The sequence below is a fragment of the Vibrio sp. UCD-FRSSP16_30 genome (genome assembly GCF_001676025.1).
Taxonomy (GTDB): domain Bacteria; phylum Pseudomonadota; class Gammaproteobacteria; order Enterobacterales; family Vibrionaceae; genus Vibrio.
The window spans coordinates 1-115,343 of the sequence record NZ_LZFW01000004.1; the positions used below are offsets into that span (position 1 = coordinate 1).

At 42.6% G+C, this 115,343-nt stretch carries 109 protein-coding genes, 1 other RNA gene and 2 pseudogenes (1 of these 112 running past the window's edge); 74 read left to right on the forward strand and 38 right to left on the reverse strand.

The window, feature by feature from the left end; all coding sequences use genetic code 11:
* From A9260_RS03560 to smpB, 4 genes are all read right to left on the reverse strand, one after another.
* Positions 1-222 (reverse strand): transposase (locus tag A9260_RS03560; protein WP_068696277.1); only part of this gene is annotated, 222 nt, incomplete at its 3' end.
* 59 nt (positions 223-281) lie between these two features.
* Positions 282-1,082 (reverse strand): tyrosine-type recombinase/integrase, encoded by an 801-nt coding sequence (locus A9260_RS03565; protein ID WP_068696278.1) that lies wholly within the window; start codon positions 1,080-1,082, stop codon positions 282-284.
* 223 nt (positions 1,083-1,305) lie between these two features.
* Positions 1,306-1,672: a transfer-messenger RNA gene (gene ssrA, locus A9260_RS03570) on the reverse strand.
* A gap of 67 nt (positions 1,673-1,739) precedes the next feature.
* Complete coding sequence (smpB, locus tag A9260_RS03575) at positions 1,740-2,225, reverse strand: SsrA-binding protein SmpB (RefSeq protein WP_068696279.1); 486 nt, start codon at positions 2,223-2,225, stop codon at positions 1,740-1,742.
* A gap of 102 nt (positions 2,226-2,327) precedes the next feature.
* Between smpB and A9260_RS03580 the strand changes: the two genes are divergently transcribed.
* The gene (locus A9260_RS03580) at positions 2,328-2,771 is read left to right on the forward strand and encodes an SRPBCC family protein (protein ID WP_068696281.1); all 444 of its coding nucleotides are present in this window, start codon (positions 2,328-2,330) and stop codon (positions 2,769-2,771) included.
* Between the two features lie 6 nt (positions 2,772-2,777).
* A complete protein-coding gene (locus A9260_RS03585) occupies positions 2,778-3,068 on the forward strand; it encodes an RnfH family protein (RefSeq protein ID WP_068696282.1) in 291 nt (96 codons plus the stop codon).
* Positions 3,069-3,121: 53 nt separating this feature from the next.
* Here A9260_RS03585 and A9260_RS03590 read toward each other — a convergent pair whose 3' ends face one another.
* The 3 genes from A9260_RS03590 to nadK all read right to left on the reverse strand — a co-directional run bounded on the left by A9260_RS03590 (position 3,122) and on the right by nadK (position 6,324).
* Entirely contained in the window at positions 3,122-3,502 is a 381-nt protein-coding gene (locus tag A9260_RS03590; RefSeq protein WP_068696283.1) for an outer membrane protein assembly factor BamE, read from the reverse strand.
* A 171-nt stretch (positions 3,503-3,673) separates the two neighbouring features.
* On the reverse strand, positions 3,674-5,335 hold the full coding sequence (gene recN / locus A9260_RS03595; RefSeq protein WP_068696284.1) for a DNA repair protein RecN: 1,662 nt from the start codon (positions 5,333-5,335) through the stop codon (positions 3,674-3,676).
* Between the two features lie 104 nt (positions 5,336-5,439).
* Complete coding sequence (nadK, locus tag A9260_RS03600; protein WP_068696286.1) at positions 5,440-6,324, reverse strand: NAD(+) kinase; 885 nt, start codon at positions 6,322-6,324, stop codon at positions 5,440-5,442.
* A 149-nt stretch (positions 6,325-6,473) separates the two neighbouring features.
* Here nadK and grpE point away from each other — a divergent pair, with 149 nt between their 5' ends.
* From grpE to A9260_RS03640, 8 genes are all read left to right on the forward strand, one after another.
* Positions 6,474-7,085, forward strand: a complete 612-nt coding sequence (gene grpE / locus A9260_RS03605) for a nucleotide exchange factor GrpE (RefSeq protein ID WP_068696288.1) — start codon at positions 6,474-6,476, stop codon at positions 7,083-7,085.
* A 228-nt stretch (positions 7,086-7,313) separates the two neighbouring features.
* Positions 7,314-9,230, forward strand: a complete 1,917-nt coding sequence (gene dnaK, locus A9260_RS03610; protein ID WP_068696290.1) for a molecular chaperone DnaK — start codon at positions 7,314-7,316, stop codon at positions 9,228-9,230.
* 269 nt (positions 9,231-9,499) lie between these two features.
* Entirely contained in the window at positions 9,500-10,645 is a 1,146-nt protein-coding gene (gene dnaJ / locus A9260_RS03615) for a molecular chaperone DnaJ (protein WP_068696292.1), read from the forward strand.
* A 146-nt stretch (positions 10,646-10,791) separates the two neighbouring features.
* Positions 10,792-11,283 (forward strand): pilus assembly FimT family protein, encoded by a 492-nt coding sequence (locus A9260_RS03620; RefSeq protein ID WP_231892562.1) that lies wholly within the window; start codon positions 10,792-10,794, stop codon positions 11,281-11,283.
* Positions 11,277-11,912, forward strand: a complete 636-nt coding sequence (locus tag A9260_RS03625; protein ID WP_068696296.1) for a hypothetical protein — start codon at positions 11,277-11,279, stop codon at positions 11,910-11,912. The genes A9260_RS03620 and A9260_RS03625 overlap by 7 nt, the downstream gene beginning before the upstream one ends.
* The gene (locus tag A9260_RS03630) at positions 11,899-12,816 is read left to right on the forward strand and encodes a hypothetical protein (RefSeq protein WP_082957041.1); all 918 of its coding nucleotides are present in this window, start codon (positions 11,899-11,901) and stop codon (positions 12,814-12,816) included. The genes A9260_RS03625 and A9260_RS03630 overlap by 14 nt, the downstream gene beginning before the upstream one ends.
* Entirely contained in the window at positions 12,806-13,219 is a 414-nt protein-coding gene (locus tag A9260_RS03635) for a prepilin-type N-terminal cleavage/methylation domain-containing protein (RefSeq protein ID WP_231892563.1), read from the forward strand. Before A9260_RS03630 ends, A9260_RS03635 begins: the two co-directional genes overlap by 11 nt.
* Before the next feature lie 293 nt (positions 13,220-13,512).
* Entirely contained in the window at positions 13,513-15,072 is a 1,560-nt protein-coding gene (locus A9260_RS03640; RefSeq protein WP_068696297.1) for an AbgT family transporter, read from the forward strand.
* Between the two features lie 257 nt (positions 15,073-15,329).
* Here the strand turns inward: A9260_RS03640 and fghA are convergent, their stop codons facing one another.
* The gene (gene fghA, locus A9260_RS03645) at positions 15,330-16,169 is read right to left on the reverse strand and encodes an S-formylglutathione hydrolase (RefSeq protein WP_068696299.1); all 840 of its coding nucleotides are present in this window, start codon (positions 16,167-16,169) and stop codon (positions 15,330-15,332) included.
* Between the two features lie 55 nt (positions 16,170-16,224).
* The gene (locus A9260_RS03650; RefSeq protein WP_068696303.1) at positions 16,225-17,355 is read right to left on the reverse strand and encodes an S-(hydroxymethyl)glutathione dehydrogenase/class III alcohol dehydrogenase; all 1,131 of its coding nucleotides are present in this window, start codon (positions 17,353-17,355) and stop codon (positions 16,225-16,227) included.
* Between the two features lie 118 nt (positions 17,356-17,473).
* Between A9260_RS03650 and A9260_RS03655 the strand changes: the two genes are divergently transcribed.
* Together A9260_RS03655 and tadA are read left to right on the forward strand one after the other, a co-directional pair.
* Positions 17,474-18,388 (forward strand): LysR substrate-binding domain-containing protein, encoded by a 915-nt coding sequence (locus A9260_RS03655; protein WP_068696308.1) that lies wholly within the window; start codon positions 17,474-17,476, stop codon positions 18,386-18,388.
* Positions 18,381-18,956: a tRNA adenosine(34) deaminase TadA gene (tadA, locus tag A9260_RS03660; protein WP_082957042.1), complete on the forward strand. Its 576-nt coding sequence runs from the start codon at positions 18,381-18,383 to the stop codon at positions 18,954-18,956. Before A9260_RS03655 ends, tadA begins: the two co-directional genes overlap by 8 nt.
* Before the next feature lie 378 nt (positions 18,957-19,334).
* Here tadA and mltF read toward each other — a convergent pair whose 3' ends face one another.
* On the reverse strand, positions 19,335-20,804 hold the full coding sequence (mltF, locus tag A9260_RS03665; RefSeq protein WP_068696310.1) for a membrane-bound lytic murein transglycosylase MltF: 1,470 nt from the start codon (positions 20,802-20,804) through the stop codon (positions 19,335-19,337).
* A gap of 338 nt (positions 20,805-21,142) precedes the next feature.
* Between mltF and purL the strand changes: the two genes are divergently transcribed.
* Together purL and A9260_RS03675 are read left to right on the forward strand one after the other, a co-directional pair.
* Positions 21,143-25,036 (forward strand): phosphoribosylformylglycinamidine synthase, encoded by a 3,894-nt coding sequence (gene purL / locus A9260_RS03670; RefSeq protein WP_068696312.1) that lies wholly within the window; start codon positions 21,143-21,145, stop codon positions 25,034-25,036.
* A 240-nt stretch (positions 25,037-25,276) separates the two neighbouring features.
* Positions 25,277-25,813 (forward strand): DUF3332 family protein, encoded by a 537-nt coding sequence (locus A9260_RS03675; protein ID WP_068696313.1) that lies wholly within the window; start codon positions 25,277-25,279, stop codon positions 25,811-25,813.
* 97 nt (positions 25,814-25,910) lie between these two features.
* Here the strand turns inward: A9260_RS03675 and A9260_RS03680 are convergent, their stop codons facing one another.
* On the reverse strand, positions 25,911-27,383 hold the full coding sequence (locus A9260_RS03680) for an aminoacyl-histidine dipeptidase (protein ID WP_068696314.1): 1,473 nt from the start codon (positions 27,381-27,383) through the stop codon (positions 25,911-25,913).
* Between the two features lie 944 nt (positions 27,384-28,327).
* On the opposite strand from A9260_RS03680, the gene A9260_RS03685 reads away from it, so the two are divergent.
* From A9260_RS03685 to pgpA, 14 genes are all read left to right on the forward strand, one after another.
* Positions 28,328-29,620: an NCS2 family permease gene (locus tag A9260_RS03685; RefSeq protein WP_068696319.1), complete on the forward strand. Its 1,293-nt coding sequence runs from the start codon at positions 28,328-28,330 to the stop codon at positions 29,618-29,620.
* Between the two features lie 26 nt (positions 29,621-29,646).
* Positions 29,647-30,111, forward strand: a complete 465-nt coding sequence (gene gpt / locus A9260_RS03690) for a xanthine phosphoribosyltransferase (protein ID WP_068696320.1) — start codon at positions 29,647-29,649, stop codon at positions 30,109-30,111.
* A gap of 117 nt (positions 30,112-30,228) precedes the next feature.
* Positions 30,229-31,467, forward strand: coding sequence for an esterase FrsA (gene frsA, locus A9260_RS03695; RefSeq protein ID WP_068696326.1), 1,239 nt, complete (start codon positions 30,229-30,231; stop codon positions 31,465-31,467).
* 104 nt (positions 31,468-31,571) lie between these two features.
* Positions 31,572-31,961, forward strand: coding sequence for a sigma factor-binding protein Crl (gene crl, locus A9260_RS03700; RefSeq protein ID WP_068696328.1), 390 nt, complete (start codon positions 31,572-31,574; stop codon positions 31,959-31,961).
* Positions 31,962-32,075: 114 nt separating this feature from the next.
* Positions 32,076-33,185 (forward strand): glutamate 5-kinase, encoded by a 1,110-nt coding sequence (gene proB, locus A9260_RS03705; RefSeq protein ID WP_068696330.1) that lies wholly within the window; start codon positions 32,076-32,078, stop codon positions 33,183-33,185.
* A gap of 40 nt (positions 33,186-33,225) precedes the next feature.
* Entirely contained in the window at positions 33,226-34,476 is a 1,251-nt protein-coding gene (locus A9260_RS03710) for a glutamate-5-semialdehyde dehydrogenase (protein WP_068696332.1), read from the forward strand.
* A 258-nt stretch (positions 34,477-34,734) separates the two neighbouring features.
* Positions 34,735-35,184 (forward strand): transcriptional regulator NrdR, encoded by a 450-nt coding sequence (gene nrdR, locus A9260_RS03715; RefSeq protein ID WP_068696334.1) that lies wholly within the window; start codon positions 34,735-34,737, stop codon positions 35,182-35,184.
* Between the two features lie 51 nt (positions 35,185-35,235).
* Positions 35,236-36,333 carry a bifunctional diaminohydroxyphosphoribosylaminopyrimidine deaminase/5-amino-6-(5-phosphoribosylamino)uracil reductase RibD gene (ribD, locus tag A9260_RS03720; RefSeq protein WP_068696336.1) on the forward strand — a complete coding sequence of 366 codons (1,098 nt, stop codon included), beginning with the start codon at positions 35,236-35,238 and terminating at the stop codon, positions 36,331-36,333.
* 13 nt (positions 36,334-36,346) lie between these two features.
* Complete coding sequence (locus A9260_RS03725) at positions 36,347-37,003, forward strand: riboflavin synthase (protein ID WP_068696338.1); 657 nt, start codon at positions 36,347-36,349, stop codon at positions 37,001-37,003.
* A gap of 59 nt (positions 37,004-37,062) precedes the next feature.
* Positions 37,063-38,172 (forward strand): bifunctional 3,4-dihydroxy-2-butanone-4-phosphate synthase/GTP cyclohydrolase II, encoded by a 1,110-nt coding sequence (gene ribBA / locus A9260_RS03730; protein WP_068696339.1) that lies wholly within the window; start codon positions 37,063-37,065, stop codon positions 38,170-38,172.
* 139 nt (positions 38,173-38,311) lie between these two features.
* The gene (gene ribH / locus A9260_RS03735; RefSeq protein WP_068696340.1) at positions 38,312-38,782 is read left to right on the forward strand and encodes a 6,7-dimethyl-8-ribityllumazine synthase; all 471 of its coding nucleotides are present in this window, start codon (positions 38,312-38,314) and stop codon (positions 38,780-38,782) included.
* The gene (gene nusB, locus A9260_RS03740) at positions 38,782-39,255 is read left to right on the forward strand and encodes a transcription antitermination factor NusB (protein ID WP_068696341.1); all 474 of its coding nucleotides are present in this window, start codon (positions 38,782-38,784) and stop codon (positions 39,253-39,255) included. Before ribH ends, nusB begins: the two co-directional genes overlap by 1 nt.
* A gap of 87 nt (positions 39,256-39,342) precedes the next feature.
* Complete coding sequence (gene thiL / locus A9260_RS03745) at positions 39,343-40,311, forward strand: thiamine-phosphate kinase (protein ID WP_068696343.1); 969 nt, start codon at positions 39,343-39,345, stop codon at positions 40,309-40,311.
* A gap of 23 nt (positions 40,312-40,334) precedes the next feature.
* Positions 40,335-40,838, forward strand: a complete 504-nt coding sequence (gene pgpA, locus A9260_RS03750) for a phosphatidylglycerophosphatase A (protein WP_068696345.1) — start codon at positions 40,335-40,337, stop codon at positions 40,836-40,838.
* Between the two features lie 100 nt (positions 40,839-40,938).
* Here pgpA and dxs read toward each other — a convergent pair whose 3' ends face one another.
* The 3 genes from dxs to xseB are packed head-to-tail and all read right to left on the reverse strand — an operon-like array spanning position 40,939 to position 43,969.
* Positions 40,939-42,807, reverse strand: a complete 1,869-nt coding sequence (dxs, locus tag A9260_RS03755; RefSeq protein WP_068696346.1) for a 1-deoxy-D-xylulose-5-phosphate synthase — start codon at positions 42,805-42,807, stop codon at positions 40,939-40,941.
* 27 nt (positions 42,808-42,834) lie between these two features.
* Entirely contained in the window at positions 42,835-43,728 is an 894-nt protein-coding gene (gene ispA, locus A9260_RS03760; RefSeq protein WP_068696348.1) for a (2E,6E)-farnesyl diphosphate synthase, read from the reverse strand.
* Entirely contained in the window at positions 43,715-43,969 is a 255-nt protein-coding gene (gene xseB / locus A9260_RS03765; RefSeq protein WP_068696357.1) for an exodeoxyribonuclease VII small subunit, read from the reverse strand. The genes ispA and xseB overlap by 14 nt, the downstream gene beginning before the upstream one ends.
* A 260-nt stretch (positions 43,970-44,229) precedes the next feature.
* On the opposite strand from xseB, the gene thiI reads away from it, so the two are divergent.
* The 4 genes from thiI to rlmM all read left to right on the forward strand — a co-directional run bounded on the left by thiI (position 44,230) and on the right by rlmM (position 48,075).
* The gene (gene thiI, locus A9260_RS03770) at positions 44,230-45,678 is read left to right on the forward strand and encodes a tRNA uracil 4-sulfurtransferase ThiI (protein WP_068696360.1); all 1,449 of its coding nucleotides are present in this window, start codon (positions 44,230-44,232) and stop codon (positions 45,676-45,678) included.
* Positions 45,679-45,778: 100 nt separating this feature from the next.
* On the forward strand, positions 45,779-45,997 hold the full coding sequence (locus A9260_RS03775) for a hypothetical protein (protein ID WP_068696362.1): 219 nt from the start codon (positions 45,779-45,781) through the stop codon (positions 45,995-45,997).
* Between the two features lie 16 nt (positions 45,998-46,013).
* Positions 46,014-46,925 (forward strand): transcriptional regulator GcvA, encoded by a 912-nt coding sequence (locus tag A9260_RS03780; RefSeq protein WP_068696363.1) that lies wholly within the window; start codon positions 46,014-46,016, stop codon positions 46,923-46,925.
* Between the two features lie 61 nt (positions 46,926-46,986).
* Positions 46,987-48,075, forward strand: a complete 1,089-nt coding sequence (gene rlmM, locus A9260_RS03785; RefSeq protein ID WP_068696366.1) for a 23S rRNA (cytidine(2498)-2'-O)-methyltransferase RlmM — start codon at positions 46,987-46,989, stop codon at positions 48,073-48,075.
* Between the two features lie 33 nt (positions 48,076-48,108).
* Here the strand turns inward: rlmM and xni are convergent, their stop codons facing one another.
* The 4 genes from xni to queF all read right to left on the reverse strand — a co-directional run bounded on the left by xni (position 48,109) and on the right by queF (position 53,704).
* Positions 48,109-48,885, reverse strand: coding sequence for a flap endonuclease Xni (gene xni, locus A9260_RS03790; RefSeq protein ID WP_068696367.1), 777 nt, complete (start codon positions 48,883-48,885; stop codon positions 48,109-48,111).
* Between the two features lie 73 nt (positions 48,886-48,958).
* A complete protein-coding gene (gene ppnN / locus A9260_RS03795) occupies positions 48,959-50,320 on the reverse strand; it encodes a nucleotide 5'-monophosphate nucleosidase PpnN (protein ID WP_068696368.1) in 1,362 nt (453 codons plus the stop codon).
* A gap of 229 nt (positions 50,321-50,549) precedes the next feature.
* Positions 50,550-52,613 (reverse strand): tetratricopeptide repeat protein, encoded by a 2,064-nt coding sequence (locus A9260_RS03800; RefSeq protein WP_231892564.1) that lies wholly within the window; start codon positions 52,611-52,613, stop codon positions 50,550-50,552.
* Positions 52,614-52,840: 227 nt separating this feature from the next.
* Positions 52,841-53,704: an NADPH-dependent 7-cyano-7-deazaguanine reductase QueF gene (gene queF / locus A9260_RS03805; protein ID WP_068696370.1), complete on the reverse strand. Its 864-nt coding sequence runs from the start codon at positions 53,702-53,704 to the stop codon at positions 52,841-52,843.
* 86 nt (positions 53,705-53,790) lie between these two features.
* Between queF and syd the strand changes: the two genes are divergently transcribed.
* Genes syd through A9260_RS03820 form a run of 3 tightly spaced genes read left to right on the forward strand, consistent with a single transcriptional unit; the run spans position 53,791 to position 55,907 of the window.
* Positions 53,791-54,336 (forward strand): SecY-interacting protein, encoded by a 546-nt coding sequence (syd, locus tag A9260_RS03810; RefSeq protein ID WP_068696503.1) that lies wholly within the window; start codon positions 53,791-53,793, stop codon positions 54,334-54,336.
* A 1-nt stretch (position 54,337) separates the two neighbouring features.
* Positions 54,338-55,114, forward strand: a complete 777-nt coding sequence (locus A9260_RS03815) for a Zn-ribbon-containing protein (protein WP_068696371.1) — start codon at positions 54,338-54,340, stop codon at positions 55,112-55,114.
* A 58-nt stretch (positions 55,115-55,172) separates the two neighbouring features.
* Positions 55,173-55,907, forward strand: a complete 735-nt coding sequence (locus A9260_RS03820) for an RNA methyltransferase (protein WP_068696373.1) — start codon at positions 55,173-55,175, stop codon at positions 55,905-55,907.
* Positions 55,908-55,990: 83 nt separating this feature from the next.
* On the opposite strand, the gene fdxA is transcribed toward A9260_RS03820, so the two are convergent.
* Positions 55,991-56,314, reverse strand: coding sequence for a ferredoxin FdxA (gene fdxA, locus A9260_RS03825; protein ID WP_068696375.1), 324 nt, complete (start codon positions 56,312-56,314; stop codon positions 55,991-55,993).
* A gap of 304 nt (positions 56,315-56,618) precedes the next feature.
* On the opposite strand from fdxA, the gene A9260_RS03830 reads away from it, so the two are divergent.
* The 3 genes from A9260_RS03830 (at position 56,619) to A9260_RS03840 (ending at position 59,131) form a co-directional block, all read left to right on the forward strand.
* Positions 56,619-58,235 (forward strand): NAD(P)/FAD-dependent oxidoreductase, encoded by a 1,617-nt coding sequence (locus A9260_RS03830; protein WP_068696376.1) that lies wholly within the window; start codon positions 56,619-56,621, stop codon positions 58,233-58,235.
* Positions 58,236-58,371: 136 nt separating this feature from the next.
* Positions 58,372-58,728, forward strand: coding sequence for a DUF6516 family protein (locus tag A9260_RS03835; RefSeq protein WP_068696379.1), 357 nt, complete (start codon positions 58,372-58,374; stop codon positions 58,726-58,728).
* A 1-nt stretch (position 58,729) separates the two neighbouring features.
* Positions 58,730-59,131 (forward strand): HVO_A0114 family putative DNA-binding protein, encoded by a 402-nt coding sequence (locus A9260_RS03840; protein ID WP_068696384.1) that lies wholly within the window; start codon positions 58,730-58,732, stop codon positions 59,129-59,131.
* 107 nt (positions 59,132-59,238) lie between these two features.
* Here the strand turns inward: A9260_RS03840 and A9260_RS03845 are convergent, their stop codons facing one another.
* The 4 genes from A9260_RS03845 to A9260_RS03860 form a co-directional block, all read right to left on the reverse strand.
* Positions 59,239-59,688, reverse strand: a complete 450-nt coding sequence (locus A9260_RS03845; protein ID WP_068696386.1) for a YaiI/YqxD family protein — start codon at positions 59,686-59,688, stop codon at positions 59,239-59,241.
* The gene (locus tag A9260_RS03850; RefSeq protein WP_068696505.1) at positions 59,685-59,966 is read right to left on the reverse strand and encodes a hypothetical protein; all 282 of its coding nucleotides are present in this window, start codon (positions 59,964-59,966) and stop codon (positions 59,685-59,687) included. The genes A9260_RS03845 and A9260_RS03850 overlap by 4 nt, the downstream gene beginning before the upstream one ends.
* A 129-nt stretch (positions 59,967-60,095) precedes the next feature.
* The gene (locus tag A9260_RS03855; protein WP_068696387.1) at positions 60,096-60,392 is read right to left on the reverse strand and encodes a DUF3301 domain-containing protein; all 297 of its coding nucleotides are present in this window, start codon (positions 60,390-60,392) and stop codon (positions 60,096-60,098) included.
* Positions 60,393-61,436, reverse strand: coding sequence for a DUF3549 family protein (locus A9260_RS03860; protein ID WP_068696388.1), 1,044 nt, complete (start codon positions 61,434-61,436; stop codon positions 60,393-60,395).
* 80 nt (positions 61,437-61,516) lie between these two features.
* On the opposite strand from A9260_RS03860, the gene A9260_RS03865 reads away from it, so the two are divergent.
* Both A9260_RS03865 and truC read left to right on the forward strand, forming a co-directional pair.
* Positions 61,517-61,834 carry a YqcC family protein gene (locus A9260_RS03865; RefSeq protein ID WP_082957052.1) on the forward strand — a complete coding sequence of 106 codons (318 nt, stop codon included), beginning with the start codon at positions 61,517-61,519 and terminating at the stop codon, positions 61,832-61,834.
* Positions 61,835-62,566 (forward strand): tRNA pseudouridine(65) synthase TruC, encoded by a 732-nt coding sequence (gene truC, locus A9260_RS03870; RefSeq protein WP_068696391.1) that lies wholly within the window; start codon positions 61,835-61,837, stop codon positions 62,564-62,566.
* Between the two features lie 107 nt (positions 62,567-62,673).
* Here the strand turns inward: truC and A9260_RS03875 are convergent, their stop codons facing one another.
* Both A9260_RS03875 and glnD read right to left on the reverse strand, forming a co-directional pair.
* Positions 62,674-63,057: a DUF3461 family protein gene (locus tag A9260_RS03875; RefSeq protein ID WP_068696398.1), complete on the reverse strand. Its 384-nt coding sequence runs from the start codon at positions 63,055-63,057 to the stop codon at positions 62,674-62,676.
* 137 nt (positions 63,058-63,194) lie between these two features.
* Positions 63,195-65,828 carry a bifunctional uridylyltransferase/uridylyl-removing protein GlnD gene (gene glnD, locus A9260_RS03880; RefSeq protein WP_068696401.1) on the reverse strand — a complete coding sequence of 878 codons (2,634 nt, stop codon included), beginning with the start codon at positions 65,826-65,828 and terminating at the stop codon, positions 63,195-63,197.
* A 184-nt stretch (positions 65,829-66,012) separates the two neighbouring features.
* On the opposite strand from glnD, the gene A9260_RS03885 reads away from it, so the two are divergent.
* The gene (locus A9260_RS03885; RefSeq protein ID WP_068696403.1) at positions 66,013-69,150 is read left to right on the forward strand and encodes an HD domain-containing phosphohydrolase; all 3,138 of its coding nucleotides are present in this window, start codon (positions 66,013-66,015) and stop codon (positions 69,148-69,150) included.
* A gap of 41 nt (positions 69,151-69,191) precedes the next feature.
* Here the strand turns inward: A9260_RS03885 and map are convergent, their stop codons facing one another.
* Positions 69,192-70,070 (reverse strand): type I methionyl aminopeptidase, encoded by an 879-nt coding sequence (map, locus tag A9260_RS03890; RefSeq protein WP_068696405.1) that lies wholly within the window; start codon positions 70,068-70,070, stop codon positions 69,192-69,194.
* Positions 70,071-70,418: 348 nt separating this feature from the next.
* Between map and rpsB the strand changes: the two genes are divergently transcribed.
* From rpsB to A9260_RS03995, 21 genes are all read left to right on the forward strand, one after another.
* Positions 70,419-71,150 carry a 30S ribosomal protein S2 gene (gene rpsB, locus A9260_RS03895; RefSeq protein ID WP_068696407.1) on the forward strand — a complete coding sequence of 244 codons (732 nt, stop codon included), beginning with the start codon at positions 70,419-70,421 and terminating at the stop codon, positions 71,148-71,150.
* Positions 71,151-71,281: 131 nt separating this feature from the next.
* On the forward strand, positions 71,282-72,124 hold the full coding sequence (gene tsf / locus A9260_RS03900) for a translation elongation factor Ts (protein WP_068696409.1): 843 nt from the start codon (positions 71,282-71,284) through the stop codon (positions 72,122-72,124).
* 165 nt (positions 72,125-72,289) lie between these two features.
* Entirely contained in the window at positions 72,290-73,021 is a 732-nt protein-coding gene (pyrH, locus tag A9260_RS03905) for a UMP kinase (protein WP_068696411.1), read from the forward strand.
* Positions 73,022-73,078: 57 nt separating this feature from the next.
* Complete coding sequence (gene frr / locus A9260_RS03910; protein WP_068696413.1) at positions 73,079-73,636, forward strand: ribosome recycling factor; 558 nt, start codon at positions 73,079-73,081, stop codon at positions 73,634-73,636.
* A gap of 98 nt (positions 73,637-73,734) precedes the next feature.
* Positions 73,735-74,490, forward strand: coding sequence for an isoprenyl transferase (locus tag A9260_RS03915; RefSeq protein WP_068696418.1), 756 nt, complete (start codon positions 73,735-73,737; stop codon positions 74,488-74,490).
* Positions 74,491-74,500: 10 nt separating this feature from the next.
* Positions 74,501-75,346, forward strand: coding sequence for a phosphatidate cytidylyltransferase (locus tag A9260_RS03920; RefSeq protein WP_068696420.1), 846 nt, complete (start codon positions 74,501-74,503; stop codon positions 75,344-75,346).
* Between the two features lie 24 nt (positions 75,347-75,370).
* Entirely contained in the window at positions 75,371-76,567 is a 1,197-nt protein-coding gene (ispC, locus tag A9260_RS03925) for a 1-deoxy-D-xylulose-5-phosphate reductoisomerase (RefSeq protein WP_068696422.1), read from the forward strand.
* Positions 76,568-76,578: 11 nt separating this feature from the next.
* A complete protein-coding gene (rseP, locus tag A9260_RS03930; protein WP_068696424.1) occupies positions 76,579-77,934 on the forward strand; it encodes a sigma E protease regulator RseP in 1,356 nt (451 codons plus the stop codon).
* Positions 77,935-77,980: 46 nt separating this feature from the next.
* Positions 77,981-80,419 (forward strand): outer membrane protein assembly factor BamA, encoded by a 2,439-nt coding sequence (bamA, locus tag A9260_RS03935; protein WP_068696426.1) that lies wholly within the window; start codon positions 77,981-77,983, stop codon positions 80,417-80,419.
* A 17-nt stretch (positions 80,420-80,436) separates the two neighbouring features.
* Positions 80,437-80,949, forward strand: coding sequence for an OmpH family outer membrane protein (locus tag A9260_RS03940; RefSeq protein WP_068696428.1), 513 nt, complete (start codon positions 80,437-80,439; stop codon positions 80,947-80,949).
* A gap of 6 nt (positions 80,950-80,955) precedes the next feature.
* On the forward strand, positions 80,956-81,975 hold the full coding sequence (gene lpxD / locus A9260_RS03945; protein ID WP_068696430.1) for a UDP-3-O-(3-hydroxymyristoyl)glucosamine N-acyltransferase: 1,020 nt from the start codon (positions 80,956-80,958) through the stop codon (positions 81,973-81,975).
* A 108-nt stretch (positions 81,976-82,083) separates the two neighbouring features.
* Positions 82,084-82,515, forward strand: a complete 432-nt coding sequence (gene fabZ, locus A9260_RS03950) for a 3-hydroxyacyl-ACP dehydratase FabZ (RefSeq protein ID WP_068696507.1) — start codon at positions 82,084-82,086, stop codon at positions 82,513-82,515.
* A 1-nt stretch (position 82,516) separates the two neighbouring features.
* The gene (gene lpxA / locus A9260_RS03955) at positions 82,517-83,308 is read left to right on the forward strand and encodes an acyl-ACP--UDP-N-acetylglucosamine O-acyltransferase (RefSeq protein ID WP_068696432.1); all 792 of its coding nucleotides are present in this window, start codon (positions 82,517-82,519) and stop codon (positions 83,306-83,308) included.
* 73 nt (positions 83,309-83,381) lie between these two features.
* Complete coding sequence (lpxB, locus tag A9260_RS03960; RefSeq protein ID WP_068696434.1) at positions 83,382-84,524, forward strand: lipid-A-disaccharide synthase; 1,143 nt, start codon at positions 83,382-83,384, stop codon at positions 84,522-84,524.
* Between the two features lies 1 nt (position 84,525).
* Positions 84,526-85,146 carry a ribonuclease HII gene (gene rnhB, locus A9260_RS03965; RefSeq protein ID WP_068696436.1) on the forward strand — a complete coding sequence of 207 codons (621 nt, stop codon included), beginning with the start codon at positions 84,526-84,528 and terminating at the stop codon, positions 85,144-85,146.
* An 18-nt stretch (positions 85,147-85,164) separates the two neighbouring features.
* The gene (gene dnaE, locus A9260_RS03970; RefSeq protein WP_068696438.1) at positions 85,165-88,644 is read left to right on the forward strand and encodes a DNA polymerase III subunit alpha; all 3,480 of its coding nucleotides are present in this window, start codon (positions 85,165-85,167) and stop codon (positions 88,642-88,644) included.
* Between the two features lie 46 nt (positions 88,645-88,690).
* On the forward strand, positions 88,691-89,650 hold the full coding sequence (accA, locus tag A9260_RS03975; protein WP_068696440.1) for an acetyl-CoA carboxylase carboxyl transferase subunit alpha: 960 nt from the start codon (positions 88,691-88,693) through the stop codon (positions 89,648-89,650).
* 83 nt (positions 89,651-89,733) lie between these two features.
* Positions 89,734-91,053, forward strand: coding sequence for a tRNA lysidine(34) synthetase TilS (gene tilS / locus A9260_RS03980; RefSeq protein ID WP_231892565.1), 1,320 nt, complete (start codon positions 89,734-89,736; stop codon positions 91,051-91,053).
* Between the two features lie 16 nt (positions 91,054-91,069).
* Positions 91,070-91,381, forward strand: coding sequence for a c-type cytochrome (locus tag A9260_RS03985; protein WP_068696443.1), 312 nt, complete (start codon positions 91,070-91,072; stop codon positions 91,379-91,381).
* Between the two features lie 114 nt (positions 91,382-91,495).
* Complete coding sequence (gene glnB, locus A9260_RS03990; protein WP_068696444.1) at positions 91,496-91,834, forward strand: nitrogen regulatory protein P-II; 339 nt, start codon at positions 91,496-91,498, stop codon at positions 91,832-91,834.
* Positions 91,835-92,017: 183 nt separating this feature from the next.
* Positions 92,018-92,905, forward strand: a complete 888-nt coding sequence (locus tag A9260_RS03995) for an endonuclease/exonuclease/phosphatase family protein (protein ID WP_068696446.1) — start codon at positions 92,018-92,020, stop codon at positions 92,903-92,905.
* On the opposite strand, the gene A9260_RS04000 is transcribed toward A9260_RS03995, so the two are convergent.
* Together A9260_RS04000 and gloB are read right to left on the reverse strand one after the other, a co-directional pair.
* Positions 92,889-94,478, reverse strand: coding sequence for a LysM peptidoglycan-binding domain-containing protein (locus tag A9260_RS04000; protein WP_068696448.1), 1,590 nt, complete (start codon positions 94,476-94,478; stop codon positions 92,889-92,891). The two genes, A9260_RS03995 and A9260_RS04000, sit on opposite strands and share 17 nt — an antisense overlap.
* A gap of 121 nt (positions 94,479-94,599) precedes the next feature.
* Complete coding sequence (gene gloB / locus A9260_RS04005) at positions 94,600-95,358, reverse strand: hydroxyacylglutathione hydrolase (protein WP_068696450.1); 759 nt, start codon at positions 95,356-95,358, stop codon at positions 94,600-94,602.
* Positions 95,359-95,396: 38 nt separating this feature from the next.
* Between gloB and A9260_RS04010 the strand changes: the two genes are divergently transcribed.
* Positions 95,397-96,122: a class I SAM-dependent methyltransferase gene (locus A9260_RS04010; RefSeq protein ID WP_068696452.1), complete on the forward strand. Its 726-nt coding sequence runs from the start codon at positions 95,397-95,399 to the stop codon at positions 96,120-96,122.
* A gap of 8 nt (positions 96,123-96,130) precedes the next feature.
* On the opposite strand, the gene rnhA is transcribed toward A9260_RS04010, so the two are convergent.
* Positions 96,131-96,595: a ribonuclease HI gene (gene rnhA / locus A9260_RS04015; protein WP_068696454.1), complete on the reverse strand. Its 465-nt coding sequence runs from the start codon at positions 96,593-96,595 to the stop codon at positions 96,131-96,133.
* Between the two features lie 56 nt (positions 96,596-96,651).
* Between rnhA and dnaQ the strand changes: the two genes are divergently transcribed.
* Complete coding sequence (gene dnaQ, locus A9260_RS04020) at positions 96,652-97,374, forward strand: DNA polymerase III subunit epsilon (protein WP_068696455.1); 723 nt, start codon at positions 96,652-96,654, stop codon at positions 97,372-97,374.
* Between the two features lie 184 nt (positions 97,375-97,558).
* Here dnaQ and fadE read toward each other — a convergent pair whose 3' ends face one another.
* Positions 97,559-100,009, reverse strand: coding sequence for an acyl-CoA dehydrogenase FadE (fadE, locus tag A9260_RS04025; RefSeq protein WP_068696457.1), 2,451 nt, complete (start codon positions 100,007-100,009; stop codon positions 97,559-97,561).
* Positions 100,010-100,286: 277 nt separating this feature from the next.
* Here fadE and lpcA point away from each other — a divergent pair, with 277 nt between their 5' ends.
* Together lpcA and A9260_RS04035 are read left to right on the forward strand one after the other, a co-directional pair.
* Positions 100,287-100,865: a D-sedoheptulose 7-phosphate isomerase gene (gene lpcA / locus A9260_RS04030; RefSeq protein WP_068696459.1), complete on the forward strand. Its 579-nt coding sequence runs from the start codon at positions 100,287-100,289 to the stop codon at positions 100,863-100,865.
* Between the two features lie 35 nt (positions 100,866-100,900).
* On the forward strand, positions 100,901-101,746 hold the full coding sequence (locus A9260_RS04035; RefSeq protein WP_068696461.1) for a class II glutamine amidotransferase: 846 nt from the start codon (positions 100,901-100,903) through the stop codon (positions 101,744-101,746).
* A 59-nt stretch (positions 101,747-101,805) separates the two neighbouring features.
* Here the strand turns inward: A9260_RS04035 and purN are convergent, their stop codons facing one another.
* Both purN and purM read right to left on the reverse strand, forming a co-directional pair.
* On the reverse strand, positions 101,806-102,393 hold the full coding sequence (gene purN, locus A9260_RS04040; protein WP_082957043.1) for a phosphoribosylglycinamide formyltransferase: 588 nt from the start codon (positions 102,391-102,393) through the stop codon (positions 101,806-101,808).
* Positions 102,394-102,395: 2 nt separating this feature from the next.
* Positions 102,396-103,436 carry a phosphoribosylformylglycinamidine cyclo-ligase gene (purM, locus tag A9260_RS04045; protein WP_068696465.1) on the reverse strand — a complete coding sequence of 347 codons (1,041 nt, stop codon included), beginning with the start codon at positions 103,434-103,436 and terminating at the stop codon, positions 102,396-102,398.
* A gap of 304 nt (positions 103,437-103,740) precedes the next feature.
* Here purM and upp point away from each other — a divergent pair, with 304 nt between their 5' ends.
* Positions 103,741-104,367 carry a uracil phosphoribosyltransferase gene (gene upp / locus A9260_RS04050; RefSeq protein ID WP_068696467.1) on the forward strand — a complete coding sequence of 209 codons (627 nt, stop codon included), beginning with the start codon at positions 103,741-103,743 and terminating at the stop codon, positions 104,365-104,367.
* Between the two features lie 107 nt (positions 104,368-104,474).
* Positions 104,475-105,698 carry a DUF2066 domain-containing protein gene (locus tag A9260_RS04055; RefSeq protein WP_082957044.1) on the forward strand — a complete coding sequence of 408 codons (1,224 nt, stop codon included), beginning with the start codon at positions 104,475-104,477 and terminating at the stop codon, positions 105,696-105,698.
* Positions 105,699-105,804: 106 nt separating this feature from the next.
* Here A9260_RS04055 and A9260_RS04060 read toward each other — a convergent pair whose 3' ends face one another.
* Genes A9260_RS04060 through A9260_RS04070 form a run of 3 tightly spaced genes read right to left on the reverse strand, consistent with a single transcriptional unit; the run spans position 105,805 to position 108,085 of the window.
* Positions 105,805-106,239: a DUF2069 domain-containing protein gene (locus tag A9260_RS04060; protein WP_068696469.1), complete on the reverse strand. Its 435-nt coding sequence runs from the start codon at positions 106,237-106,239 to the stop codon at positions 105,805-105,807.
* On the reverse strand, positions 106,239-106,589 hold the full coding sequence (gene arsC / locus A9260_RS04065; protein ID WP_068696471.1) for an arsenate reductase (glutaredoxin): 351 nt from the start codon (positions 106,587-106,589) through the stop codon (positions 106,239-106,241). Before arsC ends, A9260_RS04060 begins: the two co-directional genes overlap by 1 nt.
* A gap of 11 nt (positions 106,590-106,600) precedes the next feature.
* The gene (locus tag A9260_RS04070; protein ID WP_082957046.1) at positions 106,601-108,085 is read right to left on the reverse strand and encodes a beta-barrel assembly-enhancing protease; all 1,485 of its coding nucleotides are present in this window, start codon (positions 108,083-108,085) and stop codon (positions 106,601-106,603) included.
* 221 nt (positions 108,086-108,306) lie between these two features.
* Between A9260_RS04070 and A9260_RS04075 the strand changes: the two genes are divergently transcribed.
* A complete protein-coding gene (locus tag A9260_RS04075; protein WP_231892566.1) occupies positions 108,307-108,546 on the forward strand; it encodes a sulfurtransferase TusA family protein in 240 nt (79 codons plus the stop codon).
* Between the two features lie 4 nt (positions 108,547-108,550).
* The gene (locus tag A9260_RS04080; protein WP_068696475.1) at positions 108,551-109,615 is read left to right on the forward strand and encodes an AI-2E family transporter; all 1,065 of its coding nucleotides are present in this window, start codon (positions 108,551-108,553) and stop codon (positions 109,613-109,615) included.
* Positions 109,616-109,762: 147 nt separating this feature from the next.
* Here the strand turns inward: A9260_RS04080 and A9260_RS16565 are convergent.
* Positions 109,763-109,900: pseudogene (locus A9260_RS16565) on the reverse strand (thioredoxin-dependent thiol peroxidase); the annotation flags it as partial.
* Positions 109,901-110,305: 405 nt separating this feature from the next.
* Entirely contained in the window at positions 110,306-111,658 is a 1,353-nt protein-coding gene (locus tag A9260_RS04085; protein WP_068696513.1) for an aminotransferase-like domain-containing protein, read from the reverse strand.
* 124 nt (positions 111,659-111,782) lie between these two features.
* Here A9260_RS04085 and A9260_RS04090 point away from each other — a divergent pair, with 124 nt between their 5' ends.
* From A9260_RS04090 to A9260_RS04100, 3 genes are read left to right on the forward strand one after another with little or no spacing between them, the layout of a single operon-like run.
* Complete coding sequence (locus tag A9260_RS04090) at positions 111,783-112,277, forward strand: cysteine dioxygenase (RefSeq protein ID WP_068696477.1); 495 nt, start codon at positions 111,783-111,785, stop codon at positions 112,275-112,277.
* A complete protein-coding gene (locus tag A9260_RS04095) occupies positions 112,274-113,464 on the forward strand; it encodes a hypothetical protein (protein ID WP_068696479.1) in 1,191 nt (396 codons plus the stop codon). Before A9260_RS04090 ends, A9260_RS04095 begins: the two co-directional genes overlap by 4 nt.
* A 4-nt stretch (positions 113,465-113,468) precedes the next feature.
* Complete coding sequence (locus A9260_RS04100; RefSeq protein WP_068696481.1) at positions 113,469-114,221, forward strand: TSUP family transporter; 753 nt, start codon at positions 113,469-113,471, stop codon at positions 114,219-114,221.
* A 311-nt stretch (positions 114,222-114,532) separates the two neighbouring features.
* Here the strand turns inward: A9260_RS04100 and A9260_RS16570 are convergent.
* Positions 114,533-114,700 (reverse strand): annotated as a pseudogene (locus tag A9260_RS16570) (group II intron reverse transcriptase/maturase); the annotation flags it as partial.
* A 64-nt stretch (positions 114,701-114,764) separates the two neighbouring features.
* Between A9260_RS16570 and A9260_RS04105 the strand changes: the two are divergent.
* Positions 114,765-115,343: the 5' portion of an IS6 family transposase gene (locus A9260_RS04105; protein WP_082957049.1), read on the forward strand. The gene runs 111 nt beyond the window's last position; 579 of the gene's 690 nt are visible here — the first part of the coding sequence; it begins with the start codon at positions 114,765-114,767; its stop codon lies beyond the right edge, outside the window.

A 115,343-nucleotide genomic window follows, 5' to 3' on the forward strand; every position in this document is an offset into this window, starting at 1 on the left:
GCTTAAATCAGCGTACATTTGTTTTAATCGTCGGTTTTCTTCTTCAAGCTCTTTCAGTCGTTTGATGTCCGAACTATCCATACCTCCATATTTGGCTCGCCAGTTATAGTACGTTGCATCTGATATGCCATATTCACGACAGGCATCAGAGACCTTTCGGCCTGCTTCAACTTCCTTCAAGATTTTAACAATCTGTGATTCTGTATAGCGTGATTTTTTCATGATCATTCTCCGTTTTATCTAGTTTAAACGGAAGAACTCTAAATCGGAATACACCTATTTTAGGGGATGGTTACAAGCTGGTCTGGTGTTATCGTTTTTTGTGCGGTAGGGCGAGGCTTGACGAAGGCTTTGGTTAAATTGGAAAAGCGGTTAAATTCGATATATCCTCGATTTTCTGCAAATTCACCAATTTGATTAACTAGTGTGCAGCAACGTTTTATTGTTTCTTGTATCCCTTGCGCTTCTAGAGGCTCTAGTGCCTTAACCACAACTGGTTTGCTCAATTTCTGAATTGATAGTTTTCCTAGTTGTGGAAGGAGGTACTTATCAAGCCTTAGTCGAGCATCCTTCGAAGCTCTGCGTTTAGTTTTTATGTCATCAACTTCTAGGGCTGAAAGTTGATGGTTTTCGTGCTTAGCTCGTATCTCAGCTTGTTCGAGTTCATGAGCTATCGCCAGTTGTTCGCGATGAAGCATTTGCTTAAAGAAGAGCTCAGCGACTTCTCCAAAAGTAAGGCTTTGAATAGTTTGGTCGAGGTCAAAGTGATCACTGTTGTTGCCTGTCATGATCTTGGCTATAGTTCTTTTTTCTCTTGGGTCTTTACCCTCTGATACGTTTTGGCGAAGGTCGATGGCTTGCTTCCGAGCTTCAGCTAAGGTGAGGGTAGGGTATTTACCTAACGAAAGTCTCACCTGTTTATTGGTGCCTTTGCTCTTATAAATAAACATCCAGGACTTGGATATGCCCTTCTTGCCTTTTCTGAGTCGAAAATACAGATTATCGCCATCGCATATGACTAGCTCTGACTGTTCATTAGTTAGGGAGAGGTTTCTGTAGTATGTGTCTTTTCTCATCGCCATTCGGCCGCACCTTCTATTTATGGGGAGGTAACAGCACAAAGGGTTACCCAAACTTTAAAATCAGTATAGATTTAATTTTTGGGTAATAAAATGGGTAATCCTTTAGGTGTTATGGGGAGGTACTCTGTGAGACTCTATGAGAAAAGAAAACTGTGAAGCTGCTTGTTTTACAAGGGTTTAGATAAGAAAAAGGGACGTCCTGAGACGTCCCTTTACTTTGATTTGGTGGAGCTGGCGGGAGTTGAACCCGCGTCCGAAAATCATTCATCATTGGTACTACATGCTTAGTCGATCTTTAAATTCACCAAGTACCTGCGAACCGACACGCTAGTAAATGACTATCCTGAATTATATTTCGAACTTCATCTCTCAGGCGGGAGAATCCGATCTAGCTAGTTTGGGTTTGACTCTTTGTTATTCCCCGTCTTACAAGCGGAAGCTAGGGCAAAGAGGCTCTCAGCAGGTTATTAAGCTGCTAGTGCGTAGTTTTCGTCGTTTGCGACTATTTTTTTGCGGCTTTTTACGTGGCCAACCGCCCCACGGCATGCACCTCAGACTTCAGAATTCTCGTCGAATCCTAGATCAGCCCCAAGTGTTATTTGCATAGTACCAGAAAAGACTTGCCTGTCTAGCACCATACTGACTGTATGCTCAATATTAGCGCAGTTTACTCTTCATAACTCGTGCTTTATCTCGCGCCCAGTCTTTATCTTTAAGATCGGTACGTTTATCGTGCAGTTTTTTACCCTTAGAGACACCTACTTTAATTTTAACCCATGAGCGTGACCAGTACAGAGATAATGCTGTTAGGGTCATGCCATCGCGGTTAATGCTACCAAATAGGTTATCCAACTCTTTACGCGAAAGCAGAAGCTTACGCACACGAGTAGGGTTAGCTACGATATGTGTAGATGCTTGGTTTAGCGGTATAATGCTCATACCACTAATAAAGGCTTCGCCATCTCTTATATAGACGTAGCTTTCAGCGATATTTGCTTTACCCTGACGTAGAGATTTTACCTCCCAACCTTGGAGCTCTAAGCCAGCTTCAAGCTCGTCTTCGATAAAGTACTCGTGACGGGCTTTTTTATTTAGCGCAATAGTATTACTAGTCGCTTTGGTTTTTGATTTTTTCTTTGCCATAATAGCCTCATTATACGTATTGCCTTATTATAGGGAAATTCTTTTTGCTCGGTTTTGAGTAAAGGGCTGTAAAATTAGCGATTTAGTTGTTGAGGAGTAGTTATGCCGCAGGTGACCCGTTCCGCATTGGTCTCTTTTAGTGCTGAACAGATGTTTAATTTGGTCAATGATGTTGCTCGCTATCCTGAATTTTTGCCTGGATGCTCAGGATCTAAAGTGCATGAAGCTGATGAGAGTAAAATGATTGCATCGGTTGACGTATCTAAAGCTGGTATTAGTAAAACGTTCACCACTCATAATGTATTGCATAGTGGGCGTGTTATAGAAATGAATTTAGTTGATGGCCCTTTTAAGCAGCTTAAAGGCGGGTGGTTTTTTACGCCTTTAGATGAGAGTGCCTGCAAAATTGAGCTAAAACTTGAGTTTGAGTTTACCAGTCGAATGGTTGAGTTGGCCTTTGGTAAAGTATTTAATGAATTAACCTCTAATATGGTTAATGCCTTTACCCAAAGAGCGAAACAAGTGTATCCGTGTTATGAGTATTGATTTGATATGATTCATGTAGAAGTAGTTTACGCATTGCCTTTTGAACAACGTGTCGTTGCATTGGTAGTGAATAAAGAAATGACCGTTGAGCAAATTATTGAGCGGTCTGGAATATTAAAGCTATTTCCTGAAATAGACTTAGCAGTAAATAAGGTTGGAGTGTTTAGCCGCAACGTCAAGCTTGATGCGCTAGTGCGAGATAATGATCGTATTGAAATTTATCGCCCTTTGCTTGCTGATCCTAAAGAGATTAGGCGTAAACGTGCAGAGCAAGCCGCTAAGAAAGCCGCGAAATAGCGATACGGTTAAATAGAATCAAATAAGAAGGGGGAGCATATGATGCTCCCCCTTTAGTATTTTGTGTTTATCGATTTCTGAATTGCTTGGTTGAAGCCAGGGCCAGCACTGAAATCACCGTCGATACGCTCTAAGCGATCATTACCACCAAAGAAGACAAACAAGTTCTTTTGGATCGGATCATCATGTCCTTTAGTGAAATGATAGATGTAGTACCATTTATTTGGTTTACCGTTTTCTATCAACATTGGAGAACCAAGAACATAACGAACTTGCTCTTTAGACATACCTATACGGAGTTGATCGACTGCAGATTGCTCGACAAAGTTGCCTTGGCTAATATCTATGCGATATACCAACTTTTCTAAAAGAGAACAGCCGGTGAGCATTGATAGTGCTAATGGGATTGCTATTAACCACTTTTTAAACTGCATATAATCAGATCTTTAACTTCTAAATAAAACTCGGCAAATAATAAACAAGCTAGAGCAGCTTGTATAGAGAAACCACCATGAGAGTGAAGATTGCCTATTATTGACCTCGCAAAATATGACATTCACCCACTTTTCATAATTAAAGACAGCAAATATAGCGGTGAGTTCCTCTTATGCTGCCATTAATTCTTTAGCATTAGCCAGAGTTGATGAGGTGATTTCGCTGCCACCCAATAAACGGGCTAGCTCTTCTATTCGCTGTTTCTCGTTTAAAGTAAACATCTGAGTTTCGGTTGTACCTGATTTTGTTTTCTTTGCCACAAACATTTGTTGATGACCATTACCTGCAACTTGAGGAAGGTGAGTAACACATAATATTTGCGTACTTTCTCCAAGCTTTCTTAGCATTTTGCCTACAACAGCGGCTGTCGGGCCACTGATCCCCACATCCACTTCATCGAAGATTAAACTTGGGGTTTCAACTTTTTGCGCTGTGATAACTTGAATAGCTAATGAAATACGAGAAAGCTCACCACCTGATGCTACTTTACCTAAAGGTTGCAGTGGTTGCCCTGGGTTTGCCGAAACTAAGTATTCGACATCATCAATACCAAGCGGGGAGGTGTATTTAATATCACTGTTAATGCTGATATCAAATTGAGCTTTTTCCATACTTAACTGATGCATACTGGCCGAAATCAGTTTGTTGAGTTCTTTAGCATAGCGTTTTCTCGATTTACTGAGTTTCTCCGAGCTCTTCACGTATTGGCTTAGTGCTTTATCTACTGCCGATTGCAATTGTTCAATGCGCTCATCAGAGCAATCTAATAGTTCGATTTGTTTAGCTAGGTCTTGATGGTGCTGATAAAGATCTTCGGGCAATACTAAGTGCTTTTTAGACAGTGACATCACTTTAGAGTAACGCTCTTCGACTGCTTGCATGCGCATTGGATCCATGTCGATAGAGTCTAGGTAATGTCTTAATTCGCTATTTGCTTCTTCTAAATGAATCACTGCTTCATTGAGCATTTGATTGATGCTACCTAAGTTGCTATCGAGTTCACTTAACTGCTGAGTTTGATGAATAGCGCACTGCAATAAATCAATGGCATTAACGTCATCATTGTCATTGATTATGTCGAGGCTTTGCTGGGTAAGGGAAAGAAGCTCACCACTATTAGACAGTCTTTTATGTTCTTGCTCTAATTGAACGAATTCATTTTCTAATAGTGCCAGTTCATCTAACTCTTTTATTTGGTATTCGAGCAATTGTTTTTGAGCGAGATTTTGTTGACCATTTTGGATGGTCTGTTTAAGTAGGTTATCGGCCTGACGCCATGTTTGGTAATGTTTTTGCACATGGTTGATTAGGTTTTGATGACCGGCATATTGATCAAGCAAAGAGAGTTGATACTCTTTTTTCAATAATTGATGGTGGGCATGTTGTCCGTGAATGCTGACTAAGGTTTGCCCAAGGCTTTTGAGCTGAGAAACAGGAACAGGGTTACCGTTAATAAAAGCGCGAGAGCGTCCATCTTTACCGATAATTCTACGTAAAATGCACTCATCACCATCGAACAGTTCATTATCTTCTAACCAGCGTTGGGCGCTGATGTTTTTTTCGATAATAAAGCTGGCACAAAGGTCGACTTTGTCTTCCCCCTGACGAACCATACTAGAGTCAGAGCGACTGCCTAAGCATAAGCCTAGAGCATCAATCGCTATCGACTTACCCGCACCAGTTTCACCGGTGATGGTTGTCATGCCAGAGCAGAGTTCGATTTGTAGTGATTTTACAATAGCAAAATTATTAACACTTAGATGAACGAGCATACGGAAATCCACGCAATAAAATACTGTATATGGAAACAGTATATACTGGTTTTACATACAGTAAAGTTGCAAGTGTTATTTTTTTATTATTTTTTTGATATCGTTTAAAAAAGCTTACTCGACCAGCCTAGTTTTTCACGCAAAACATGATAGTAGCTGTAGTCTTTAGGGTGAATTAGCTGCAATACGTTTTTACTACGATAGATATGAATTTCATCTCCAGGTTCGACTGGCAAAGAAATTTGTCCATCACAGCTAACTTCTTGAGTGCCTCTGTTGTCCGGTGCGAGTACTAATTTTATGTGTCGATTGCCATCGACAACCAATGGACGGCTCGACAAAGTGTGAGGGAACATAGGCACTAAGGAAATGGTATTTAAGCTTGGGGATAATATTGGGCCGCCGCCAGAAAGAGAATAAGCAGTTGAACCGGTGGGGGTTGAGACTATCAAACCGTCAGAACGCTGAGTAAAGGCAAAAGATCCATCAATATAGACTTCAAATTCAATCATGTGCGCCACTTGGCCTGGGTGAAGCACCGCTTCATTTAACGCAGCATTTTGACCTTTAATGAGTCCGTGACGATGGATTTCTGTTTCTAGAAGAAAGCGCTGCTCTTTTATATAGCGACCCGCTAATACTTCCTCAAGAGGGGTTTTAAAATCATCAGGATCTAAATCGGTAAGAAAACCAAGGTTGCCTTTATTGACGCCAATAACAGAGATGTCAAATCGAGACAGAACTCTGGCTGCCCCTAACATATTGCCATCACCACCGACCACAATCGCCAAGTCTGCCTCTTTGCCCATAAGCATCAGATTACAAAATACTTTGCTTTCAATCTCAGGCATCAACTCTTGAAGTCTATCGTCAATCAGAACTCGATAGCCTTTTTCCACTAGCCAATGATAGATCTCATGATGAGTTTGGATTGCGCTAGTGTCGCGAGGTTTACCTAAAATAGCGATTGTAGAGAACTGGTTACTCATTTTAGTCCCAAAATAAATGGTTAGGCTTGATTCAGAAACGATGATCCCCATAATAAGGGAAAGTTGAATTTAGATGCTAACTTTTTTATGGAAGTATTTCTGTTGAAATAATAGCACTTTGAGAAGTACGCATCCGTGTCGGAGAGATCATGAGCGATAAACAAGATAAAATTAACGAAGAAGAACTAGCACAAGCGAATACTGAAGCTGAACAAATTGTTGAAGAAGCGGAAGTGATTGGCGGTGAAGGTGATATCGAATGGAACGCAGAAGCTGAAGAAATTGAAGAATCAAAAGTTGCTCAACTAGAGGCTGCATTACTTCAAACTGAGATGCGCTTAAAAGAGCAACAAGATACTGTTATTCGCGCTAAAGCTGAAGTTGAAAACATGCGTCGCCGTACTGAGCAAGAAATGGCGAAAGCACGTAAGTATGCAATCAACAAATTTGCGGAAGAGCTGCTACCGGTTATTGATAACCTAGAGCGTGCGATGCAGGCAGCTGATACTGATAACGAAGTGGTTAAGCCAATCGTTGAAGGTATCGAAATGACGCATAAGTCATTTGTTGATGTTGTGTCTAAAAACGGTTTGAAAGAAATTAACCCAGTAGGTGAAGCTTTTAATCCTGAATTGCACAATGCTGTTTCTATGGTTGAAAGCCCTGATCATGAAGCGAATACAGTGACAATTGTATTGCAAAAAGGCTATGAGCTTAATGGCCGCGTAGTGCGTCCTGCTATGGTAATGGTTGCTAAATAAGCACTCAGCTAGGCGAAACAAACAAAAAGAGGCTATTTTTAGCCTCTTTTTTTATTTTTTTTCGCTTAACTCTTGAAAGATAGAATAGCGCCCTTATCTATGGTGCAGAGCAATTAAACAATAAGCTAACTGCTTTAACAAATTTGAGGCTTAGGGTTGAATCCGGGCCAAGCATCCCCATCTATGGGGTATAAAGAAACAAACAATTAAATTCTTGGAGATAGCCTGATGGGTAAGATCATTGGTATTGATTTAGGTACAACTAACTCATGTGTTTCAGTTCTAGACGGTGACGCACCACGTGTAATCGAGAACGCTGAAGGCGAACGTACAACAGCTTCTGTTGTTGCATACACAGATGGCGAAACTTTGGTTGGCCAACCTGCTAAACGTCAAGCAGTAACAAACCCAGAAAACACACTATTTGCAATCAAACGTTTGATTGGTCGTCGTTTTGAAGACGAAGAAGTTCAGCGCGATCTAGAAATCATGCCTTACAAAATCGTTAAGGCTGACAACGGTGATGCATGGGTAGAAGCGAAAGGCCAAAAAATGGCTGCTCCTCAAGTATCTGCTGAAATTCTAAAGAAAATGAAGAAAACTGCAGAAGACTTCCTAGGTGAAGAAGTAACTGGTGCTGTTGTTACAGTTCCTGCTTACTTTAACGATGCACAGCGTCAAGCAACTAAAGATGCGGGTCGTATTGCTGGTCTTGATGTTAAACGTATCATCAACGAACCAACAGCTGCAGCTCTTGCTTACGGCCTAGACAAGTCAGGCGGCGATCGCACTATCGCAGTTTATGACCTTGGTGGTGGTACTTTTGATATCTCTATCATCGAAATTGACGAAGTTGAAGGCGAGAAAACTTTTGAAGTTCTAGCAACTAACGGTGACACTCACCTTGGTGGTGAAGATTTTGATAACCGTATGATCAACTACTTGGTTGATGAGTTCAAAAAAGAACAAGGTATCGATCTTAAAAATGATCCGCTAGCAATGCAGCGTGTTAAAGAAGCAGCAGAAAAAGCGAAAATTGAGCTTTCTTCTACTACTCAAACAGACGTAAACCTACCTTACGTTACTGCTGATGCAACTGGTCCTAAGCACATGAACGTTAAAGTGACTCGTGCAAAACTAGAAGCTCTAGTTGAAGACCTAGTTCAACGTTCTCTTGAGCCACTAAAAGTTGCTCTAGCAGATGCTGACCTAACAGTAGGCGAAATCACTGACGTTATCCTTGTGGGTGGTCAGACTCGTATGCCTATGGTTCAAGCTAAGGTAACTGCGTTCTTCGGTAAAGAACCACGTAAAGACGTTAACCCTGATGAAGCAGTTGCTATGGGCGCTGCAGTTCAAGGTGGTGTTCTTGCTGGTGACGTTACTGACGTTCTACTTCTTGACGTAACTCCACTGTCTCTAGGTATTGAGACAATGGGTGGCGTAATGACTAAGCTGGTTGAGAAAAATACAACTATCCCAACTAAAGCACACCAAGTTTTCTCTACAGCAGAAGACAACCAGAGCGCGGTAACTATCCACGTTCTTCAAGGTGAGCGTAAGCAAGCGTCTTACAACAAATCTCTTGGTCAATTTAACCTTGAAGGCATTCAAGCAGCACCACGCGGCATGCCTCAAATTGAAGTAACACTTGACCTTGATGCTGATGGTATCCTAAACGTGTCTGCTAAAGACAAGAACACTGGTAAAGAGCAAAAGATTACGATCCAAGCTTCTGGTGGCCTAAGCGACGAAGATATCGAAAAAATGGTACAAGAAGCAGAAGCTAACAAAGAAGCGGACAAAAAGTTCGAAGAGTTAGTAACTACTCGTAACCAAGCTGACCAACTGATCCACGGTACTCGTAAGCAAATCGAAGAAGCGGGTGACGCTCTTCCTGCTGACGAAAAAACTAAGATTGAAGCGGCTATCACTGAACTAGAAGAAGTGAAATCTGGCGACGACAAAGAAGCTATCGATGCTAAAGTTCAAGCGCTTATGACTGCAGCTCAAAAACTAATGGAAATCGCTCAACAGCAAGCTCAAGCACAGCAAGCCCAAGGCGGCGAAGCTAGTGAAGAGCAAGCTAAAGACGACGACGTTGTTGATGCTGAATTCGAAGAAGTGAAAGACGAGAAGAAATAATTCCCGTTACTATAGCGAGTCATTTTAATACAGAAGACGACTGTTAATAATAGAGTCTTCTGTTGAATGAACACGCTCTAGTTAGGAATATATTTTTCTAATCTGATAGTTACGGGCGTTTTGGGAAACCTAAACGCCCGTCTGTTTGTAAATTATAGCTGTCGCTATAGATGATATTTTTAGAACCTAGAACCTAGAACCTCCATCTATATCGATATAAACATGAAGCGGTATTGCCGCTTGCAGTAAACAAATTGGTGACGAAACACATGTCTAAACGTGATCTTTATGAAGTACTAGGTGTAAGCCGCGATACTTCTGAGCGTGATATCAAAAAAGCCTATAAACGCCTCGCAATGAAATTCCACCCAGATCGTAATCAGGGTGATGAAGGCGCTGCTGAGAAGTTTAAAGAAGTGAAAGAAGCGTATGAGATCTTAACCGATGCTCAAAAACGCGCAGCCTATGATCAATACGGTCATGCCGCATTTGAACAAGGTGGCATGGGTGGCGGCGGTGGCTTCGGCGGCGGCGGTGCTGACTTTGGCGATATCTTCGGCGATGTGTTTGGTGATATTTTTGGCGGTGGTCGTCGTGGCGGTGGTCAACAGCGTGCACAACGCGGTGCAGACCTGCGCTACAACATGGAACTGACTTTAGAAGAAGCGGTTCGTGGTTGTTCAAAAGAGATCGAAGTTCCGACTCTTGTTGCTTGTGAAGTGTGTGATGGTTCTGGCGCAAAAGCGGGCTCATCGGCACAAACATGTAGCACTTGTCATGGTCATGGCCAAGTACAAATGCGCCAAGGTTTCTTTGCTGTTCAGCAAGCATGTCCTACTTGTCATGGTAAAGGCCAAATCATTAAAGATCCTTGTGGCTCATGTCATGGGGAAGGCCGCACGCATAAGACTAAATCTCTTAATGTTAAAATTCCCGCTGGTGTGGATACGGGTGATCGCATTCGTCTATCTGGCGAAGGTGAAGCAGGAGAGCACGGCGCTCCGGCAGGTGATCTATATGTTCAAGTTCATGTTAAAGAGCACCATATCTTTGAGCGTGACGGAAGTAACCTGTACTGCGAAGTACCAGTAAGCTTTACCATGGCAGCCTTAGGTGGCGAAGTTGAAGTCCCGACTCTTGATGGCCGTGTTAGCTTAAAAGTGCCTTCTGAAACACAAACTGGACGTATGTTCCGTATGCGTAGCAAGGGTGTGAAAGGCGTTCGTGGTGGTGCTCAAGGTGACTTGATCGTTAAATTGGTGGTTGAAACACCGGTTAAACTAAACTCTCGTCAGAAAGAACTGCTTAAAGAGTTTGAAGAGTCTTGTGGTGGCGATGCTGCTAACAAGCACAAACCAAAATCTGAAGGTTTCTTTGACGGTGTTAAGAAGTTCTTTGATGACCTTACTAGCTAATCGCTAATAAACTATTTTATATTTAGGCCAACCTTGTGTTGGCCTTTTTTGTGCGACAAAAAGAATGATTGTTTACGCGCTTGATCGTAGCGTGTTGGCGTCTATACCCATTATGCAGTCTCATTATCTAATCTTGTTAGATGAAGATGACAAGCAAAGGTTTTTCCATTGTTGAGGTTTTGATTTGTTGCGCTGTGCTTAGCGTGACTGGGCATATCGCCATGCTATCGGTTGCTGGGCAACTAAATAACCTAAAGATAAAGCGCGCCACCGCCCAAGCTCATGCCATATTAACCACAGCCCGAGATACCGCTTACGGGATGAAAAAAGATATATGGCTTCACGCTGATCTATCTTCTGCTAGTGGTTTCTTTGCTATTCATCACGATAACTTATTGCGCAATCCACAAACAATCTTTACTCAGGCCATCAATCCACAGCAGATAACAGAGGTATCAATAACCACGACGTTTAGCTCATTACGTTTTAGTGGCGTGACAGGCAGGCCTTACGGCAACGGTAATATCAGTATAGGGTTAAACGGCGAAACTCTGGTTAAGGTTATCTATCATGATATTACCGGTAGGATTCGTATTTGCTCTAGTAGTGCCATCTTGTTTGGCTATCCTGCGTGTTAAGCCTAACTTCTACCCATAGAAAATCAGCAGGGCTTTCTCTCCTAGAGTTATTGCTTAGCTTAGCGCTATCAAGCTCGTTATTGATTGCCAGTTCTACCTTGCTGATCAATCAGCAGCAGCTTTTATCTGCTCAGATAAAACAAGCGCAGTTGCTCATTGATGGACAATATCTATTGACCTATTTGCGCGGTGAAATTCGGCGCTCTGGTTACGTTCAACCTATCCCTTTATATATTGAACCGTCTAAGTTAGCAGTGGGTTATCAATATGATGTAGGGGAGTATCGGCGCGTTTTGCTATGGCGGGAAGGATCGCAATCTAAATTAAAATACTGCACAGATGCAACAGTGCAATTATCAGCATTACAAGAAACCTGCTCAGATAATATCAACTACTCAATGCTCAATGAGAAACTGTTATCCATTAAGGCATTTGATGTTTCATTACTGCCGATGACACAAGGATTAGTACAAGTTGATTATGCTATTGCGATAAAAGGCGATGAACCTACTTACAACACGCTTCTTACCTATTCTCGAAACTCAGTAGATGACCTGTCTGTAGGGGAGCTATTCGTAGGTGGGCTATCAGTGAATAATTTATCCGGTAACAATGATGAGTTCCAATAGCGGTTTCGTGTTGCTGATGGTACTTAGTGCATTGTTTGTATTAGGCTTTGTCGCATTAGAAAACTCTCGTTATTTAACCGATTCGTTACGCTGGCAGGCACATACGCATGTTAAGCGCAGTTATCTAGATTGGGAGCTAGAATCGGCAATCAATTGCACTGCTGTTCATCTTTCTTATGTGCAATACGCCTCTCAAGCTTCTTCTTCGCAAAACATATTACCGCCAGATGAGTGCATAACTGATGGCAATATCGGTATTTCCATTGAGAAGCAGGATGAGGTTAACCAATTTAAGATTGCATCGCAGGCCGATAATACCGCGACCAGTGCGATAGTGCGCTTAGGTAACATGAAGCAAGATGCTGCTGTTATTTCTAATCTGGCGATAACAACAAGCTTGCTGGCAAGTTCAGAGTTTGTTGAACCCTCTGCGTTACTGACCTTTTATGGACACACTAGCGTTGAACAATTGCAGTCACGTTGGGGGGAGGAATTAAATATCACGGCAGCGGCTCAGTGTGGATATGAGATTTTAGCTCGTATTCAACAGTCTGAAACGATTTTGCTTGTGATAGGGGACTGCTCAATTAATCAGTCTCAGTGGAATCAAATAGCGTTAGCTTCGCAAGATAAGCCCCTGTACTTGCTGTTTATGGGAGAGTTACTGCAATTATCTGGAACCGGCACTTTACATGGTGTGCTTGCGCTCTGGCAGACTGATGAGGGGAAGCTCATTATAGACGGCGACCCGCATATTCAAGGAGGGCTCATTTTACAGCTATCAGCGCCGATTGAGAGTCTCAGCGGAGAGATAAGTGTCATTGAAGACAGTGAATTATTGCTTGAATCGCGCTTTCGATTTTCTCAGCGATCTTGGGTTAGAGGGAGTTGGCGTGATTTTTAAGTCCTTTCCATACACCAATGACTGTAAACACTCAAAACAGCAAGGGCTATCAATGTTAGAGGTATTGATATCGACGGCATTAGTCAGCTTATTATCTTTGCTACTGATAAAAGGGGGAGTGTACTTACAAAGAGAGGCAAAGTTAGCCAGCCAAACTTTGCAGGCGCTCGGACATATAGAAAATAGGCTAGAGCAACATCGAGCTGAAGTGTTGTTAGGTTTTGCTATTGATCCACAATGGACAACAATTGAAACGACCGAGTTTCATGTGACCACCTCGCAAAGTAATACCGTTTCATCTATGGGGATTTTAGGTACCGAGATTATAGTTTCGGTATCTTGGCTTGATCCGTGGGGGCGGGATCAAGCGTTGTCTATTTCAACTTGGGTGGCATTTAAATAGATTGATGTTTCAGCTTTGTTAATTAATGCAACGGAGTGTCATTCAACTAGTTTGGTATTGATGTATGGCGAAAAGTAATAACTTAGTTTCTTTTTGTATATGCATCTGAATAGCTTTGTTTTTGTTGTGTTTAAAAGATGTTTTCAGTATGAAAAATAATCGATAGATGGCGCATTTAGCAAACTAAGATTCTGTTTTTGCGGTGATGATTGGGTAAAATAACCACCCTAATAAAAATAACACCAATATTTTAGTTTTTTACATTTTTGTAAACGTCACTGAGCGGTAATTCTATGAGCAATCAATTCGCAAACACAGATACACCTAAGCAAAGTAGTATGGATCGCTTCTTAAACCTGATTGAAAAAGCAGGTAACAAGATACCCGATCCCGCCATTTTATTCTTTTGGGCATTAATTATTGTATGGGTATCTTCAGCCCTACTATCAAATGTCTCTTTTGACCTAGTTAACCCACGCACCGGTGATCCTTTACAGATTACAAACCTTTTAACCGGTGATGCGTTGGCGAGTTTTCTAGCCAATATGGTAACAACCTTTACTGGTTTTGCGCCACTAGGTATCGTTTTAGTTGCAATGCTCGGTGTGGGCGTTGCTGACTCTTCAGGCTTTATTACGACTGGCCTGAAAAAAATGCTGGGTTTTACCCCTGCTAAACTTTTAACGCCAATGCTTATCTTGGTTGCTATCGTATCGCACACGGCAGCAGATGCAGGTTACGTATTAGTTATTCCACTAGGTGGTATCATCTTCCACGCTGCGGGTCGTCACCCACTAGCGGGTATTGCAGCAGCATTTGCTGGTGTATCAGGTGGTTTCTCAGCAAACTTTATTCCATCGGGCATCGATCCACTTCTAGCCGGTTTTACTCAAACTGCGGCGAATGTTCTTGATCCTGAATACATTGTTAACCCTCTTGCGAACATCTACTTTACTGGCCTTTCTTCAATATTGATTGTTGCTATCGGTTGGTTTGTTACTGAGCGCATCATTGAGCCTCGTCTAAATGCAACGACTAACGTTGATGAAGACGCTGAAGAAGCACCAGATCTTGGTTCGATGACGGAACTTGAGTCTAAAGCATTCCGCTATGCAGGCTTTGCGATGCTGGCAGGTATTGCTCTGTTGGTTGCCGCTATCATGCCTGAGAACTCAGCATTGCGTTCTCCTGAAGGGGAAATTACGGCATTCTCAGCGCCAATCATGCAGTCAATTGTTCCGTTGATCTTCATTCTATTTATCATTCCAGGTATCGTTTACGGTCGTGTGGTTGGTAAATTTAAGACCAGCAATGATGTGATTAAATCTATGTCTGAAACCATGAATACCATGGGCGCATACATGGTGATGTCTTTCTTCTGTGCACAATTTTTGGTGGCATTTGGTCAATCAAACATCGGCACTATGTTGGCGTTATACGGCGCTGAAGGCCTAAAAGCGATGAACCTTCCGGGTGAAGCGACAGTGGTTGGTATGATTCTGCTTACTGCTATGGTTAACCTTCTGGTCGGTTCTGCATCCGCTAAATGGGCGTTAATTGGTCCTATCTTAGTGCCAATGCTAATGGCTGTGGGTATCTCTCCTGAGCTATCGCAAGCGGCTTACCGCGTAGGTGATTCTGTCTCTAACATCATCTCTCCACTGATGGTGTTCTTCCCTCTGGTTGTGGTTTACTGTCAGCGATATGTGAAGAATACTGGTATTGGTACATTGGCTTCATTGATGATGCCATTCTCAATTGCGATGCTAATTGGTTGGACTATCTTCCTACTTGCTTACTGGGCTCTTGGTATTCCTCTGGGTATCCAAGCTCCGTACACTTACACTATGTAAGATGCACTGATTCTCTGAAGTTCTCTTCTTAGATATCTAGCTCAAAGCCCGCTATATAGCGGGCTTTGTTGTTTCTTAATCCAAGCAATAATTATACCAATCGCAGTCAATCTCTGATCAGCCTAGCGGGTTAAAACACTTGATAACCGCGTTGAAATTTTTGATTGTAGAGTAACTACTTATCAAAAATATTCGCCTTGTTCTCAAGTGTTTTTCCTGTGCGATTTCTGAACATTTATTTACTGTGATTAATGGTATTAGAGATATCGAGCGTGAAAAGTGAGATGCTCATCAATAAAGCTAGCAATGAAAAAGTAGCTATGATCGTAACCAGGCTGAATTCTTAATTCAAAATTGGGTGCACGTTCAATCGCGGCATCAATGAGATGATTGGGTTTGAGCTCTTTTTCTAAGAAATTATCCGCGCCGCCTTGATCGATCAATATCGGGCTATCACAGCCATGCTTCTTGATAAGCTCACAACTGTCGTGCTCTTTCCAAGTGGTAGCATCACTGCCAAGATAGTGACTAAATGCTTTGATGCCCCAAGGGCACTCTGATGGGTTGGTAATTGGACTAAACGCTGAAATAGAACGATAACGTTGTGGGTTTTTAATCCCAATCGTTAATGCGCCGTGGCCACCCATAGAATGTCCTGAGATTGAACGTACATCTGAAATTGGCAGGTTAGCTTCAATCAGTGCAGGTAACTCTTCAGTGATGTATGAGTACATTTGATAATGCTCATTCCAAGGTGCTTGGGTAGCATTAATATAAAATCCAGCTCCTAAGCCAAGATCATAGGCGCCCTCGGCATCATCGGCGACACCTTGACCACGCGGGCTAGTATCTGGCGCAATAATCGCAATGCCCAGTTCTGCTGCTTTTTTAAAAGCCCCTGCTTTTTGCATGAAGTTTTCATCAGTGCAGGTTAGACCTGATAGCCAATAAATAGCCGGAACTTTATTGTTTATATTCGCACTTTCAGGGAGAAATACAGCAAAGGTCATGGCGCAATTTACACTGCTTGATGCGTGTGTATATCGAGTATGCGTACCGCCACAGACTTTGCTTTGAGAGAGTTGATTTAAAGACATGATTAATCCTCACCATAAAAAACGCTCCAATGAAGGAGCGTTGTACTGATTTTACTTATTTATCAAAATGAATAACGGTGCGGATGCTTTCACCTTTGTGCATAAGATCGAACGCTTCATTAATCTCTTCCAGTCCCATGGTATGCGTGATGAACTCTTGCAGACCAAACTCACCAGCCAGATATTGCTCAACAAGTCCTGGCAGCTCAGAGCGACCTTTAACACCGCCAAATGCACTGCCACGCCATACGCGACCAGTAACGAGTTGGAATGGACGGGTAGAAATTTCTTGCCCCGCGCCTGCCACACCAATGATAACGGATTCGCCCCAACCTTTATGACAGCACTCAAGCGCTGATCGCATCACGTTGACGTTACCGATACATTCAAATGAATATTCAACGCCGCCGTCAGTGAGATCAACGATGACTTCTTGGATGGGCTTGTCATAATCATTTGGATTGATGCAGTGAGTAGCGCCTAACTGTTTAGCCAGTTCAAACTTACTTTCATTGATATCAACACCAATGATCATATTAGCGCCGGCCATTTTAGCCCCGATCACCGCTGACAAGCCAATGCCGCCAAGACCGAAGATAGCCACGTTATCGCCTTTTTCGACTTTAGCGGTTTTCAGCACTGCGCCCATACCTGTCGTCACACCACAACCAAGCAGACACACTTCTTCTAGTGGTGCTTCTTTAGACACTTTTGCTAATGATATTTCAGGAAGAACCGTGTATTCAGAAAATGTTGAACAGCCCATATAGTGATAGATAGGCTGACCATCTTTATAAAAGCGCGTTGTGCCATCTGGCATTAAACCTTTACCTTGAGTTTCACGAACCGCTTGGCATAGGTTAGTTTTACCTGACTTACAGTACTTACATTCGCCGCATTCAGCCGTATAAAGCGGGATAACATGATCGCCCACTTCAACACTGGTCACGCCTTCACCAATCATTTCAACAATGCCGCCACCTTCATGGCCGAGAATAGACGGGAAAATGCCTTCAGGATCTTCTCCTGAAAGAGTAAATGCATCGGTGTGACACACGCCACTGGCAACGATTTTCACTAACACTTCGTCTTTTTTAGGCAGCATGACATCAACTTCTTCCATTTTTAATGGTTGATTTGGACCCCAAGCAACAGCGGCGCGTGATTTGATAAATTGTTCGGTCATGATGATTTCCTATTAGCAAAAGGGTTAAGTAAAACTTTAGACTATGAGCGCAATTATATTGTTTCTATTACGATGATAAACTAGCCTATTGGTAAATTACTTTTACGTGAGTGTAATAATGAGTCGATGGGAAGGCATAGAAGAGTTCATTGCCGTGGCAGACAGTGAGAGTTTTACTAAAGCGGCTGAAATATTGCAGACCTCGGTGGCTCAAGTGAGCCGAAAAGTATCGGCTTTGGAGGCGCACCTAGGGATCAAACTGGTTCTTCGAACCACTCGTCGGGTATCGGTGACCGAAGTGGGACTTAGCTATGCTGAGCAGTGCCGAATGTTACTTGATGGGTTAGCTGAGGCTGAAAGAGAAGTGACAGAAGTGCACTCTCAACCTATTGGACGTTTAAGAGTGACGGCCCCAATCACTTATGGCGAAACCGTGATCGCACCACTGTTAATTGAGTTTGTGAAGCGCTATCCGCAGATAGAACTTGATCTGCAATTGAGTAATCAACGCCTAGATTTAATTGCAGACAAATTTGATATTGCGATTCGTATTGGCGATCTGGCGGATTCGACCTTAATAGCCAAAAAGCTTACCGAGCGTCAGCAATATGTTTGTGCGAGTTCTGAGTTTATTGATGCTCACGGATTGCCAACGCATCCTTCGCAACTGTCAAAATACCCTTGCTTATTAGGTTCTTCATCCACTTGGCGTTTCAATGAAAATCAGCACAAATTAAATCTAACCATTAAAGGCAGTTTACGTTGTAATAGTGGTTATGCGCTGACTTTGGCTGCATTACAAGGTCATGGTATTACCCAGCTTCCAGACTTTTATGTGGCTGCGCAGATAAAAGATCAACAGCTGATAGAAATATTAAAAGAGTACCGTTGTGATAAAGAACCTATTTGGGCGCTTTATCCTCAAAACCGCCATTTGTCACCTAAGGTAAAAATGGCGATAGAATTCTTGAGTGAACAACTCTCGCAAGGTACATTGCCTGCAAATACTATTCACAGGTCCAATTATGAGTGATCAACAACGCCATTCAGTTACTGAGCCCTCTGTTACTAGCTCTTCTGTTACCGAGATAGCCTTCACAGAGCAAGATAAGCTGTTTATGCAAAAAGCCATCCAGCTTGCGCATAATGCAGAGCTAGAAGGGGAAGTTCCGGTGGGCGCTGTGCTAGTAAAAGATAATGAAATTATTGCTACTGGTTGGAACCGCTGTATCGGAAAACACGATGCCACTGCGCACGCTGAGATTCAGGTGCTAAGGCAAGCAGGTGAAACCCTGCAAAACTATCGCCTGCTCGACACAACCTTATATGTGACGCTTGAACCGTGTCCTATGTGTGCGGGCGCTTTATTACATAGCCGAGTAAAGCGTATTGTTTTTGGCGCGCCAGATTTAAAAGCAGGAGCGGCGGGGACAGTATTGGATTTGTTTGCCAGCCAAGCGGCTTATCATTATGCAACGGTAGAGTCGGGGCTATTGGAAGACGAATGCAAAGCACAATTACAGGCGTTTTTTAAGCGACGTAGGAAAGAACAAAAGGAATTAAAGCGTTTGAAAAGAGAGGCGGAGCAGAAGGGGGATTAGGCAAACATTCAACGCTAATTGGCTAAATGTTTGCTTACGGTTTTACTACAAAGCTAATGTTACGTAAGAACGGTTTCGCCAAAGAAGTTTTTTCTTATTATTGGCTAACATGCGCTTACGACGATTAGCTGAAACAGTGCTATTTGATAATTTTTTTGATAGCTTTCTTTTTAGTTTCAACGAACAATCTCCTATAGAACTTCGTGATAGCAAACGGTTTAATCACTGACGTTTTCATGTTTGCGTAACTCATATATAGACCACCATTGTTACTATTATATGAATCCAAGCATAGGATGTAGATCTCATATTAAAGCAAACATTTGTATGCTTGCGCGTAAAATGTGAGCTATCTCTACTCAGTTCACTGCTATTTAATTATTCGTCAGTAGAGCTTGAGCCTTGTGATTGCAAGGGTTGCGGAGCTTCGATAACAATGAAACCTCCGGTGTTGCTTTCGACACTACTATGGTCTCGTTGATCAATGTGACCAATAATACTTTGATAATAGCGACGAATATTTTCGACATAATTTAAGGCTTCATCACCTCGAGCGTAGCCATATCGAGTGTATTCGTAATAACCTTTTTTACGCAAAAGTGGCAGTCGAGTTTTAACATCACTCCACAGATCAGGGTTTGCACCTTGTGCTTTTGCAATTCGTCTGGCGTCCATCACATGGCCATAGCCAACATTATAAGAGGCGAGGGCAAACCAAATCTTTTCATGTTGATTGATACTATCGGGAATACGATTAACGATTTTTCTTAAATACTCCACACCACCGCGTATGGATTGCTCTGGATCTAGGCGATCTTTAACACCGACAATTTTAGCGGTTGGTAGGGTGAGCATCATCATCCCTCGCACACCCGTCGGAGACTTTGCTTTAGGGTTCCAGTGAGACTCTTGATAAGCCAATGCCGCAACTAAGCGCCAATCAAACTCTCCAGCATATTGCTGAAATAGTGGTTCCCACTTTGGTAGCTTGCTATCTAGTGCACGAACAAATGCGCGTGTATCAACGTAATCGAAATCTTCAATATGCCCAAAATACTTCTCTTCGATAAGGTGTAATTGACCATCTTGATGAATATTACCAAAAAACTCGATCACCAGAGCATACAGGCTGTCATCAATACCTTTGCGTAAATACCATGATGTAGGCTGATCTTCAGTCAGTTCAAAAGCCAAAGCGATATTGGGGTAAATGCGCTGCGCAAGTGACAACTCGATAGAGTCAGCAACGGTAAATAGACGTTCACCTTTAGAGACTTGATGAAGAAGATCGTTAAGATCGTAGTTATCGGTAATCGTGTATTTAAGCTTAGGGTGGGTTTGGGTGAGTTCTTGTAATGTATGCTGAAAATGAGAACCTTTGACCACAGTTAATGATTCGTCACTCTCGATTAACTGCTTAAGATTTCTTGGTCGCCAAGTGCCCTTTTTGTAGACGACTTGTTGGCTGACATAGTAATAGGCAGGGCCTGCGCGAAATGCTTTTACTCGGTTTGGTGCTTGAGTCAGTCCTGCTGCAACAATATCTATTTCACCATTTTTTAAAGCAGGGAAAAGCTCAGATAGGCGATAAGCAGGCTTTATTTCTAAGCGTACGCCGAGTTGCTCAGCAAACTTTGAAGCCAGTTCATATTCCATACCCGTTGGACCATCAGGACCAATGTAATAAGACAGTTGATTATTGAGTGTGCCCACACGTAACACACCTCGTTCTTGGATCTTTTGCAGTTCATTTTTAGTGTCAACTTCATACTGACAACCCGCAACAAAGAGCAAAGCCACTAACGCTATAGCCAATGTATAAATTTTAGTTAACACCGACTGACGCATAGTGTTGGGAATCTCCAAAGATTAACGATACAAGTTTTATATATACCCTTTATATCAAACCCATTATCAGGGGGGAAGCGAAAGCGCTTCTGACCTTAGTGAGTGCCTATTTTATTTTTAAATGATGGGTAATTTACGGTCACTATTTTTCCTTGATAACTCTGTCGACGCAAAAATTTGCGCAAACGGTTGCTTTTTGTGTTACTTCACAAAAAGATTTGCTTTATAATACGCCGAAAACAACATAGGTAATGTTGAAGTAAAAACAATAATTAAAATTAACTCATTGTTTTTACTTGAATATCATCTTTAATCCATCATCAAAGAGACCTAAGCACATGAGAATTTTGCGTGGTTCCCCAGCTCTTTCTGAGTTTCGTGTACAAAAATTACTAGAACTTTGTCGTGAACAAGACCTGCCAGTAACCGGTATTTATGCCGAGTTTATGCATTTTGCAGATGTGAGTGTAGAACTCGATGCCTCAGAGACAGATAAGCTAGAAAAACTGCTTACTTATGGTCCAACGATCGAAGAACATGAGCCACAAGGTACATTGTTACTAGTGACTCCACGTCCTGGTACTATCTCTCCATGGTCATCTAAGTCTACCGATATTGCCCACAACTGTGGTCTAGATACAGTGAAGCGTCTAGAACGTGGTACAGCGTACTATGTTGAAACGTCGGCTCAATTAGATGAAGCTCAACTTAACTCAGTAAAAGCATTGATTCATGACCGCATGATGGAAGTGGTCTTTAATGAAATGGAACAAGCCTCTGCTTTATTTACTGTTGCTGAGCCTGCGCCACACACTGTTGTTGATGTGCTTACCGGTGGCCGTAAAGCTCTTGCAGAAGCCAACATCACTTTGGGTCTTGCGTTAGCTGAAGACGAGATTGATTACCTAGTCGATAGCTTTAATACGCTAGGCCGTAATCCAAACGACATTGAATTGATGATGTTTGCTCAAGCTAACTCTGAGCACTGTCGTCATAAAATCTTTAATGCAGATTGGACAATCGACGGCGTCGTTCAAGACAAGTCTTTGTTCAAAATGATTAAGAACACCATGGAAGTCACTCCTGACCACGTATTATCTGCTTATAAAGATAATGCAGCGGTAATGGAAGGCTCTGAAGTTGGTCGTTTCTTCCCAAATCCTGAAACGCGTCAATATTCTTACAACCACGAACCTGCACACATCTTGATGAAGGTGGAAACTCATAACCACCCAACGGCAATTTCTCCATGGCCAGGTGCTTCTACCGGTTCTGGTGGTGAAATCCGTGATGAAGGCGCAACAGGTATCGGCGGTAAACCAAAAGCAGGTTTAGTGGGCTTTACTACTTCAAACCTACGTATTCCTGGTTTTGAACAACCATGGGAAACCGACTTTGGTAAGCCAGGTCGTATTGTTACGGCATTGGATATTATGACTGAAGGTCCGCTAGGCGGCGCTGCATTCAACAATGAATTTGGTCGTCCAAACCTACTGGGTTACTTCCGTACTTACGAAGAAAAAGTGACTTCTCACGCGGGTGAAGAAATCCGTGGTTACCACAAGCCAATCATGATTGCTGGTGGTATGGGTAATATCCGTGATGGACACGTACAGAAGAAAGAAATTCCTGTTGGCGCTAAGCTGATTGTTCTTGGCGGTCCTGCTATGAACATCGGTCTTGGTGGCGGCGCGGCATCTTCTATGGCATCAGGTCAATCAGCAGAAGATCTAGACTTTGCTTCAGTACAACGCGAAAACCCAGAGATGGAACGTCGTTGTCAGGAAGTGATCGATGGCTGTTGGCAGTTAGGTGACGATAACCCAATTGCATTCATTCACGATGTGGGCGCAGGTGGTATCTCTAACGCACTACCTGAGCTTGTTGATGATGGCGAACGTGGTGGTAAATTCCAACTACGTGACGTGCCTAACGATGAGCCGGGCATGAGCCCACTGGCTATCTGGTGTAACGAATCTCAAGAACGTTACGTAATGGCTGTTTCTGATGAAAACATGGCAACCTTTGATGCAATTTGTAAACGTGAACGTGCACCGTATGCGGTTGTCGGTATCGCAACAGAAGAGCGTCAACTGACTCTAGAAGATTCTCACTTCGACAACACGCCAATTGATATGCCAATGGACGTACTTTTAGGTAAGACACCTAAGATGTACCGTGATGTGAAAACTCTTAAAGTGGATAGCCCTGCGATCAACCGCGATGGCATTGAGCTAAATGAAGCGCTAGACCGCGTTCTACGCTTGCCAACCGTTGCTGAGAAAACATTCCTTATCACCATTGGTGACCGCAGTGTGACGGGCTTGGTTGCTCGTGACCAAATGGTTGGTCCTTGGCAGGTTCCTGTGGCTAACTGTGCAGTTACTGCGGCAAGTTACGATACTTACCACGGCGAATCTATGTCTATGGGTGAGCGTACTCCGGTTGCACTTCTAGACTTTGGCGCTTCAGCGCGTCTTGCGGTAGGTGAGTCTCTGACTAACATCGCCGGCACTGATATCGGCGATATTAAACGTATTAAGCTTTCTGCTAACTGGATGTCTCCAGCAGGTCACCCTGGTGAAGATGCGGGTCTTTATGAAGCGGTTAAAGCGGTAGGTGAAGAGCTTTGTCCTGCACTGGGTCTAACGATTCCTGTTGGTAAAGACTCAATGTCTATGAAGACTAAATGGAACGAAAACGGCGAAGACAAAGAAGTGACTTCTCCACTTTCATTGGTTATCACCGCATTTGGTCGTGTGGAAGATGTTCGTAAGACAGTGACTCCTCAGCTTCGCACTGACAAAGGTGAATCAAGCCTAGTATTGGTTGATCTTGGTAACGGTAAAAACCGCATGGGCGCAACAGCGCTTGCGCAAGTTTACAAGCAGTTGGGTGATAAGCCTGCTGATGTCGACAATGCAGAGCAGCTAAAAGGCTTCTTTGATGCAATGCAAACGCTGGTTCGTGATGACAAGCTTGTGGCTTACCACGATAAAGGCGATGGCGGTTTATTAGTAACGCTTGCTGAAATGGCATTTGCGGGTCACTGTGGCGTGAAAGCTGATATCTCTGAGCTTGGTGAAGACACTCTAGCGGTACTATTTAACGAAGAGTTAGGCGCAGTTGTTCAAGTTAAGAATGATGACCTTGAACTGGTTCGCACAGTACTTGCTGAAAATGGCTTACAAGATTGTTCACATGTTATCGGTACTGTAGAAGCAACCGATAGCGTTGAAATCTTTGCTAACGGTAACGCTGTGATACAACGTTCTCGTACAGAGCTTCGTACTATCTGGGCTGAAACCACGCATAAGATGCAAGCACTGCGTGATAACCCAGCTTGTGCAGACCAAGAGTTTGCAGCGAAGAAAGACAACTCAGATCCTGGTTTGAATGTTGACCTTAGCTTTGATGTACGTGAAGACGTAGCAGCGCCTTACATCGCAACAGGTGTTAAACCTAAGATGGCTATTTTACGTGAGCAAGGTGTTAACTCTCACGTTGAAATGGCAGCAGCATTTGACCGCGCAGGTTTTGATTCTGTTGATATCCACATGAGCGACATCTTAACTGGTAAAGCAGTACTAGAAGAGTACCAAGGTCTTGTGGCTTGTGGTGGCTTCTCTTACGGTGACGTACTGGGTGCGGGTGAAGGTTGGGCTAAGTCTGTCCTTTTCAATGCTCAAGCGCGTGACCAATTTGAAAGCTTCTTTAATCGTCAAGATACTTTCTCTCTAGGTGTGTGTAACGGCTGTCAAATGCTATCAAACCTAAAAGAATTGATTCCTGGCGCTGATCTTTGGCCTCGATTCGTACGCAACGAATCAGAGCGCTTTGAAGCTCGCTTTAGCTTGGTTGAAGTTCAGAAGTCTGATTCTGTATTCTTTGATGGTATGGCTGGTTCTCGTATGCCTATCGCTGTTTCTCACGGTGAAGGCCGCGTAGAAGTGAAAGATACTGCTCACCTAAATGCGATTGAAAATTCTGGTACGGTTGCACTGCGTTATGTAGACAACCTAGGTAATGCGACTCAGCAATACCCGAACAACCCGAATGGTTCACCAAACGCGATTACAGGTCTAACAACCGCTGATGGTAAGGTAACAATTATGATGCCTCACCCTGAGCGTGTATTTAGAACGGTAGCTAACTCTTGGGCTCCTGAGTCTTGGGGTGAAGATTCTGCATGGATGAGAATGTTCCGCAATGTTCGTAAGAACATCGGCTAATTCATACCTAGCATAATATGAAATTGATAAGCGACCTTTTTAGGTCGCTTTTTTTATGTTTGCGAAATTGAATTTGGTATTGATGCTTTATCGACGGCCTACCTTGAGCGAGAAATGCTGTTCTTAAAATGACACATAAAAAAGTGTAAATAAGTGGGACGATTAATGGTAAATGCTTGAAAGTAGACTATTTTGAAAAGGGATAGGTGTTTCATTATAAAAAACGGAAGGAACCACAGAATGAAAAAACTTGGCTTAAAAGCAGTAGGTCTAGCAGTAGTTGCAGCGTCACTAACTGGTTGTATTGGTAGTAATGCCGTGACAGGTTACGTCATGAAGTTTAACTTGGAAGTTGTCGATAACCGCTATGCTCGTGGTGGTGTGAACATGCTTCTTGCTCCTGTGTATGCATTGTCAGTTGCCGCAGATACTTTAATATTTAACTCTATCGAATTCTGGGCGGGTAAAAACCCACTAAATGGTAAGCCGCACATCTTTGATTCAAAAGTTGATACAATGTACAACATGAACAAAGATCTTGATCCTTCTCTAACGGAAGCGCCGCTTGATCCAATCACTATGCGTCAGGTTGAGTCATCAACATTTGAAGCGATTGATGCGAATACAGTGCAAATGAACGTTACCTACAATAATGGTGATAAAGCACTGATTATGGGTATTCGTGATGGTGAGAAGGTTAGCTATTACTACAATGGCGATCTTGTGTCAGAAACGACACTTTCTCAACTGCAAGAACTTGCCGCAACCAAAGCGTAAAGCATCTTTTAAAAAGACAATTTATTGTTGTTTGATTTAGTAAAAAGAAGCCGAGCATAAATGCTCGGCTTCTTTTATATTTAGCTAATGGTGAAGTTTATGCTTTTTCTGGAATATGTTTAAGCAGATTAACCATTTGTTCCCAATACAGATCAACCGTATCAATTTTAACCTTCTCATCGGGTGAGTGAGGGAATTTGATGGTTGGACCAAATGAAACCATATCCATATTTGGATAAGGCTTTTTAAATAAACCACACTCAAGACCGGCGTGAATAACCATGATGTTTGGCTTATGGCCATAAACTTCTTGGTACATGTCACGGAAGATAGCCATGATTTCAGAATCTGCATCAGGCTTCCAACCTGGGTAAGTACCAGAGAAAGTCACTTTAGCACCGGCAAGATCGCCAATTGAAGTTAGCATACCTTCAACTTGAGTTCTGCCTGAATCAATTAAAGAGCGGATAAGACACAAAGCGGTGACTTTGTCTTCTTCTGTGGTAATAACACCAAGGTTTAAAGAGGTTTCTACTACGCCTTCAATCGCATCACTCATACGCATTACGCCGTTAGGGCATGCATTAAGTGCTGCAATAAATGCTTGTTGGCTTTCTTTAGCAAATACAGCAAATTGCGCTTGTGTATCTTCAATGAAAGTCACAAGGCCAGTTTCAACTGCGCCAAGTTCGTTAGTAAGCATGTCTGCATAAAAGCGATATAGCTCTTCTAGCTTAGCTAGATTTTCTGTTGGCAAAGCAACCGTTACAGAACCTTCACGAGGAATCGCGTTACGTAGGCTACCACCATTAAAATCAATCAGTCTTAATTCTAATTCTTGTGCGTGACCAGCAAGAAAACGAACTAATAGTTTGTTGGCATTGCCACGACCAGTATGAATATCACAACCAGAGTGACCGCCTTTTAAACCTTTCAGGATCAGTTTTTTAGTGACGTATCCTTGTGGAAGTGCTTCACGAGTAATCGCAAATTCTAGGCTAGAGTCTACGCCACCTGCGCAACCCATATACACTTCACCTTCTTGCTCAGAGTCGGTGTTAAGTAAGATATCACCTTCAAGCCAGCCTTCTTTAAGACCAAACGCGCCGTTCATTCCTGCTTCTTCATCAATAGTCAGAAGCACTTCAATCGGTCCGTGCTCAATCTCTGTGGATGCAAGAACAGCCAGACATGATGCCATGCCAATACCATTATCAGCGCCAAGAGTTGTACCTGTCGCGGTTACCCACTCACCATCAATGTATGGAAGGATAGGGTCCGTTGTGAAGTCATGCTCTGTATCTTCATTCTTTTGCGGCACCATATCGATATGAGCTTGAAGAACAACGCCTTTCTTATTTTCCATTCCTGTGGTTGCAGGTTTTTTGATAAATAGATTACCAACGGCATCCGACTTTACTGAAAGCCCTTGCTCTTTTACCCACGCCACGATGTGATCGGAAAGCGCCTGTTCATGTTTTGATGGGTGAGGGATAGAGCAGATCGTATCAAAAAATGGCCAGATTGGATTTTTAGTTTGCTGGCTAATCTCGTTAAGAAACTGGGACATGTAATACTCCTTCATGCATAGGGGGACAGCATTTAATTGCTGTAGATGGCCGTTTACTTTATCGGTCAATTTTATGCGAGCAGAATATCACTCTAGCGTGTAGTTGGACAGGTAAAGTACCAGATGTAACGTAAGCTAAAGAGGGATTGTTATAAGCGAGTAGTTAATATGTTTCGACCTTTATTTATTTCGATGGTGAAATTAAATTACCAAACTAGCTCACTAAATCGTCTTTTCTTGTATGACTTAATAATAATACTTGTAATTAAATTACAGTATTGGTAATATATTTCCTGTCGATACAGACAACCCTTCTGTGAGTTACCCCACTCATTATACTGTCTGTATCAGTGCTAATTTAAAGTATTAATCTGTTGTTTATCAATTGGTTAGTATTGAAGTTGTAGTTATTAATCTTTCGGCTTGTCGGCCAATGAAGGTTATATAACTATGAATTCAGCCCTTTAGTAGGGTTTTTAAGCATGTGATTGAACTTCGGTTCACCCCTGATATATTAGAAATTAATTACTGATTTCATAAGCCGTCCAATCTGGAGCGGCTTTTTTTTCGCCTCAATGTTCTCTACAAATCCGTTCTATATTCCGTTCACTTATCTTGTTAATAAGTCAGTTTGAGTGCGCTAAAGAGCATATCCTTGTGAGTGATGTATTTTTATGTGCTACATGGGTAGAAAATCACTGTATTTTGCCAGATAAATTTGCAATGTGTACAAAAAGCACACTCTTTGATCTAGAGCACTTTATGAGTAAATATACTTTCATATCAATAGGTTATGTTGTCGGTGGGGGGCTAAAATAGGCGGTGTATTGTCTATAAATGAATTTCTGAATAAAACAGTATGGTATTTCGTTATTTAACTCTCTATAATTCACGCCAATTTAGATACGCAAACGTTTACTTTTACATATTTTTAGGAATTGATAATGCTGGAGAAGCTCTTCAAACTACGTGAACACGGGACAACTGTTCGCACGGAAATCATTGCAGGTATAACTACCTTCCTGACAATGGCTTATATCATTTTCGTTAACCCGACTATGTTATCAGCAACAGGAATGGATCATGGCGCTGTATTTGTTGCTACCTGTCTAGCCGCTGCAGTTGGCTGTCTTGTTATGGGTCTATATGCTAACTATCCTATCGCTCAAGCGCCGGGTATGGGTCTAAATGCTTTCTTCACTTATGGTGTTGTATTGGGCATGGGCTATGAGTGGCAAGTTGCATTAGCAGCAGTATTTGTCTCGGGCGTATTATTCATTATTCTTAGCCTTCTTCGCGTTCGAGAGTGGATCATCAACTCAATTCCAATGTCACTACGTACTGGTATTTCAGCCGGTATTGGTCTTTTCTTGGCATTTATCGGCCTAAAGAATGCCGGCATTGTAGTGGATAACCCAGCAACGCTTGTTTCTATGGGTGATATTACTGGCCTGCACGCTGTATTAGCTGCGGTTGGCTTCTTTATTACTATTGCATTGGTTCACCGTGGTGTTCGCGGCGCAGTAATGATCGCAATTCTTGCGGTTACTGTTTTAGGCATGATCTTTGGTGATGTTCAATATCATGGCATCATCGCTCCGCCTCCAAGTATCGCACCGACATTCATGCAATTGGATTTTTCTGGTGTATTTGAAGTTGGCATGATTTCAGTCATCTTTGCGTTCTTGTTTGTCGACTTATTTGATACAGCAGGTACGTTAGTCGGTGTTGCATCAAAAGCGAACCTAATGACAGAAGATGGCAAACTGCCTCGTTTGAATAAAGCATTACTTGCTGACTCTACAGCAACATCAATTGGTGCTTTGCTTGGTACTTCAAACACGACTTCTTATGTAGAATCTACAGCGGGCGTGGCAGCTGGTGGCCGTACTGGTCTTACTGCCGTAACGGTTGGTGTGCTTTTCTTATTGGCTTTGCTGTTTTCGCCATTAGCGGGTATGATTCCGGCATACGCTACTGCGGGTGCGTTGTTTTATGTTGCTATCTTGATGCTATCTGGTCTGGTTAATATCGACTGGAGTGACATTACAGAAGCTGCACCTGTTGTAGTAACTTGCTTATTGATGCCATTAACATTCTCTATTGCAGAAGGCATCACACTAGGCTTTATTTCTTACGCAGCAATTAAATTGTTGAGTGGTAAAGGACGCGATGTATCCCTTAGTGTTTGGGTTATGTCTGCTATATTTATTTTGAAATATGTATTAGCCGCTTAATTTAGTCTTAAATAGGTTTACCCGCTATGCCAAAAAAATACGTCATCACTTGGGATGAAATGCAAACTAACTGTCGCGAACTTGCTAGGCGTCAAATGCCAGCAGAACAGTGGAAAGGGATCTGGGGCGTGAGCCGTGGTGGTTTAGTACCCGCTGCTATCCTTGCTCGTGAATTAGGGATTCGTTATGTAGATACTATTTGTATCTCAAGCTACGATCATGATCACCAGCGCGATATGACAGTTCTTAAAGCTCCTGAGGGCGACGGTGAAGGCTTCCTTATCGTTGAAGATTTAGTTGATAGTGGTGACACTGCGCGTCAATTACGCAAAATGTACCCTAAAGCTAAATTAATTGCGGTATGTGCAAAACCTTCTGGCGTTGAGTTGCTAGATGACTATGTAGTCGACATTGCGCAAGAAACTTGGATTGAGCAACCATGGGACATGCAACTTACATTTGCAGAACCTATCAATCGTAAGCGTAAGTAATTTGGGTCAATGACCTTTTTTGCTAAAAGCAAAAATTAGATTTTATGTGAAATGCCTCTATTTAGAGGCATTTTTTGTTTATGCTTAGTCATAAGTTCAACATACAGACGCTTTCCTATGAATGATGATAAAGACAAAAACCTTTCTGAAAAACTGTTTACCAAGAACATGCAAGCAAGAGAAACCTCTGGTTTAACTCAATATATGCCAAGTAGTTTAAGCCAATTAGAGAGCAAGCCTTCCCATTCTTGGTATCGTAACCTTCGTCGTTTGCAGTGGATTTGGCAAGGTGCCGATCCTATTGAACAAGAGCAAGTCTTAGCGCGTATTTCATCTTCAACAAACTCTCGCACTAACGATCAATGGCTTGATACCGTAATGGGATTTCGCTCAGGTAACTGGGCTTATGAATGGACCCAAGCGGGGATGGAGCATCAACGCCGAGCATTCGAATTAAAAGGTGAAGAGGCTGCGCTTGCCCTATATAAAGCCAGTTTGTACTTTAGCATTGCAGCGTATCCGCACATTAAAGGCGACAACTTAGCATCACAGGCGCAAGTGCTTGCCAATAAAGCGTATAACGAAGCATCAGAGAAAAGTCAGTATGTATTCAAGCAATTGAATGTACCTTATAAAGGCAAAACGGTTCAGGCTAACCTGCATTTACCTCATACCGAGCGTCCGCTGCCTGTGGTTATTGTTTGTGCCGGTCTGGATAGTGTTCAAACCGATATGTGGAAGTTGTTTCTTGATTATCTAGCGCCTAATGAGTTTGCGATGCTGACTATTGATATGCCTTCCATTGGCAAAAGCAGTCACTGGACATTATCGGAAGATTCTAGCTGTTTGCATAAAGCGCTTTTAGATTACTTACCAAAGGTTCCGTTTGTTGATCACTGGAATGTAGGACTACTAGGGTTTCGCTTTGGTGGCAATGCATTAGTACGTTTGAGCCTTCTTGAAGCCAGTCGAATTAAAGCGTGTGTGACCATTGGCGCACCGGTGCATGATATTTTAGCGTCGCCTCAAAAACTTATTAATATGCCGAAGATGTATTTAGACGTTCTGGGGTCTCGATTAGGTAAATTGCCTATTGATATTCAAAGTCTTGCAGGGCAAATGTCCGCATGGTCTCTAAAAACCCAAGGCCTACTGGCTTCTAGACGAACCAGTGTACCTTTATTAGCGATTTCTTTAGATGGTGATCCAGTCGCGCCTCATACCGATAATCAGTTAATCGCAATGTCCAGTAAGATGGGGAAAGCGGTAAAAGTACCATCAAAAAATCTTACATCAGGCTATCAGCAGTCACTGGATCTTGCGGTGAATTGGCTTATTGAAGAATTAAAATCGTGACAAGTGTATGAAACTAGTGGCACTATGGGTGCGTTTATGTAGCTGAAGAGTAACAATAAACACCAGTTGTTGTGTTTATAATAAAAATAATACATGGAGTTATTATGCTAGGGAAGCAACCCACTTATCATCGAATGATTGCTAAGCTTAAAGCAATCGGACCTTATCTGCGTGAGTCTGAGTGTCAGCCGAACTTATTTTTGTTCGACTGTTTATCGGTTTGTGTTGATGATAAAAAGTCACCAGAGTGCCGTGAATTTTGGGGCTGGTGGATGGAACTGGAAAAACAAGATGAAGGTTCAATCTGTATCGCGCGTTTTCATCATGGTAAATATAATGCATCTGGGGCATGGATAGATGAAAAACTTCCAGCCACAGCAGAAGCTGAAGTACAGCGCACGCAAACGGTTTTTGAATCAAAAATAAAAGAACAGCTGAGTAAGCAGTTTGAGTTTGAATTTGAGCTTCACCAAGACTCTGAAGTCGTCGCATAGCGAAAAATAGAAAATCAAGGCGCCTTAGGGCGCCTTTTTGTTTTTTTACTTGTGAAACAGGACTTAGCTTGTTAAAAAAGAGTATTCTTTTTTATTAGTATTAATGAGTAATAAATGCAAGCTAAGACAGTTGTGGTGAAACTAGGTACTAGCGTACTTACCGGTGGATCTCAGTATCTTAACCGCGCCCATATGGTGGAATTGGTTCGTCAATGTGCGGAGTTGAAAGAGCAAGGTTATAACCTTGTATTGGTTTCCTCTGGAGCTATTGCCGCAGGGCGAGAGCAACTAGGACACCCCGAACTTCCCAATTCAATGTCCACCAAACAACTATTAGCCGCTGTAGGTCAGTCTCATCTTATTCAAGTGTGGGAGTCTTTATTTTCTATCTATAATCTGAAAATAGGGCAGATGCTATTAACTCGAGCGGATCTTGAAGACAGAGAGCGATTTCTCAATGCTCGCGACACCATTAATACCTTACTTGAATACCAAATCATCCCCATTGTTAATGAAAACGATGCGGTCGCAACCACGGAAATAAAAGTTGGTGATAACGATAATCTATCGGCGTTAGTTGGCATTTTATGTGGCGCGGATAAACTACTGCTATTAACCGATCAATCAGGGTTATTTACAGCTGATCCTAGAAGCAACCCAGACGCTAAGTTGATTCGCGAAGTCACAAGTATTGATGAGTCCTTACGTAAGACTGCCGGTGGAAGTGGTACGACACTTGGCACCGGTGGCATGGCCACAAAATTGCAAGCTGCCGAGATTGCTACACGCTCTGGTATAGAAGTTATTATTGCCGCGGGTAGCGCAGAAAACGTCATTTTAGAAAGTGTTTCATCTTCGCCATGTGGCACACGCTTTTTACCGCTGCCAGATTCTTTGGAAAACAGAAAACGTTGGATACTTGCCGGCCCAGCCGCCTCTGGTGATATTGTGATTGATCAAGGCGCAGTAAATGCCTTGCAAAGTAAAGGCAGCAGCCTTTTAGCGAAAGGCGTAGTGACGGTTAACGGTATCTTTGCTAGAGGCGAAGTCGCCCGTATTGTGAATCAATCGGGTGTGTTAATTGCTAAGGGCTTAGTTCGATATTCAAGTGAAGATTTAAACCAAATTCAGGGTATGCACAGTAAAGCAATTGCTGAGGTTCTAGGGCATGATTATGGCTCAGAAATAATACACCGTGATGATTTGGTCATGATGCAGGATTAAGGAACAATCCTGTTCAACAATATTTAAAGAGGATGACATAGTGGATCTTATTCAACTAGGCCAACGCGCAAAGCAAGCGTCTTTTACATTAGCGACAACAACGACAGCAACCAAGAATCAAGCTCTTGCGATTATGGCCGATGAGCTTGAAAAACAATCAAAAACAATTCTTGATGCTAACGCTATTGATATTAAAAATGGCCGTGATGCGGGAATGAGTGAGGCGTTATTAGACCGCTTACTGTTAAACGAAGCACGCATAAAAGCCATTGCAGATGATGTGCGTAATGTTATCAAACTTAACGATCCTATCGGCAGTGAGTTAGATAGCCGAGTATTGGAAAATGGTCTGTCGTTATCTCGTCGCCGTGTACCTTTAGGGGTCGTGGGTGTGATTTATGAAGCAAGACCTAACGTGACCATTGATATCGCTTCACTGTGTTTAAAAACCGGTAATGCCAGTATTTTACGTGGCGGAAGAGAAACCTTCTATTCCAACATGGCGCTGGTTAAAGTGATTCAAACTGCGCTGGAACAAGCGGGATTGCCGGGCGCATCGGTGCAATACATTGATAAGCCCGATCGTGAATTGGTGTCTCAGCTATTAAAGCTCGATGAATACGTCGATATGATCATTCCTCGTGGCGGCGCTGGCTTACATAAAATGTGTAAAGAAAATAGCACCATTCCCGTGATCATTGGTGGCTTTGGTATTTCTCATATCTTTGTTGATGAAAGTGCCGATATAGAGCGTTCATTAACCGTGGTTGAGAACTCTAAAGTGCAGCGTCCATCGGCATGTAACTCGTTAGATACGCTATTGGTACACCAAGCGGTAGCTAAAGAATTTCTCGCTAAATTGGCGAATAATCTAAGCGATAAAGTTGAGTTTGTTGCTGACGCCAATGCTGCGCCATATTTAGCTGATGCTAATAGCGTGCGAGAAGCCAAAGACGGTGACTTTGATACCGAATGGTTGGCGTTTGTTCTTGGGATCAAAGTGGTCGATGATGTGGACGCAGCAATTAAACATATGCGCGATCATAATGCCAGTCACTCCGATGCCATCATGACTAATGATTTAAATAATGCTGAACGCTTTATCAATGCGGCAGGTTCTGCGGCAGTGTATGTGAATGCTTCGACACGCTTTACAGATGGTGCTCAATTTGGCTTGGGCGCAGAGGTGGCAGTATCCACTCAAAAATTACATGCTCGCGGGCCTATGGGGCTGGAAGAGCTGACTAGCTACAAGTGGGTCGGTAAAGGTAATTACTTACCAAGACCATAGTACCTACCATCTTATTATAAAAACCTCAGGTAGCCTTATCACTGGATAAGGCTACCTTGTTACACAAAAGTAATAGAGATTTATCACATAGCGTTTTTTTGTTTTATTTCCTTTGCTTAACTATCTCGAATCCATTCTATAAATCCGTTACACTGAAAAGTTATAATTACTTTGCCTTGTAAACAGGGAACTTGAACGTTAATTAGGTTCATTACCCTTACAGCATAGTCCCCCTTTTTTCATTATTATGGAGCTTGTATGCACTGCCCATTTTGTTCAGAGAATGAGACGAAAGTCATTGACTCTCGATTGGTTGCTGACGGGCATCAAGTACGCCGTCGCCGCCAATGCCTTGCTTGTAATGAACGTTTCACCACGTTTGAAACAGCAGAGTTAGTGATGCCAAAAGTGATCAAATCTAATGGAAATCGCGAACCTTTCAACGAAGATAAACTTGCTAATGGTTTGCATCGCGCATTAGAAAAACGCCCTGTAAGTGCGGACGCGGTTGAATTGTCTCTGAGTGTGATTAGTTCTAAGTTGCGTGCCACCGGTGAACGAGAAGTGTCTAGTGACATGATCGGTAACTTGGTAATGGAGCAACTTAAAGAGTTGGATAAAGTCGCTTATATTCGTTTCGCGTCAGTTTATCGCAGCTTTGAAGATATTAGAGAGTTTGGCGAAGAGATTGCGAGACTGGAAGATTAGTGTTTTGGTTATGTTTTTAAATATAGTGCCGTCTTCTCAAGAGTTATCTAAATGAGTTTTTCTTTGTTTGACCATCAAATGATGGCAAAAGCGATTAAATTAGCCGAAAAGGGACGTTTTACAACGCACCCCAATCCCAACGTTGGTTGTGTGATTACACAAGGTGAAAGCGTTGTCGGTCATGGCTATCATATTCGTGCGGGTGGTCCTCATGCCGAAGTGCACGCCTTGAGAATGGCCGCTGAAAAATCTGTCGGTGCTACCGCCTATGTCACTTTAGAACCCTGCTCGCATTATGGTCGAACGCCACCCTGTGCCGAGGGACTGATTAAAGCGGGTGTGTCTCGCGTTATCTGCGCTATGCAAGATCCTAATCCTCAAGTATCCGGTAACGGTATTGCTATGCTTAGAGAAGCAGGTATTGAGGTTCAAGTTGGATTATTAGAATCAGAAGCTGAGCGTATCAATCGTCCGTTTTTAAAGAAAATGCGCACCGGTCTGCCTTGGGTTCAGCTAAAAATGGCAGCCAGTCTTGATGGAAAAACAGCCCTGAGTAATGGCAAAAGCCAATGGATTACCAGTGGTCAAGCTAGAGCGGATGTACAGCTTTATCGCGCTCAAGCGGGAGCGATTTTATCCACCTCTAAAACGATGATTGATGATAATGCTTCACTCAATGTGCGCTTTGAAGAGCTCTCAGACGAGACGCAGGCTTTATATCCTGAAGGTGAAGTGAGACAACCCGTACGAGTTATCTTAGATCGTCAAAGAAATCTTACTCAAGATCTGCGCTTATTTAACACCTCCGGAGAGGTGTTGGTGATGCCTGAGCAACAGGCTCAGAGTGCAAGTTCAAAAAATAGTGGTGTGGATTTAGCTGAACTACTTGTAAATCTAGCATCACAACACAATATCAATCACATCTGGGTTGAAGCAGGGGCGACCCTGGCTGCAAGCTTTATTGAGCAACAACTTGTCGATGAGCTTATTGTTTATTTAGCGCCAAAGATTATGGGGACCGATGGTCGAGGCTTGGTCAATTTATTAGGATTGACCGATATGCAACAAGCTGTTGAGTTGCAGATAGAGCAACTCACCCAAGTAGGGCCAGACATTAAGCTGGTTGCTACCTTTAAATCATTACAATAGAACAGGATTAACTATGTTTACCGGTATCGTTGAAGCCGTTGGCACCCTAGCTAACATCACCAATCAAGGTGAAGATATTTCTATTACAGTAGAAACTGGGCTTCTAGATATGTCAGATGTTAAATTGGGCGACAGTATTGCAACCAATGGCATCTGCCTAACAGTAGTCCGCTTTGATCAGCGCTCATTTACCGCTGACTTATCGGTAGAAACGCTGACTGCAACTGGCTTTGCTCAGTATCAAGTTGGCGATAGAGTTAATCTTGAAAAAGCGATGCTTCCGACCACTCGTTTTGGTGGGCATATCGTTTCTGGACACGTCGATGGCGTTGGAACAATCATAGAAAGAATCCCTGTCGGTCGCGCGGTTGAATACTGGGTTGAACTGCCGAGTGAATTAGAGCGTTATGTGGCGCAAAAGGGCTCAATTACGGTGGATGGCATTAGCCTAACTGTTAATGATTTGCGTAAAAATGGTTTTAAATTAACCATTGTGCCTCATACCGCGCAACAGACCATTATTGATGAATTTGTCGTAGGAAGAAAAGTAAACCTAGAGGTTGATGTACTGGCTCGCTATATGGAGCGATTGCTCGGTGTAGGATCAGAACAATCTCAGGAGTCTTCCTCGATGACTATGGAATTTTTACAACAAAACGGCTTTGCATAGGCGTTATTTAACGCGTGTGACAAACACTTAACTAGGATATAAAAACTAGGAATTAAAATATGCCTATCAGCTCACCACAAGAAATTATTGAAGATATTCGCTTAGGTAAGATGGTTATCCTGATGGATGATGAGGATCGTGAGAACGAAGGCGACCTTATCATGGCGGCGGAGCACATTACTCCTGAAGCTATTAACTTTATGGCGACCTATGGACGCGGCCTTATTTGTCTAACCATGACTCAAGAGCGTTGTGCTCGTCTAGGTTTGCCACCTATGGTTCAAGATAATAACGCTCAATATTCAACAGCGTTTACTGTCTCTATAGAGGCTGCGGTAGGCGTAACAACCGGGATTTCTGCAGCGGATCGCGCAGTCACAGTTCAAGCAGCTGTTGCCGCTGATGCAAAGGCGGTTGATCTGGTTCAGCCGGGTCATATTTTCCCTCTTTCAGCGCAAGATGGCGGCGTATTAACACGCGCAGGACACACTGAAGCAGGCTGTGATTTAGCTCGTCTTGCCGGTTGTGAACCAGCATCTGTTATCGTAGAAATCTTGAAAGACGATGGCGAAATGGCTCGCCGTCCAGATTTAGAAATTTTTGCTGAAAAACACGGCGTTAAGCTAGGCACAATTGCTGACCTAATTGAGTACCGTAACAACACGGAAACGACCATTGAGCGCGTTGCTGAATGTAAATTACCAACAGAGTTTGGTGATTTCGATATGGTGACTTACCGCGATACTATCGACAATCAAATTCACTACGCTTTGCGTAAAGGTGAAGTGTCGGAAGAGGCGTGTTTGGTGCGTGTACACCTGCAAGATACTTTTACTGATCTACTGCGCTCAAACCGCAACTCGGATCGTAGCTGGTCTTTAGATACTGCAATGCAACGCATTGGTGATGAAGGCGGTGTGCTAGTGGTGCTGGGTAACGAAGAAACCAGCGAACAACTGATTCACAAGCTAAAAGCATTTGAACAGCAAGATAAAGGCGAAGCGCCAACCATGGCGAAAAAGCAGGGTACCTCACGCCGCGTTGGTGTCGGTTCTCAGATTCTTGCTGATATGGGCGTGAGCAAAATGAAGCTGATGTCATCAAGCAATAAGCGTTATCACTCACTGTCAGGCTTTGGTCTAGACGTTGTTGAGTACGTGTGCGAATAACAATTAATTTTTGACGGGTTGTTATTTCAACCCGTTTATTCAATAACTAGAGAATTAGCTGAAATGAGATTAGATCCTAGTCACACTATTGTGCTAGAATCCGGCGATTCTCATTCATAAGATAGTTGAAGGAAAACTTATGAACGTCATCGAAGGTGGATTTGCAGCACCTAATGCTAAAATTGCTATTGTAATTTCGCGTTTCAATAGCTTTATCAACGAAAGCTTGCTGTCTGGTGCTATCGATACCTTAAAGCGCCATGGACAGGTTGCCGAAGAAAATATCACAGTAGTACGTTGCCCTGGTGCGGTAGAATTACCTCTAGTGGCTCAACGTGTTGCTCGTACTGAAAAATACGATTCAATCGTGGCTTTAGGTAGTGTTATTCGTGGTGGAACACCACACTTCGACTATGTTTGTAGTGAGTGTAATAAAGGTCTTGCACAAGTGTCTCTGGAGCATAGTCTGCCAGTTGCGTTTGGTGTATTGACTGTTGATACCATAGATCAAGCTATCGAGCGTGCCGGAACCAAGGCTGGTAACAAAGGTGCAGAGGCAGCACTCAGCGCGCTTGAAATGATCAACGTTCTTTCTGAAATCGATTCCTAATGGGGGCCAGTGTGAAACCAGCCGCACGTCGTAATGCACGTCAATTTGCTCTACAAGCTATATATTCTTGGCAGATCACTAAAGAGAATATCGCTACTGTAGAAGAACAGTTTTTGTCCGCTGGAAAGTACGGGGAAGAAGAAACCCAAGCTGATGAGCCAGCGCTGAACGAACAAGAAACAGATGTCGCATACTTCCGTGATCTGTTGACTGGTGTTGCACTGTCTCACCAAGAGCTCGACAGCAAGCTACGTCCATTCCTTTCTCGTCCTATGCAGGACTTGGATATGATGGAGCTAGCGCTTCTTCGTCTTGCTATTTATGAGATGACTCGTCGTGAAGACGTACCTCATAAAGTTGTGATTAACGAAGCGATTGAATTAGCGAAAGTATTTGCTGCAGAAGACAGCTATAAGTTCGTTAATGGTGTGCTTGATAAAGCCGCGCCATCACTTCGTAAAAACAAAAAATAATCAAACCAGATTATTGAAGTAATAACGTTATAAAGGTCAGCTTCTGCTGGCCTTTTTTGTATGTATCCAACCCTAAATGGAGTCATTGTGGCCGGAGAATTTGAGTTAATCAGTAAGTACTTTGCTAATCAGAAGGTAAAGCGGGACGATGTTGAGCTTTCTGTTGGTGATGATTGCGCTCTTTTAAGCGCGCCTCATGGCTGTTTCGTGGCGGTCAGTACAGATTCATTGGTTGCCGGTACTCATTTTCTTATCGATGCAGACCCAAAGTGGGTAGGGCACAAAGCATTAGCCTCTAATATTAGTGATTTAGCGGCGATGGGCGCTGAACCTGCATGGGTGTCGATGGCTATTTCATTGCCTAAACCAGACGAAAAATGGCTAAAGCAGTTTTGTGATGGTTTTTTCCCGCTAGCGGATGCGCATAATCTGCAACTGATTGGTGGAGACACAACACGAGGCCCTTTAAGCATTACCTTGACCGTTCATGGCTTTATTCCAAAAGGAGAGGCACTGCTTCGCTCTGGAGCGAATGTAGGGGATAAAATATTCGTGAGTGGTCAGCTAGGTGATAGCCATGCCGGGCTTGAGGTAATTCTTGAACAAGATAAACGCCTTCTTGCGCACGCCACTACCCTAGAAGAGCGTCATTACTGCGCTGCCTCTAGAGTGGCATTAGGTATGATGCTGCGAGGTAAAGCCAGCAGTTGCATTGATATTTCTGATGGCTTGGTTTCTGATATTCAGCATATTATGAATCGCTCTAAAGTAGGGGCTAAGCTGAATATAGATAAGCTTCCGGTTTCTAAAGAGCTTATCGAATATTGCTTAGACAAAGAGATCGCTCAGCAGTATGCACTTAAAAGTGGTGAAGAATACGAGCTTTGTTTTACGCTTCCTCAACATCTGGTAGAGTCGGTGCAACAATGCGCGACCGAGCTTGAGATTGAAATCACTGAGGTGGGAGAGATCATCGAAGCTGAAACTTTGCAGTTATTGCGCAATAATCAAATAATTGAAAAAGACGTAGCGGGCTTTGACCATTTCCGCTGTTAATTAATAACGACTTAGAGACACTCATGAGCAATCCCCTTGATAAGATTTCGTTAGATAACCCTTGGCACTTATTTGCTACTGGATTCGGTAGTGGCCTATCGCCAATTATTCCTGGCACTATGGGTACATTAGCTTCTATTCCACTGTATTTAGCCTTAGTTCAATTACCACTTGCCGCTTATTCAGTGGTAGTGTTATTGAGCTGTATCATTGGTATAAAAATATGTAGCGTGGCATCTAAAGACATGGGAGTGCACGATCACGGATCTATCGTGTGGGATGAATTTGCCGGTTTTTGGATCACTATGCTGGTGGTACCAATATTTAATATCCCGGCCAATGATTGGCATTGGTTGCTTGCAGGTTTTGTTCTATTTCGTTTCTTTGACATGGTAAAACCATGGCCAATTAGCTACTTAGATAAGCAAGTGCATGGCGGTCTAGGCATTATGATCGATGATATTGTTGCGGGTGTAATGGCGGGTATAAGCTTAGCGGTACTTGGCGCAGTATTAGGTTGGTATTAGAAAGAGAAAGGACCTAGGTTTCTAGGTGCTGGGGTTCTGGGGCTGGATTTCTAGGACCTAGGACCCAGAAATCCAGGCCCTAGAAAATTTAGGTTCGGCTCTACAAACTCACATACTCTTCAATTTGACGCTGAATACCTTGCGCGTCTAATCCAAGCTCTGCATGCATTTCATCTTGCGTACCTTGCGCGACAAAGTAATCAGGAAGGCCAAGATTCAATACTGGCTTAGCAATTTTCTGTGACATTAGATATTCAGTCACGCCACTACCTGCGCCACCGGCAACCACATTCTCTTCAATGGTTACAAGTACATCATTGTCAGCAGCTAATTGCTTGATCAACGCTTGATCAAGAGGCTTAACAAAACGCATATCAGCAACAGTGGCATCTAATTGCTCTGCCGCTTGCAGGGCATTTGCTAAGAAAGTACCAAAGCTTAAGATAGCGACCTTGCCTTTACCTTGTCGAACAATGCGCCCTTTGCCTATTTCTAGCTCGGTAAAGGTTGATTCGATATTAATGCCAGTGCCTTTACCTCTTGGGTAACGAACGGCAGCAGGGCCTTGATGCTGATGGCCAGTGTAGAGCATTTGGCGACATTCATTTTCGTCACTTGGTGCCATGATGGTCATATTCGGAATACAACGCATAAAGCTAAGATCAAAAGCGCCTTGGTGAGTTTGTCCGTCTGCACCGACAAGCCCGGCTCTATCAATGGCAAATAACACTGGCAAATTCATAATCGCAACATCATGGATCAACTGATCGTAGCCACGCTGTAGGAATGTTGAATAAATGGCCACAATCGGTTTATTGCCTGAAATGGCTAAACCGGTTGCTAAAGTCACCGCGTGTTGCTCGGCAATAGCCACATCAAAATATTGCTTAGGAAATTCTTTTGAAAAACGCACCATGCCTGAGCCTTCACGCATAGCAGGTGTGACCGCCATTAGCTTAGGATCAATTGTGGCCATATCGCATAAGAACTCACCAAACACTTTTGAGTAGGTTGGTTTGCTGCTTGTGCTCTTAGGTAAAGAGGATTCAGCAGGGTCAAATTTAGGTACGCCATGATAGCCAATAGGATCTTTTTCTGCTGGCTCATAACCTTTGCCTTTTTTGGTCATAATATGCAGAAATTGTGGGCCTTTCAGGTGGCGCATGTTTTTAAGTGTTTTGACCAACTCAAGCACATCATGCCCATCAACAGGACCGATATAGTTAAAACCCAGCTCTTCAAACATGGTGCCAGGAACGACCATACCTTTAAGATGTTCTTCAGTGCGACGCACTAACTCTTTAATGGGTGGAACGCCAGAGAGCACTTTTTTGCCCCCTTCGCGAATCGAAGTGTATAGGCTTCCAGAAAGAACTTGCGCTAAATGGTTATTAAGAGCGCCGACATTTTCTGAAATCGACATTTCGTTGTCGTTAAGTACCACTAGCATATTAGGGTGAATGTCACCTGCGTGGTTCATCGCTTCAAAAGCCATACCTGCGGTGATTGCACCATCGCCGATGACACTGACTACTTTACGATCTTTACCTTCTTTCTCCGCGCCTATAGCAATACCGAGAGCGGCACTGATAGAGGTGGATGAGTGGCCAACAGAGAGCACGTCATATTCACTCTCGCCTCGCCATGGAAAAGGGTGCAAGCCGTCTTTTTGACGAATGGTCGACATTTGTTCGCGGCGACCTGTTAAAATTTTATGTGGGTAGGCTTGATGCCCTACATCCCATAATAATTGGTCAAACGGTGTTTTATAAACGTAATGCAGCGCGACAGTCAGTTCGACAGTACCTAAACCTGAAGCAAGGTGACCACTGGATTGGCTGACACTATTTAATAGGTAAGTTCGCAGTTCATCACAAAGTGTTGGGAGCGTTTCTTTAGGAAGAGAACGCAGCTCATCAGGCGTGTTGGCTAATGCCAATGTTGGGTATTTTGAGATATCAAGTGTCATAAGTCTTCGCGCTGATAAGTGAATAAATTAGTTTTTTCGTTCGACTACGTAGCGAGCAAATTGCTCAAGTAGTTCTGTATTATAAGGAATAGCCTCTAGCTCTTGCAGGGCTTGTTCCAGCAGTTGTGCTGCTTTTTCTTGTGCACCTTCCAATCCTAGAAGCGATGGATAGGTGGATTTGTTCAAAGCAATATCAGAGCCTTGGGGTTTGCCGAGAGTTTCCGTATCGCTGGTAATGTCTAATATGTCGTCTTGAACCTGGAACGCTAGTCCAATTTTTTGAGCAAAGCTGTCAAGCTTAGGTAATTGTTCAATACCTGCTTCGCCGGCCGCTAATGCGCCGAGCTGAACGGCTGATTTTATCAAAGCCCCTGTTTTATTGCGATGTATTAACTTTAATTCATCCAATGCAACTAAGCGATTTTCCGCTTCTAAATCCAGAGACTGCCCTAAGCACATACCAGAAGCGCCTGATGCACTGGCTAAACTCTGCACCATTTTAATGCGGTAGCTTTCAGCTTGAGGTGCTAGTTGACCTTCGGCCAAGATGCTAAACGCTAATGTTTGCAATGCATCGCCGGCAAGAATCGCGGTTGCCTCATCAAATTGTATATGACAAGTGGGTTGGCCGCGTCGCAACTCGTCATCATCCATGGCGGGTAAATCATCATGGATTAACGAATAGGCATGAATACACTCAATGGCCGATGCAGGTGTATCTAATGCTTTACTATCAAGGCCAAAAATAGAACCTGTGGCATAAACCAGAAACGGCCTAGCTCGCTTACCACCTAATAGTAGTCCATAGCGCATTGCCTGAATCAGGTTATTGTCTTGATAATGTAAAGAGTCTAACCAAGTTTCTAATTGTTGGTTATTTCGCTTTTGATAGCTTTCAAGTTGTTGCTTAAAATGGGTCATCGCCAGATTCAAATTTGAAATCTTGAGGGGTCGCTTCAACTTGATTTTCCATCAAGATTGAAACACGTTGTTCAGCTTGGTCTAACTTTGTTTGACCTGCACGAGCAAGTGCAATGCCGCGTTCGAAATTTTTCAGTGCAGAATCAAGTTCAAGATCGCCTTGTTCAAGCTGATTAACTATTGTATCGAGTTCTGCAAGAGACTCTTCAAAACTCATATTCTCTGGTTTTTTGGTCGCCATATTCATTCTTTTCTACGCTATGATCCGAGAAAGGTAACTCAGGCAAGAGTGATGGTCAATTTTCGCAGTCAAAAATCCTGCTTTATCGCTAACTTTAGTGCTTTTTTTGCTAGATAAATGAACTGCCTACCATATTGTTTTATTTTTACTCTGCTTGAAATAGGTATATAATTCGTCGCCCTCAATTGTCCTTGCTATCTCAGTGGCAGAATAATTTAGGCTAGACTGAAGCCATTGACGAATCAGAAGTGAAATTATCTATGAAGTTTATCGTAAAACCACATCCGGAAATTTTTGTAAAAAGCGATTCTGTAAAAAAACGCTTTATACGCATTTTGGAGTGCAATTTAAGGATCATCATCCAACGTCGCACTGAATCTGTGGCGGTATTCAATCGTAGAGATCATATTGAGGTTTCTTCTGATAGTTATGATAACTATCAAGAAGTTCTGGAAATTTTGACTCAAACGCCGGGTATTCACCACTCTTTAGAAGTCAAACAAACTGGCTTTACTGATCTGCATGATATTTACGAGCAAGTCCTTGAATTAAGCGGCAGTCGCATTGAAGGTAAAACCTTCTCAGTACGCGCTAAGCGTCGCGGTAAGCATGAGTTTACTTCAATTGAACTTGAACGTTATGTTGGCGGTGGTTTAAACCAAGCGGTTGAGAGTGCCAAAGTTAAGCTGACTCGTCCTGAAGTGACGGTTAATGTTGAAGTTGCCAATGACAAACTTAACCAAGTGTTAGCGCGTCATAAAGGTTTAGGCGGATTCCCTCTTGGTACACAAGAAGATGTGCTTAGCCTTATTTCTGGTGGTTTTGATTCTGGTGTATCTAGTTATCTACACATTAAACGTGGCTCTAAAACGCATTTCTGCTTTTTCAATTTAGGTGGTCCTGCTCACGAGATTGGCGTTAAGCAAGTTGCTCACTACCTGTGGAACAAATACGGTTCATCGGCAAAAGTTAAATTTATTGCGGTAGATTTTGAGCCAGTCGTGGCTGAGATTCTAGAAAACGTTGAAGACGGTCAAATGGGCGTAGTGCTTAAACGTATGTTTATGCGCGCAGGTGGCATGATTGCCGATCGCTTTAAAATTGAAGCCTTGGTTACCGGTGAAGCTCTGGGTCAGGTTTCAAGTCAGACATTGACTAACCTACGTCATATTGATGGCGTAACAGACTCTTTAATTTTGCGCCCGCTGATTAACTGGGATAAAGAAGACATCATCGATCTTTCCCGCATCATTGGTACGGAAGACTTTGCTAAAGTGATGCCAGAGTATTGTGGCGTTATTTCTCGCAAGCCAACAGTTAAAGCGGTTAAAGCGAAACTTGAAGCTCAAGAAGCTCGATTTGATTTCTCTGTTTTGGATAGAGTTGTTAATGAATCTCGTGTTATGGATATCCGTGATATTGAGAAAGAAAGCTTAGAGCAAGCTCCGGAAATTGAACAAGTAACCGCAATAGAAGAAAACGCGGTTGTTTTGGATATCCGTAGCCCAGATGAAGAAGATGCCAATCCTTTAGAGATTGAAAATACACAAGTTGTACATCTTCCATTCTTTAAATTAGCAACTAAGTTTGGCGACTTAGACCAGTCTAAAACTTACTTGTTGTACTGCGATCGCGGCGTGATGAGTCGTTTACAAGCGCTGTACTTACAAGAGCAAGGCTTTAGCAACGTTAAGGTTTATCGCCCTTAATTTGCCCATATATAAATTTATAGGTCGGTGTCAGCCAGTTTGACTCCGGCCTTTATTTTTATTTAGGCAAAAAAAAACACCGCTCAAAAGAGCGGTGTAAATGACAGACAAGTCCGTTAAATTAGAAGTGTGCTTGGAGTATGATCCAAGCACTGGTAGAAACTACCGAGCTCAACAAGAGCCCACAAACACAACATCGCAGATAGGGGTCAATGCCAAAGGCATGCCGTTTAGACCCGTTTCGCGTTGGGTGCAATATAGATTTTCTCTGGCTGTTCAACAACGGACAATTTATAATGTTTCACATAAGAAAAACTAATGACAGATAAGAGTGTATGGCAAGACGACTACCCCCACTGAAATCTTTGAAGGTTTTTGAAGCCGCCGCCCGCCATTTAAGCTTCACTCGCGCGGCTGAAGAGCTATTTGTTACGCAGGCAGCCGTGAGTCATCAAGTTAAAGCGCTTGAGGAGTACTTAGGTTTAAAGCTGTTTAGACGACGTAATCGCTCTTTATTGCTGACAGAAGAAGGCCAGAGTTACTTTTTAGATATTAAAGATATTTTTACTGCATTGTCTGAAGCAACCGATAAGGTACTTGAGCGCAGTGAAAAAGGTTCGCTGACAATCAGCTTACAACCGAGTTTTGCGATTCAATGGCTAGTACCACGGTTGGCGGATTTTAACGCTCAAGAGCCTGATATTGATGTTCGAATCAAAGCTGTGGATATGGATGATGGTTCGCTGACCGATGATGTTGATGTCGCGATTTATTATGGTCGAGGTAATTGGCCGGGACTGCGAGCAGATAAACTGTACCAAGAGTACTTAATTCCAGTTTGTGCACCGCGCTTGCTAGACAGTCATAAACCACTAAGCTCACTGGAAGACTTAACCGAACACACTCTATTGCATGATACGTCACGTAAAGATTGGAAGCAGTTTGTTAGGCAGCATCGTTTAAACGATATCAATGTGAATTACGGTCCTATCTTTAGCCATTCGACAATGGTATTGCAGGCAGCAGCTCACGGGCAAGGTATTGCGCTGGGGAATAATGTATTAGCCCAGCCAGAGATTGAAGCAGGGCGTTTGATCAGTCCATTTGATGAAGTACTGATAAGTAAAAATGCTTTTTATGTGGTTTGTCATGAGAAACAAGCCGATGTTGGACGTATTGCAACATTTAGAGATTGGATGCTCAGTATAGCGGCGAGCGAAGGTGTTCCTTCCATTAGCCAAGATTAATCAATTTTGACGCATCAGCGTCGCGCGTTGAAATATTCAGCGCACTGAAACGAGGTTTAACTTGAAACAGGTTATTTTGTATTGCCGTGCAGGCTTTGAAAAAGATTGTGCGGGTGAGATTCAAGACAAGGCAAACAACATTGAAGTGTTTGGCTTTCCACGCGTAAAGCGTAACAGCGGTTATGTTTTATTTGAGTGCTACACCGAGGGTGACGCTGACCGTTTGGTTCGTGAGATTGACTTCAAAACGTTGATTTTTGCTCGTCAAATGTTTGCGGTTGCTGCTGATTTTGAAGATCTTCCGGTCGAGGATCGTATCTCACCTATTCTAGAGGCATTGACTGAGAAAAAGTCGATTCCAACTTGTGGTGATTTACGCGTTGAAACGCCAGATACCAATGAAGCGAAAGAGCTTCTCAAGTTTTGTCGTAAGTTTACTGTACCATTGCGTCAAGCAATGCGCGGCAAGGGCTTACTGTACAAGAAAGATAACTTTAAAAAGCCTGTAATGCATTTGTGCTTTGTTGAACCGGGTAAATGTTATGTTGGGTACTCTTACCCAAGCAATAACTCTCAGTTCTTTATGGGCATTCCTCGTCTTAAATTCCCAGCGGATGCACCAAGTCGTTCAACGCTTAAATTGGAAGAAGCATTTCATGTGTTTATTCCTAAAAATGAGTGGGAAGAAAGACTGGCTTCTGGCATGTGGGCTGTGGATCTAGGAGCATGTCCAGGTGGTTGGACTTATCAATTAGTGAAACGCTCTATGTTTGTACACGCAATTGATAACGGCATGATGGCGCAAAGCTTAATGGATACCGGTCAAGTGAAGCATCAGCAAGTGGATGGTTTTAAATTTGAACCACCTCGTAAAAATGTCACTTGGCTGGTGTGCGACATGATTGAAAAACCATCTCGCGTTGCACAGTTAATGGGGGAGTGGTTGATTCAAGGTTGGTGTAAAGAAGCCATCTTCAACTTAAAACTGCCAATGAAAGGCCGTTATGATGAAGTGTTAGGTGACATTGATAACCTTAAAGTTTTCTTAAAAGAAAATGGTATCAAGTTCACTTTGCAAGCTAAACACCTTTATCATGACCGTGAAGAAATTACGGTTCATATTCAAGCTCATACTAATTTGGGCTGGTAAAAAATAACGTTAAGCTGTCATCCTGATTACTGATCAGGATGATGGTTTTGTCCAACGCAAATCTTGTAAGTTAAACCCAAGCTCCAGATCGATTTTTAAAGCGGCAAGCTCGCGACACATTAGAGCGTGATCCTCATTCCCAGCTATCTTTTTCTTATACTTTTCTGGCAGTTGTTGATTGGCAAAGGCTTGTTCTAGAGTGTCATTACTCTCTAAGATTTCTCTGGCCGCTTTAGGTCCTATTCCCGGAACACCGCTGAGCCCTGTACCACTAATTCCAGTCAATCCCCAATAGTCACTTAGCTGTGATACCTTGACCGCAAACTCTTTTTCAACAAATGCCTGATCTAACCAACGGTGTTGAAAGTAGTCTCTAATACGCAGTGATGGTGAGAGCAACTGGCAGTAGCCTTTATCGGTTGAAATGATCGTCACTTGGTGTTGCTGACGAGCAAGCTTAACCGCAAGAGTAGCCACAAGATCATCTGCTTCATCCCCATCAGAGAGTAGCGAGTCGATGCCAAGATCCCACCATGCTTGCTGGATTTTATCGAGACCTTGAGCTAAAGGCTCTGGCATGGGTTTGCGGTTTTGTTTGTACTGCTCAAAACGCTGTTCACGCCAGCCTCGAACTTGCTGGTGGTGATCAAATACCGCGATGATATGAGTTGGCTCAGTTTCGTTAAGAATACGTTTTAGAGTTCGAGAAGTGGTGTCTATGGTTCTCTGAATATCTGTTTCATCAGGTTGCGCTGAGTGCACTCTGCGAATCAGGTTTAGAGCATCAATGATAACCAAGTGTATAGACATAAAATTAACAAAAAAATGGGGCCGTAGCCCCATTGTATCGAAAAGTTCTTTAACTGTTTAATTTTATGCTTATTTAATCTGAGGTTTGTACTTTGTAGCAAGGAACATAGTCTGAACCGGGAAGCTTCATTCGTTGTTGTTTAACAAAATCCCCTAACAGAGTGTCCATTTTTTTCATCAGCTCTTTATCACCATCAATGATAAAAGGCCCTTTTTTCTCTATTTCCCGTATGCCTTCCGCTTTTACATTTCCGGCAACAACACCGGAAAAGGCTTTACGTAAATTAGCCGCTAAAACCTCAGGTGGTTGATCTAAATGAAGGTCTAAATTGTGCATATTTTCATGAGTCGGATCAAAGGGCATTTGAAATTCAGGATCAATATGCAGCGACCAGTTATAGCTGTAGGCATCCTCATTGTGTTTTCTATGCTCTTTTACCGCAGGCATTGCTTGCTTGATAATGCGCGCCGCTTTGGCAGGATCATCAATCACAATTTGGTAATACTTTTGAGCCTCTTTGCCTAATGTATCGTGAATAAATTGATCAATAGAACGAAAATAATCTTCGCTCTCTTTTGGTCCTGTTAGCACGATAGGTAAGGGCTGATTACAGTTTTTGGGGTGCATCATAATACCAAGCACATACAGCAGTTCTTCTGCTGTACCCGGACCGCCAGGGAAGATGACAATGCCATGAGCAATTCGCACAAAGGCTTCAAGACGTTTTTCGATATCAGGCATGATAATGAGCTGATTAACGATAGGGTTTGGCGGCTCAGCGGCAATGATTGATGGCTCAGTTAAGCCAATATAACGACTTTGTTTGTGACGCTGTTTAGCGTGGCCTATAGCGGCACCTTTCATTGGGCCTTCCATTGCACCCGGACCACAGCCGGTGCAGATATCAAGCTCTCGCAACCCTAATTCATGACCGACTAAGCGCGTATATTGGTATTCATTTTCGCTAATGGAGTGTCCGCCCCAACAAATGGTTAAGTTGGGTTCTATGCCGGGAATTAAGACTTTGGCATTGCGTAAAATGCCAAATACGAGATTGGTTACGTGTACTGGATTATCTAAATTTAAGGTTTGATGTTGCGCCATGCTCATGTGAACAAACACGATGTCTCGCAACACGGAAAATAGATGCTCTTGGATACCTTTAATGATAGTGCCGTCAACAAACGCTTCTTCTGGGGCGTTGTTCAGCTCAAGTTTAATACCTCGTTCTCGTTGTAAGACATTCACATCAAATGATAGGTACTGTTCGAGGAGCTTTTTACTGTCATCGGTATGACTGCCGGAATTGAGTACGGCCAGTGTGCAGTTACGATAGAGGGCGTAGAGCTCACTAGAAGCAGTTTTTTTGAGGCGCTCAACTTCGAGTTGAGATAGAAGATCCATGCTTCCTACAGGATTGATCGTTGTTATCATATCGGCTCCTTATTGATAGCAACTACCAGACTCATGAAGTGATATTAGTAGAGATGAAAATTGCTGAGTCAGGTAGATAGTGAACTTATAATTCAAGCTCACTTTATACGCAGTAAACTGACCATTAGAGGTAAATAGTCAGTTTCACTTCATTTTAATAGTAGAGCTATGAGTAGCAATAGCAATGAGAATCTCTAATAAAATGAATAAATTAAAGGCGGTACGGTTGCTATTCTAGCGACTCATCTTTTGCTGAGCTCTCTAAGATTATGGTCAGATTATCTTCATTACCAGAAGTATGAACTTTGATAAGTCCGTTGCGAATGGCATTTAAACAAGATTGACGCATATTATCTTGAGCAAAATAAGCGGCAGGCGCTAATGGAATAGCAGTAAAGGAAACCCACTGACTTTTATCTTCCATTTGTACCAAGGTAGTGCAGATGTCAGAAGCTAATAATAGAAGGTCTATCAGGTCTTCATCATTGATTGCAGTATAGGCTCTTGGTAAAAATGGGTAGTCTGCAATGCTGACACTAAGCATGCGGTTAACGTCATATTTGGTTTCAAAGCTATTGATGATCTGCTTAAATTGCTCAAAGATTAGCTCAGGCTGATGAAGCTTCTCTGGATTGGGCTCAATGTACAAAAAGCTTCTGTCGGATAAATGATACAAGCGTGAGCCTGCTGTGAGGCAATTTGAAATATGTTCACCAAAGGCTTTTTCTTCAGCACGTCCCACTTTATACCCGTGTTTAGTATAAATATCTGTCAGCATGGGGATATCAATTAAGGCAAATTTAAGACGATCGTTGAGTGGTTCATCGATGAGTTGCCCAAAGCGCCATTGCTCGTAGTTCATTGTTGAACGATTTAAAGAGTCAGGTAGTTTTTGAGTCAGCATTCTTAGGTTTTTCAAGCCAGAACGAGGGTGGGTATACAGCTCTTTACTCAGCTCATCTAAAAGTTGCTGCTTATGATTTGAACGTCGTGAGTTCACCACAAGTAAGAAGAATAACACCGTAGAGAAAATACCAAGAAACAAAGTGAGCGTTTTGGTTTTACTGTAATTTTCTTTGAGAACAGTAAACTCTCCTGCCTGATCTTTATAATGAAGAGATTGCTCAATGGAAGTCACTTGATCAAGGAAGGTGCGACTGAGTAAATCATTTTTGTCTTCTAAATTAATGGCGGTTAATTGATTGTACTCTTCAAGGTAGTGCAAAGATTCTGTGTCTTTATCAATAGATTTAGTAATACGATGCAATAAAGAAAGTGCTTTAAGCTGAATCTCTTTGTTGTCTAATTGTTGTGCGCTTTGTAGTGCATCTTGCGCTAATTTCTCTGCTTTTTCAGGTTGTTTTTTCAAGAAATCAAGCCTGGCTGTCAGCAGCGTCGCTTGGATGCGTTGAGCTTTAATATCTGTGTAATCAAGTAATTCTGTTGCACGGCTTAAATAGCGCTGTGCGAGGGTGAAGTTATATAAGTTGAGATAAGTTTCGGTAAGCTTTAAACGCAGTTCAATAATTTTATTTAAGTCTTTTTCTGCCAGTTCTAAATCCAAAACATTAAAGTAATGGACTAAGGCAAGGTTATAGCGACCTTGAATAAAATACACATCCGCTAATTTTCTAAGGACTGTCGCAAATAGTGGAGACTGGTCATAGTTACCATAATAACTTGCAGCTTGTGACAGATGCTCTTGGGCTTTTGCATAAATCTGGCGTTCAAAATATAAATCGGCAAGAAGGTTATTCGCTCGTGCAATATATTGAGCATCATCTTTACCAATCGCTAACCAATAACTTTCAATTAGTTCCTTTAGTGCAGAGCTAAGATGATGAATTTTAAGATAATGTTTACCTAGTTGTAAGCTGGCTTCTAAGCCTTCCTCGTAAGAACTGAGTGCTTTAGCGTGCCTTTTGGCATCGATAAAACTTTTCTCCGCTATTTCATTTTTGCCTAAATCTGAATAAATCTTTGCATGAGTTAGGCTGAGTCGATATTCAAGGCGATCTTTTTTAGCCCCCTTGATGTGAGAGTCATTCAGCTTATCTTCAATGCTTTTTAACGGAGCTTCTACTTTGCGTATGTCTTGAGTCATCTTCCACAAAAGGCTTACTTTTAAGATTTTAGACTCAGTTTCCCTAACCACAAGGTGGTGAGCATCAGCGATAGAGATGCTTCGGTCAATACTTGATAATGAAGAGCGATAATTACCCAGGATATAATCGGCAATACCGATTGTTTGATAAGCATAGATCTTATTATTAGCCTTGGAAATCGGGGTCATTTCCCTTTTTACTGGGCTAGTTGAGTAGTTTTCTTGGTGGCTGGGGTTGCTTATATTATTCAGGTACGTCCTTGCTTTGTTTTTAGATTGCAACGGCGTGATGCGAACTAATCGTCTAGCATCGATTAGGCTCTTTGTGAGACCTGTGTTGCTATCATCGGCTATTGCTGGCAGGGCGAATATGACCAGCAACCAAAGCGCAACGAACCTGAATAAAGGAAGCATAGTTATTGTCTCGCCAAGCGTAATGTATTGTCAGGGTGGCAATCGTTACTATTCAAACCGGTGCGATAAGGGTTGATATCTAAACCACCTCTTCGAGTGTAACGGGCATACACAGATAAAGATTCTGGATGACAGTAGCGAGTAATATCAGTAAAGATACGCTCAACACACTGTTCGTGAAATTCATTATGCTCTCTAAAAGAGACTAGGTAACGCAATAATGCTTCTTGATTGATTTTTTTGCCCGTATAACGAATTTCAACACTGCCCCAGTCAGGTTGATTAGTGATTAGGCAGTTCGATTTTAAAAGATGACTATGCAGTATTTCGCTGATATTTTCTTGTGAGTCATCAGAAACACTGCTTTTTAGATAGTCAGCGCTAAATTCATACTCAGTAATAGTAATGTCTTGTTCATCAATGCAATCGCCTTGCATATCAACAATGGGTTGTTGATTGAAGTCTTGTACTTTACTAAGAGTCACGCTGACATCACTACCCGCGCATATAGAAAGATCGCAAACCAACTGCTTTTGCACCTCATCCCAATTAGAAAATTGCGTTTGATTATAGCTATTGAGATACAGCTTAAATGATTTAGATTCAATCAGGTTTGGGCTGCTGGCAGGGATTGCAACTTCACCCACCGCTACTTGCGGTAGACCATTACTATTGAGCCAAGAAAGCTCATATAAAGTCCAAATATCTTGGCCTTTAAATGGCAAGGTCTCGCCAAGTTGTAGATCATCTCGGTTTAGACTTCTTGGTACGGGTTGCAATAGCGTTGGATCATATTGAGACGAATATTGCGTCTTTTGTCCAAGGGTTAGGCCTGCAAGCTCTTTTGCGTCTGAATATTTGCTCATTTTACACTGCGTTATAGAGTAGAATGTGTGGAATTTTACTGAATAGATACTTAGATGTCATCAACGGAACGCTTGTAGGGTTACTTATGTCCAATTCTATTACCAATGCACTTAGCTCGATTCACCAACAATACCTTAAAACCTTCGAGCAAGAGTACGGCACTTTGCCAACCAGCTCAGAGCTAGTCGGCGTTGCTTCACCTTGTATCGTAGAGAGTAAATCAGGGGAAGTGTATTGGCAGCCAATACAAAGAGAGCAACTTGCTGACTTTTCTAATGTCGAAAAAGGCATTGAGCTTGAGATTCATTCTGATATCAAAGAATTTTATAGCGGTCACTATAGCGCTGATCTAACCATGAGTTGGAAAGGAAAGCCGCTGACATTACTGCAAATATGGAGTGATGAAGACTTTGTGCGCCTACAAGAAAATATCCTAGGTCACTTGGTTACTCAGCGTCGTTTAAAGATCAAACCAACGGTCTTTATTGCCGCGATTGATTCTGATCTTGATGTAATTTCGGTGTGTAACCTGACCGGTAATGTGGTTCTTGAAACGCTGGGCACTAGCAAGCGAGAAGTACTGACCGACAACTTGCAACAGTTTTTACAAAGCTTGGACGTAGAGGTTTAATATGTTCGTCTGTGAAATGCAGTTTGAGTGCTTTGAAAACACGACTTTGACCGCAGTAGAAAAAGCCATTAATGGGCTAATGGAAGCCCTGCGTTTTAATGGCCAAGTTTTGGGTAGAGAATTTCCTTTGGCGATGGATGAGGCCACTTTTAGTTTGCGCTGCGTCTGCCCAGAAGAAGACAGTCTACACCCAAGAAACCATTCTGATTTTGTGCGTTTTTCTTTAGCTAAATTATCAGAAGCGGGCGTGTTAACACCCAAAATACGCATTTTAGGTCAAGATCTAAACTCAGAACAAACCTCGGAAGAGAGTGAGCCGAATTGGCAGATTCTGTACACCACTTACGTACACACTTGCTCACCACTAAGAAGCGGCGACACCTTTATGCCGATTCCACTGTATCGTAACCCACCGACATTAAATGGCGATCATAAGTCTATCGTAAAGTGGCAAACTGAGTGGCAGGCTTGTGATGAGTTGCAAATGGCGGGTGGTTGTAAAGCGGAGCATGCGTCGCTGCGTGAGTTAACCTCTATTGAAAGTGACATCTATCGTCGCGGCTGGGATTTACGTGGCCGTCTTGAATACATCACTAAGATCCCGACTTACTATTATTTGTATCGAGTTGGCGGCGAAAGCTTGGCATTAGAGAAACAACGAAAGTGCCCTAAGTGCGGTGGTGAATGGCTTTTAGATGAGCCTTTACATGACATGTTCCACTTTAAGTGTGATTCGTGCCGACTGCTTTCCAATATTTCATGGGATCACCTCAAGTAACTTGCTTGGGGTTATCGATCTTTGCTTGTGGTGATAGAGCTAATAGAGTGGAAAAATAATGATTTCTAAAAACCAAATTAAACTTCTTCGCGCCTTGGGACAAAAGAAACAGCGTAAAGCTCACGGCCTGTTTTTGGTGCAAGGTGAAAAGAACGTACTTGAATTAAGTGGCAGCCCGCTAGTGGTTAAAACCGTCTTTGCTACAGCAGAATTCTTGGCAGAAAACAGCGCTACATTAAGCGCTTTTGATTGTGTAGAAGCCTCGCTGGATGAGTTGACTAAAGCCAGCACGCTAGTCAGCAATAATGCGGCGATTGCGGTTGTAGAAATCCCAACAGTTGAAGTGCCAAAAGCGCAAGGCTTGATGATTGCACTGGATGGGGTATCCGATCCGGGTAACCTAGGCACGATTATTCGCGTTGCCGATTGGTATGGCATTAAACATATTATCGCTAGTACTGATTGCGCTGATCCTTACAATCCAAAAACCATCAGTGCCACCATGGGCAGTTTTGGCCGAGTTTGTGTCAGTCAGTTAGATTTACCAAGCTACTTACAGCAAACTGACTTACCAATATATGGCGCATTTTTGGAAGGGGAAAGCACCCATAGTAAGGCGTTTACTGCTGAAGGTATTTTGCTTATGGGCAGTGAATCTCACGGTGTGCGTGAGGCGGCTGCGCAGTATGTGACAGATAAAGTCACCATTCCTGCATTTGGTGGTGCGGAGTCTTTGAATGTTGCCATGGCAACGGGCATCATTTTAGATAATATCCGTCGCCAAAATAGCTAGAGCTGGTGAGTTAGGGCTTGTGAATTAGAGCTTGTGAGTTAGAGAAATAGCGTTAGATAAATTATGAACGCTATTTTCTGATGTTATTTTTCCAGCATATCGAGTTTATTCGGTACACCATTCCACTCATCGGCATCGGGCAGGGCTGGCTTAACTTCTGTGATGTTAGGCCATACTTCCGCTAGGTCTTCGTTTAGCTGAATATAAACCTCTTGATCAGGCGGAAGATCTTCTTCTTGGAAGATAGCTTGAGCGTCACATTCTGGTACGCACAATCCACAGTCAATGCACTCTATAGGGCTTATCACCATAAAGTTAGGCCCTTCATAAAATGCATCCGCAGGGCATACCGCCACACAATCAGTGTATTTACATTTTATACAGTTATCTGTTACGACAAACGCCATGATGATGAACTCTCAGTAGTCAATTTTCCGGTGAGGATGATACGGATACCAGATAAAAATACAATATCGCGATCTAAAATATCCATCTAATCTTAGCTGATAGATCAATTACAACCGATAATTTGCGAGTAAACTAAGCTTCTCTGCGAGGAGTAAATAATTGAGCTCAGATCTTAATTAATATGACAGCCCTGCTAAGTTCACGTAAAATCCTCGCCATTGTGAGCGAGAGTGCCCAATTATTCATCGATTTTAGGTCGATATAATTGCCCACTTGCTATGACACCAACTACGAGACATCAATATGATACGTTTAACCGAAATTAAGCTTCCTTTAGATCACGAAGAAGAAGCGATTCAAGCTGCCATCGTCAAAAAACTGGGTATTACTGCCGAAGACATTCTCTCTTTTAATATCTTTAAACGTGGCTACGATGCTCGTAAAAAATCAAAGATTCTATTGATCTACACGTTGGATGTAGTGGTTGATAATGAAGCGCCATTACTTGAAGCATTTAGCGAAGATCCGCACGTTAAAATGACTCCTGATATGGAATACAAGTTTGTTGCTCAAGCGCCAGAGAACCTAACTGAGCGCCCGGTGGTAATTGGTTTTGGTCCTTGTGGTCTATTTGCCGGTTTAGTTCTAGCTCAAATGGGCTTTAACCCTATTATCGTTGAGCGTGGCAAAGAAGTACGCGAACGCACTAAAGATACTTTTGGTTTTTGGCGCAAGCGTAATCTTAACCCAGAATCTAACGTGCAGTTTGGTGAAGGCGGCGCAGGTACTTTCTCTGATGGCAAGCTATACAGCCAGATAAAAGATCCTAAGCATTACAGCCGTAAAGTGATTAACGAATTTGTTGATGCTGGCGCGCCAGAAGAAATCAAATTTGTCAGCAAGCCACACATTGGTACTTTTAAACTGGTCACCATGATTGAAAAAATGCGCGCAAAAATCATCGAGCTAGGCGGTGAGATTCGCTTTAGTACTCGAGTTGATGATGTGCACATGCAAGATGGACAACTGACTGGCGTCACCCTGTCAAATGGTGAGACTATCAACTCTCGCTATGTGGTACTGGCTGTGGGCCACAGTGCGCGTGATACTTTTGAAATGTTGCATGAGCGCGGCGTGTACATGGAAGCAAAACCGTTTTCTGTTGGTTTCCGTATTGAGCACAAACAATCCATGATTGATGAAGCGCGCTTTGGTAAAAATGCGGGCAACCCAATTCTTGGCGCGGCAGATTACAAATTGGTTCACCACTGTAAAAATGGTCGTACTGTTTATAGCTTCTGTATGTGCCCCGGCGGTACGGTAGTGGCGGCAACGTCTGAAGAAGGCCGCGTTGTGACTAACGGCATGAGCCAATACTCACGCGCAGAGCGTAACGCCAACAGTGCGATTGTAGTGGGCATTTCACCAGAAGAAGATTATCCAGGTGATGCATTAGCCGGTATTCGTTTACAACGTGAATTGGAATCTGGCGCGTATAAACTGGGTGGCGAAACCTACGATGCCCCAGCGCAAAAGATTGGTGATTTCCTAAAAGGTAACGATCCAAGTGCTATCGGTTCAGTTGCGCCATCGTTTACTCCCGGTATCAAACTAACGGATATTTCAAAAGCGCTACCAGACTATGCCATTGAAGCAATTCGTGAAGCAATTCCAGCCTTTGATAAAAAGATCAAAGGCTTTGCCACCGCAGACGGCTTACTAACAGGGGTAGAAACACGCACTTCTTCACCAATTAGCATCAAGCGCGGTAAAGACTATCAAAGCATCAACCTAAAAGGCTTTTACCCAGCAGGTGAAGGCGCAGGTTACGCTGGTGGGATTTTGTCAGCAGGCATCGATGGCATCAAAGCGGCAGAAGCACTGGCAATCGCAATGGTTGCGGATGCCGAAGGGAAATAACGTCCAATTAACTCGATAAAACAAAGGGCTCATTTGAGCCCTTTTTCTATGTAAATTCATTATCAATGACTCATATTTCACACAATTCATATTGGATGTTATACTCTGCTCATAACATTGTTTTGGAGTGATCCCCTTGGATGAGATTGACGTCTTATTGAGTATGCATGGTGAGCAAGTTCATCGGGATGATGGGTATTGGTGGAAAATTGAAGCTTGGGTTGTGCCTCCAACTAAAGAGCGGCCTCATGGTATTCGATATAATCTGACTTTACACAATAAATACAATAAACGTGTGTTTGGGCATGATAATGCTCATGCTGTAAAACCGCCGAAAGGTAAGAAGTTCAGTGGTAAACGTTATGAATACGATCATTTGCATAAATCTGCAGTTGATCAAGGTACACCTTATGAGTTTTCTGATTGCTACGCTTTGCTACAGGACTTCTTTTCGGGTATAGACAAAACTATCATTGCAATTGAGGGTAAATAGTATGAAAGCAAGAATCGGAATTATGTCTGAAAAGCTCATTCGTATGAGATTACTAGCAATTGCTCAAGGTAAATATAAACCTCAGAAGAATGAGGCAAAGGTTTGGTATACATCCATTAATGCTATCTCTCAAATCCTTCGCCCTGAGAATATCGAGTTATTACGTTTGATGGACTCTGAGAGACCTGAGAGCTTAACTCAATTATCAGAGTTAACTGGGCGCGCTAAATCAAACCTTTCAAATACACTGAAGACACTGAGTGAAAAAGGGTTTGTACGCTTAGAGCAAGGGGCAGGTAAAACTATTAAGCCTGTAGCTTTGTTTACAGATTTTGAAATTGTAACCGATTCAGAGCTTGAGCATTACTTACTGCAGCTTTCTGTAGGTCAGTCGGCGGCCTGATTTTCATAGAAAAAAAAGGTAGTAGGATTTTCTTTTTGTATCTGCCTCACAGGCAAAACATGACAATATCTAGGGCTTAGAGATCCGTTAGCCCTAGTCACCTTTCTTTATTTCGGCGCTCGCGCCAATATCTTGTCCAACGCATTAGCAAAGTCGCGTCTGTCGGTTTGAGACAGTGCCGCTGGGCCGCCGGTTTGTACGCCTGATGAGCGCATGGTGTCCATGAAGTCACGTACGTTGAGGCGAGCTTTAATGTTTTCTTTGGTGAAGAGTTCACCGCGACTGCTTAGTGCTTGACCGCCTTTAGTGATGACTTCATCCGCTAGCGGAATATCAGAGGTAATCACTAAGTCATTGGTCTCAATTCGTAGGGCGATTTCATCATCGGCAATATCAAAGCCTTGGCTCACTTGCACAAAACGAATGCTGTTACGTTTTGGCAGTGGAATCGGATGGTTGGCCACAAAAATACATTCAATGCCTGTTCGTTCCGAGGCGCGAACTAGCGTTTCTCTGATGACCTTTGGACAGGCATCCGCATCGACCCAGATCTTCATGATTGTTTGCCTTCTAGTGCTTCGATGCGCAGAGTCAGTTGTGCAATTTTTTGCTCTAAAGCTTCGATTTTTGAATTTGGATTGTCCAAATCAACGGCGACTTCAATTTTTGGAACACGCTTAGTGCTTTTCCAGTTTTTGATAGCGGTTATTAGGGCGGGCATTGGCACTTTGCTGCCAAGGCGACCTTTAACTAGCGCCAATGTTGGCTCTTTGCCTTCACTTTCTAATGATTTGAAAACCTGATTGAGTTCTTCGGTAATTTCTTTAGTGAGCATAGTGTTGATTTCTATTGAATAAGTGGTTGTCATCCTATCGAAATCATTATCGTGAGTACACCTTCATGGTGAGAGTTATCACGATAATGATTGTCTAGGGCTGGATAAGGGAGAGATAAGGAATCTGGATTACATGCGATGAGGCTGAGTATGAAAATGCGTCATCCTCAACCCTTGCATGGTGAGTTCGCCGTGATAACAATCATCGCCTAAGGCGGAGAACTCAAAGGCAAACACCGTGTGCAATCCCCATTTTCCGTTAGGATGGCGAATTTTGTGCGAACCTGATGAGATACTCACTACCTGTAAGTCCAATTGTTTGCAATGACGTTGAATGGCCATTTTAGCAAATTCAGCTTGTCTTCTATGTTGCCAAAATAGCGTAAGAAATATGGCGAGCCCAAGTATGGCAAGCAGATGTTCCATCTAGCTTTGTCCCTTAGTATTTTGTTGTAAGTTGATCAGTGCGCTAGCTAATTTTTGTGACGGCGCTTGATGTAGCATTGGCAATATCACCATGCGTAATTTAGGTTGCATCACAAGGTCTGCAAATAATTGATTGAACAGCTCTTGGTTATTGGTTTCGGCCAATCGAATTAAGAATTGCTCTGCCAGTGCGCTGTCTTGTAGTGGTTGCCAGCAGCGACCAGCAAGCGCAATAAGCACTTCTTGGTGACAGTATTTGCTCTCTGAAAGAATGGCTGTGACTAGAGATTCTAGTTTATTACCTTTATCGCCAGACAGTGCTCTGGTTAATGCTGATAACAGAAATAAATCGCCCTCAGGGTGATTGAGTTGCTCTAGCGCAAGATCGTATAAACGATTAGCTAAAGAGGTGCTGATATCACAGTGCTCTAATGCACCCAGCAGAGCGTATAGCGGCTGAGTAGGCAGTTGCGATAGGCTTTTCTTCACCATTAGTTCATTGTTGGACTCTTTAAGGCGAGCACAAATATCGGTAATGCCTTGTAAGCCTACCGTTTGCCAATTGCTCCAGCCTAAGTTGCCGTTAAAGTAGGTGAGGGCGTGAGCGTAATATTGGCTAGCGGATAGCTCAAGTTCTGCGCTGACTTGGCTGTTAAATACCGCAAGCTTGTCTTCTTTTGGTTTGAAGGTGTATGGGTTGCTGGCGAGCTGTTCTTGAATTTCTTCGCTGAGCTCTTTTTGCAGTCGAGATCCCATTGCTTCAAGGACAAATTTAATAAAGTTACCAATGTCGGTAGCGCTAAGAAGACCGCGCTCATCAAGATCAAACTTTAGAAACCAAATCCAAGGCTGTTTTTGCTCATTCCAGTAAGTGATGGCAAATTGAGCTTGGCGCTGAATAGGGTATGGATAGGCTTGTCTACCCAGTTCAATGCTCTCAAATTCATCATTTGGGATAAGCTCGATGCGACGACCTAAGTCATGCACCTTAAATTGACAGTGACTGTCGTTCAAAATTTGGGTCAGTGTTGAAATGTTTTCCATTTGCCTGCATCTTATTAGCTCATACTCTCCCTATAACATGGTAATCTTGCGCCGAATTTCAAGAGCAAATGAGAAATACCTTGAATACAGATCCCAAACAGATACAAAAATTGCTATTACTGACCCAGCGCGCTCTATATAGAGCCAATTTATGGGAAGAAAATAGCCCATCAATAGATGCGCTTAATAGCACGCAACCTTTTGCGATTGATACGCTGCGCCCAGAACAATGGTTGCAGTGGATTTTTATTCCGAAAATGAATGGGTTGATTAGTGCAAATCAAAGTTTGCCATCAGGGTTTGCTATTGCGCCTTATTTTGAGCAAGCTTGCGCTGATAATATGCTGTGGGATGAGGTGATTGAAGTGCTAAGAAAAATTGATGAGGTGTGTCGTTAAATGCTAGAGATTATTTTTCAAGATGAGTACATAGTAGCGGTCAATAAACCTGCCGGTATGCTGGTGCACCGCTCTTGGCTCGATAAACATGAAACCCAATTTGTCATGCAGACATTGCGCGATCAAATCGGTCAGCATGTGTTCCCTCTGCATCGCTTAGATCGTCCTACTTCTGGCGTGTTGGTGTTTGCTTTATCCAGTGAAGTGGCCTCACAAATGATGCCGATGTTTGCTGAGCATCAGATGCAAAAAACCTATCATGCGATTGTGCGTGGCTGGATTGAAGAAGGGGATAGATTAGATTACGCCCTTAAAGTGGAATACGACAAGATTGCCGATAAATTTGCCAATAAAGACAAAGAAGCGCAAGAGGCGATAACCGATTATAAACCACTGGCTAAAGTGGAAGTACCGTACTCTACAGGGCGCTTTCCTACATCTCGTTACTGCTTAATGGAGTTGCAACCATTAACTGGGCGCAAGCATCAATTACGCCGCCATATGAAGCACCTGCGTCATCCAATTGTTGGGGATACCACCCATGGTGATGGAAAACATAACCGTTTATTCAAAGAGAATCTTGCTAGTGACCGCTTACTTTTGCACGCATCAACTCTGGAATTTGAACATCCATTCACTGGCGTACAGTTAGTGTTACAGGCGCGTTTTGATGAGACTTGGTGTCAGCTCATTGAGCAATTTGAATGGCAATCAGTATTTGAAGAAGAGTAATACCACTAATCGTAGCAAATTTCTGATCATTTAATTACTGTGATTGGGATAAACAAGACCAACAAAAAGCTCATACAGAAGGTATGAGCTTTGAGGATAAAAAGAATTTATTTTAGCTTTTCTAGATCCGCTTCAATTTCAGCAATTTTACTAGACACTACCTTTTCTAAATGACGAAGATCAGACAATATTTTTTGCTTCACATCGACTTCTTTTGCTTTCATCGGTTTTGTTAACGTGTTGAGCTCATCAATCACTAAGGTTAGGTTGCGATTAATCTCTGTCTTATTGCGATACTGACCACTGCCATCATCAATCAATACGCTTTTTATCTGCCTTGGATATTTGAACTTAACACTTTTAGCAAATAGCTCGCCTTTTTGCTTTTTAAAGTAGATTTTTAGAATGTCTTTATGGGCTTCTTGACGCAAAGAATAACGATCAATTTGTGTTGGCTCATTAATCCCTAATCCGGTTAGGTGTGGATACATAGGCACCTCTTGTTCAAATATGCTGAAGATGTTGAATGAAAGGCTAAAATATAGCCTTTCATTGTTAATATTGAATCTAGCAGGGAATCAATTGCTTAGATAGCAAGTTACCTGCCAACTCTGCTCTTATTCACACTTTAATGAGGTGCAAGTTTTTCTAGATTCTCCACCAACTTGTTACGCAGGGTTTGTTGCAGTTCATCATCTAGTTTTTTCCCCTCTGGTGAGGTGATAATAAATAGATCCTCTGCACGCTCCCCAATAGTGGTTATCTTGGCAGCATGTAAGTGCAAATCAAGCTTCGCAAAGGTGGCGCCGACAACCGCGAGCAGTCCTGGTGTATCAAGTGCCACCAGTTCCATTAGAGTTTGGTTGTTGTTTTTAGTGGCGATAAAATCAGTACGAGTATTCACTTTAAAGTGCACAAGATTGCGAGGTGTACGTCTTGGTTTTATCTTAGTAAGACGACCATCTTTAATCACATGTTGTAGCTGTTTAATAATACTTTCATGTCGATATTCATCAAGAGGTTGATTGTGCTGATCTAAAATAATAAATGTATCTAAGATGTATTTATCTCGGCTGATCATCACCTGAGCATCATGCACATTAAAGTTTCGTCTATCTAACTCTGCTACAACACTGGCAAATAACACTGGCTGATCTTTAGTGTACACAAACAGCTCAGATCCTCCTCGGGTTGGTTGAGGGTTAATTAATACCAGTGGTGAGTCTGGATCTTCTTGATTTAAGATAGCTTGTGCGTGCCAAGCTAATTGCTGCGGCGTATGACGCAAGAAGTAATCAGCCTTAAAGCGTTGCCATAACACTTCGATTTCTCTTGGAGTAAAGCCTTGGCTTCTGAGAACGGCAGAGGCTTGCTGTTGGTTGTGCCTAATTCTTTCTCGTACATCAACAGGGTGCTCTAAACCGCGTCTTAATGCCCTTTGGGTTGAGTAGAATAGCTCGGCTAATAGTGAGCGCTTCCAGCTATTCCACAGCTCAGGGTTCGTTGCACAAATGTCGGCAACCGTTAAACAAACTAAAAACTCTAGGTATTCTTCGGTTCTTACTTTTTTGGCAAAATCAGCGATAACATCCGGGTCTTGAATGTCTCGCTTTTGTGCTGTGACAGACATCAACAAGTGATTTCGCACCAACCATGCCACCAATTTTGCTTCCGGTTTTGACAGGTTATGCTCGATACAAAAATCATAAGCTTCACCTTCACCAATGACTGAGTGATCGCCACCGCGGCCCTTTCCTATGTCGTGGAAAATAGCGGCAATGATTAGCAATTCTGGCTTTTGAATTCTAGGTAACACTTCACAACAGATTGGGTGTCGTTCTCGATTGCTAACATCACCAAAGCTATTGATGTGCTTGAGCAGTCGCATACTATGTTCATCAACGGTGTATACATGGAACAGGTCAAATTGCATCTGCCCAACAATATGACTCCATTGTGGTAAGTATGCGGACAAGACGCCCAGTTGATGCATTAAACCAAATGCTTTGGTTAAAGAATTGGGATGCTTCACCAACTGCATAAATTTATCGCGAGCATCAGGAATGGTGTGTAAGAAGCGACTTAGACGACGTCGAGCTGTGCGAAGTTGACGCAATGTTGGCGGCGCAACACCGGTAATGGTTGAGTCATTGGCAATATGAATAAACATATCCAAAATGGTCTCAGGACGAGCTTGAAATAGTGCAGGCTTTCTTGCTTCAATGAGGTGACCTCTACGCTGAAAGTCTTCACTGATAACTTGTGCAGGAACTAGCTTACCTTGATTTAAAATGGCTTGATCAAAGAGCTTGAGCAACATTTTGTTGAGTTCAATAATGCGACGAAGTGTACGGTAGAACTCCTTCATCATGCGCTCAACAGGTTGGTTTCTTTCCCCTGTAAAGCCTAAGTTCTCGGCCACGGTTGCTTGATAGGCAAATGACAATCGGTTGTCATAGCGTTTCAGTTCAATATGCAGCGCAAAACGAATTCGCCATAAAAAATCTTGGCACTCTTGTAGCTCTCGGTATTCAGCGTCGGTTAAAAAACCATGATGACTCATTTCCAGTAGTGAGGTTGCACCAAAGTGACGTCTGGCGACCCAACTGAGCGTATGGATATCTCGTAGTCCACCAGGACTGGATTTGATATCAGGTTCTAGGTTATACCCAGTATCATGGTAGCGAGCGTGTCGCTCTTTTTGTTCTTCTAATTTGGCTTTATAAAAGACTGCGCTAGGCCAGAAATTCTCTGAGCTGATTTCATTTCGTAATATGTGATAGCAGTTTGCACTACCACAAATAAGACGTGATTCTTGAAGATTAGTGGCAACGGTTAAGTCATCTTTGCCGACTTCTAAACACTCACTCACACTGCGCACACTATGACCAACTTCTAATCGAAGATCCCACAGTAAGGTCACAAACTCACTGATTCTAGGCGTCAGCTCTGCTTTGAGAGTGCGTTTAGAGAGTATTAAAATATCAATGTCTGAGAGTGGATGCAGCTCACTACGGCCATATCCTCCTACCGCAACAAGAGATAGTCCTTCCACTTTGTCAAAGTTAAAGTATTGCCATAAACGCTCTAATAGAGAGTCCATAAAATCACTTCGTTGCTGAACGAGATGGTTGACCGAGTGATGTTCGAAAAATGACTGCTTTTGCTGATCACTGAATGTATGCAGTAAGTCTCGCAGAGTTTTGACATCCAGTTGCTCGTCTAAGAGTTGACTGGGAGAGAGGGCATCTAGGTTTGGCACGCACTAAATCCTTTTATGCTGTAGTTCATTACAATTGATATTTCCCTAAATATTAGGTGATAGCAAGCTAAAGATTTCCTTTCTTTCTTCCTCGTTAAATCTTGTTAAGAAAATCAGTATTTTCAAACACTTTGGAAATCTTGTTCTAATCTAATAGAGGTACTCAATCCATCTCTGGGGATGTATGAAAAGGCGTTTTTCAATAAAAGTGACCGTTATCGGTCTCTTTATTCTTATTACTTGTATAACCGCGACTGTCGCGATCAGCTTGCAGTACTATTTTAGTCGCGAGCAAGCACTGCATACCGCGTTAGAAAAGTATCAGAGTGTCTCTTATTCCATGGGAATGGAGGTCCGAGAGCAAGATCAAATTATTACCAATGTGACGAAGTTGCTTGCCGACCTTGGGCGGGGCTTTGAACGATTCGATGATAATAATATTGCGAGAAACACCTTTGCCAATTTAATGAATGATAACCCTATGTTTTATAGCACTTATATTGCTAGGGGAGATGGACATTTTTACCAACTGATCAATCTAGAATCTGTTGACGGGTTACGTGCGAATTTTTCTGCATCTGCCGAAGATCGCTGGGTGCTCGTTGAGATAAAGCAAAACCATGCTAAAAACACTTCATTTTATGATAAAGACTTTAAATTACGCCAAACCATTGCTGAACAGAGTAAATTTAATGCGTTAGAGCGGCCGTGGTTTGTGAAAGCGAAAGAAAGATCGGTATACAAAACAGCTCCTTATTTATTCCATAATGTTCAATTAAACGGACAAACATTCTCATCTCGTATCCACAATTCAAGTTTTGATAGTGTCATCGGCGTTGATGTTGTGATTGCTTCTTTAGCCAAGGAAGTAAAAGAAAATTTAGGCATTGTTAAGACCGAGTTACCGGTACAGTTTTATATTTATGATGAGTCGGGCTCATTGTACGCCTCATCTGAAGAAGATAGGTATTCTGCTCTTCCTCCCATTACGCCAATGGATTTAACCTCACAAGAACAAGCGCTAATTACGGCGACAGGCCCCATTGAAATATCGAGCCAAACCGATTGGCCACCTTTGGATTTTTCAGTATTTGGTAAACCTAGTGGGTATTTTGTCGATCTCGCGCGGATTGTATCGTTAAAAACAGGGGCGGAATTTAAATTTATTAATGGTTTTAGCTGGTTAGAGTTGGTTGATGCCTATAAAAATGGCGCGATCGATATTTTATCTCCGGTAGCCAATAATGCGACAACTCGCTCTTATGGCACATTGAGCACCGCATTGGCTCAATTTGATTTTTCTATTGCCCAGTCTAGTGATAAGGCGATAAAGGGGGGGACGGTTGATCTTAGTCAGTTGCAAGGCAAGCGCCTAGGGATACTTAAAGGCTGGTCAATTATTGAGGAAATCCGCGCTAATTATCCTGATATTCAAATTGTAGAAATTGACAAACTACACTCAGCGTTGAAAGCACTGCACAACAATGAACTCGATGGCGTGATGGATCTGAGCATTATCTTGCAAAGCACGATAGAGCAGCGTTTTATCAAAGGACTCACTTTAAACACGGTTGAATCGAACGATAAATTTGCAGGTGCCAGTTCGTTTCACATGGTGACTAAGAATCTTGATCCCGAACTGGCTAGTATTATCAACCGAGCCATTTCCGAAATATCGCAAAGTGAAATTCAATTTATTAGGGATAAGTGGTTTTCTGGTGATAGTCCGCAAGGCATTGTTCCTTATGAGTTTCTTATTGATGCAACCAGTGACAAGACGTTAAGGGATAAGCTGTCGCAATTTGAAGCCGATGGAGTCAGCTACTTTGGTTTTGTTCAGCAAATTGATTTATATGAACATGGCACTGAGTATTTAGGGATTACCGTGCCTACTGATGAATTGCTTGATGCTGCTTTGAGTAATGTTGCTGCATCGACATTAGGCTCAGCGGCACTATTGGCATTATTGATACCATTATCTCGTTTATTCTCTAATCCTATCATTAAGCCTATTCATGAACTAATTGAACAAACCGTTACCGTGCGCAAGCGTCAATATTTAGAGGTTTCACATGTGCAAACTCGAATTAAAGAGCTGGATGAGCTTTCCAAATCAATCAAAGTAACGGCAGCAGAATTAGCCAGTTATGAAAAGCAGCAGCAAGAGTTTGTCGATTCATTTATTCAGCTTATTGCTCAGGCTATTGATGATAAATCGCCATACACCGCAGGGCATTGTAATCGAGTACCTGATTTGGCCATAATGTTAGCCAAGGAAGCCGAAAATGCCAGTAATGGCAGCTTTGCTACCTTTAAGTTTGCTAATGATATTGAGCGAAGGGAGTTCAAAATTGCCGCTTGGCTGCATGATTGTGGAAAGATCACGACACCGGAACATATTGTCGATAAAGGCTCAAAGCTCGAAGCTAACTATAATCGAATTCATGAAATCCGCACCCGCTTTGAAGTGATGATTCGCGATCAAGTCATCGCTGCCTACAAAAATAATGCGCCGTATTATCGACCTGATGAAGATGCGGTATTGCAGCAAAATATCGATGAGTTAAGACAAGAGTTTGCGCTGGTGGCGCAGGCTAATATCGGTAGTGAAGCTATAGATGAAAGTACGGTTGAGCGCATCCAAGATATCGCCAACAAAACTTGGATACGCTATTTAGATAATCGTCTTGGACTATCGCCAGAAGAAGAGCGTCACCTTATGGCAAGCCAAGCCACATCCTCAACACCTGCGCTAGAGACCTTACTAGCCGATAGACCGGAACACCTTTTGGCCCATCCTAATAAAATTGAGTTTGATCCGCGTTTTGAAATTAAGATGACGGTGCCTGAATATCTGGCTAATCAAGGAGAGGTATACAACCTTTGTATTGGTCGCGGCACGTTAACCGCAGAAGATCGATATAAGATTAATGAGCACATCATTAGCACCATTAAAATGCTAGAAAGCATGCCGTTTCCTGATGAGTTATCAAAGGTGCCACGTTATGCTTCAACGCATCACGAAACAATGAAGGGGACAGGTTATCCAAGGCAACTAAAAGGTGAGGATTTGAGTATTCCAGAGCGCATTATTGCACTAGCGGATGTATTTGAAGCACTAACCGCAGCGGATAGACCTTATAAAAAAGCCAAAACATTGAGTGAATCATTGAAGATCATGCGCTTCATGGTGCTTGATGAGCATCTAGATAAAGAAGTGTATTTGTTATTTTTGCAAACAGGCAGTTATCTGCATTATGCCAAGCAGCATTTAGAGCCAGAGCAAATAGATGAGATTGATATTAAGGATTATTGGGTTTAAAAAAGGTTCTAGGTCTGAGAGGACCTAGAACCTAAAGTTTGCTATTTATTAATCATTAGGCGAGGGATAGATTCTTCCCCGCGAAGCGTTAGCACTTCACAGCCTTGCTTGGTTACAACAATAGTGTGCTCCCATTGCGCTGAGTTTTTGCTATCACCTGTGTATACCGTCCAATCATCGTTGGCATCGATAGTACAACCAAATTTACCAGCGTTAATCATAGGCTCAATGGTAAAACACATGCCTTCTTTTAATACGCGACGATCAAAGTTTTTGTAGTGCACAACTTGCGGTTCTTCATGGAACTCATTGCCAATACCGTGACCACAAAAATCTTTAACAATAGAGAACTTGTTGCGAGGGTTCTTTTTATTGTTGTCTTTGATGTATTTTTCAATCGTGGTACCGATCTCACCAACCGTAGCACCTGGTTTAACTTGCTTTAGTGCTAAGTAAAGCGCTTCTTGAGCAACCATGCATAAACGTTTGTCTGCTGGCGTAACATCGCCAATCAAAAACATTTTTGAGGTATCACCATGGTAGCCTTGTGGGCGAGTACTTAGGTCTGCGTTTTCGTCATCAGGGATAATCACAGTGATATCGATATTTACGATATCGCCATTTTTAAGCACAGCCGGTTTCTTTTGACCGTTGCTACCTACTTCGTCCTCACTTGCAGGAATACCATGACACACAATGTGATTGATAGACGTACAAATAGACTTAGGGAACCCGTGATAATCTAGCGGTGCAGAGTAAGCGCCATTTTCTAGGGTAAACTCATGACAAAGTGTATTTAATTCTTCCGTTGTTACCCCTTCTTTTACATAAGGGGCAATCATTTCTAAAACGCTCGCGGCTAACTTGCCTGCTACGCGCATTTTTTCGATTTCAGCTTCGGTTTTGATTTTTATCGACATGCTGTACTCATTTAACTATTGCTTCAATTCTCTTTATTCTAACAATACTGCGCCTACTCGCAAATGAAAATAAAACTCAGCTAGCGATGACTTACCCCTGATAAATGAAATAAATGTGATATTTCTGGTAATCACAGGTCAAAATATGGTATAAAGCGCGCCGAGATAGATTCCATTTTCTTCCAATTTCATGTTGGGCGAGGTGGTTATTTATGTCACTTACTTAATTTACTTAAATCACACACATTTCGTCACATGTTTCGGGGTGCTTTACTGCTTGTTAATACAAGTAGCGAGAGTCGAGACCATGGGAAGTGTGGAGGCCTAACCCCAATAGAGGATTTTAAAATGGCAACTGTATCAATGCGCGATATGCTTAAAGCTGGTGTTCACTTCGGTCACCAAACTCGTTACTGGAACCCAAAAATGAAGCCATTCATCTTTGGTGCTCGTAACAAAGTACATATCATCAACCTAGAAAAAACTGTTCCTATGTTCAACGAAGCTCTAGCTGAAATTGCTAAAGTTGGCGAGAAAAAAGGTAAAGTTCTTTTTGTTGGTACTAAACGCGCTGCATCTGAAGCTGTAAAAGAAGCTGCTATCGCAAGCAACCAATTCTACGTTAACAACCGCTGGTTAGGTGGTATGTTGACTAACTACAAAACTGTTCGTCAATCAATTAAGCGTCTAAAAGAACTTGAAGCTCAAGCTCAAGATGGCACTTTTGAGAAACTAACTAAGAAAGAAGCTCTAATGCGTACTCGTGAAATGGAGAAGCTAGAGAAATCTCTTGGTGGTATCAAAGATATGGGCGGCCTACCTGACGCTCTATTCGTAATTGATGCAGATCACGAACACATTGCAGTTAAAGAAGCGAACAACCTAGGTATCCCAGTATACGCTGTTGTTGATACTAACTCTGATCCAGACGGTGTTGATTTCATCATCCCTGGTAACGACGACGCAATCCGCGCGGTACAACTTTACCTTAACGCTGCAGCACTAGCTGTAACTGAAGGCCGTAACAAAGACGCAGCTCCTGCTGCTGAAAAAGACGGTTTTGTAGAAGAAGCTGAATAATAGCGGCTCCGAGTGACACTTAGCATAGTAGTTTGTCGGACTACCGACGAATCTATATACTAAGTGCAGTATACATCAGGGGCCCCAATTTAGGCCCCTGAATTTTACCCGAATCAACTGAGGATTAGAGAATGGCTGTAACTGCTGCTCTAGTAAAAGAACTGCGCGACCGTACTGGCGCAGGTATGATGGACTGTAAGAAAGCGCTGACTGCTACAGACGGCGACATCGAACAAGCAATTGAGAACATGCGTAAATCTGGCGCTGCTAAAGCGGCTAAAAAAGCTGGTAACGTAGCAGCTGAAGGCGCAATCATTGTTAAAGATGCAAACGGCGTAGCTGTTCTTCTTGAAGTTAACTGTCAAACTGACTTTGTTGCTAAAGATGCAAGCTTCAACGCTTTTGCTGATGAAGTAGCTGATGCTGCTCTAGCTTCACAAGCTTCTGTTGAAGAACTACAAGCACAATTCGAAGAAGTTCGTATTGCACTAGTAGCTAAAATCGGTGAGAACATCAACATCCGTCGCGTACAATACGTGAAAGGTGCTGCTCTTGCTGCTTACCGTCATGGTACTAAAATCGGTGTTGTTGTTGCTGGTGAAGGCGACGCAGAAACACTTAAGCACGTTGCTATGCACGTTGCTGCTTCTCGTCCAGAGTTCCTTAACCCTTCTGACGTTCCAGCTAATGTAGTTGAGAAAGAAAAAGCGGTTCAAGTTGAAATCGCAATGAACGAAGGCAAACCTGCTGAGATCGCAGAGAAAATGGTTGTTGGCCGTATGAAGAAATTCACGGGCGAAATCTCTCTAACAGGTCAAGCATTTGTTATGGAACCTAAAAAATCTGTTGGTGAAGTTCTTAAAGAGCGTAACGCAACAGTTTCTGATTTCGTTTGCCTAGTTGTAGGTGAAGGTATCGAGAAGAAAGCAGAAATGAGCTTTGCTGACGAAGTAGCAGCGGTTCAAAAAGGTTAATCATTAGCCTTAATGAATATTTAAAAGACCGTGGCTATTGCTACGGTCTTTTTACGATTAAACGTTAAACTTTTAGCAGTCGACAATAACGATTTATAATAGCTAAACTAAGCTGAGTCTTTATTTTCAACTGTTAATCAATGAACTCTTTAGAAGGTATACTTCATGACTACAAATCCTAAACCAGCATATCAGCGTATTTTATTGAAACTGAGTGGTGAGGCCCTACAAGGTTCAGAAGGTTTTGGTATCGACCCAACAATTCTTGAGCGTATGGCTCAGGAAGTCAAAGAGTTGGTTGAACTTGGTGTTGAAGTGGGTGTTGTTATTGGTGGTGGTAACCTTTTCCGCGGTGCAGGTCTTGCAGAAGCGGGTATGAATCGCGTAGTGGGCGATCATATGGGTATGCTAGCAACAGTAATGAATGGCCTTGCAATGCGTGATGCACTTCATCGCGCATATGTAAATGCACGCGTTATGTCTGCAATCCAATTAAAGGGTGTGTGTGATGACTATAACTGGGCGGATGCAATTCGTGAACTTCGCCAAGGCCGTGTAGTGATTTTCTCTGCAGGTACAGGTAATCCATTCTTTACTACAGATTCAGCTGCATGTCTTCGCGGCATCGAAATTGAAGCGGATCTTGTATTAAAAGCGACAAAAGTTGACGGCGTATACAATGCTGACCCTGCAACTAACCCAGACGCTGAACTTTACAGCCAGTTATCGTACAATGAAGTTCTAGATAAAGAACTTAAAGTGATGGATCTAGCCGCATTCACATTGGCTCGTGATCACAACATGCCTATTCGTGTATTTAATATGAACAAGCCAGGCGCACTACGTCGCGTGGTTATGGGTGAAGCTGAAGGTACACTTATCAGCAACGCGGAATAATCGCCCTAGCACAACTTATGATGGTCATTGGACCTTGACAATTTCAAAGGTGAAATCGTGATTAACGAAATCAAGCAAGACGCGCAACAGCGCATGGAAAAAAGCGTTGAAGCGCTAAAGAATACTCTTTCAAAAGTGCGCACAGGTCGTGCACACCCAAGCCTTCTATCTGGTCTATCTGTTGAGTACTACGGTGCACCAACACCTCTAAACCAAGTAGCTAACGTAGTAGCAGAGGACGCACGTACTCTAGCAATTACGGTTTTTGATAGAGAACTAGCGCCTAAAGTTGAAAAAGCAATTCTTCAATCAGATCTAGGTCTTAACCCAATGTCAGCGGGTACGGTTATTCGTGTTCCACTTCCTCCGCTAACAGAAGAACGTCGTAAAGATCTTGTTAAGATCGTTCGTGGCGAAGCAGAAGGCGCACGTGTAGCAGTACGTAACATTCGTCGTGATGCTAACAGCGATTTTAAAGCTCTTCTAAAAGACAAAGAAATCTCTGAAGATGAAGATCGTAAAGCACAAGACGAAATTCAAAAACTGACTGATGTTGCAGTTAAGAACGTTGATGATGTTCTTGCGGCAAAAGAAAAAGAGTTGATGGAAGTTTAGAAAACTGCCGATTGATTGATTCTTAAAACGCTGCACCTACAGTGCAGCGTTTTTTTCTGCTATTATCTCCCACCTGTTAATTATTCCTTATCTTCTCTATGCCAGACACATCAGTAACACCTAGCGCTATTCCCCAGCATATTGCCATCATTATGGATGGAAACGGCCGTTGGGCTAAATCTCATGGCAAGCCACGAGTTTATGGGCATAAAAAAGGTGTGAGTGCCGTTAGAAAAACCATTACTGGTGCGGCAAAACTTGGTGTTAAATCGATTACTTTATTCGCTTTTAGTAGTGAAAACTGGCGTCGCCCAGAAGAGGAAGTCAGTCTTTTAATGGAGCTGTTTTTGACTCTGTTATCAACAGAAATAAAGCGACTGCATAAAAATGATCTTAAACTAAGAATTATTGGCGACAAAAGTGGCTTTAATTCTCGATTGCAGAAAAAGATAGCGGACGCAGAAGCGTTAACGGAAAACAACACCGGTTTAGTCATTAATGTCGCGGCTAATTACGGTGGTAAATGGGATATCACACAGGCAACCCGACGTATTGCCGAAAAAGCAATTCGTGGTGAAATTCAGCCACAAGATATTACCGAACAACTTATTTCACAAGAAGTGTGTTTAGCCGATTTACCTGATGTGGATCTATTGATTCGCACCAGTGGCGAGTCACGCTTGAGTAATTTTTTATTGTGGCAAGTGGCTTACGCAGAATTCTATTTTTGTGATAAACACTGGCCAGACTTTGATGAAGACGGCTTAGCCGAAGCAATCTCTTGGTATATCAATCGAGAACGTCGATTTGGTTGTACCGGAGAACAGATCAAAGCACTTATGGATAACAAATAAGGAAATAGCCTTGAAGCAGCGTATTATAACGGCTTTAATCCTCGGCCCATTAGTTATTTTGGGCGTATTCCAACTTCCGTTTGTTGGCTTTATGCTGATGTTAGGTGCTATCACTTTGATAGGTCTGTGGGAGTGGACTCAGTTTATTGAATCAGGTACTCGTTCAACAAAAATGATTTTGTTGCTAACGGGCTTTCTAACTCTATTCTCTTGTATACCCTCATACACCATATCAAACCCCGAACTAACCAGTAATTTAATGATAGTGATTGCGGTTGGCGCGGTCTGGTGGCTTATCGCAAGTGGCTTAGCCATTACTTACCCTAAAAGTGCTAAGTTGTGGAAAGATTCCGATATATTGAGATTTTTCTTTGGCTTGTTAACTCTGGTTCCTTTCTTTTGGAGCATTGTAGCGCTTCGCTCGGTCAATATAGATATCGACGTTTATTATGGTGCTAAGCTTGTTATGTTCGTCTGTGCATTGGTATGGGCTGCGGATAGCGGTGCTTACTTTGCGGGTCGACACTTTGGTAAACATAAAATGGCACCGCACGTCAGCCCAAACAAAACCATCGAAGGTCTTATTGGCGGCATCATAGTGGCATTATTGGTCGGTTGGGGCGTAGCCACTTGGTTTGAACTTCAGTTCTCGACGCCTTGGTTGATGATATTACTAACATTAGTGACGGTGATTATTTCGGTATTAGGCGATTTAGTCGAAAGTATGTTTAAGCGAGTCGCAGGCATTAAAGATAGTAGCAATATCATTCCTGGACATGGCGGCGTATTAGATCGTGTAGACAGTCTTACAGCGGCATTTCCTGTGTTTACCGTTCTTTATTTCATGTTGCAGTAAACGATACTGAATAGGTCAATTAACATGAAAAATATCAGCATATTAGGTGCAACAGGCTCCATTGGTAGCAGCACCTTAAAAGTGATTGCGCAAAATCCGGAGCAATATCGAGTCTTTGCTTTAGGGGCTGGTAGCAATCATGCTCAAATGTTCACTTTATGTCAGCAATGGCATCCTAAGTACGTTGCTATGGCGGATAAAACCGCTGCTTTGGCGCTACAAAGAGAGCTAGCGGCTGTTGGTAATAAGGCGGAAGTATTAGCCGGTGATGAAGGGCTTTGCCATATTGCAGCTTTACCTGAAGTGGATATGGTTATGGCGGCAATTGTTGGCGCAGCAGGTCTATTGTCGACAATGGCTGCAGTGCAAGCAGGCAAGCGAGTATTGCTCGCCAACAAAGAAGCACTGGTTATGTCCGGTCAGTTATTTGTTGATGCGGTGAAAAAGCACAATGCTGAACTTATGCCTGTTGATAGTGAACACAATGCTATTTTTCAATGTCTTCCTCAATCTATTCAAACCGATCTTGGTCACTGCTCGCTTGCCGATGCTGGCGTACATAAGATTTTATTAACCGGTTCTGGTGGTCCGTTTCGCTACAGTGACATAGACACTCTTAAATCGGTTACACCGGCGCAGGCAATTGCTCATCCGAATTGGTCTATGGGACCAAAAATCTCGGTAGATTCGGCCAGCATGATGAATAAAGGCCTTGAGTATATCGAAGCTCGTTGGCTATTTAATGCCTCAAAAGAGCAGTTGAAAGTGGTTATTCATCCACAATCTGTTATTCATTCAATGGTTCAGTACAGTGACGGTTCAACCCTTGCACAAATGGGTGAGCCTGATATGTGCACACCAATTGCCCTCACGCTTGCTTACCCAAATCGTATAAAAGCGGGAGTGAAACCTTTAGATTTTACCGAATTAGGTGAACTTAGCTTTATTAAGCCTGATTTTGCTCGATATCCATGCTTGGAACTGGCGATTGAAGCTTGTTATAGTGGGCAACATGCCACAACGGCTTTGAATGCTGCTAATGAGGTGGCTGTCGAGGCATTTTTACAACAAAAAATTGCGTTTACGGACATTGCTCGCATAAATAGAATCGTAATGAACAAGGTTTGTGCAACTGAGCAAGCCTATCAATTGGATAGCTTGGAAAGCTTGATTGAGCTAGATAGAATGGTTCGCATTCTCGCTTGTGAACAGTTAAGTTAAGGATAGACGTAATGACCTCCATTTTATGGAATTTTGCTTCATTTGTAGTCGCACTGGGTATTTTAGTTGCCGTGCATGAATACGGTCACTTTTGGGTTGCCCGTCGCTGTGGAGTGAAAGTTCATAAATTTTCCATTGGCTTTGGTAAATCTATTTGGAAAAAAATAGGTAAAACAGGCACGGAATATTCTATCTCAGTGATTCCATTGGGCGGTTATGTCAAGATGCTTGATAGCCGAGTGGATGACGTTGCCGAACACGAAAAAAACCTCGCATTTGATAATAAAAAACTATGGCAACGTAGTGCGATTGTTGCCGCAGGTCCAATGGCGAACTTTATTTTTGCTATTGTCGCTTACTGGTTAGTTTTTCTTATTGGCGTTCCTGCAGTAAAACCTGTGATTGGTGAAGTTACGCCAAATTCTATTGTTGCTCAAGCCGGAATTCAGCCAGGCATGGAACTTAAATCCATTGATGGCGTCAAAACTGCTGATTGGGAATCTGTGAATATGGGTCTCATTGCCAGAATTGGTGATGATCATATGCAGGTAACGGTTGCTTCAGATAATGAGATAGGGCAACAACAGACCCTAAACCTTAATCTTGATGGCTGGAACTTTGACCCTGAAACTGAGTCAGCAATGACCACTTTAGGCTTTAGACCGTATTCACCGGAAATTTACCTTACTCTTGCTCATGTTCAAGAGGGAGGGGCTGCGCAGAAGGCTGGGTTGCTAATTGGTGACACCATTTTGGCAGTGAATGACAACTCTGTGAGCAAGTGGCAAGATTTTGCTTCAATTATTCGCCATAATCCCGACCACCCATTGAAACTTGATATTGAGCGTAATGGTGTGACTTTACCTATAACCTTAACTCCAGGCGTTCGTAAAGCAGGAGACGGTAATATAGGTTTTGCGGGTGTTTCTCCAAAAGTCGGCACTTGGCCTGATGATTATCGATTTGATTTAAGATTTGGCCCACTAGAGTCAATAGGTCGAGCAATTGATAAAACCAAACAAGTCACTTCGTTAACATTGAGTATGTTGAAGAAGCTGGTTGTCGGTGATGTAGGATTAAACAACCTTAGCGGTCCAATCTCGATTGCTAAAGGTGCTGGAGCGACAGCTGATTATGGTTTTGTTTATTTCTTAGGTTTTTTAGCTTTAATTAGCATTAACTTAGGAATTATTAATTTGATGCCACTGCCTATATTAGATGGTGGTCATCTGTTGTTTTTTGCAATCGAGGCGGTTACCCGTCGCCCGGTACCAGAGAAAATTCAAGAAATGGGGTATCGCGTTGGTGGAGCAGTAGTGTTTGCACTGATGTCTATCGCAATTTTAAACGATTTTATGCGTCTGTAATTCTTAAGGACTCACAGCGTATTTTTATAGGAAATTAGAAGTCGATATGTCTCTAAAACGTATCCTGCTTACCGCGTTACTACTTGGAAGTAGTGCTGTTTACGGTGCAGAAAATTTTGTCGTTCAAGATATCAAAATTGAAGGTCTTCAACGTGTTGCACTCGGTGCTGCATTGCTAGAGATGCCCGTTCGTGTTGGTGACACTGTTGGCACTAAAGATGTCTCTGGCATCATCAAATCTTTGTATAGTTCTGGTAACTATGAAGATGTGAAAGTACTGAGAGAGGGCGACGTATTAGTTGTTCGTGTGACTGAGCGTCCAACCATTGCCAGTGTGTCATTTTCTGGTAACAAGGCGATAGAAGAAGACCAACTTAAACAGAACCTTAATTCTTCTAATGTTCGTGTTGGTGAAGCTCTTGATCGCACAGCGCTGAGTACCATAGAAAAAGGTCTAGAAGACTTCTATTACAGTGTGGGTAAATATAACGCTTCTGTTCAAGCGGTTGTGACCCCATTACCTCGTAACCGAGCCGATCTTAAATTTGTCTTCTCAGAAGGTGTCTCGGCAAAAATTCAACAAATTAACTTCATTGGCAATACTGTCTTTACCGATAGTGACCTGCTATCGCGCTTTAACTTAAATGTTGATGTGCCATGGTGGAACTTCATGGCCGATGAAAAGTATCAAAAGCAAGTACTGGCCGGTGATCTAGAGGCCCTTAAATCTTATTACCTTAATCAGGGTTATTTGAAATTTAAGGTCGACTCAAGCCAAGTTGCTATCTCTCCAGATAAGAAGGGTGTGTATATCACTCTTTTCTTAGACGAAGGTGAACAATATACGGTCGACAAAGTCGATGTACGTGGTGAGCTTATCGGAAAGCGCGATGAGTTTGAGCAGATGAATCCATTTAAACAAGGTGACGTGTACAGCGGCGCTTCTGTTACAGGTATGGAAGAGTCAATCAAACGAGTGCTGGGTGAAGCAGGCTACGCATACCCTAACGTAAGAACCATTCCAGAATTTGATGATGAGAACCATACGGTATCTCTAGTGGTTAATGTTGAAGCGGGCAATCGTATTTATGTTCGTGATATCCGTTTTGTCGGTAACAACACCACCAAAGATGAAGTGCTTCGCCGTGAAATGCGTCAAATGGAAGGCAGTTGGCTGAATTCGAAAAACCTTGATACGGGTAAAACACGTTTAAACCGTTTGGGTTTCTTTGAAACTGTTGATGTGCAGACCGTTCGCGTTCCAGGAACTGATGATCAGGTTGATGTTGTTTACTCAGTTAAAGAAGCGAACTCAGGCAGTGTGAACTTTGGTGTTGGTTACGGTACTGAATCAGGTATTAGTTTCCAAGTTGGCTTACAGCAAGATAACTTCTTAGGTACAGGTAACCGCGTTGGTATCAGCGCCATGATGAACGATTACCAAAAAAATATCAGCTTGGAATATCGTGACCCTTACTGGAACTTAGATGGCGTTAGCTTGGGTGGTAAGGTCTTCTACAACAAATTTGAAGCATCAGAAGCGGGTATTGTTGACTACACCAACGAAAGTTACGGCGGTTCTTTAACTTGGGGTTTCCCATTTGATGAATTGAACTTCTTTGAAGTTGGGGTTGGCTATACGCACAACAGCTTGTCAAACCTTGATCCGTACGTTCAGATAGAAAACTTCCTTCAATCTCAGGGTAGTAACTACAATGCGATTGAAAATACGCTAAATACTGATGATTTTGACGTTTCTCTGACTTGGACGCGTAATAATCTAAACCGAAGTGTTTTCCCAACATCGGGTAACCACCAACGTTTTACGGGTAAAGTGACAGTTCCGGGATCGGATGCTCAATACTATAAACTTCAGTATGATGCGAGACAGTATTTCCCCCTTAACCAAAAACAAACCTTTGCTTTATTGTTTCGTGGACGTTTAGGTTATGGTAATGGTTACGGCAAAACCGGTGGCAATGATAACTTGTACCCGTTTTATGAGAACTTCTACGCAGGTGGCTTCACCACGCTACGTGGCTTTGGTTCAAACAGTGCCGGACCGAAAGCAGTATATGATGATCCATCAGGTTGTTCGGGCAACGTAGGGGGAAATAACCCTTGTTACTCAGCGACGGATGAATCAGCCGGTGGTAACGCCACTATGCTAGGTAGTATTGAACTTATCGTTCCTACGCCATTTGCAGGTGAGAGTTTCCGCAACCAAATACGTACCAGTGTATTCTTTGATATTGCCAGCGTATGGGATACAGAGTTTAACGATGTGGACGTAGACCAAAATTTACCGGGTTCGGAATACTATTATGATTATTCTGACCCATTTGCTTACCGTGCGTCGGTAGGTGCAGCGTTACAGTGGATGTCACCAATGGGACCTTTAGTGTTCTCGTTGGCAACACCGATAGAATTTTATGAGGGTGATGATAAAGAAGTCTTCACCTTCACAATTGGTAGAACCTTCTAAACTTTAAGGAATATATTTTGAAAAAACTAATTAAAGCAGCAGGCTTAAGTCTTGTAGTTTTATCTACATCTCTAGTAGCCCATGCCGCAGAAGCTGCGCAGAAGGTTGCTTACGTGAATACAGCTCAAGTCTTCCAAGAGCTACCTCAACGTGAAGCGGTACTAAAAACGCTGCAAGATGAGTTTAAAGACAAAACAGCTGAGCTAAAAACCATCGAAGGCAAAATTAAGGCGAAAGCTGATAAAGCGCGCCGCGATGCAGCTCTACTAGGTGATGACGGTGTTCGTCAACTGCAAATTGAAATTGCTGGCCTAGAAGCTGAATACAAACTTAAAGGTCAATCTCTAGAGCGTGACGGTAAACGTCGTGAAGCTCAAGAGAAGCAAAAGCTATTCAAAGCGATTCAAGATGCTGTGACTGTTGTTGCTAAACGTGAAGGTGTAGACATGGTTGTTGATGCTCAAGCACTGCAATATGCAAAACCAGAGCTAGACCTATCTCAAAAAGTTATCGACGAATTGAATAAGTAATTAACTATGACAGAACTGACGTTACAACAACTTGAAAGCATCACAGGTGGCACTTTACATGGTGACCCTGAGACTAGGGTATCTTCGGTCGCAGCTATGGATAAAGCCATAGAAGGGCAAATCACCTTCTTGTCTAATCCTCGCTACAAGAAGCAACTCGCCGAGTGTAAGGCGTCAGTTGTCATGGTAAAAGAGAGCGAGCGAGAGCTTTGCACTGGTAATACACTTGTCGTGCCAGACCCTTACGTGGCTTACGCTAAGGTAGCTCAAGCTTTCAATACGCCAGAGTTACCAGCACAAGACATTGCACCGTCTGCATTTATTGCAGAGGATGCTACTTTAGGCGCTAATGTTTCTGTGGGGCCGAATGCGACCATAGAATCAGGCGCAGTATTGGGTGACAATGTTAGCATTGGCGCGGGTGCTTATGTGGGCAAAAACGCAGTAATTGGCGCTGGCACTCAGCTATGGGCAAACGCAACTCTGTATCATCATGTACAAGTGGGTGAACGATGCGTTTTCCATTCTAGTTCTGTGATTGGTGCTGATGGTTTTGGCTATGCAAATGAACGTGGTGAGTGGATTAAAATCCCTCAAGTGGGCATCGTTAAAATTGGCGATCGTGTTGAAGTGGGCGCAAGCACGACTATCGACCGAGGCGCTCTAGACGATACTATTATTGAGAGCAATGTGATTTTAGATAATCAAATTCAAATTGGTCACAATGTTCACATTAGCTATGGTTCTTGTATTGCAGGTGGTACGGTCGTTGGTGGCAGTACTCACATTGGTAAATATTGTATTATTGGTGGTGGCGCAGCCATTTCTGGACACTTAGAGATTGCTGACGGTAGCATGATCTCAGGTCGAGCTATGATACTAAAAAGTATTACCGAAAAAGGCGTGTATTCTTCTGGTATGCCTGCTCAACCCAATAGAGAGTGGCGTAAATCGGTTGCTCGTTTAAATAGGCTTGAGGATATGCTCAATCGCCTAAATGAATTGGAAAAAAAGATCGCTTCTTAAAAGTTAATATTAAGGCCTGCGATATGCAGGTCTTTTTAGTCTATGATTGTTAAATAAATTAAAGCGTTACATTAAAGGAAACACACTTTGACTTCTGAAAAAAAGACCATGGATATTATGGAGATTCAATCTCTTCTTCCTCACCGTTATCCGTTTTTGCTACTCGATCGCGTTACTGACTACGAAGAAGGTAAGTATCTTATTGGTTTAAAAAACGTAACCTTTAATGAGCCTCAGTTCACAGGTCACTTTCCACAATTACCTGTATTTCCAGGCGTGTTAATTCTTGAAGCAATGGCTCAAGCAACTGGCTTGCTGGCATTTAAAACCTTTGGTGAGCCTAAAGAAAATGAATTGTATTACTTTGCTAGTGTAGATAAAGCGAAGTTCCGTAAACCTGTTAGCCCAGGCGACCAAATGATCATCGAAGTAGAACTATTGAAAAACCGTCGCGGCATTGCGATGTTCAATGGTACTGCTAAAGTTGATGGTGAAGTTGTTTGTTCTGCAGAACTAAAATGTGCTCGTCGAGAATTCTAATATGATTGATCCTACTGCAAAAATTCACCCTACTGCAGTTATTGAAGGTAATGTAAAAATCGGTGCCAACACAACGGTGGGGCCGTTTACATACATCAGTGGCGATGTAGAGATTGGTGAAGATAATGAGATTATGTCTCATGTCGTAATTAAAGGTTTAACTAAAATTGGTAATGGAAACCGAGTGTTTTCTTTTGCAATTTTAGGTGAAGAAAACCAAGATAAAAAATATCACGGTGAAGCGACACAGTTAATTGTTGGTGATCGTAATATTATTCGTGAAAGTGTACAGATGCACCGTGGTACTGTTCAGGATAAAGGCATTACTCAAGTAGGTAGCGATAACCTATTTTGTGTTAATGCACATATCGCTCATGACTGTGTGATTGGCGATAACGTTATTCTAGGCAATAACGCAACGCTAGCAGGCCACGTTAAGGTTCAAGATTTCGTTATCTTAACGGCTTTAGTACCTGTACATCAGTTCTGTACCTTAGGTGCTCACGCCTTTATTGGCGGTGGTTCAACGGTTGCTCAAGACATTCCTCCGTTTGTTATGGCGCAAGGTAACCACTGTAGTCCTATCGGCATTAACTCTGAAGGTATGAAACGTCGCGGCTTTGAAAAGCAAGACATTCTTGCTGTGCGTCGTGCATTCAAAACTTTGTATCGTACTGGTTTAACACTAGACGAAGCCAAAGAAGAGATGAAAGCGTCTGCCGAAGAATACCCTGCGGTTAAGCAGTTTTTAGATTACCTAAATAATAATGTTACTCGTGGCATTATTCGCTAGTACTAATATTTAGTTTTTCTTTTAAAGATCGCTGTAATGGGCGATCTTTTTGTTTGTGTATGGAGTGCATTTTATGAGTCGACCATTGCGTATTGGTGTTGTTGTCGGAGAGTTGTCTGGGGACACATTAGGTGAAGGTCTTATCAAAGGAATCCAGCAGCGTTATCCTGATGCTGAATTTGTTGGTATTGCTGGACCTAAAATGCAGGCATTAGGTTGCCGTTCATTATTTGATATGGAAGAATTATCGGTAATGGGCTTGGTGGAAGTATTAGGTCGCTTACGCCGAATTTTACACATCAAGAAAGAAGTTGCTAAATTTTTCAAACAATGGCAACCGGATGTCTTTATCGGTATCGATGCGCCAGACTTTAACCTGCGTCTTGAGCTAGAGCTGAAAAATGCTGGGCTTAAAACCGTTCACTATGTCAGCCCATCCGTATGGGCTTGGCGTCCAAAACGTATTTTCAAAATTGACGCTGCCACCGATTTAGTTCTCGCCTTTTTGCCGTTTGAAAAAGCGTTTTATGATAAATATAACGTCGCTTGTGAGTTTGTCGGTCATACCTTAGCCGATGCTATTCCATTGCAATCAAGTAAAAGTGAAGCTAGAGAACGCTTTGGGTTACAACAAGATAGACGTTGGATTGCAGTACTGCCGGGGAGTCGCCGTGGGGAAGTAAAACTGATGGCAGAGGACTTTATTCAAGGCTGTAAGTTATTAAATCAAAAGTATCCTGATATCGGTTTTATCGTCTCAGCAGTCAATCCTGCAAGACGTGCTCAGTTTGAAGAAATTTGGCAGCAAAGCGCCCCGGAACTTGATTTTCAAATCATAGAAGAAAACTCCGCACGTAATATTATGGCGGCAGCGGATTTTATCTTGCTAGCATGCGGCACTGCGGTTTTAGAAGGTATGTTGGTTAATCGTCCGATGGTGACGGCATATAAAGTAAATAAGATCTCAGGTTTTATTGCTAAGCGCATGATGCTAAACAAGTATTACAGCCTGCCGAACCTTCTTGCAGATGAAGAGCTTATTACTGAACTGATTATGGAACAGTGCAATCCTGCGCAGATCTTTGAGTCTATGCAAACGCTTATTGATGGGGATACCTCCTACATGACCAATAAGTTTACTGAAATGCACGCATGGATTAAACGTGATGCTGATACTCAAGCTGCCAACGCTGTACTCGATTTAATAGGCAAGTAAAATGGTTAAAGCAAAGATTGAATACCCTCCTTTTGAATATCCGCAAGGCTATAGCTTATTTGCTGGGGTTGATGAAGTAGGGCGTGGTCCATTAGTTGGGGATGTGGTGACAGCCGCTGTGATTCTTGACCCTAACAATCCGATTCAAGGATTAACGGACTCTAAAGCTCTATCTGAGAAAAAACGCTTAGCGCTTTTTCCTGAAATTAAAGAAAAAGCATTAGCATGGTCAGTGGGTCGTTGTTCTCCTGATGAAATTGATGAACTGAACATTTTACACGCTACTATGTTAGCCATGACAAGAGCCATCGAAGGTCTAGCGCTACAGCCTGACTTTGCGTTAATTGATGGTAATCGAGTGCCGACTATTGCGATGCCTGGCTTAGCAGTAGTCAAAGGGGACTTGAGAGTGGCTGAAATTAGCGCCGCCTCGATTATTGCTAAAGTCGTACGCGACCAAGAAATGGTTGAGCTTGATGAAAAGCACCCACAATTTGGTTTTGCTAAGCATAAAGGTTACCCAACCAAAGCCCACTTCGCTGCGATTGAAGAACATGGCGTGATTGCCGAGCACAGAAAAAGCTTTAAGCCAGTTAAACGAGCGTTAGGTCTTCTTGACTAGCGAGATAATAGAGTAATTATGACCCAGCCTAAGTTTATACATTTACGCGTTCACAGTGACTATTCCATGGTGGATGGCTTGTCTAAGGTGCCACCTTTAGTTAAAAAAGTGGCAGAGCTTGGCATGCCAGCGGTAGCGCTGACCGATTTTACCAACCTGTGTGGCTTAGTTAAGTTTTACAATAACGCCCATAACTCAGGTGTTAAGCCGATTATTGGCGCTGACTTTACGATGCAATCAGCAGAGTTTGGTGAAGAGCTGACGCGTATTACTGTTTTGGCTAGCAATAATCAGGGTTATAAAAACCTGACCTTATTGATCTCAAAAGCTTATCTTCGTGGACATGTGCAGCATCAACCTGTGATAGACAAAGCATGGTTAGCAGAGCTTAGTGAAGGTCTTATTGTTCTATCTGGTGGTAAAAGTGGTGAAGTAGGTAAAGCATTACTGAAAGGTAATCATGAACTAGCCCAGCAATGTATCGAATTTTATCAACAGCACTTTGCCGATCACTTCTATCTTGAATTAACCCGTACCGGTCGCGCTGACGAAGAAAGCTATCTTCATTTCGCATTAGAGTGCGCCGCGCAATATGATCTGCCTGTCGTGGCCACCAACGAAGTAGTATTTGTTAATCAAGACCAATTTGATGCCCACGAAATACGTGTCGCTATCCATGATGGCTTCACCATCGAAGATCCTCGTCGTCCTAAAAACTACAGTGCTCAGCAATACCTGCGCACCGAAGACGAAATGTGTGAGCTATTCTCGGATATTCCAGAAGCGCTGCAAAACAGTGTTGAGATCGCTAAGCGTTGTAATGTAACAGTGCGCCTTGGGGAATACTTCCTACCTAATTTCCCAACCGGTGATATGTCCATTGAGGAATTTTTGGTACATAAATCTGAAGAAGGTTTGGAAGAGCGTCTTGAGTTTCTTTTCCCTGATCCTAAAGTTCGTGAGCAAAAACGCCCTGAATATGACGAGCGATTAGAGATTGAATTAAAAGTAGTAAACCAGATGGGATTCCCTGGTTACTTCTTGATTGTAATGGAATTTATTCAGTGGTCTAAGGATAACGATATTCCTGTAGGCCCGGGTCGTGGTTCTGGTGCGGGCTCATTGGTGGCTTACGCACTCAAAATCACCGACCTTGATCCGTTAGAATACGACTTACTGTTTGAGCGATTTTTGAACCCTGAACGTGTTTCCATGCCCGATTTCGATATCGACTTTTGTATGGATAAGCGTGATCAGGTCATCGATCATGTTGCCGAATTGTACGGTCGTGACGCGGTATCTCAGATCATTACCTTTGGTACTATGGCAGCAAAAGCGGTTATTCGTGATGTTGGTCGTGTATTGGGTCACCCTTATGGTTTTGTTGACCGTATTTCTAAACTGGTTCCGCCCGATCCGGGAATGACCCTAAGCAAAGCGTTCGATGCAGAGCCGCAGCTAGGTGAGTTGTATGACGCAGATGAAGAGGTCAAAGATCTCATCGATATGTGTCGCATTTTGGAAGGTTGTACTCGTAACGCAGGTAAACACGCTGGTGGCGTAGTTATTTCGCCGACCACCATTACCGACTTTGCGCCAATTTATGCCGATGCTGAAGGGCATTTCCCTGTTACGCAATTTGATAAAAACGACGTTGAAACTGCCGGTCTGGTTAAGTTCGATTTCTTGGGACTGCGTACTTTAACCATCATTGATTGGGCATTAGGGCTAATTAACCCTCGCTTGGCTAAAAATGGTGAGGCTCCGATACGAATTGAGTCTATACCACTAGAAGATGAAGCTGCATTTAGAATACTGAAAAACTCAGAAACCACCGCCGTTTTCCAGTTAGAATCTCGCGGTATGAAGGACTTGATTAAGCGTCTTCAGCCGGACTGTTTTGAAGATATTATTGCACTGGTAGCCTTGTTCCGTCCCGGTCCTTTGCAATCGGGCATGGTAGATAACTTTATTGACCGTAAGCATGGCCGTGAAGCGATTTCTTATCCTGATGAACATTGGCAACATGAATCACTGAAAGAAACCCTAGATCCGACCTACGGCATCATATTGTACCAAGAACAGGTTATGCAAATAGCCCAGATCTTGGCAGGTTATACCTTAGGCGGCGCGGATATGCTGCGTCGTGCAATGGGTAAGAAAAAACCTGAAGAGATGGAGAAGCAGCGCTCAATCTTTAAAGAAGGTGCAGAGAACAACGGAGTTGATGGCGAGTTGTCGATGAAAATCTTCGACTTGGTAGAAAAGTTTGCAGGCTATGGTTTTAACAAATCACACTCAGCGGCTTATGCGTTAGTTTCTTATCAAACCTTATGGCTTAAAACCCATTATCCTGCTGAGTTTATGGCGGCGGTAATGACGGCCGATATGGATAACACCGAGAAGGTCGTTGGCCTTGTTGATGAGTGTATTCGTATGGGGCTCAAGCTGCTACCTCCGGATGTAAACTCAGGGCTTTATCGTTTTAATGTGGATGATACTGGCGCGATTGTGTATGGTATTGGCGCAATTAAAGGGGTTGGTGAAGGTCCGATTGAAAGCATTATTGAAGCGCGAACCAAAGACGGTCACTTTAAAGACTTATTTGATTTTTGTGCTCGTGTTGATCTTAAAAAGTGTAACAAGCGAGTCATTGAAAAATTGATTCAGGCTGGTGCTCTTGATCGCTTAGGCCCTCATAGAGCGGCCATGATGGCATCGGTGGATGCGGCAGTTAAAGCGGCCGGTCAATATCACCAAGCTGAAGCATTTGGTCAAAGTGATATGTTTGGCGTGCTCACTGATACACATTCAGATGTAGAGCAGGCGTATGCACAAGTGCCCAAATGGCCAGAGAAGATTTGGCTAGAAGGTGAGCGCGAAACACTGGGGCTTTATCTTACTGGACACCCGATTAATCTTTATCTTCGTGAGTTGGCTAAATACACTAGCTGTCGATTGAACAATGCAACACCGACTCGACGTGATCAATCTGTTACGTTATCCGGTTTAGTGATTGCGGCTAAAGTGATGACGACCAAGCGCGGAACTCGCATTGGTATTTTGACTTTAGATGACCGTTCTGGCCGAATGGAAGTGATGCTTTTTTCTGATGTGCTAGAAAAGTATGCAGAATTTGTAGAAAAAGATAGAATTGTGGTAGTTTCTGGACAGGTCAGCTTTGATGATTTCAATGGTGGCCTTAAAATGACGGCGCGTGAGATTATGGATCTTGGCCATGCTCGCGAAAAATATGCCTCTGGACTCAGTATTTCGATATCAGAGTCGCAAATCGATGCGAAGTTCTTTGAGCGCTTTAGTCAAGTGTTAGAGCCGCATCGCGCTGGTACTATTCCAGTTAATATTTATTATCAACGTAGTGACGCAAGAGCCAAGCTCTCTTTAGGTGTCGAATGGCGAGTAACGCCAAGTGATACGTTGATTGACGATTTAAAGCTATTGCTTGGTAACGACCAGGTGGAACTCGAATTTAACTAATGACAGAACATGCTGTTATTAGCTCAAAAGAATGAAGGAATGCTAGATGAGTTTGAACTTTCTAGAGTTTGAAAAGCCAATTGCTGAGCTTGAAGCTAAAATTGAAGCCCTGCGCGATGTGAGTCGACACGGCGGAAGCGAAGGCGTGGATCTGGACAAAGAGATTGCCTCTCTTGAAAAGAAAAGCCTAGAGCTGAAAAAGAAAATCTTTGGTGATTTAGGAGCTTGGCAGGTTGCTCAACTTGCTCGTCATCCACAGCGCCCTTACACTTATGATTACATCGAAAATGCATTTTCTGAATTTGATGAGTTATGCGGTGATCGTACATTTGCAGACGACAAAGCAATTGTTGGTGGTATGGCGCGTTTAGATGGCCGTCCTGTTATGATCATTGGTCATCAAAAAGGTCGCGAAACAAAAGAAAAAGTGATTCGTAACTTTGGCATGCCAAAACCAGAAGGTTACCGTAAAGCACTTCGTCTAATGAAGATGGCGGAACGTTTTAACATGCCAATTATCACTTTTATTGATACTGCTGGCGCATACCCGGGTGTGGGTGCGGAAGAGCGCGGTCAGTCAGAAGCAATTGCAACTAACTTAAAAGTAATGGCTGGCTTAACGGTTCCCGTTATCTGTAACGTTGTAGGTGAAGGCGGTTCTGGTGGTGCATTGGCAATTGGTGTTGGCGATTACGTTAACATGCTTCAATACTCTACTTATTCTGTTATTTCCCCAGAAGGTTGTGCTTCTATTTTATGGCGTGACTCTGAGAAGGCACCGCAAGCTGCTGAAGCGATGGGCCTAGTTGCTCCTCGTTTGAAAGAGCTAGGTCTTATCGATGAAATCATCTCTGAGCCTTTAGGCGGAGCGCATCGCGATCCTGTTAGCACAGCGGAAAATATTAAAGCGGTGCTTATCAGTCAGCTTAAAGAGCTGGAAGGTAAGAGCAATGAGCAATTATTAGAGCGTCGTTACGATCGCCTAATGAGTTACGGATACTGTTAATCACCACTTTGTTGGTGAGTATAACGTGATTAGAAAGGTGAGCTTAGGCTCACCTTTTTTGATTAATATAAGTGAGTACTGTCGTGAACCTTGTCTTCAACACCTTTTCTCAAGTTATGGACTCTCATTGCCATGACGGCTCTAAGCTTGTTTTAGCTTTAAGTGGTGGGCTGGACTCACGAGTAATGTTGCATTGTTTAGCTCAGTATCACGCCTGCAACCCTGAACAACAGGTTATTGCGGTACATATTCATCATGGGTTAAGTCGCCATGCAGACCAATGGGCACAGCAATGCCAACAATGGTGTGAACAAGCTGATGTGCCTTTTTTTCTAGAGCATGCCCAGCTTGATTTAAATAGCAAACAAAGCCTTGAAGCCCAAGCCCGAGATGCGCGCTATCAATTGCTGGCAAAGCACCTACAAGCGAATGATCTATTACTGACTGCTCAGCATGCCGATGATCAATTAGAAACCATGTTATTGGCATTAAAACGAGGTAGTGGTCCAAAAGGGTTAGCCGCAATGGGGGCGATATCCTCCTTTAAAGATGCTTGGCTAGTGAGGCCCTTTCTTTCGCTGCGCCGAGAGCAGTTGCAGGCATACGCACAGCAACAATCGTTGAACTGGGTTGAGGACGAAAGTAATCAAGATACAAAGTTTGACCGAAATTTTTTAAGACATGCCGTGATCCCAGTTTTATCTTCTCGTTGGCCTGAAATTCAAAAAAATGCATTGCGTAGTGCCGAGCTCTGTTATGAGCAAGAACAGCTCCTTGACGAGCTTCTGGCTAGCCATTATCAACATGCATTACAAGATGACGGCAGTTTATGCATTAAAACGCTGTGTGAGGCCTCTGAGGCGATTCGTCATCGCTTGATTCGTCGTTGGTTTGAGCAGCATAAATATTCAATGCCTAGCCAAAAGCAGCTAAAGTTAATTTATAACGAGGTTATCAATGCCGCCCCTGATGCCAATCCAAAGTTGGTCACAAGAGAGGTGAGTGTGCGTCGTTTTAAACAATCTATCTATTTAGTTGAACAGGTGGATGTGCCAGCGCACTGGCAATCTCCCTTGATAATGGATCAGAAAGCCACGCTTCCTAGTCAGCTTGGTCATGTTGTACTTGGTCAGAACCTTGATTTAGGCGTTGGTGTTCGCGCTCCACAACAAGATGAGAAAGTCTGGATTCAGTTTAATCCTGCAGGTTTAAGTGCGCACCCTCAAGGACGCTCAGGGAGCCGAAAATTAAAAAAACTGTTTCAGGAGTATCAAATTCCACCATGGAAACGTTCACTGATACCCATTTTGATGTATAACGAGAATATCGTTGCGGTTGGTGATTTATTTGTATGCCGAGACTACACGGGGTTAAGCCACCGCTTTTATTGGGAAAAAACATAATATACAAGGTGTTAATATGAAGAAGTCACTCGTTGTTGCCGCTCTTTTCGCATCGGTAATCGGTGCAACGGCGAATGCTGCTGATATTGAAGCGGGTAAAGCGAAAGCACAAATTTGTGCCGCTTGCCACGGTGCAGATGGTAAATCTGGAATTGATGGTTACCCTCACTTAAATGGCCAAAATGCAAAATACATCGTGAGTTCGCTAAAAGCATACAAAGCAAAAGAACGAAATGGTGGATTGGCTGTAGTGATGCAAGCACAAGCCTCAATGCTTAATGACCAAGATATGGAAAATCTTGCGGCTTATTACTCAACAATGAAATAATTAGGCTATTTTACTCAGCTCACCCAAGATTGATGAATTCGTATATGGTTAATTTATTTGAAATCGTTAATAATACTTGGATAAGTTAAAGCCGGAACAAACTAGGGAATAGAAATGAAAAAGATTGAAGCTATCATTAAACCTTTTAAGCTCGATGATGTACGAGAGGCGTTAGCTGAAGTAGGCATTACAGGGATGACCGTTTCTGAAGTGAAAGGCTTTGGTCGTCAAAAAGGCCATACGGAACTGTATCGTGGCGCTGAGTACATGGTTGATTTTTTACCAAAAGTTAAATTAGAGATCGTAGTCTCTGATGATGTAGCCGCTCAATGTATCGACAGCATCGTTGAAACGGCGCAAACGGGTAAAATTGGCGATGGCAAAATTTTTGTCACTAATGTAGAGCGAGTTGTACGTATTCGTACAGGAGAAGAAGACGAAGACGCAATCTAAGCCGTCGGCAGTCTATCTCAGTAGTTTTATTACTGTTAAACCCCTGCCTATGTGCGGGGGTTTGTTGTTTTTAGTCTGCAAATTACCGTCTGCATCGTTTTACATAATCAATACCAATCACAGTAATTAAATGATCAAATATTTATTACGATTGATATAACCCACCTATAAGGTAACTGAATAATGAAAATAGGTATCACCAAAAAAGGAGTTACTTGGGTTGTCGTCATTGTTTCATCAATAGCCACACTATTACTGGGATACTTCTTTTCCATACCTAACTCCCAGAGTCTTGTGATCACCGATGGTATTAAAGATAGGCAAAGTGGTACGTCTTTACAGTGCCGAGCCTTTGAAGGCAGCGGTGAAGCACTTGATAATCAGGGACACATCAACGTATTGGTGTGGAACCTATATAAACAAAATCGACAGAATTGGAAATCGGAGCTAACAGAGCATCTACAAGGAGCTCAGATTGGTTTACTACAAGAAGTCAGCCTTACTGATGAGTTCAAAGCTTGGCTCTATAAAGAGAATTGGGTAGGGCAGCAAGCAAAAGCATTTGAAGCATTAGATGTGAGCACTGGCGTATTAAATCTAGCCCCTGTTTACCCATTACGTATTTGCGCTCAATTAGATACCGAACCTTGGATACGTTTACCTAAGTCGGCTTTATTTGCCACCTACCCATTGTCTAATGGCGAGATAATTGCCGTCGGAAATTTGCATGGGATCAACTTTACTCTTGGTACTAATGAATACTTTAAGCAGGTACTGGCATTAGTAAATAAGCTTAAACATCATCATGGCCCTGTCATACTCGGTGGAGATTTTAATACTTGGAGTGATGGCCGATTAGAGAAGTTAGCGCAAGTGGTATCAGATGCCAATTTACAAGAAGTGTTTTTTAGTAGTGGTCATCAAACTGAATTTTTAAATGGTCATGTGTTAGACCATATCTATTATCGTGGGCTTACCTTAGTAAAAGCCGAGGCACCCGCAAGTGATGCCTCTGACCATAACCCTTTACTTGCTCACTTTGTGATAAGAGAGACTAAACTGTCACTTTAGTGACATCGACATACAGCTTTAGCTTTTGTCCGGGTTTAAGGTATTTAGACTTACTTAAATTATTCCACTTAATCACATCGCTAGAACGCACTTTAAAGCGACTAGCGATAGTGCTGATACTGTCTCCACTGCGCACATTGTAATAGACAGTACGCATTACCGCGCCCGGTGAGCCTTTCTTCCACACCACTAAGTTTTGTCCAACACGCAATGTATCTTTTGGCGCCATGCCATTCCATTTTGCTAAAGATTGCACTGAAACATTATGTTCCTTGGCAATGTTCCAGAAACTCTCCCCTGATTTAACCGTATGTGAAATTTTATAGTCACCTCGGCTACGAGATTGAGTTTGTTTTAGGCGGTTTTGCGCACTTAGTACATAAGCATTGTTTGATTGTGTTGATGTTGGAATCAACAAGTAATGCCCAGCTCTAATGTTCACATTCGACATACCATTAGCATTTTGAATGACTTTGATAGTGGTATTGTGTTTTTGTGCAATTTTTCCAAGGCTATCGCCTGACTGCACTTTATAGCGAATAAGTTTTACGCCTTTACCGCGGTTTTTCTCAACTTGAGCTAAGAACTGCTCTTGTTTCTCAATCGGTATTAGTAGCTGTTGTGGCCCATCTGGTGCAGTTGCCCATTGGTTATAGGCTGGGTTGTAGCTTTGCAGTTCTTTTACAGATATACCTGCGTATTGGGCTGCAATACCTAGATCCAACTGCTCTTTAGGGTGTACTTGCACAAGCACTGGCTTGTTCTCAATCGGTGGTATTTCAACGCCATATTTTTCTGGGTTAGCCACAATGTCAGCAATGGCCATTAATTTAGGAACGTAAGCACTGGTCTCTTTAGGTAATTCAAGAGAGAAGAAATCCGTTGGTTTATTTAAACGACGATTTTTACGAATAGCACTGCTGACACGCCCGCCGCCACTATTGTATGCCGCGATAGCATGGTTCCAGTTACCATCAAAACGTGAATTTAAGTCGTGCAGATATTTCAATGCCGCATCGGTTGAGGCAACTACATCACGGCGACCGTCATACCAGTAGTTTTGCTCAAGGCCATACCACTTTCCTGTGCCCGGAATAAATTGCCACAGTCCAGCTGCGCTACCGTGCGAATAAGCAAAGGCATCATAAGAGCTTTCTACGACAGGCAATAGAGCCAGTTCCATCGGTAAGTTCTTTTCTTCAATTCTTTCAACAATGATATGAAGGTAAGGCTGTGCTCTTTTTGAGACTGTTTTTAGGTGGTTTGGGTGTTTGATGTACCAATTACGGTAGTACTCCACTTTTTTATCGTTGGCAACGGGCATTTTTAATTGCATACCGATGCGCTTCCATAAGTCTTTTTGCTCTTGTGGAGTAGGCTCTGGCGCTTTTTCTTCAACCTTCACCGGTTCAGTAGCAACTACTTCCTCAGGTTGAACCTTAGGTGTAACCACAACAGTCTGGCTTTGTTCTGTTGTTGGTGTGCTCTCGGAGGTTGCATTTTCTGTGGGCTGTTGAGGTGTTTGACAGCCCGTAAGAACCAGAGCGAATATCCAACTGTATTTCAATTTCATTAAAAAAGCCTTCGTGCAATATGATACCAATCCAGATAAATTCTGCTCACTATATGAGATAGCCAGAACTGTCATTTATCTGAATTGGGGTTATTCTAAAATTGTGCCTGAGTGTACTCAATTAGAAGCTATCTTTCCATTTACGCAGTGCGGTAAACACGCCTTCAGGGCTAAGATCGTCGGTTCTATGTGAAACAGAATTGATAACTTCGGGGAAATCGACCCTCAAAAATGGGTTAATCCATTTTTCTTGCTCAATTGTTGTGGGCAAGGTCGGCTTTTGATGTGCTCTAAGCTGATTCACTTTTTCACGATAAATTTGTAACTGATCGTTACCAGGTTCTATAGCCATAGCAAAGGATAAGTTACTCGAAGTATATTCATGGGCTGAATAGACTTCAGTTTCTACCGGTAAACCGGCCAGTTTTTGTAACGACTGCCACATTTGGGCGGGTGTCCCTTCAAAGACTCTACCGCAACCAGCAGAGAATAAAACGTCACCGCAAAATAGTTTACCATCACCTAAAAAACCAATATGACCTAGAGTGTGACCCGGCAAAGCTAAAACTAAGAAGTTCTCACCAAACAAGTCCAACTGCTGTCCTGAATCGACGGAATGAGTTAAACCTGCCACCGCATCATTTTTAGGACCTACAATAGTCACATCAGTAAAGGCACGTTTGAGCTCAGATACACCACCAATATGATCGGAATGATGGTGGGTAATCAAGATAGTTGTCAGCTTTAGTTGGTGCTGTGTAAGGTAGGCTAAAACAGGTGCAGCATCCCCCGGATCAACTACTGCACATTGACCTTGGTTATTGTGAATCAGCCAGATGTAATTATCATTAAATGCAGGTATGCTTTTTACGACTAACATTAAGATATTCCTATTGTTTCTATACGGATGACTGCTGAATGCGCCCAGCTCGAATATCACGGAAAATGATTCAACCCCATTCATGGGATGAACTACCTAAACATATGTGGGTACGTGACGCAATTCAAATGCGTCTTGATGAATGGTGCCCAAAACTCTTTGGCTATCACATGCTAAAGCTCGGTGGTTTGAGTTGTGAGATTACCAGTTGTAACTGTAATATCCAGCATCAAATTAATTTAGATATTGAAAACCCGATTCACAATATTATTGCCGATGCATATGATTTGCCATTTTTGGAAAAAAGCATTGATGTGGTACTGATGGCGCACCAACTGGATTATTGCCTAGATCCTCATCGGTTATTACGTGAAGTGGATCGAGTGATGATTGATGATGGGTATTTAATATTAACCGGATTTAACCCGATTAGCTTATCTGGCTTAAACAGTTTAATGCCATGGCGCAAACACAATATGCCGTGGAGTGGGCGGATGTTTACGCCTCATCGAGTAAAAGATTGGCTTAGTCTGTTAAATTACCAAGTTGTGCATATGGACAGTTATGGGCTAATACCTGCGCAAAAACAGCGTGCAATATGGACTTGGATAGAAAATGGGATTGGCAGTTGGAGTACGCCATTTTCAAGTCAGTACTTTATCGTGGCGCGTAAAAGAACTTATCCCTTAAAACCAATTAAACCTCACTGGAAATTAAAGAGACAGCTCTCTCCGGTGAGGCTAAATTGTCGGATTAAATCTTAGTTCTAATCTTATGAAGGCTGATAACCCGTATCTTCATCGGTAGGGGTTTCTGCAGCAAGACGGGCAATTTCATCACAGATTTCGTTTTCTCTATGACCGGCGTGACCTTTAACCCACTTCCAGTCTACTTCGTGACGTTGGCTTTCTTTATCTAATGCCTGCCAAAGGTCGGCATTTTTCACCGGCTTTTTGCTGGCTGTTTTCCAGTCACGTTTTTTCCAATTATGAATCCATTGGGTAATACCTTGGCGTACATACTGGCTATCGGTGGTCAATACTACTTTGCAGGGTTCTTTTAGAAGTTTGAGTCCTTCTATTGCTGCCATCATTTCCATTCGGTTATTGGTGGTCAGGGTAAAACCTTTAGCAATTTGCTTTTCGTGCTCTTTATAGCGTATGACAATGCCATAACCGCCAGGTCCTGGATTGCCTAAGCATGATCCATCTGTGAAAATCTCAACGTGTTTATTCATGATTTGGTATGATTACCTAATAACAGCCTTATCTTTAGTCTGACACAGTTTTAATTATGAATACTAGTAACAATTCGCGCCGTATTGTGGTGCTCGATACAGAAACAACCGGTATGAACCGCGAAGGCGGCCCTACCTACCTTGGTCATCGAATCATTGAGATTGGTGCCGTGGAAATCGTGAACCGTAAATTAACCGGTCGCCATTTCCATGTGTACATTAAACCTGATCGTGAAATTCAGCCTGAAGCGATTGCAGTTCACGGTATTACCGATGAATTTTTGCTGGATAAGCCTGAATATAAGGACATCCATAAAGAGTTTTTGGCCTTTATTGATGGCGCAGAACTTGTTGCTCATAACGCTCCCTTTGATGTGGGCTTTATGGATAACGAGTTTCAAAAGTTAGATCGGACGATTGGTAAAACGCAAGATCACTGCAAAATTACCGATACACTGGCAATGGCAAAACGTTTGCCCAACATGCCTGCGCGTAAAAACCTTGATTCGTTAGCCAAACATTTCACCATTGATATATCCGCGCGTGTTTTGCACGGCGCGTTACTCGATGCTGAAATTCTAGCGGATGTTTACTTGTTTATGACAGGTGGACAGACGGCAATTCAATTTAATGGTGATAATGCGCAAGGGGCGGGCGGTTCTATGATTCAGCGCGTTGCTTCTGGGCGAGCGCCACTTAAAGTGATAAAAGCCAGTGATGAGGAATTAGCAGAGCATACGCAAAGGCTAAAACTGCTATCGGGTGAACCTAACTGGTAAGTCAGCCTGATAAGCTTGTTGCTATCTAAACATAAAGATAAACAAAACGCCGCCCTAATAGTGAATCACTGTTAGGGCGGCGTTATTTTTGCAAGCTAAACTTTTGCAACCTGAACATCTTAGCTAACGGAGCATTTTAGTTAATTACTCACTTAATTAACGGCACATTTTAAAAAATATGTCATTAAGCATTACTGGCAGTGCACTCTTTTTGCGCTGTGGCATTGGCAGGCAGATGCTCAGGATCAAAATCATCGACGTTGATGCTTCTTAATCTGTGTTGTTCCGCCTCTTGTAAAATCTCCGCTTCTTCTTGGCTGATAATATTGGCTTGTAACCCTTGCTCGGCAATCAGATCGAGTCGAGTAAAGGGTTTACGCTGCTCTAGAGCTTTACATATTTTATTAAAAATCGGCTCTGCTTGTAGCACTACCGTTAGCGCAAGCTCTAGTTGGCCGTGTACGCAGTGCTTTGATGGTTCAAAATATTGGTTTCGACCCAAGCGTGAACGAGTGCTGCTAGGGGTTTGCAGAATTTTAGCCAATTGACTATCCAGTTTATCCGATGGCACTTTGCGTACTCGCCCGATAGGCATTAATAACACTCGAAGTTTTAGTCCGATCCATTTATTTGGGAAATTCACTAAGAAGTCATACATAGCCGATTCAATTTTAAATAAGCTGTTTTGCGCGCTCCAATGCACCAGAGGTAAATCTTCTTTTGGGCTGCCATCTAATTCAAAACGTTTTAGCATCGCAGAGCACAAATATAATTGCCCAAGCATATCGGCTAAGCGCGCAGAAAGACGCTCTTTGCGTTTTAAAGAACCGCCAAGGACTGCCATCGAAATATCCGATAATAACGCCAGATTAGCACTGTAGCGATTGAGTTGCTGGTAGTAGCGTTTGCTTGCATCTTTGGTTGGAGAATCCGAGCCTCGTCCATCGGTGACAGAAAACACCAAACTACGCGACAGGTTACTCATAGCAAAACCAATATGACTAAATAAAGCATCATCAAATTGGGCAAGAGCATCAGGCTTATCGCTGTAAGCCAGCTCCATTTCTTTTAAAACATACGGGTGACAGCGAATGGCACCTTGACCATAAATCATCAATGAGCGAGTCAGTATGTTTGCGCCCTCTACCGTTACAGATATGGGTGCGCCTTGATAGGCTCGACCTAGGAAATTAGAAGGGCCAAGCATTACGCCTTTACCGCCGGCGATATCCATGGCATCAATTGCCGCTTTTTGTCCAAGATCGGTACAGTGGAATTTCACAATCGCTGAGATAACCGACGGTTTTGCGCCATTATCGATAGCGCCCATAGTCAGCAGATTCGCCCCTTCTAATAGATAAGCACTGCCTGCAATACGAGCCAGTGGTTCTTCAATTCCTTCCATTCGGCCTATCGGTTGTTTGAACTGGCGACGAATACGTGCGTAAGCGCCGATGGCCAATGCATTAGTTTTAATGCCACCAGTATTGGTTGATGGCAGGGTAATTGCGCGTCCAACAGAGAGGCACTCAACCAGCATTTTCCATCCTTGGCCTGCCATTTCCTGTCCACCAATAATAAAATCCAGAGGTACAAAAAGATCATTGGCTTGGGTTGGTCCATTTTGGAATGGGATATTGAGAGGAAAGTGCCTACGGCCGATTTTTACACCTTCAAGGTTAGTGGGGATTAATGCACAGGTAATGCCGAGTTCTTTAGTATCACCAAGTAATCCATCAGGATCTCTTAGCTTGAAAGCAAGCCCTAGTACTGTCGCCACAGGAGCAAGGGTAATGTAGCGTTTATTCCAAGTTAGGCGCATGCCGAGCACTTCTTTGCCTTGCCATTGCCCCTTGCATACTATTCCAAAGTCTGGGATCGCGCCTGCATCCGAGCCCGCTTCAGGATTGGTTAGCGCAAAGCAGGGGATCTCTTGTCCTTTGGCAAGCCTTGGTAAGTAGTGATCTCGCTGCTGTTGCGTGCCATACATTTGCAGTAATTCGCCTGGCCCTAGTGAGTTAGGTACACCGACAGTGGAGGCAACCACGATAGAAGTACCTGCCAGTCTTTGTAGCACTAGCGCTTGAGCGTAAGCTGAAAACTCCAGACCGCCGTATTTTTTCTTAATGATCATGGCAAAAAACTTATGCTCTTTTAGATACTGCCAAATCTCTGGCGGCATATCGGCAAGTTCATGAGTAATTTCATAGTCATTGACCATGGCGCACAATTCATTAACCGGCCCATCAAGAAAGGCTTTTTCTTCAGTTGATAGTGTCGATTTTGGAATGTCCTTTAGAAATTGCCAATTAGGCTTGCCCTGAAATAACTCGGCTTCCCACCAAGTTGTACCCGCATCCAGTGCTTCTTTCTCTGTTTGAGACATAGGAGGTAGCACGCTCTTAAATAACGTTAAAGCTTTGTTGGTGACTGTTTTTTGACGCCAAGTATCCAGCTTCATGAATGCAGTGATGCCAAGTAGTAGAGCCCACGGGAAAATAGAAAACTCGACCGCAATAGAGTAAATCAGCAGCGCGACGCTGGTGCTAATAAAGGCACTAAAAAGCGATGTTCGGTGATACAAGCATGCGCCTAAAACAATGACCAGTAACAGTAGAGCAAAAAATATTTCCATTATAAGTGAATCTCCATTTGCCGAGGTTAGAGCTGAAAGATAGGTAAGAGGTCTAACCAGTTATCTTAGTATTGCAAATGTTAAGATTTTGTAAAGTATTGTTGGTGATAATTTGTGAGTTGTATCATGAGCGCCTCAATCAAAGAAAAGCTGACGTAATAGTAAGCAATGTGACTATTGCGTTGAAAATCTGACGAGATGACTCTCGACACTGCTAAACTTTTCTTGCTACATTCGAGGCTACAGCGTTAGCAGAAAAACTTAGGAGAGATCAGCAATGTATCAGGACCTTATTAAGAGTGAATTATCTGAGGCAGCCGTCGTATTACAGGCATTTTTGTCAGACGACAAAAATATTGCGCAGATAGAATTAGCAGCCAAAACAATTGCAGACTCATTTAAGCAAGGCGGTAAGGTTTTATCTTGTGGTAATGGTGGATCTCATTGTGATGCGATGCATTTTGCCGAAGAGTTGACTGGACGTTATCGTGAAAATCGACCGGGCTACCCGGGTATTGCTATTTCTGATCCTAGTCACTTGTCTTGTGTCAGTAATGACTTTGGTTATGATCATGTCTTCTCTCGTTATGTAGAAGCGGTAGGCCAATCGGGAGATGTATTGTTTGGTTTATCTACTTCGGGTAATTCAGGCAACATTCTTAAAGCGATTGAAGCTGCTAAAGCAAAAGGCATGAAGACTATTGCCTTAACGGGTAAAGATGGTGGTAAAATGGCCGGTATTGCGGACGTTGAAGTACGAGTACCACATTTTGGTTACGCTGATCGTATTCAAGAGATCCATATCAAAATAATCCATATCATCATTCAATTGATTGAAAAAGAGATGGAAGATTAGCAAGGACACTGAGATGACCTTAGTAGGAGAGTGTTATGTGTGAACTGCTTGGCATGAGTGCAAATGTGCCAACAGATATCTGTTTTAGCTTTACCGGTCTAATTCAGCGTGGAGGCAATACAGGGCCTCATACTGATGGCTGGGGGATTACCTTTTATGAAGGGAAGGGCTTTCGCACCTTTAAAGATCCTAACCCAAGCTGCGATTCAAAAATTGCAGAGTTGGTACAAAGCTATCCTATTAAGAGCCGTGCAGTTATCAGCCATATTCGTCAGGCAAACCGTGGTGGGGTTAATTTAGAAAATACTCACCCGTTTACCCGAGAACTATGGGGCCGATACTGGACTTTTGCTCACAATGGGCAGTTGTCCGATTATCATGATTTAAAAACGGGTCGATACCGTTCGGTCGGAAAAACAGACAGTGAATTCTCCTTTTGTTGGATTTTACAAAAGCTAGAAGAAAAGTATCCTGAGCCGCCTCAAGATATGATGCCTGTTTTTGCATACCTAGTGACGTTATGTGATCAGCTGAAAAGCTATGGCGTATTTAATATGCTGCTTTCAGATGGTGAATACGTGATGGCGTATTGTACTAATCATCTGTACTACATTACGCGCCGCGCTCCATTTGGCAAAGCAAGCTTGATTGATGAAGATGTCACCATTAACTTCCAAGAAGAAACAACGCCTAATGATGTCGTTTCTGTTCTTGCGACACAGCCTTTAACAGATAATGAAACTTGGCACCGCTTAAAACCGGGGGAATTTACACTGTTTCAACATGGTGAATTGGTTGCGAGCAATTCAGATGCATTAGTTGATGTACCTTATGCTGCGCCAAAACCGGCGAGTCAGGCTCCGACCGAAGCACTTGAATAGTAAAGTTAAAACAAATTGTTAGACAAAAAAAAGCAGACTTTAAAAAGTCTGCTTTTTTATTATGAGTCTTTCCAGAGTATCTCACCGGAGGCTATCTTTCGAATAACATCAGGATAGAGTTGATGTTCAGCTTTTTGTACTTTATTCATCAAGCTTTGCGCATCATCTTCTGCTGAGATGGGCACTTTTATTTGATCAATAATAGGACCGCTGTCTAACTCTGCTGTGACAAAATGTACTGTGCTGCCATGTTCACTATCACCAGCATCAATTGCGCGTTGGTGAGTGTGCAGGCCGGGATACTTAGGCAAAAGAGAAGGGTGGATGTTGATCATCTTACCAAGGTAGTGTTCAACAAATTCTTCACTCAAAATTCTCATATAGCCTGCCAGTACAATTAAGTCTGGCTGATACTTATCAATTTGCTCAATTAAAGCCAAATCAAAGCTGAGCCTATCTGGAAAGCTAGTATGAGATAATGCATGAGCAGGAATCGTCGCACTTTGTGCGCGCTCAAGGCCGAAGGCACTTTCTTTATTACTAAAGACCGCACAGATTTCAGCCTTGATATCGCCGCTAGCACAAGCATCCATTATCGCTTGTAAATTGCTTCCATTCCCTGATACGAGAACGACGATTCTAGTCATAGTTAGCAGATCTCTACTTGCTCTTCTTCGCCATTTGCTTCAGCGATTTGACCAATAACCCAAGCGTTTTCGCTTTCTTCGATTAGAAGGTCAACAGCCGCTTGTGCTTGATCTTGAGGAAGTGCAACGATAAGGCCAACACCACAGTTAAATGTGCGGTACATTTCGCGAGTTTCAACGTTGCCGTTTTCTTGCAACCAGTTGAACACTGTTGGCCACTGCCAGCTGTTACCATCGATAACGGCTTTAGTACCTTCAGGAAGTACGCGAGGGATGTTTTCCCAGAAGCCACCGCCAGTGATATGAGAAATAGCATGAATGTCGTGCTTCTCAATCATTTTAAGCGCTGATTTGATGTAAATTTTTGTTGGTTGTAGCAAGTGCTCACCAAGTGGTTTGCCTTCTAGGTCTTGGTTTAGATCCGCTTGTGAAACTTCAAGGATCTTACGAACTAGAGAGTAACCATTAGAGTGTGGGCCACTTGAACCGACTGCGATTAGAGCGTCACCAGCAGCAACTTTAGTACCATCGATGATGTCTTCTTTTTCTACAACACCAACACAGAAGCCAGCAACATCGTAGTCGTCGCCTTCGTACATGCCAGGCATTTCAGCAGTTTCGCCACCGATTAATGAACAACCAGCTTGCACACAACCTTCAGCAATACCCGCCACAACGTCAGCTGCAGTTTCTACGTCAAGCTTCCCTGTTGCGTAGTAATCTAAGAAGAATAGAGGCTCGCCACCTTGAACGATAAGGTCATTCACACACATTGCAACTAAGTCGATGCCGATGGTGTCATGTTTTTTCATATCTAGAGCAAGGCGTAGTTTTGTACCAACGCCATCTGTACCCGAAACCAGTACTGGTTGCTTGTATTTGGTTGGCAATTCGCATAATGCACCAAAACCACCAATGCCACCCATGACCTCTGGACGACGCGTGCGTTTTACAGCACCTTTAATTTTGTCAACCAGTGCGTTGCCAGCATCAATATCTACACCAGCATCTTTATAGCTCAGAGAAGGCTTGTTACTACTCACGGGAAATTCCTCGTTTAGAAAAGTTAGGGAAGAAAAATCGGCGCTATTCTAACAAGGGATAATCCACAATAGCAAACGTTTGCGTGGATATTTATGTTAGTTGCCGATTTCTGCCTATCATAGGGCAGCTAAATTGTACCCAAATTGAACAATTAAAAATAGATCAATGCCTTGTATAGGCACTAATAGCCTGAGATATAAATGCAAATCCTTTTAATTAGCTAGTAAATTTAGTGTCGCTCGTAACTTGGGACTGTTTGGGTATATAATTCGTTGGTTTGTTGATTTTTGATTGGAGAAAGATATGAGAGTTGTTGAAGTAAAGCACCCACTTGTAAAACATAAACTAGGTTTAATGCGCGAGGGCGACATCAGCACTAAGCGTTTTAGAGAATTAGCAACAGAAGTGGGTAGCTTACTGACTTATGAAGCGACAGCTGATTTCGAAACAGAGCGTGTCACTATCAAAGGATGGGACGGCGATGTTGAAGTTGACCAAATCAAAGGTAAAAAAGTTACGGTAGTACCAATCTTGCGTGCAGGTCTTGGCATGATGGACGGCGTTCTAGAGCATATGCCTAGTGCTAAAATCAGTGTGGTTGGTATCTATCGTGATGAAGAAACACTAGAGCCAGTACCTTACTTTAACAAGTTAGCGTCTTGCATTGACGAGCGTATTGCTTTGGTTGTTGATCCAATGCTTGCAACTGGCGGTTCTATGATTGCAACAATCGATCTATTAAAAGAGCAAGGTTGTAAAACAATTAAAGCCTTGGTACTTGTTGCCGCTCCTGAAGGTATTGAAGCTTTAGAAAAAGCGCATCCAGATATCGAGCTTTACACCGCCGCTATTGATGAGTGCTTAAATGACAAAGGTTACATTGTTCCAGGTCTTGGTGACGCTGGTGACAAAATCTTTGGTACTAAGTAGTTATTGAGATAAAACCGACAACTAGAGCATTTTTAAATGGGCTCTACTTGTCGGTTTTAGTATCTTTGCTTATTATTTTCTAACTACTTCATAATATTGAGTAATTTATGCGATTTTTAGCTTGTTTACTTGTGACGATAACGTCTTTTTCTGCCTTTGCAGTCACGAAAGTGAATGTATTTGACACCCAAGCTGTGGTTATTGAACAGCAAGATGGTGCTAAACATAGCGGCGAAGAATTAGCGCGTCGCGAAGGAATGAGAGACGTTATAGTTAAAGCTACTGGGGACTCAGCATCTTTGGATAATGCCGTAATCAAAAAGGCCATTACTCAAAGCAGTCGTTTTTTGTCCACCATAACGCCATCGCAAAAGAATGGGCAACCTATCTTAAAGATGTCGTTTAACCCAAAACAGATTCAATCTTTACTGGCTCAAGCCAATCTTCCTTATTGGCCTGATGAGCGTGCTCGCTTGTTGGTGTGGATTGTTGAAGATAATGGATATGATCGCACCATCAGTTGGGAGCAGTCAGAAAGAACATCCGTTGCTAATCTTCGCTATGTAGCAGGAAAAAAAGGCTTACCAATTATTGTACCTGTGGGCGATATTGATGATGTGACTAGCATTAAGCCGACAGAGCTATGGGGCGGTTTTACTAAGCAAATATCACAAAGTAGCCATCGTTATAATGTGGATGCGGTTGTGGTGGCTCGAATCACCCGCAACGGTAAACATCAAAACCTAAGATGGACTTTGTATGATGATAAGCCGCAATTTATTGCAGATGCTTCTTTAAATGCCGTAACGGGTAACGCTTCTGGTACTAATAAGCAGATTACAGAATCGCTAGTGGCAGAGCTGGGTCGTTATTACGCCAACAAAAGCTCAGCTAAAGCCAGTGGTGAGATTTCATCTTCAATCACGGTCAAATTCAGTGGTGTTAATGCGGCTACATCGTATTTTAATATTGAACGCATGCTAGAGAATTTATCCAGTGTTGCATCTGTTGAGCTAAGCCACGTTGTGGGTGCCGAAGTCGATTTCCAAGTGAACTTAATTACAGATAAAGCCGACTTTGAACGCCAGCTATTACGCAGCAATAAAGTGAGTAAAGCAAAAGTGGTTGCTGCGCCAGTTACTCCAGTTGCACCTGTGGCGAGCGAAACACAAACGCCAGATACTCAAGGTACAGCTATTCAAGGTACAGATACTCAAGATGCGGGTTCTCTCAAGGATTCAGCGCCTGCAACAACTGCACCTGTTGTCGCCGAGCCAACGCAACCACAAGAAGCGACAGAGCAAGCTTTAGACTATGAATGGCACTCTTAACTTAAGCCATTGATAATGTAAATTAGTCATAGAGACAAAAACGCCCCTGCACTTATTGAAAAGTGCAGGGGCGTTTTATTATAAACTACACCAACGCATTTAAAACCTAGCGGCTAAAGCGCTGTTGCTCTTCTTGTTTATATTCTGATAGCTTCTTTAGCTTTAATCCTAACTCGCGTCCTCTCTGGCGGCTATAAACCGTATTACCAACAAAGGCGATACTAGTAATGACCAGTTCAATAATCGCTAATGTTCTTTCTCCTTCATCGATGTATACCAATGTTAAAGAATGCAGAAAGTAGAGCAATAAGATGAAGTTTGCCCAAGCAAAGGTGTAAGGCTTTTGCGCCACGATGCCTTTGATAGGAAAGAGCAGTGGCAAAGTCCAAGCAATGGTTAAAAACCAAGGACTGAACTCTGCTGGTGGAGAGATAACGCTGTGCCACAATAAGACCCAAACTAGCAATGAGAAATGCCCAATTTGAGCAACTCGTAGCCATCGTTTGGTATTGGGAGCCATTGCTAGAGGATCTGATGACATTATAGGATCTCTAATACCTGCTCAGGTGGACGGCCGTGTCTTGCTTTGCCATTAGCCACAACAATAGGGCGCTCAATAAGCTTACGGTTCTCTAACATCGCTTCAAATAACGCTTGGTTAGTCAAAGAGTCATCAGCAAGGTTCAGCTCTTTGTAGATGTCTTCTTTAGTGCGCATCATTGCTCGTACATCGGTAAGTTCTAACTGAGAGTAAAGGGTGTTGAGTGAATCAACAGTTAGGTCTTCTTCAAGATAAAGTACGACTTCTGGCGCAATCCCTTTTTCTTCTAATAGTGCTAATGTTTCTCTGCTTTTTGAGCATCGAGGATTATGATAAATGACAACAGACATGACATTTCCTTTTAGTTTTGTAGCGCCATAAATTGGTCGCGTTGTTGTAATAGTTGGTCAATTCGCGCATCGAAGCGAGCTTGTTGTAAGCTGCCAAGATCCGAAAGTTGCGCTGCTTGAGTAAAGCTTTGAATTGCACGGTTCCAGTTGGCACTTAGTGCATACTGTTCGCCTCGCGCTGCTACTTCATTTGCTGGGTCACTTAGATTAGCACTGGCTTTGCTCAGAAGGTGCCAGCCATTGCTATCGTCAGGATTGGCATGAGTGTATCTCTGAAGTAGTCGCGCCGCCTCACTGTTTTTGTCAGACTCAATTAAAACATTTGCAAGGTTAATAAGGAGTGTTGGATTACTAGGTTTTACTTTTAGTGCGTTTTCTAACATCGATTGCGCCTTTGCCGGTGTTTTCTTGGCAATATAAAGGTCTGATAACGCATCTAATATGAAATTACTGTGTGGTTGCTGTTTTTGTAATGCCAGCAGTAGCTTTTCGGCTTGGTCTAATTTTTTACTATCTAAATACACCAAAGCTTGGCCATATTGATAGGCCGGTTTTATCGTATTGGAAGATTTCTTTTCTTTTCGCTGCAACCAATCCATCGCCGCATCACTATTAATGCCTACATAGCGAGCCACAATACGAGCTTTTGCCATGTGGAAGGCAAGTGAAGGCGGAACCGCTTTAGCCGGATAAGCATCGGCTCTGGCTCGGGTATCGGTAATTCGATCTTCTGGTAATGGGTGAGTCAGTAACATCGGTGGCGGTTTGCTAGCATAGCGGTACTCATCGGCTAAACGGCCAAAGAAATGCGGCATTGCATGAGGATCAAAGCCTGTTTTGATTAGAGTACGCATGCCAACTCGGTCGGCTTCTTTTTCATTACTACGTGTATAATTGATTGCGCTTTGCATTGCGCCCGCTTGGGTTGCGGTAAGGGCGGCAATTCCAGCCTCTGGCGCGGCAATGGCTAATAATATTGAGCCTGCCAATGCGGCTAAAGTTACCGGAGTTTTACGCGCTTCATCTTCCATACGGCGAGCTAAATGTCGCTGGGTAACGTGCGCAATTTCGTGGGCAACAACCGAAGCCAGCTCCCCTTCAGAATTTGCGTGCAAAAATAGACCTGTATGCAGCGCTACGTGACCACCAAAAAAGGCGAATGCATTAATGTTTCGTTCTCGAATCAAGAAAAAAGTGAACGGTGTTTTTACATCTTCAGAATTTGCCACAAGGCGATAACCTAAGCCTGAAACATATTCAGATAAAACAGGATCGCTGAGTATTGGTTGGCTAGCTCTAAGGATGCGCATATAGGCATCGCCGTAATGTTGTTCTTGAGCAATAGTTAGCGTAGCACCTGCTGTAGTCCCTATATCGGGCAGGTCAGAAGCATTAGCAATGCTTACAGCACTCACCGACAATACCGCACCGAGCAGTATGGCTTTGAGTCGCTTTGTTGCGAACAGCGTTTGGCGTTTTACAGTAAAAGCATTCATTGTCTAATTAACGTGAGATCCTGTTTCCGTTATATGAGGGTTATACAGTGATAAGACCCTATCGAGTCCATTTGGTTTCTTGATTAGAACAAAATGATACTTGTTAACAAATTAGCTACTAGGTTAACACGGGATAAAGGTGGTTTTGAACTAAAAAAGATTTACAATAGATGCATTTAGAATAAATAGAACTCGCTCTTACTATGCTTAATGACTCCACTGTGCCTAGCCAACCTGCTAGACCCAGCGAAATAATTGATCTTACCCAAGAGCGTTGCCCAATGAGCTTATTACTAGCTAAGCGTGCCAGTCGAGCATTAAAAGTATCTCAGAGCTTAACTTTTATTGTTAGGGATGTCGCTTCCGTGAACGATATGCAGTCCTATTTTACGTGTCACGAAATGCTCGTGGAGGCTCGCAAAGCTTCTGACTATTATTACTTAACCATAACCAAAGAGTAGTTCTATGCTTGATATGATGAAGCAGTGGTATAAACGCCGATTCTCAGATCCTCATGCGGTGAGTCTAGCTGTCATTATAATATTTGGTTTCATTACCATTTACTTTTTCGGACACCTTATTGCTCCACTTTTAGTCGCAATTGTTTTGGCCTATCTGTTGGAGTGGCCAGTGGTAAAATTAAATCGACTTGGTCTACCAAGGACGTTATCGGTGATCATCGTGTTACTGCTATTTGTCGGCTTGGTTTTAATCGCATTTATTGGCATTGTTCCGACCATCTGGCAACAGATCGGTAACTTGGTTAATGATGTGCCTAAAATGTACCTAGAGCTACAAAGCTACATTAATAGCATTCCAGAACGTTACCCTGAATTTGCCACCGTAACCAACATCGAATTTATGTTTGTCGATTTTAAAAATAAATTTGTTGGCTTGGGTGAAAGCGTATTAAAAGGCTCTTTGGCTTCAATTATTAGCCTTGCAACGTTAGGGGTATATCTGATTTTAGTGCCACTGCTGATCTTCTTCTTGTTGAAAGATAAAGAGCAGATGCTAGGTATGTTAGGAGGCATTTTGCCTAAAAACAGAAACCTAGCCCATCAAGTATGGAATGAAATGAACGGCCAAATCTCTAACTATATTCGCGGTAAAGTGCTTGAGATATTGATAGTCGGTGGTATCAGTTATATTACCTTTATCATTTTAGATCTGCGCTATTCAGCCTTACTTGCGGTCGCAGTAGGTCTTTCAGTATTGATTCCATACATAGGCGCCGCTGCGGTGACCGTGCCAGTGGCTATCGTCGGATTATTCCAATGGGGTTTAACACCACCGTTCTATTACCTAATGATTGCCTACGCCATTATTCAAACCTTAGACGGTAACGTTTTAGTACCAGTGCTGTTTTCTGAGGCAGTAAACCTGCACCCTGTAGCAATTATTATTTCAGTATTGGTATTTGGTGGCTTATGGGGTTTCTGGGGGATCTTCTTTGCCATTCCTTTGGCAACGCTAGTGAAAGCGGTAGTCAACGCAATTAACCATCCAGAGTTAGACGCCTCCCGATAATCAACTGCACAAATAACAAAGCCAGTCATGTTCTATATGAATATGACTGGCTTTTTGTTTTTGTATCTAGTTACTCATTCGCTTTAAATCATTTTAAGGAGGCAGGCACAGATTCATTATCTCTACCTACCACCATGACTTAATGGTCTACTTGCTATTCAAATAATCCAAAACCACTTCATGGTGAGTTTTCGTTTTGAACTTGTTGAATACGTGTTCAATGACACCTTCTTCGTTAATTAGGAAGCTGATGCGGTGCAGGCCATCGTAGGTTTTTCCCATGTAGATGTACCCTTGGAAATTTTTTCAGACTCAACTTCTGACAATTTATAATAAACTCTATCTTTAACAGTGAGTTAGGTTAATAATTTCTCTTACTGAACCTCAATTATAGCGGTTGTCATATTTTTTGTAAATCGGGCTGATTTTGACGCTTTTCCAAGCGTAAACTTGTCATAAAAACTAAGGTGTTGCTATAGGTTGATAGTCATTACGATGGGAGCGCTTGGTGATCACACACATATACACTTGTCATCCAACTCACTTTTGGACAGAAACGAGTTGAGTGCTCCAGCCTAAATCCACCCATCGGATAACTTCAAGTATCCTAAGACTGCCTTTGCTGGCAGTGCTCGATTTGCGAGGATCTAAACTAAAGCTTTTTAATACTGTTTAATAAAGCCGCGAAGACTATTCACAGAAAACCGTTCCTAATTGTTGAATTGCTGTCTTTACTTCTTCAGTCAAACCAAAGCCAAAATTCAGCCTTAGACAATGATTGCAATCTTCTTCGAGTGAGAAAAAGTGTCCGGGTACAAAGTGTTTACCTAAGCTAGAAGCTTCTTCGATTTTCGCTTCTAGGTTGGGTAGGCGATTAGGTAGTTTAACCCATAAAACAAAGCCGCCTTCGGGCTCTGATACCCAGGTACCTTCGGGAAAAGCTTCCAAAATGGCTAAACGTACTTCATCACGAAATGAAACTAGTGTTGATCTCAATTTACGCATGTGAAGGTCGTAACCACCAGAACGTAAAAACTCCGCTATCGCAGCTTGTGGAAACTCTGCTGTATATTTTGAAGTGCTTTGCTTAAGTTCTTTGATTTTTTCAGTATGGTTACTGGCTGCTATCCAACCAATTCTTAGACCCGGCGCTATTGCTTTAGTAAAAGTATTACACAGAATGACGTCAGATGAATAAGTGCGAATGGGCTTTGGCCTTCTTTTGGTAAAATGAATATCACCATAAACGTCATCTTCGATAATCGTGAATCGATGCAATTTAGACAGTTCAACAAGTCGTTGTTTGTGACTTTCACTCAGCAATATTCCATCAGGGTTATTGAAGTTTGCGTTAAACACCATGACCTTAACCTTATGCCTCTCAAGATGATGTTCAATGTCATCGAAATGTTGAACGCTGATACATTTGAGACCTAACTCAGAGATGAATTTCAGTGTGTAGAAATAAGTCGGTGATTGAACAAGAACGGTGTCACCCTGAGACGTTGTTGCTCTTAAAGCAAGAGACAACGATTCGAGACCACCATTTGTGATACATATTTCGTTCTTAGAAAAAGAGCATCCGTATTCGATCGCACGTCTTATGATTTCGTCTATCAATAACTCATGACCATGTCCAGAAATGTTCCCACCGAGCAAATTGGGGTTCTGATAGATTTGCTTGCGCATAATTTTACTGATCTTTTGAACCGGATACAGGTCGATATGTCCATTCGATAAGGTCAACCCAGAGTTGTTCTCCGAAGCTAGTAGTGAGTAGAGGTGCTCCTTCTCGTTAGGAATGCTGTCGCCATTAATACTTGGTAGCATACTTCTAACGAAGTAACCTTTTTTAGGCATTGCATAAACAATGCGCTCGTCTTCTAACAGGCGCATCGCATTGAGTACAGTGAGGTTACTAACACCATACTCTTTAGCGACTTTTCGTATTGAAGGGAGCTTGGTGTCTTGAGCGATATTCCCTTTCTGTATTGATTGAATAATACTGTTTGCAATGCGTTGATAGATTGGTTTGTTGTCCATAACTTTCACAATATAAATTGCCTGCATCTGTTATACAACAGATTGTACACATCTGTATATATTCGATAATGCCATATTCTATTAACTTAATGCTCTATGTTGTAATTAAGAGAATGGATGCTCGATGACCCTAAAAATAGAGAAATTAATAGAAAATCTTTCAGCATGCCGCGATATCTCATCTATCAAATCGCATTTATCGAATGTTGATTTAGACACCAGTGATGTAACTGACTATGTCAGGTTTGAAAGTGAAGGTTATTCGAGAAATCGCGTAATAAAAACGGATAGATTTGAAGTTCTCGTTCTATGCTGGAAGCCTGGACAAAAAAGCAGAATACACAATCACGCTGATTCGATTTGTGCATTTAAGGTAATTAAAGGCGCATTAATAAACACTAACTATCGACAAGACGGGAATAATGTACTCTTTACGTCTGCTAACAAGCTTTCACTCTCTCAGCATATCGTATTATCAGGAGTAGATAACTTTCATAAAATAGCGAATGACTATCCAGGTAGTGCTGTCTCCATTCATTTCTACTCCCCACCAATTGAACATTATCAAGTAGCTATTCAAGAGAAGGATGGAAGTTTAATAGAGGGGGTTGTGTTGTGATTAAGACTTTTGAGCTAGATGGAAGTATCAAAAATGCAGTGTATGAGTTCATCACTCAACATTTGAAGGAAATAAACCCATACACGTGCGAGCAGCATTATGCGCAAGCATTGAGCCAGTTTATGTTTTCAGTCTTAATGTATTCAGATAACAACGAAGGCGTAGCGCTCGGTAAACTCATTAGAAAAATTCAAAACAGTACTGTTCCTTCAATACCTACAGTTCACATCAAGAATATTGCAGGAGAGCCACCGGGTACTTTGATAGCGCCAAGGAAAGATAGAGGATTTGACTACAGTACTAACCGCTATGACAGAATGAAGACCTGTTTTTTTACTGAATGGATTTCATCGGCGGTAGCTTTGCTCTTTCGTCATACCAATATAATTCATCCATCTGAGCATGGTGGCGTAAACAGGTTCCATATGGTGTCGCCAATATGTGACCAAGAAAGTAGAACCTTGAGCGCTAGTACAGGAGGTGGGGAGTTCCTCCAGCATAGTGATGCGACTGTCTACACCTCTATTAAGACAACTCAAGTGCTTGAACGATATTTGAGGCGACTTGGGACCTCTAGTTCGATATCTGCTCGTGTTCTAGGTTTGTCAGAAAAGAAATTTCAATCACAAGTACTATGTGGAAAATATTCTAGAGTTGACGCAACAATGCTGACAGGGATCGTGAACAAGAGCACTAAAACACTAATAACTTCACCGGAAATACTTCAGAGCTATCTAATTGAGCAAGGTTTTGGTCAACCTGAATTCAAAAAGTTATCGGGAATGCCCATCGCGCATATTGCAGGTCCCGCTGACGGTGAAATTTCAGGATTTGTGGGCAATATTACAGCTCCCTTATTAATCAGTGATGAAGGAGAAATCTTGGGTACCTGCATCAACTTAGCCCCTAATCGAATGATTTATGTGGGTAATTGTGAGGAGGATAAAGCGCTATTTTCTAAGTTCTGCGCTTACGCTATCGCCTGTCCTAGTTTGGAGGTAATAGTAGAGGCATCAGATGTTCTATTGTTCCCCAACTTGGCTTCAAAAGACCAGAGTAATGTGACGCACGGTCGCGAGAAAATTGCCAACGACTCCTATAACGTGGAAGTTGACGGAGTCGTTTTAAGAAGAAGCCTTTGCCGACAATACTTGGTTCATTGCAATGCCTTGAACATTGAGGAGTAATACTATGGAACTTGCTAGTGAACTATTATTATTCCTATTTTTCGCTGCCATTATCGCTGGATGCATAGACGCTTTAGCCGGTGGTGGAGGGCTGATTACGATACCTGTAATGTTAATGTGTGGCTTACCTCCAGTGTCAGCGATTGCTACTAACAAACTAGGTGGCGTCGGTGGGACGCTATCTGCCTCATTACATTTCATAAAAACAGGTGACATTAAGCTTGGTGAAGTAAAGTGGATGATGCTGACAACATTCTTAGGTTCATTTTTAGGAGGGATGATTTTAACCTTGATTAGTGGTGACTTTCTGTCTCTAATCGTTCCGTTTCTACTCATTGGCTTTTCCCTCTATTTTTTGTTTTCGCCAAATATAGGTGACGTTGATCAAGAAAAGAAAATATCACCTTATGTATATACTCTCGTAGTTGCGACTTCTATTGGTTTTTATGATGGTTTTTTTGGTCCGGGAACAGGTTCTTTTTTTGCAATATCTCTAGTATTTTTATTAGGGTTTAATTTAGTGAAGGCAACCGCCCAAACTAAAATACTCAACTTCAGCAGCAATTTGGCGGCTCTACTGTACTTTATCTACGATGGGCACATTATTTGGGATGTTGGTTTGTTGATGTTTATCGGACAAGTCATCGGGGGGAAGATTGGTGCAAAGCTGGTTTTATCCAAAGGTAAACAGCTTATCAAGTTTGTGATGATTGCAGTGACTATAGGTGTGTCCACTAAAATGCTGTTCATAAGCTAACAGATGGCTGGCACTGAAGACGCTTATTTTGAGGGCTAATGTAATGACCACTCCTATTATTTCCAACAGTTCCACCGAAAGAGAAATTCGAGAGCAAACTATGAAAAAATCCCGTATCGCACTAGGTTTTTTGGATTAGATTAATTAAGTCAATCTGAGCTCACTGTATAATAGCGGTATGTTAGTGTTGGCACACAATGGTCGGGTGGACGACACTTGTTACCAAGTGCCGTCTCCCTAAGAACCCAGCGTGCAACTTTCACTGCACTAGGCTCAAGCCTCCACAAAGGCATCAAATGATACCCAGCAACTTATAAGGCAGTCGGAGCAGGTTCGTTCCAAGAGTTACGAGCTAGCCTTTTAGACTTCCTCTTTACCAAGTATTTTTGGTAAAGAGGGTCAAATGGTGTCGCTGCACTTCGGATTTTTACATGCCTTTCTATTGGCACTTTGGCTATTTGGAAGAGATTGAACTGGCAAGGTTCTGTCGCAAACTTTGAGGCTTTAGGTTAGGATTTGTTCAATTCCCACTAAACACTCTGAATCCTAATATTTAAAGGCTGCCACTTTCCCTCTGAAGTTATTCTCGAAACCGTACGTTATTATCTCGCCTATAAACTCAGTTATCGTGAAATTGAAGAGATACAATTAGAGCGCGGAGTCGTTGTGGATCATGCCACTATTAACCGTTGGGTTATCAAATTCACACCACTGTTAGAGCATAGAGCGAGGCGTAGAAAGAAGCCGGTATCTGACTCGTGGCGTATGGATGAAATCTACATCAAAGTAAAGGGCAAGTGGGTCTATTATTACCGAGCCGTCGATAAATTTGGACATGTGGTCGATTATTATCTGAGTCCTAATCGTGATGAGGCTGCGGCTAAAGCCTTTCTGAATAAGGCTATAGTCCAAAATGGTTTACCAAGAAAAATGGTTATAGATGGAAGTAAGAGTAACTACGCGGCCCTTGATTCGATGAATATTCAGCTCTGGTTGACGGGTTATTTTATGCTCTCACTGGTAGATATTTTGGACATTAAATATTTAAACAATATCGTAGAGCAGAGTCACCGTTGGGTGAAGCAGAAAACACGTCAAGCCTTAGGTTGGAAGTCAATGGAA

Bases quoted from the DNA above. Each gene is read 5' to 3' on its own strand.
- crl (WP_068696328.1), top strand. From the start codon at position 31,572: ATGCTAGGGAAGCAACCCACTTATCATCGAATGATTGCTAAGCTTAAA.
- accA (WP_068696440.1), top strand. From the start codon at position 88,691: ATGAGTTTGAACTTTCTAGAGTTTGAAAAGCCAATTGCTGAGCTTGAA.
- queF (WP_068696370.1), bottom strand. From the start codon at position 53,704: ATGAGCAAATATTCAGACGCAAAAGAGCTTGCAGGCCTAACCCTTGGA.
- gpt (WP_068696320.1), top strand. From the start codon at position 29,647: ATGCCAAAAAAATACGTCATCACTTGGGATGAAATGCAAACTAACTGT.
- A9260_RS03830 (WP_068696376.1), top strand. From the start codon at position 56,619: ATGATACGTTTAACCGAAATTAAGCTTCCTTTAGATCACGAAGAAGAA.
- A9260_RS04100 (WP_068696481.1), top strand. From the start codon at position 113,469: ATGGAACTTGCTAGTGAACTATTATTATTCCTATTTTTCGCTGCCATT.
- A9260_RS03640 (WP_068696297.1), top strand. From the start codon at position 13,513: ATGAGCAATCAATTCGCAAACACAGATACACCTAAGCAAAGTAGTATG.
- fdxA (WP_068696375.1), bottom strand. From the start codon at position 56,314: ATGGCGTTTGTCGTAACAGATAACTGTATAAAATGTAAATACACTGAT.
- lpcA (WP_068696459.1), top strand. From the start codon at position 100,287: ATGTATCAGGACCTTATTAAGAGTGAATTATCTGAGGCAGCCGTCGTA.
- frsA (WP_068696326.1), top strand. From the start codon at position 30,229: ATGAATGATGATAAAGACAAAAACCTTTCTGAAAAACTGTTTACCAAG.
- fadE (WP_068696457.1), bottom strand. From the start codon at position 100,009: ATGGAAATATTTTTTGCTCTACTGTTACTGGTCATTGTTTTAGGCGCA.
- purL (WP_068696312.1), top strand. From the start codon at position 21,143: ATGAGAATTTTGCGTGGTTCCCCAGCTCTTTCTGAGTTTCGTGTACAA.
- A9260_RS03580 (WP_068696281.1), top strand. From the start codon at position 2,328: ATGCCGCAGGTGACCCGTTCCGCATTGGTCTCTTTTAGTGCTGAACAG.
- ispA (WP_068696348.1), bottom strand. From the start codon at position 43,728: ATGACCCATTTTAAGCAACAACTTGAAAGCTATCAAAAGCGAAATAAC.
- thiI (WP_068696360.1), top strand. From the start codon at position 44,230: ATGAAGTTTATCGTAAAACCACATCCGGAAATTTTTGTAAAAAGCGAT.
- tadA (WP_082957042.1), top strand. From the start codon at position 18,381: ATGAGTGATCAACAACGCCATTCAGTTACTGAGCCCTCTGTTACTAGC.
- fabZ (WP_068696507.1), top strand. From the start codon at position 82,084: ATGGATATTATGGAGATTCAATCTCTTCTTCCTCACCGTTATCCGTTT.
- A9260_RS03630 (WP_082957041.1), top strand. From the start codon at position 11,899: ATGAGTTCCAATAGCGGTTTCGTGTTGCTGATGGTACTTAGTGCATTG.
- A9260_RS04060 (WP_068696469.1), bottom strand. From the start codon at position 106,239: ATGTCATCAGATCCTCTAGCAATGGCTCCCAATACCAAACGATGGCTA.
- recN (WP_068696284.1), bottom strand. From the start codon at position 5,335: ATGCTCGTTCATCTAAGTGTTAATAATTTTGCTATTGTAAAATCACTA.
- fghA (WP_068696299.1), bottom strand. From the start codon at position 16,169: ATGTCTTTAAATCAACTCTCTCAAAGCAAAGTCTGTGGCGGTACGCAT.
- A9260_RS03780 (WP_068696363.1), top strand. From the start codon at position 46,014: ATGGCAAGACGACTACCCCCACTGAAATCTTTGAAGGTTTTTGAAGCC.
- nrdR (WP_068696334.1), top strand. From the start codon at position 34,735: ATGCACTGCCCATTTTGTTCAGAGAATGAGACGAAAGTCATTGACTCT.
- rpsB (WP_068696407.1), top strand. From the start codon at position 70,419: ATGGCAACTGTATCAATGCGCGATATGCTTAAAGCTGGTGTTCACTTC.
- A9260_RS03885 (WP_068696403.1), top strand. From the start codon at position 66,013: ATGAAAAGGCGTTTTTCAATAAAAGTGACCGTTATCGGTCTCTTTATT.
- ribH (WP_068696340.1), top strand. From the start codon at position 38,312: ATGAACGTCATCGAAGGTGGATTTGCAGCACCTAATGCTAAAATTGCT.
- xni (WP_068696367.1), bottom strand. From the start codon at position 48,885: ATGTCTATACACTTGGTTATCATTGATGCTCTAAACCTGATTCGCAGA.
- A9260_RS03985 (WP_068696443.1), top strand. From the start codon at position 91,070: ATGAAGAAGTCACTCGTTGTTGCCGCTCTTTTCGCATCGGTAATCGGT.
- lpxB (WP_068696434.1), top strand. From the start codon at position 83,382: ATGAGTCGACCATTGCGTATTGGTGTTGTTGTCGGAGAGTTGTCTGGG.
- A9260_RS03840 (WP_068696384.1), top strand. From the start codon at position 58,730: ATGAAAGCAAGAATCGGAATTATGTCTGAAAAGCTCATTCGTATGAGA.
- A9260_RS04055 (WP_082957044.1), top strand. From the start codon at position 104,475: ATGCGATTTTTAGCTTGTTTACTTGTGACGATAACGTCTTTTTCTGCC.
- tsf (WP_068696409.1), top strand. From the start codon at position 71,282: ATGGCTGTAACTGCTGCTCTAGTAAAAGAACTGCGCGACCGTACTGGC.
- purN (WP_082957043.1), bottom strand. From the start codon at position 102,393: ATGACTAGAATCGTCGTTCTCGTATCAGGGAATGGAAGCAATTTACAA.
- pgpA (WP_068696345.1), top strand. From the start codon at position 40,335: ATGAGCAATCCCCTTGATAAGATTTCGTTAGATAACCCTTGGCACTTA.
- map (WP_068696405.1), bottom strand. From the start codon at position 70,070: ATGTCGATAAAAATCAAAACCGAAGCTGAAATCGAAAAAATGCGCGTA.
- A9260_RS03850 (WP_068696505.1), bottom strand. From the start codon at position 59,966: ATGCTCACTAAAGAAATTACCGAAGAACTCAATCAGGTTTTCAAATCA.
- A9260_RS03915 (WP_068696418.1), top strand. From the start codon at position 73,735: ATGCCAGACACATCAGTAACACCTAGCGCTATTCCCCAGCATATTGCC.
- A9260_RS03585 (WP_068696282.1), top strand. From the start codon at position 2,778: ATGATTCATGTAGAAGTAGTTTACGCATTGCCTTTTGAACAACGTGTC.
- A9260_RS03820 (WP_068696373.1), top strand. From the start codon at position 55,173: ATGATTTCTAAAAACCAAATTAAACTTCTTCGCGCCTTGGGACAAAAG.
- upp (WP_068696467.1), top strand. From the start codon at position 103,741: ATGAGAGTTGTTGAAGTAAAGCACCCACTTGTAAAACATAAACTAGGT.
- dnaE (WP_068696438.1), top strand. From the start codon at position 85,165: ATGACCCAGCCTAAGTTTATACATTTACGCGTTCACAGTGACTATTCC.
- arsC (WP_068696471.1), bottom strand. From the start codon at position 106,589: ATGTCTGTTGTCATTTATCATAATCCTCGATGCTCAAAAAGCAGAGAA.
- A9260_RS04035 (WP_068696461.1), top strand. From the start codon at position 100,901: ATGTGTGAACTGCTTGGCATGAGTGCAAATGTGCCAACAGATATCTGT.
- gloB (WP_068696450.1), bottom strand. From the start codon at position 95,358: ATGTTAGTCGTAAAAAGCATACCTGCATTTAATGATAATTACATCTGG.
- A9260_RS04000 (WP_068696448.1), bottom strand. From the start codon at position 94,478: ATGAAATTGAAATACAGTTGGATATTCGCTCTGGTTCTTACGGGCTGT.
- mltF (WP_068696310.1), bottom strand. From the start codon at position 20,804: ATGCGTCAGTCGGTGTTAACTAAAATTTATACATTGGCTATAGCGTTA.
- A9260_RS03995 (WP_068696446.1), top strand. From the start codon at position 92,018: ATGAAAATAGGTATCACCAAAAAAGGAGTTACTTGGGTTGTCGTCATT.
- A9260_RS04090 (WP_068696477.1), top strand. From the start codon at position 111,783: ATGACCCTAAAAATAGAGAAATTAATAGAAAATCTTTCAGCATGCCGC.
- syd (WP_068696503.1), top strand. From the start codon at position 53,791: ATGTCCAATTCTATTACCAATGCACTTAGCTCGATTCACCAACAATAC.
- lpxD (WP_068696430.1), top strand. From the start codon at position 80,956: ATGACAGAACTGACGTTACAACAACTTGAAAGCATCACAGGTGGCACT.
- smpB (WP_068696279.1), bottom strand. From the start codon at position 2,225: ATGGCAAAGAAAAAATCAAAAACCAAAGCGACTAGTAATACTATTGCG.
- A9260_RS03685 (WP_068696319.1), top strand. From the start codon at position 28,328: ATGCTGGAGAAGCTCTTCAAACTACGTGAACACGGGACAACTGTTCGC.
- ribBA (WP_068696339.1), top strand. From the start codon at position 37,063: ATGCCTATCAGCTCACCACAAGAAATTATTGAAGATATTCGCTTAGGT.
- ribD (WP_068696336.1), top strand. From the start codon at position 35,236: ATGAGTTTTTCTTTGTTTGACCATCAAATGATGGCAAAAGCGATTAAA.
- A9260_RS04085 (WP_068696513.1), bottom strand. From the start codon at position 111,658: ATGGACAACAAACCAATCTATCAACGCATTGCAAACAGTATTATTCAA.
- A9260_RS03815 (WP_068696371.1), top strand. From the start codon at position 54,338: ATGTTCGTCTGTGAAATGCAGTTTGAGTGCTTTGAAAACACGACTTTG.
- A9260_RS03800 (WP_231892564.1), bottom strand. From the start codon at position 52,613: ATGACCCCGATTTCCAAGGCTAATAATAAGATCTATGCTTATCAAACA.
- proB (WP_068696330.1), top strand. From the start codon at position 32,076: ATGCAAGCTAAGACAGTTGTGGTGAAACTAGGTACTAGCGTACTTACC.
- A9260_RS03565 (WP_068696278.1), bottom strand. From the start codon at position 1,082: ATGGCGATGAGAAAAGACACATACTACAGAAACCTCTCCCTAACTAAT.
- nadK (WP_068696286.1), bottom strand. From the start codon at position 6,324: ATGAGTAACCAGTTCTCTACAATCGCTATTTTAGGTAAACCTCGCGAC.
- A9260_RS03620 (WP_231892562.1), top strand. From the start codon at position 10,792: ATGACAAGCAAAGGTTTTTCCATTGTTGAGGTTTTGATTTGTTGCGCT.
- dnaQ (WP_068696455.1), top strand. From the start codon at position 96,652: ATGAATACTAGTAACAATTCGCGCCGTATTGTGGTGCTCGATACAGAA.
- A9260_RS03650 (WP_068696303.1), bottom strand. From the start codon at position 17,355: ATGACCGAACAATTTATCAAATCACGCGCCGCTGTTGCTTGGGGTCCA.
- rnhB (WP_068696436.1), top strand. From the start codon at position 84,526: ATGGTTAAAGCAAAGATTGAATACCCTCCTTTTGAATATCCGCAAGGC.
- A9260_RS03855 (WP_068696387.1), bottom strand. From the start codon at position 60,392: ATGGAACATCTGCTTGCCATACTTGGGCTCGCCATATTTCTTACGCTA.
- rnhA (WP_068696454.1), bottom strand. From the start codon at position 96,595: ATGAATAAACACGTTGAGATTTTCACAGATGGATCATGCTTAGGCAAT.
- A9260_RS04080 (WP_068696475.1), top strand. From the start codon at position 108,551: ATGCTTGATATGATGAAGCAGTGGTATAAACGCCGATTCTCAGATCCT.
- A9260_RS03725 (WP_068696338.1), top strand. From the start codon at position 36,347: ATGTTTACCGGTATCGTTGAAGCCGTTGGCACCCTAGCTAACATCACC.
- lpxA (WP_068696432.1), top strand. From the start codon at position 82,517: ATGATTGATCCTACTGCAAAAATTCACCCTACTGCAGTTATTGAAGGT.
- rseP (WP_068696424.1), top strand. From the start codon at position 76,579: ATGACCTCCATTTTATGGAATTTTGCTTCATTTGTAGTCGCACTGGGT.
- pyrH (WP_068696411.1), top strand. From the start codon at position 72,290: ATGACTACAAATCCTAAACCAGCATATCAGCGTATTTTATTGAAACTG.
- ppnN (WP_068696368.1), bottom strand. From the start codon at position 50,320: ATGATAACAACGATCAATCCTGTAGGAAGCATGGATCTTCTATCTCAA.
- A9260_RS03680 (WP_068696314.1), bottom strand. From the start codon at position 27,383: ATGTCCCAGTTTCTTAACGAGATTAGCCAGCAAACTAAAAATCCAATC.
- A9260_RS03845 (WP_068696386.1), bottom strand. From the start codon at position 59,688: ATGAAGATCTGGGTCGATGCGGATGCCTGTCCAAAGGTCATCAGAGAA.
- dxs (WP_068696346.1), bottom strand. From the start codon at position 42,807: ATGACACTTGATATCTCAAAATACCCAACATTGGCATTAGCCAACACG.
- grpE (WP_068696288.1), top strand. From the start codon at position 6,474: ATGAGCGATAAACAAGATAAAATTAACGAAGAAGAACTAGCACAAGCG.
- A9260_RS03675 (WP_068696313.1), top strand. From the start codon at position 25,277: ATGAAAAAACTTGGCTTAAAAGCAGTAGGTCTAGCAGTAGTTGCAGCG.
- A9260_RS03590 (WP_068696283.1), bottom strand. From the start codon at position 3,502: ATGCAGTTTAAAAAGTGGTTAATAGCAATCCCATTAGCACTATCAATG.
- truC (WP_068696391.1), top strand. From the start codon at position 61,835: ATGCTAGAGATTATTTTTCAAGATGAGTACATAGTAGCGGTCAATAAA.
- A9260_RS04070 (WP_082957046.1), bottom strand. From the start codon at position 108,085: ATGAATGCTTTTACTGTAAAACGCCAAACGCTGTTCGCAACAAAGCGA.
- glnB (WP_068696444.1), top strand. From the start codon at position 91,496: ATGAAAAAGATTGAAGCTATCATTAAACCTTTTAAGCTCGATGATGTA.
- dnaK (WP_068696290.1), top strand. From the start codon at position 7,314: ATGGGTAAGATCATTGGTATTGATTTAGGTACAACTAACTCATGTGTT.
- A9260_RS03775 (WP_068696362.1), top strand. From the start codon at position 45,779: ATGACAGACAAGTCCGTTAAATTAGAAGTGTGCTTGGAGTATGATCCA.
- ispC (WP_068696422.1), top strand. From the start codon at position 75,371: ATGAAAAATATCAGCATATTAGGTGCAACAGGCTCCATTGGTAGCAGC.
- bamA (WP_068696426.1), top strand. From the start codon at position 77,981: ATGTCTCTAAAACGTATCCTGCTTACCGCGTTACTACTTGGAAGTAGT.
- nusB (WP_068696341.1), top strand. From the start codon at position 38,782: ATGGGGGCCAGTGTGAAACCAGCCGCACGTCGTAATGCACGTCAATTT.
- A9260_RS03860 (WP_068696388.1), bottom strand. From the start codon at position 61,436: ATGGAAAACATTTCAACACTGACCCAAATTTTGAACGACAGTCACTGT.
- A9260_RS03875 (WP_068696398.1), bottom strand. From the start codon at position 63,057: ATGTATCCACACCTAACCGGATTAGGGATTAATGAGCCAACACAAATT.
- xseB (WP_068696357.1), bottom strand. From the start codon at position 43,969: ATGGCGACCAAAAAACCAGAGAATATGAGTTTTGAAGAGTCTCTTGCA.
- A9260_RS04010 (WP_068696452.1), top strand. From the start codon at position 95,397: ATGCGCCCAGCTCGAATATCACGGAAAATGATTCAACCCCATTCATGG.
- A9260_RS03655 (WP_068696308.1), top strand. From the start codon at position 17,474: ATGAGTCGATGGGAAGGCATAGAAGAGTTCATTGCCGTGGCAGACAGT.
- dnaJ (WP_068696292.1), top strand. From the start codon at position 9,500: ATGTCTAAACGTGATCTTTATGAAGTACTAGGTGTAAGCCGCGATACT.